This window comes from Leptospira ainlahdjerensis (genome assembly GCF_016919175.1).
Classification (GTDB): domain Bacteria; phylum Spirochaetota; class Leptospiria; order Leptospirales; family Leptospiraceae; genus Leptospira; species Leptospira ainlahdjerensis.
The window spans coordinates 56360-171702 of record NZ_JAFFPU010000035.1 but is presented as its reverse complement, the minus strand read 5'-3'; the positions used below and the strand labels follow the sequence as shown (position 1 = coordinate 171702).

Below are 115343 nucleotides of genomic sequence, written 5' to 3'. Positions count from 1 at the left end.
AATCCGCGCACTGCTCCAAGTCTTCCTGAAATAAAAGAGGAACGTTCAAAACCGCGAGTGTATCATAACGATCGATGATATTTCGTTTTTGAAAAGTCCAAAGCGTAGAATCCGATTTTAAAGGTAAATTCCTAACAAAATCTGAAAAAGACCCCTTTGCGTAAGATATACGAGAACTACCTTCCGGAGTCTGAATTTCACCGATTTTTTCCCATTTTGAATCCGCCTCTACACAACTCGCCGGGAGTAAAAAACTTCCCGCTCCAATGGTTCCTGCAATCATTCCAAAATGAAAAAGAATCGATCTGAAGTTCATAGTTTTTCCTAATTTGAATCCAATTTTAAAAATTTAAAAGTGTTCTTTCTGAGACCCGATTATTATGCGAAATCGATTCCAATCTCTTTTAAAAAAAAGATGAATAAGAAACTGACCTTTTAGTTAAGATTTTAGAAGAGAGTAAAGAAAGAAAATGAAAGAACCCGTGTTATTCGTCTTTTCTGCTTGAATTATAGGACTTTAATTTCGATACTTTTAAAAAAGAAAAAGTCGAAGAGTTAGTTTTTCGTTTTGAATTCAAGAATTCAGAAATCGGATTTTTACGAGTGAAAACGTTTTGCGGGCCCACCGTAGATTCCATCATAAAGAACCGATTGAATTAAAATTATTCTATATTCAGGAATTGTTATGGAATCGATAATTTCTACAATAAACTCGATAGCTTTATCTTTGTTCATTCTATTCTTTCCCTGGTTTGCACTTCGTATTGCGAAAAAAATAAAGTTCTTCGGTCTTTTGGGTCCGGTTTCTCTCTGCTATGTCGCCGGAATTTTTTTAGGAAACATCATCCCTTCTGGATGGATTTCCAAATCCGTTCCGCGGATATTTGCGGAAATTGCAATTCCGCTCGCGATTCCTCTATTATTGAGTTCCACGGATTTCAGAAAAGGGTTTGGAGAGGCAAAACTTGCACTCTTTTCCTTTTTTCTTTCTGTGGTTTCCGTAGCAATCTCGTCCTGTGTGGCCGGTTTTTATTTTTCTTTTTTGCATCCTGAGTCCGCGAAGATCGCAGGTATGCTCGCTGGAATGTACACCGGCGGCGCTCCGAATTTGAACGCGGTCGGACTTGCCGTTGATACGACTAAAGAAACGATCGCGTTAGTAAACACCGTCGACGTAGTCATAGGAGGAATTTATCTTCTCTTCCTCCTCACAGTAGGAAAAAAATTCTTCTCTTTCTTTTTAAAAAAGGAAAATACGATAGCCCACTCTTTCGAGAGCGCTATATCGGAAGAAGAGAATTTTTCGAAACACTGGAAGAATTTGGTATTTTCCAATGGAGTCGGACTTCTTTTGGCAATGATCGGTTTTGGAGTTTCAATCGCGTTTACATTTTTGATTTTCTCTTCTCTTTACGCGCCTTCGATTTTATTAGGAATTACAACTTGGGGAATCGGAACCTCTTTCCATTCCAAAGTAAGACAACTCAAAACTTACGAGTTCGGAAGTTACTTAATTTTAGTTTTTTCGGTGGCTGTCGGTTTTTTGGCAAATCTAGAGGAATTAAAACGAGACTTTGGCTCCGTATTCTTGATTTTAATTTGCGTTTTGTTCGGAGCCATTCTTCTTCATTTGATTTTAGGAATCCTATTCCGAATCCCGGTCGATACTTGGATGATAACCTCGGTTTCAAGCATCTACGGTCCGGCCTTTGTTCCGCCGGTAACTCAAGCGATTCGAAATCGAGACGTGTTGGTGGTCGGAATTCTCACAGGATTGATCGGTTACGCGATAGGAAATTATTTAGGAATCGGAATCTTTTCGATTCTTTCTTTGATACGAAGATAAGATTTGTTGCTTCTTTCAACGCTCGACCCCAAAAGTAAATTCTTAATGATTTTGGAATTTTAAAATGCGTCTGAAACTACTTCAAAACCCAAGGATTGATAAGAATTCGAAACTCAAAATCCGGATTTGCTGTTTTGACCGAAAGCGCCTTCCCCCAAGAAAGGTCGCGTTCGAAGAACTTCAGGTTTGCGCCAAAAATTAAGGAATGGAATGAAGAATTTTTTCAATCGCAAAAACTAAACCGACCGATCCCAAAATCGCACCAAACATCCAACGAGTTTGAATTGCAATGGACTGATGGATATCCCCAATACATCGAAAAGTTTCCAGACGGGATTGAGTCATTTCTTCGCAAAGTTTTCTTCATTTCTTTTCGAATTTCAGTTTTAAAATCGGTGAGATCCGCATGAATTTCGGATCGAAACTTGACATTCTCGGATTGAATCAGAATCTTAAATTCCAAAAATTCATTTTTCATTTCCGTTCTAAACATCGAAAGTTCGACTTTTAATTTGGAAATTTCGGTCGAAAAGGAACGCTCGAGTCGATCCGTAGAAGTTTCTTAAATTTGAGCTCTATAAGAAACCAAAGCCGAATTGAGAAAATCTACAAACTGATCCGTCCCAACCGTACCGAGAACTTCTTCCAGTTTTCTATGAAGTTATTGAATGAAATCGATAACCATAATTGTATTCTCCATTCTTAAAATAGCAAGTTTCTTTCTACCTGCTTACTGGAAACAGTTCCAGGAGGGTTACGAAAGAATGGAAAAACTGAAACTTTTTTAATTTGAATTCAAAAGTAACTTTAAATTTTTATTATATTCTTATTGTTTCATCAACTGCTTCAATCGGTCCGGGTAATCCGTGATGATTCCGTCCACACCCGTCTGGATCAATCTCTGCATCTCAGCGCGTTCATTGACCGTCCACGGAATCACGGCGATTTTATGAGAATGCACTTCTTGAACGAACTCATTCGTTACATATAGAAAATAAGGAGAAATGATGTCGGCCTTGACTTCGAGAGTTTTTTCCAAAACTTCCTTTCTTGTAGAGTTTCCAAAACCGAAAGTCATCATTGCTCCTTGAAAATAGGTCAGAGAAAAAAGAGCGCTCGTTTTGATCTTTGGGTTTTTCTCTTTTACGATCGGAAGAGCCTTCAGATAAAAGGATTGAATCGTAGTTCTATCCGCTACATTCGCCTTTTCTATCGCTTGTATCAAAAGACCGACGTGTTCCCTTACAATCTCTAAAGGAAGTTGTGCTTTGTCGTCGTTCGGGAATTTCGTTTCGATGTTAAACTTCAGCTTCGTTTTTTCCGGAAGTTGTTTTTCGGCTTTGGCAACCAAAGAAAAAAATTCTTCGATCGTGATTAACTCCGTACCGGGAACGGGAATTTGCTCTGGATACTTTGGATTTTTTTTGGTTCCACAATCGAGTTGTTTCAATTCAACCAAAGTGAGTTCGTATAAGGAACGAGAAAGAATTTCGGTTCCATCCTTTTTTTGACAGATCACGGGATTTGTCTCCGAATCGTGATGAATGATGATCTTCTTATCTTTCGTAAGAACCGTATCCAGTTCCAAAGTTGTCATTCCTTGTCGAATCGCTTCTTCGAAAGCGGGCCATGTATTTTCCGGTTTTAAGCCGCGCGCACCTCGATGACCTTGGAGATCGAAATTTCCATTTAGAGGTTTGTTTACGACGGGCACACTGGAACAAGAACCCGGAAAGGAGAAAAAGAATAGCAGAGGAAAAATGGAAAGGAGAAAAAATCTAACTTTGGTTTTGAATCGTAAGAACATGGGGAGAATCTTGATTGTATTTCTCCAAGGAGGAAAGTCTTTTTTTACCGGATTCTAAATTCTTAAAAAACAATCTTTCGTTTTGAACTTTAGTCGTAATTCAATCGCTAATCTTGAATGAAATCCGTAACCGGGAGACTCCGTCTGAAGTAATAAAACCGAAAGAGCTTCCCTCGGTGGCGTGTTTCCTGTTTGAAAAGATAAATCCAAAACGGAAATCATCGGAATGGACTTTAACGTTTCTTTCGGGCTTCGACGTTTCAAATTCTTAACAAAATCGGATTTAGAAAAACCGATCTTAGACGAAGAACGGAAAAAGAATCCAAACAAAATCGTTTCCGGGAAATGTTTTGCTCGGATGGAAAAAAATTCGGAGAACGATCCTGAATTCTTGAATTATCTAAAGATGCCGGATCTCAACAGGCTGCGATCTCCAATTGTTATGAAGCCCGTCCGCGTACCAGATCGGGGCCTCGATGAGTTCCGCAGGCTCTAAATCGGTCAGTGTGGACAAACTGACGCTGATAAACGCTCCCCCGATCTCTTCGATATAACCTTCCGTATAACTGCGAACTCCGCAGTTCTTACAAAATTTATGGTTCGCGCTCATGGTTCCAAACTGATAATTTCCCAAGTCTTCCTTTCCGGAAAGAAGCCGGAAAGCTTCCGGTTTTGTCATAGCGCTCCAATTTCTTACCTTACTGCAAAAGGAACAATTGCATTTCGAAGTTCCTAAAGAAAGATCAAGATCTACTTCGTATTTTACCTTTCCGCAGTGACAGCTACCATTGTATTTTTTTAAACTCATACTGGATTCCTATTCCGTTGTTTTCTATTTCAAAGTATGAATATCTTTCTTTTATGGGTTCAACATTTAAAGTTTTTGAACATAAGAATTTTTCAAATCGATTGTACATTCTTTTTCGAATGTTGTCAAAAGATGTCATATATTTTTCAGTTTCGATTTTCCGTAAAAAAATCTTGGAAGGGCTCTTCTTTCTTACATCTATCTGGCAATTCAAAATCTCATTGAGCCGGATTTGATTTTGAATTTAATAGATCAAAGATGAAACCCAAAAATGACAAACCGAGAGGAGTTCTAAAATCGGAAAAAGAAGCTGAAAATTTAATCCATGCTCGTTACCTTCCGGGCGAAAATTTAGAATTTTTTATAGAACATCATTGGACGGTGGAATGGGATCTTCGTAGAAAAAAACCGCAACTCGCCGAAACACTTCCACATCCAAGTATTCATCTTGTGATCGATCGAGGCAATTCTAGAATTCAAGGAATCATCGAAGGAAAATTTTCTTATCTCCTAAAGGATTTGGGAAAGGTCTGGGGAATCAAATTCAAACCGGGAGCTTTTTTTCCGTTTTATCAAAAACCGGTTTGTTCTATCCGAAATCGATCGATTCCAATCGATTCAGTTTTTCACGTCGATGTGCCTTATCTGGAAAACTTGATTCTTTCCGCAAAAAACGACGAGGAAAGATTGAAAACCCTGGAGGAAATTCTTTTGCAAAATCTTCCACAAGCGGATGAAAACGTTTTGTGGATTCAGGAAGTCATCGAGTACGTTCTTAAAAATCCGGACGTTCACAAAGTGGATGATTTGGCGAGCCGGCTTCGCATTCACAAGAGAACTCTACAACGCCAGTTCAGTCGTTATGTGGGAGTATCTCCAAAGTGGGTCATTCAAAGATATAGATTGCACGAAGCCGCGGAAAGATTGGAAAAAGGCAAAGACGTTGATGGAATCCAGCTCGCCTTAGATTTAGGTTACTTCGATCAGGCTCACTTCATAAAAGATTTCAAAACGATCGTGGGAAAATCCCCCGAGCAATATTCAAAATTACTGATGCTTAAAACCGATTCGTTTCAATCTAAAAAATTGTAACCGTATTTTTCTTTCTCCGGATCCGTTCCTACTCGCGCAACCATATTCACAAATTGAAAGGAAATACAACGAGAATCGGCCCGAGCAGGGAAATTTTGTAGGAGTTCCTACAAGGGGATTCTTGCTTGCAAAATTAGAATTTTGTGATAGAGGAAAGTTTCCGGAATTTTTTCCACCACCCGCCCCGCCACCCATAAATTGGGTGGGGCGCGCGACTTTCACAGAGGAGCCGTCGTAGTTCCGACAAATCCTTCTTAAGATTCAGACAACTTCTGGCTAAGGTTATGCGGACTCAAAGAGTTAAAATACGATGTCGTGAATCGACATCTCTCATCCCAATCGCAAAACAAATCGGATCGCCGATTTCATTCGTTTCCCTTCCTTTTAATAAGAATTCAAGAGAAATAGAATTTCCAATTTGCAAAAAAATATATCCAAAACGAAACCAAAATTCTCTTTCAGATTCCATTTTTTAAGATTTGTGTTATCGTTTTATTCTTCCCTTGCATTCGGAGCAGTTATGGCCGATTTTTTAATCGATAATCGGAATCAAAATTGAATCCAAAAATACTGAGGAAATCGTTTATGAATTCATTTTGTTCGAAACTAAATTTAGAATTCAAAGATTTACCGCGTCTCTTGAAAGAGAGTTCCGAATTCTTTTTTTGAACTTGGAAATTTTTATGATTCAGCATTCCATAAATCCAACCGGACTTGCAAAAAAGGAATCGGCTTCGATTTTAGAAGCGTTCTATAAACTTTTACGTTTTCCGGTCGTATTATTCAAAACGTTATTCGGAAATGAATATCAATCCAAAGGTTGGCTCGCTCTTTCCGACGCGGAAGAACAAAAAAAAATCGAACTCTTACTGAATCATCTCTTTCAAGTTTTTGAAGAACTCTCCTCGGGACAATCTCTCAAAGACATTCTTCTCACTCTCACGTCCTCTATCGAAGAGTATCGTTCCGATATTCACGCAAGTATTCTTCTTTTGGATAAGGACGGAGTCACTCTTAGACACGGAGCGGCACCAAGTCTGCCCAAAGAATACAACGATAGTATAAACGGAGTAAAAATCGGTCCCAAAGTTGGTTCTTGCGGAACTGCAGCTTACACAAAAAAACTCATCGTCGTCCAAAACATTCAAACCGATCCGCTCTGGGAGAACTTCCGAGACCTCGCAGAAAAATTTCATTTGAGATCTTGTTGGTCTCATCCTATTCTTTCCCCCTCCAATCAGGTTTTAGGAACCTTTGCGCTTTATTACGACGAACCCAAAAAACCGTCCGACTTGGATTTAAGATTGATTCATTCGTTAGCCCATATCGCCGGGATTGCGATCGAAAGAAAAAGAATCGAAGATCTCAAATCCGAAAGCGAAACGCGTTATCGTTCCTTAGTGGAACAAGCGTCCGACACAATCTTTCTTATAAACAAAGACGGCAGATTTGTAGAGATTAATCCGAGCGGATGCGCCCTGTTAGGTTATTCAAAAAAGGAATTTTTGAGTCTTACGATTTGGGACGTCATAGAACCGGAAGATATCAAAAAAAATCCGCTCCGTATGAACGAACTTCTTACGGGGAAACCAATTTTGAGCGAAAGAAAATTGGTACACAAAGACGGGAGTATCGTACCCGTCGAAATCAACGCGAAAATTTTGGGAAACGGCTTTCTACAAGGGATAGTAAGAAACGTTTCGGAAAGAAAAACCGCGGAAGAAATCCTCCGTCAGGCTCAAAAAATGGAAAGTATCGGACTGCTTGCCGGCGGAATCGCCCATGATTTCAACAATCTATTAACGATGATTATGGGAAGCGCGGAAGTTATGAAGTTAAGAATCGAAAACGATTCGGAACTAAACAAACACGTCCATAGAATTATCGAAGCCGCAAAAAGAGGAGGATCGATCACAAAACAACTTCTCCTTTTTTCAAGACCGGGTTCTTCCGAACTCAAACCGATTTCCATTTCGCATATCATTCGAGAAATAACCGATATACTTTCATTTTCGCTTCCGAAAAACATTTCGATAGAAACAAAAATCGAACTTACCAACGGAATCATTTTAGGGGATAGCAGTCATCTTCATCAAGTCATTCTAAACTTAGCATTGAATGCGAGGGACGCAATGCCGGACGGCGGAAAAATTACGATTTTGGAAACAACCGTAAAAGGAACGGAGATTCGAAAAAAATTCCTCTCCGGAAAAGCGGAGGAGTATGTTTGTATCCACGTAAGCGACACCGGGAAAGGAATGAGCCCGGAGACAAAACAAAGAATCTTCGAACCTTTTTTTACAACTAAAGAAAGAGGAAAAGGCACAGGTCTGGGACTTTCGATCGTAGATACGATAACAAAAAACCATTTCGGTTTTATCGACGTGGAATCGGCCGCCGATCAAGGAACTACCTTCAAACTCTACTTTCCCGCCATTGCGACTGCGGAAAATCTAGTTTCAGAAATCGAAAAGCAGCAAACGAACATTCAAGCCAACGTGCTGATCGTAGACGACGAAATTATGGTTTTGGAAGTCTTAAAAGATATTCTCGAATTATCCGGTTGTAACGTCTTTACTTCAAATACGGGAAAACAAGCCCTCGAAACATTCCGGAATCCCGATCACCCGATCGATCTGGTTATCACAGACCTAGGAATGCCGGAAATGAGCGGGGACTCTCTCTTTTTCAAACTGAAGGAAATAGAACCGGAAATAAAAGTTATCATTACTTCCGGCCATATAGAAAGAGAAAAAAAGGAAAAACTTCTTTTGCAAGGCGTTAAGGCAATTTTAGACAAACCCTATAAAATCGAAGAAGTGCAGTCCGTAATCCAAAAAATTCTATAACGGATCCACCAAAGCCTCGTTTTTCTTTAGATAAACTCGACGTTCGTTATAATATTTATTGCCTAAGCAATTACTTAGAAAAAATTGGTTCCGAGCAAGTATGTATTCTTATAACGTTGAAAGTTATTTTAGAAATCTTGAAGAAGAGTCGATTCCCCGTTTTTCATTAGGAGATGCGGTAAGCATTGCAGTTGAAAAAACAAAAAACGAAACGGAATTTCGTTACAGGGCTCTGATCGAACGATCCGAAGACATTATTTTTTTCGCCGACGGAAACGGCAAATTTTTAGATATAAGCTCGAAGGCGCATCAATTATTGGGTTATTACGCGGAAGAACTTCTGACTCTTCGTATTGTAGACATCGTCGAGGAACGCGATAAAAATAAAGTTCTCCTAGAGGATTCTGTCAGTTCACATTCGAACACGGTCCTGAAAATCAACCTGATCCATAAATTTGGCAATACGATTCCCGTTGAAATCAGTTTCAAATATATCTCGTACAACCGACTACAAGGAAATATCAAACAATCCTTATATTCCGATTTACTAAAAAGGGCGCAAAAGATGGATACGATCGGGAGAATCGCGGGCGGAATCACTCACGACTTTAACAACATTTTGACTATCATTTTGTCGTGTGCACAACTCGTAGAACTGAACGTCGAAAAAAATTCTGAATCCGAAAAACATCTTCAAAGAATTATCGGTGCGGCCGGTCGTGGCGGGTCCATCGCAAAACAGCTACTCTCTCTTTCAAAACCGACAAACTGCGTTTTTGCACCCATCTCCGTTTCCGGAATCGTCAAAGAACTGACTCAAATCATTCCATATACGATGGGAAAAGGAATCGAAATGGAAAACTTGGATTTAGCGCAAAACGTGCGTATAATGGGAGACAGTTGTCAAATCTACCAAGCGATTCTGAACTTGTTGTTGAACGCAAGAGACGCAATCGACCGAAACGGAAAAATTAAAATAACGCAGGAATTAGTTTCCAAAGAATCGTTTTCAAATCGTTTTAGTCCGATTCTCGCGCAAAAATATCTCCGTGTTGAAATTTGCGATTCGGGTGAAGGCATGAACGAAATTACAAAAGAAAAAATTTTCAATCCGTTTTTCACCACGAAAAAAAATGAAAAAGGAACGGGGCTCGGACTCGCCGTTGTAAAAACGATCGTAGAAGAACACTCGGGGTTTATCGATTTTCAATCCACACTCGGGCAAGGAACGACGTTTTCCTTGTTCTTCCCGGTTTTAGAAGAATCCGATTTTCATCAACCGAACCAAGATTTATCTTAGATTCATTTCGATCCAAGAGTGTAATTGTAAGAATCTTTCCTTACCGCAAATTCAATTGAATTTGCGGTAAGGCGGAATATTCGCTTTTTAGAATGGATGTTTTTTGTCACAATCCGCTTCACAGGAAGCTTTTGCACCGATACAAGTGATAGGACTAAAGTAGAGACTCAAAAAAGAATTGGATGAACTGGATGAAGTACTCGAAGAAGAGCTACTACCCTGAAAGAGACTTGAAATCAACAAAGAGGCCGCGATACAATCAGAATCGGCGGACTTGCAGTAGTTATCCTCATAACATTTTTGACGAGGGGAAATTTCAGAACACTGAAACGAGAACACAACGAACAGGATGACCGATAACATTGATAAATATTTTTTCATAGGCTCAATTTGAAATAAAACACCTTATCATTGCAATAAATTATTTTATTTCGACAAAGATGGTGTTATGTTTTTTCAAAATCAACCCGAAAGAAAAAAAACTTTTTTAGATCCCGATTCTATTTTTTTTATTTTTTTCTGTCCGTTAGAGAGGCTTCAAAGGATATGATCTCCTCGGGTTTAGAATCCGAATTCAGAAAATCCGATCCATTCGATTCTTTGAATATTCTAATATAAAAAGCTTTTGATATCCCGATTTTTTTTCCGAAAAAACTTCCCTTAAACCCTTAAATCTCGTTTTTTTGCGGGCCGGGAATGTTTCTTCAAACGAGATTCTTACAAAGAAACGAAGATGAATCCTAATTCTCTAAGTCAGATTTTATTCCCTAAGAATCAAATACGATTCCTTGTATCCGAAATTCTAAAACTGGAAGGATTCTAAATTCGGTCCCGATCGGAATTTCCGAAAGATTCGAACTTTTTTTCCTCAAAATCCATTTGTCCTAGTATGGAACTAGTAAAAACTGGTACCCGGAAACCTTATGTCCCAAGATAAAAAAACTCCTCTTTATGAATCCCATCGTGCGCTCGGTGCCAAAATGATTCCATTCGGCGGCTGGGACATGCCCGTGCAGTATTCCGGAATTATCGCGGAACACAACGCAACCCGGGAATCCGCCGGACTTTTCGATGTCTCTCACATGGGAGAGATTTTTGTAACGGGAGAATCCAAGGCGATTCTTGATTTTTTAGAATCCGTCACCTGCAATTCCGTCGCGTCCCTTTCCGAATTTCAAGTTCAGTACAATGCGGTTCTGAATGAAAAAGGCGGCCTTGTAGACGACGTTACGATTTATAAATTCTCGCCCGAGAAATATATGATCTGCTCCAACGCTTCGAATTACGAAGCTGTGACCGCACACTTACTTAAGTATCTTCCTGCGAAGGACGTGCATGTCGAAGACCAAAGTTTTCGTTGGCATCAGATCGCCCTCCAAGGTCCCAAAGCGAATGAAATTTTTTCCAAATACTTAGGACGGGAATTGGATTCGATCAAATACTATCATTTTGCAATTCTCCCATTTCAAGGGGAAGAGATCATCGTTTCCAGAACCGGTTATACGGGAGAAGACGGTTTTGAAATCTATTCTTCCGTTCCTCTCGGACTCAAACTCTGGACAGAACTTTTAGATTTTGGAAAAGAATTCGGTCTTGTTCCCTGCGGACTCGGCGCCAGAGACACGCTTCGTATCGAAGCGAAATACCCTCTTTACGGACACGAACTCAACGACTCCTGGACTCCGATCGAATCCGGAATCGGATGGATCGTAAAAGAAAAAGAAATCCCCTACTTTTCATCCGAAAAAATTCTTTCTCAAAAGAAGAATGGAGTTCCTTCGAAAATCGTCGCTTTTTCTCTTACGGAAGCGGGAGTCCCTCGGGAAAACTTTCGTGTTTTGGATTCTCAGGGAAACGAAATTGGCAAGACGACTTCGGGAACATTCTCACCTTCGTTGAAAAAGGGAATCGGCCTCGCCCTGATCTCGGCTGAAAAAATCAAAGACGGGGAACCGATTCAGATTGAAATCCGAGAACAACCGAAACAAGCTATCATTACTACAATGCCTTTTATCCCAGGCAGCATCAGAAAAAATTAAATAGGAAAACGGATCATGGCAGAAACGCAAGCGCCCTCAGGATATCTCTTCTCGGAAAAACACGAATGGGTCAAAGTGGAAGGAGACGTTGCTCTCATTGGAATTTCGGACTTCGCGCAGTCCGCGTTAGGCGACATCGTCTTCGTGGATCTTCCGAAAGCAGGAAAAACGATCAAACAATTTGAAACCTTTGGAACGATCGAATCGGTAAAAGCCGCCGAAGACTTATACGCTCCGATCGGCGGAGAAGTGATAGAATCCAATCCGGCACTTTCCAAAAGCCCGGGAGAAGTAAATGCAAAACCTTTTGATTCCTGGATGATTAAGGTGAAAGGATTCGTCCCAGCCGAACTCGAAAAACTTCTCAGTCCCGAAAAATACAAAACGTTCGTAGCGGGACTCGAATAACAGCAAAGTCTAATCTTGAGAATTCAAAGCAGGTGAACATGAACTCCACTCTCCAGAACCAATCCAAACAAAATCTTACAAAGGTCGGTGTCGATCCTCTGGATTCCTTTCCAAGAAGACATATAGGCCCGGATCCGGAACAGATCGGAATCATGTTGAAAGAACTCGGCCTTTCCTCTCTCGAAGAATTGGTCGAAAAAGCGGTTCCTGCCGGGATTCGTCTAAAAAAACCTTTGGATCTTCCGAAAGCTTCCACCGAGCATAAAATTCTTCAAGATCTGAAAACGATCGCTTCTCAGAACCAAGTCTTTCGTTCTTATATCGGAGCCGGATACAACACCTGTGTGATTCCCGGAGTCATCCAAAGAAACATTCTGGAGAATCCGGGTTGGTACACGGCTTATACTCCGTATCAGGCCGAAATTTCTCAAGGTCGTTTGGAAGCGCTTCTCAACTTTCAAACGATGATCATCGATCTTACCGGACTTGAAATTTCCAACGCTTCTCTTTTGGACGAAGGAACCGCCGCCGCGGAAGCGATGTTCCTTGCATATTCGGTTCGTAAGAATGAAACTGCAAAAAAATTCTTCGTCTCCGAACTCTGTCATCCACAAACGATCGACGTAGTCGTTACGAGAGCCAATCCGCTCGGAATCGAAGTGGAAGTCGGAAACCACGAAATCATAGAACTCAACGAAGATTTTTTCGGAGTTCTTCTTCAATATCCCGCAACCGACGGAAAGATCATAGATTATACATCGTTCATCCAAAAGGCGCATAACGTAGGATCGATCGCGACCGTAGCGGCTGACCTTCTTGCTCTCACGATTCTCAAATCGCCCGGAGAAATGGGAGCGGACATCGCGGTCGGTTCTTCTCAGAGATTCGGACTTCCTCTCGGTTACGGCGGACCGCACGCAGGCTTTTTCGCGACAAAAGACGAATTCAAACGGAGCATGCCCGGAAGATTGATCGGGGTTTCCAAAGATTCACAAGGGAATCCGGGACTCAGACTTTCTCTACAAACGAGAGAACAACATATCCGAAGAGATAAGGCGACGAGCAATATCTGTACAGCTCAAGTTTTGCTCGCGGTAATCTCTTCCATGTATGCGATTTATCACGGACCGGAAGGACTGAAAAACATCGCCACAAGGATTCATAGATTCACTTCGATTCTTTCGAACGGTTTGAAATCCGCGGGATTTGCGATCTCGGAACATTCTTCTTTTGATACGATCACGGTTCAGGCCGGAAACAAAGCGAAAGAGATCCTCCAAAAAGCACTTTCCAAAAAAATCAATCTGAGACAATACGACGACGGAAGAATCGGAATCGCGTTAGACGAAACCGTAAACGCAGAAGACCTTCAGGATCTTTTCGAAATTTTCGGAATTAAAAACGCGGAGATCGAAAAGAATTTTTCAAACGCAGATACGATTCCTGATTCTTTAAAAAGAACCTCTTCTTATCTCACACATCCTGTATTTCAGTCGCATCACACCGAAACCAAAATGCTTCGTTATATTCGAAAATTAGAATCAAGAGATCTTTCTCTAACTACTTCGATGATTCCTCTTGGTTCTTGTACGATGAAGCTCAACGCGACCACGGAAATGTATCCTGTGACTTGGCCGGAGTTCGGAGCGATCCATCCGTTCGCACCAGCCGATCAAGCCAAAGGTTACAAAGTCATCTTTGAACAACTGGAAAAATGGCTCTGCGAGATTACCGGTTTTGCCGGAGTTTCTTTACAACCGAACGCAGGTTCCCAAGGGGAATACGCGGGACTTCTCGCGATCCGAAGATATCACGAAAGTAGAAAAGAATCTCATAGAAACGTTTGTTTGATTCCGATCTCGGCGCACGGAACAAACCCCGCGAGCGCTGCGATGGCCGGATTTAAAGTGGTCGTTGTTTCCTGTGATCCGAACGGAAACATCGACTTAGAAGATCTCAAATCAAAAGCCCAAGAACACAAAGACGACCTCGCCGCGTTGATGATCACCTATCCTTCCACACACGGGGTCTTTGAAGAATCCGTAAAAGAAATCTGCACAATCGTTCACACGCACGGCGGACAAGTTTACATGGACGGAGCGAACATGAACGCTCAAGTCGGTTTAACGAGTCCGGGTGAAATCGGAGCGGACGTTTGCCATCTCAACTTACATAAGACTTTTTGCATACCTCACGGAGGCGGTGGTCCGGGGGTTGGTCCGATCGGAGTCGCAAAACATCTCGTTCCATTTTTACCGGGACACGTTTTAGTGGATAACACGACCGGGAACGAACACGGCGCCGTATCTGCGGCTCCTTGGGGAAGCGCGAGCATCGTTCTGATCTCTTGGACTTACATCATTCTTATGGGAGCTGAGGGACTTGCGAATGCGACCAAAACTTCCATCCTAAACGCAAACTACATTGCAAAACGTTTGGAAAAAGCCTTCCCGGTTCTTTATAAAGGGAAGAACGGCTTTGTCGCTCACGAGTGTATTCTCGACGTAAGACCGTTCAAAAAAACAGCCGGAATCGAAGTGGAAGACGTTGCAAAACGATTGATCGACTACGGTTTCCACGCGCCCACAATGTCCTTTCCCGTTCCGGGAACTCTGATGATCGAACCGACCGAATCCGAATCTTTGGAAGAACTGGATCGTTTCTGCGAAGCGATGCTTCTCATTCATCAGGAAATTTTGGACGTTCAGAACGGAGTTTTGGACAAGACTGACAATCCTCTAAAAAATTCTCCTCACACAGCTGCGATGGTGACGTCGGATCGTTGGGATCATTTGTATCCGAGAGAAAGAGCGGGTTATCCTGCATCCTGGACAAAAGAACATAAGTTCTGGCCGTATGTGGGAAGAGTGGATAACGTCTACGGAGATAGAAACCTAGTTTGTTCCTGTCTTCCGATCGAAAGTTATCAGTGAATTGTTAAACGAAGTCCGATAAAAACGCAAAAAGCCGAGGTCAAAACGATCTCGGCTTTTTATTTTAATTTAGGAATCGTGTATTTTCATTTTCACGAAATCCTTTTGTCGAAGAAATTCTTCGAACGGAGAATGTTCCGTCCTGAAAGAAGTGTTCTTTATAAGACATAACTAACGTTTTAAACCAGAGACTTTGGATACAACTCTAAGGTCCTTGTTTTTTTTCTTTGAAGTAATCGATTTTTTTACAAAGTTAGAAGATCTTCCTGAGGCCGACTCGATGCGTTCGAATCCGCATCGTTCGAAAGAAAGGATTCGATTCACGAAAAAGAATCCTTTCTCAACGAAACTCCGTCAAATGATTACGCGATATAGGAACAGCAATAATCGCTGATCTTCTTTACATCCAATTGAAATCTGGATTTCGCGGGGACTTCAAAGGATTGGCCGCCTTTGATTTCTTTCCAGGAAGTTTCGCCGGGGAGTTTTACGAGTAAATCCCCTTCTAAAATCTCCATGATTTCTTTTTCGTCAGTTCCGAAGTCGTACTCGCCGGGCATTAAAATTCCCAGAGTCTTTTTACTTCCATCTGAAAATAAAACGGTTCTACTCGTAACCTTTCCTTCGTAATAGATATTCGCTTTTTTTACAACGGTAACGTTTTCAAACTGAGCCATGCGGCCTCCATCCAATGTTTTTCACTTTCCCAAATTTGGTTTCAAAAAAAATCACAAATGGTTTCGGGAAAGACTTATTTGCAAGACTCCTAAAGGAAAGGATCAAGGATACAATTTTAAGAATGGAGGGCTTTCAAATTTAAGAAAAATGATTCGAAAAGATCTCCTTTTTTACTACTTGACCGAACTTAAAAAGACAATCATTGATTGTTCTTATTTTTCGAAAGACGCCGAGTCTGATCTTCGATTTTTAAGAATATGTCGTAAACGGAATGAAACTCGGAAATATAATTTTTGAAAAAAACTTTGATAAGAGGTTCCAATGTCTACTTGGAGTTTTGAATCCGATTACGCCGTAAAAATCTCTAAAAACCCGTATCGTTTCCAAGGATGGATCGGATGTTTTCTAATCTTGATTTTACTTTTCGTTTCCATTTTCGGATTCGGACTATTGATATATACGATCCAACTTTTAACCGAAGGAAAAGTTATTTTTCCTGGATTGATCCTATTCTTGACTTTCTCCTTTTTGTTTCTCATTTTTTCTTCCATAGGAACGTATCGTAAAACAAAGGATGCGACTCAAGAGGAGAGAATCCTTCCGAGAGAGGGAATTCTTAGAATCAAAGAGACCGGTCGAGCGGATCTAAATATTGATCTCTCAGCAATCGTTTGTTATAAAGTAAAGAAGCGGCTTGTTTCCAGAAACGGATCCTCGGGTTCTTCCGGCGGGTCGGGTTTTCGGACCGTTTGGGATCTATTCTTCCTAAAAACGGACGGCGCGTTTTATCTTCTCCATTCTTACCTTGAACTCGAAACTCTAAAAAGGGAACTCTCACAATTTCGATCTCTCCTTCCGCTTCCGATATCGGACGATTCTAAGGAGAATTTGGATAGCAGAGACAACTCGACAAATTTTCCTTCCTACGAAAGATCAAAAGTGAATTCAAAATATTTAATATTCTCTACGAACGAGACAGGAACAAAAATCGAATTGATAAAAGAAAAAACGATCAAAGACAAATTGACCCTTTTTTCTGTAATGGGAATATTTTATGGAGTATGGGGTGTTATATTTCTATCGATAAAAGAATTCGAAACAATATTCCTATTCTTTTTTGTCCCTTTTTCGATCCTATTTCTCGGAATTTTTACTTTGGCCTTGGTTTTTATCATGACCAAATCCTTGGAACTCACGGTAAATTCTTCCGGTTTGAGAATTCGGTACAGGACGACGTTGCCCATCTTGTCGAACTTCCTTTATCTCGAAAGATTCTTTCCCAAGCACGTTGTGCGTCATTGCAGGGTCAATCGTTTTCCTGAAAACCAAAGCGTTCTCACGATCGCTTTCCGGGAGAATGAAAATACGTCACAAAGTAAACTCTCCTTTTTATTCAATCTACAGACGTTTTCTCTGAAAGATTATATTCTTCCAGGCGACAAAGAACTTTTGGGAATCTGGCAACTCATGCCCTGGCTTCCGCATTCCCCCGGATTTGCGGACTTAATCGCAGCGGAATTCGCAATCGAAGAAAGACTCCATCTCGAAGAAGATAAGATTCTCTTCGAAAATTCTTAGATAAAAAAAGAAAAAAACGCTCTTACTTTTTAATTTAAGAATGACAAAGCAATCCTTTGGAAAATACTGTCCTCAAGATTCCTGGTGACTATAGAGAGAGGGCCACACCCGTTCCCATCCCGAACACGGAAGTTAAGCCTCTCATCGCTGATGGTACTGTGTGGTTCGCTGCATGGGAGAGTAGGACGTTGCCGGGTTTTCTTATTTTAAGACCCTCCTTTTAAAAAATTCTAAAATCGATTCTTCTGCCTTTTCATTTTTGCAACTTTAGAATCGAATTCATTTCCAATCAGAAAGGCGAGACCAGAAAGAAAGAGGTCCTATTCTTTTCTTTTACGTTAAGATTTTTAGTTTAATAATACCGGAACGATGTAGAATTGCGCTCTCGACTTGAGCGTTAAAAAAGGAAGGCTAAGATGAGTCATCGAATTTTGCAAAGAAAGGATCTATGCAAACCTTTAAGTTACCAAGAAGGCCTTACCCTCTCTTACGAAACGGCTCCCGACAAAAAGAGATCTCTTGCGGACTTGATCTTCGGAAACTCCGACCTGGCGTTTCATTACGGTTATTTTAAGGAAATATTCAGAAGCAGAGCCTTGGCCCTTAAGGGTCTTTACGATAATCCGACTTGGTGCGAATCTTCCGCCAAAATTCTGGATCTCGTTGAAAATTGCGGCGGTAAAGTCAAAGTGGAAGGAATTGAAAAAATTCTTTCCGTGGACGGCCCGGTTGTCATCGCTGGAAATCACATGAGCACCTGTGAGACCTTCATTCTTCCCACGTTTATAACTCAGTACAAACCGGTCACATTCGTAGTCAAAGAAAGCCTTACAACCGGAAAACTTTTCGGTCCGATTATGAGATCCAGAGATCCAATCTCGGTCGGAAGAAGCAATCCAAGAGAAGACTTGGTTGCGGTTCTCGAACAAGGAACCGCTTTGCTCAAAAAAGGAATGTCGATCATCGTATTTCCACAGAGTACTCGAACCACAGATTTTACTCCTGCCGAATTCAATTCCATCGCAATCAAACTCGCGGCCCGCGCCGGAGTTCCCGTGATTCCGGTCGCGCTCAAAACGGATTTTTGGGAGAATGGAAGAGTCGTGAAGGACCTGGCTCGCATTTTTAGAGATCGCAAGATTTTTATTTCCTTTGGAGATCCGCTTCTTCCAACCACGGATTCGAGAAGGAATCAAGAATCCTTATTGAATTTTGTACTCTCTCACTTGAAAAACTGGGGAACAAAAGTCAATGAATGAGAATCGAAATTTTATTTCAAGGTTTCAAATTGCGAAACTCAAATTGAATCTGAACAGGAATCAACTATATTCCATTCTTCTTATTTGCCTTTTTTGTTTCTCCTGCCGGTCTACGCCGGATTCTAAAAACGTTTCCTCTGACGGAGGGGTGGATGAGAACCGGGCAAACCTTTTGTGGGACCAAAAATGTGCCGTCTGTCACGGAGTGGACGGAACTCCGAAGGATTCGGTTTTTCCAAGGCCTAAAAAACTTCGAGGATTTGGAATCAAAATGGGATTTCTTTTCGGAGGAGACAAAATGAGGGAAGGAATTTTTAAGACGATCCGGGACGGAAAGAATCAAACCATGCCCTCTTTTAAAGAAGAATTATCGGAAGAAGAAATCCGCGCTCTTGTAAAAAGAATCGAAAGATTCTGATTCAACTCGGAGTTTGTCGCAAAACGCAGAACGAGCGCCGGTCTTCCGACCATCCAGGTCCAATCGGATCCTTACCCACAAGTTGTCCGGATCTTCAGAAGGATTTGTCGGAGCTACGACCGACACCCCCTCAGTGAAAGTCGCGCGCCCCACCCTGATCTTGGGTGGAGGGGTGGGTGGCGGAAGAATTCCGGAGACTTTCCTCTATCACAAAATCAAACTTTTCGCAAGAAAAAATTCTCATGTAGGAATTCCTACAAAGTACCTTCTCTCGGGACGATCCTTGTTGTATCTCCTCGCAACTTTGGGTAAAGGTTCTGAATCCAATCGGATCGCTCTAAAACAGACTCCGAACATACAATTGTTCCGACAAACTGTCCGAACAAAAAAATCTTGAATTCAAATGTCCAATTCGATTGCGGAAAACTCCCGAAAAGTTATAAGGTTTTCGAGAGTTCAACGACCTCTTCCCTGCTATACCAATCCGGTTTTTTTAAAATTTGCACCAAGGCTTTGAACTCATTCTTTTCTAGACGGATGGATTTCTTTCTAAAATAGTAACGCGAGGCCTGGCTCAAACCGTTCATTCCTCTTCCCCAATAAACGCTGTTGATATAATATTCTAAAATTTCCCTTTTCCCAAGATCCTCTTCCAATGCGGAAGCGATCTGGATCTCTTTCCATTTTCGAGATAAGGATTTTTCCCGAGACAGAAAGAGTGTTCTCGCAAGCTGTTGTGTGATCGTACTCGCTCCCCTAATCTTTCGAAAGAAAAACAAGGAAGAAAGAAGAGTAGAATGAATGTCTGATAGAGAATATCCTCCGTGAGTATAAAATCTTCTATCCTCCACTTGGACTACGTAGGAAATCCAATCCTCGGGAAGCTCTTTCAATCGAACCCACTCTAATTCCAGAGGAACCGATTCTTTTTGATCCGGCAGATAAACTAGACGATCCTGTTGAACCAAAATTTTTCTTTCCGGAAAAAACTGTTCATAAACCAAAACCGCAACGAAAAAAATAGGAAGAGCTCTTAAAAAAAAGGTATAAAAAAGTTCTTTTTGTTTCAAGGTTCTTTTCCGAAAGTCAGAGCTTACTCGTTTTTTTCGTACATTAGAAAAACTTCATTCTCTATCGCTTCCGATGCGACGAGTTTCCATTTTTTCCGATCAAAATTCGGATATTCCTTTTTTCCTCCACTGATCGATGGTAGATCGTTTTTTCCGATCAGAAACGGAACGACCGTAACAAAAATTCTTGAGATAAGATCGAGACGAAAAAAAGAATCATTCAGAGAAGGCCCGCCTTCTAAAAGAATTTCTCGATAACCCATTTCCGATAATATCTTGAGCACTTCCAGGGGATTCAAATCTACACCTGGAATCAGAATGATCTCTGCGAGAGAGTTGAGATTTTCTCTCACTAAAGAATAATTTTCATTCAAACAAAAAATCAGAGGAGGTTCTTTAGAAAAACGGAATACTTTTTTGTCTTCCGGAAGAGTTCCGGAGCGAAGAAGAATCACTGGTCTCGGATCTTTTCCGTTTTCCACATACCTCAGATGAATTACTGGATCGTCGTTAAGAATCGAATTCTTTCCTAAGATTAAGACCTCCGCCTTAGAGCGAATTTCATCCATTCTCTTTTTATCGTTTCTGGAAGAAAGTCCATACCACCTCCCATCAGGACGGGAAACTTTTCCGTCCAGAGTCATCGCCATGTTGATTGTTACTTTTGGGAGTGAGGTCATGCCCGAGGAACGTTGAGTTCCCGAGCCAGAAGTTTACGAACCGAGCTCATACAGGTTCCACAACCGGTCGAAGCGCCCGTATCATCCATGAGTTTTTCCAACGTATCGTGTCCGTTTCGAATCGACGTTAGGATCTCTTCTTCCGAAACCTGATTGCAGACGCAAACCTTTCGGGGGCGCATCAATTGGCAGAGGTCAACTTGGCTGAAAAATGAGGAATCCATATCTTCTATATAATTGGACAGTTAGAAATCGGGTTTCCAATCAGATTAGAGACTCTGAAATTCTTCTGCAAGAGAAATTTTTTACGGTTTTCATTTGACATCCAGTTTCCGAAAAATAGCCTTTTTTGAAATTTCTGATTAAAAAACAAAGGAAACCCATGCAAGATACAAAAAGAGCCCCTCTCCGAGAAATCCTCGGCTGGTGCATGTTCGATTTTGCGAACTCCTCTTATACGACTGTCATTATCAGTGTAACCTACGGAATCGTTTTTAGCCAACTAGTAGTTCCTGCCTCCTCTAACCAGGACAATCCTTACGAATACGGAAATCTACTCTGGTCGGTCGCCCTCGCAATTTCCTACCTGCTTGTAGTATTGACCGGACCGATTTTTGGGGCGATCACTGACTATTCTGCGAGGAAAAAACAGTTTCTATTTTATAGTTATGTCTTCTGTATCGTTTCGACCGGGGCCTTGTGGTTCGTCATTGCACCGGGAGAATACGTTCTCGCTTTTATTCTGATCATTTTATCGAACTTTTTTTTCGCCTCCGGAGAAAACTTTGCATCGAGTTTTCTTCCCTATCTCGGTCCCAAAGAAGACCTCGGAAAAATTTCTGGTTATGCCTGGGGAATCGGTTACTTCGGCGGAATCGCCGCAGTCGCGTTAGTCAACACCTTAGGACCGAAAACCCTCGAAAATTTCGATAACCTCAGAATGGTCGGGCCGTACACCGCATTCTTCTTTTTATTCGCCGGAATTCCGACCTTCCTACTCTTGAGAGAATACACCGCAGGAAAAGACAAACCAGAAGGACTCTCCTATCTCAAAATCGGAATGGAGAGAGTCGTTTCGACGATGAAAGAAATTCACAAATTCAGGGATATGGCGATCTATCTCGTTTCGCTTTTCTTCGCGATGGCAGCCCTGGGAATCGTGATTAGCTTTGCATTTATTTACGGAGCCCAGGAAATCAAAACGGAAGAAAAACACGAAATCGCGATGTTTCTTTTGATTCAACTTTTTGCTGCAGTAGGTGCGATACTTTTCGGATTTATCCAGGATAAAATCGGGGCTAAAAAAACTTTTAACATTACACTTTTCTTATGGATTGCTTGTCTTTTACTCATCTACTGGGTGAAGGATCTGACCGCCTTTTTGATCGGAATCGGAATTCCGACCACGCAACAATGGGTTTTCGTGGGAACCACGGTTCTCGCCGGAGCTGGCTTAGGCGCGACACAATCGGCGAGTCGTGCGATTGTCGGCCTTTTTGCTCCCGAATCCAAATCCGGGGAATTTTTCGGTCTTTGGGGTTTGTCGGGAAAAGTCGCGGCCGCCTTTGGACTCGTCGCTGTTGGAGGACTACAGATTTTATTTGATCTCAGAAATTCTTTCTTAGTAGTCGCTGTCTTCTTCGTGATTTCGCTTCTTATCAACGCGTTTGTGGATGAAGAACGCGGAATCCAGACCGCAGTGGATTACAAAGAGACCTAAGTTTTGAAAGAATCACAAGAAAGACTTGCCCTTTCTTGTGATTCCTATTATCCTCTAAATGGATAAACCTAAAAATGGCGCTGGAATCAGAAGACGAGTTCGAATCGCATCAGAGTCAGAGAAAACTCGCTTTGGCTACAATCGACGAATTGACTCAGACAAAACTGGATCTTTTGGACTCCGGAAAAGAGATTCCAAGATTTATCAACTATGCCATTTCCTATCTCAATAAAAAATATCTCACCGAAGAAAAGGTTATCAGCGACTTTTTGATTAAGAAGTAGAGCCTTTTTTTTCAAAAGAATCATTCTCTTCAATTTCCAAGCCGCTTCGGTTCTGAACTTAAAAACCCTTCACCGTTTTCGAAAAAAACCCTCGGAATCAAACGGAATAAAGTCGGTTTTCGAACATTGAGAACGAAAGAATTTTCGATTTAATTTTCCAAAGACGATCCAGCTTTTTAATAAAAAAGCCGCGAAGTTCTCAGCGGCTTTTCAAACATTCTAAAATTAGAATAAACTTTTTTTAGCGGAATTCCAACATTTTAGAAACCATTCTCTTTTGATCCAATTCCATCGTATGAAGTTTTAGAGCGACCATTTTATCGACTTTTCTCATGTATCTCTTATATTGAAGAATGATTTGTCTTTGTTTGCTGTAAGGAAGAGGATTCGCCGGATCGTGTAACTTGGAGGTAACGCTCGCGGGAACCGGTTGAATCGGATTGTCCGGCCAGAGAAAATCAGTATCGTGGCTGGAAAAAAATTCCAAAAGAATTTCACTGTTATTGTTCGGAGTTCTCTTCCCATCGCCTAGGAAAGTAGGCCCTTTCGGAGAGTTATTAATAAGACGTCTCATTTCTCGGATAAAAACCTCTCCTTTCGCATTCGTTCTTTTGAACTGGAGAATGATCTTTTCCAAGGATTGACCGTCCGTTCCTGGATAGATATAAATTCTGGATTGATAAAGATAAGTCTTCGGATAATCCGCAAAGGACTGACCGAGACCGAGATCCAATTCTAAATATTGTTTGTTTTCTTTGTCTTGAAAAAGAAACTTTGCCGCTTCTCTCGGTTCATCTTCGATATAACGAAGAGCTTTTTTGTAGGTCTCGTCTTTTAAAAGGTTATTGATCTTGAGAATATTCCCAGCGATCGAAGCGTGAAGATTATCCACTTCTATATCCGTAAAACCGCCTTTCCGAACGGCTTCTATCTGTCTCTGTTCTTCCTTCTCTTCTAAAGTTAACACCTTGTTAGGCGCCGCGCCGATTCCGGTAAGCGAAAGAATTGTCAGAATTGATAAAATACGGATGTTCATAGATTTACCCTTATTCAGATTATCGAAATTCTTATCCCCCGATCTTTACATTACAAACGAAAAAAATGCAGAATATTATGACTCGTTATTCCAGGTTTAACGGCTTTTTCGAGGAGGAGCTCAAAACCGGCGACATCGCGCCTGAGAAACTGGATTTTAAAAACAGAACTCTGGAGAATCTTTTTCACCTGTTTCAAACGATTCGTGATCCTAAGACAATTTCTTTTTTGAGCGAGACGCCGGACCCGGAATGGATTCGATTTTGGGAATCGAGGGGATTTCGGCTCGGAACGTTTCAGATTTTAAAAAGAAATTCAAAGAAGAATCTGATGGCTCCTCTGCCGGAAGAAGAATTCCGCTGGGAAGAATGGGGATCGATCTCCGATCTCAATCCATCGGGAGAAATTCTTTACTCTCCTGCGAAAGCCGATCTTTCGAAAAGACTGAATTCTAAAATCCTTTTGACTCGTTGGAAATCGGAGATGGGTTTTGCGGATATCGACGCTCGAATTCTGGAAAGAATTTCCGATCTGCCGGCTCTCTTGGGAGAATGGTCGGAACTCCCGCCGGAAAGAATCGTTCTCAAACCGGAATTCAGCTTTTCCGGAAGACATAGGATTCTTACATTCAATTCTCTCGGCTCCGAAAACTCGGAAGGATTCGAAACCGAGAAGGATCGCTCTTGGTTTCCCTGCGTCGTGGAGCCTTGGGTCCAAAGAACCTTGGATTTTTCCTGCCTCTACGATTGGAAGGCCGGGGTTCCGACCACAAAAGGCTCCACGATCCAAATCTGTGACGAAAAAGGAAAATACAACGGAGCCTTCCTTCCCTCGGAAAAAGAATCCGAACGAATCCAATCTTATCTCCACCCGATTGCAGAAAACCTTTCTAAGAATTTTGCCCTGGATTATACCGGTCCGGTTTCTCTGGACGGTTTTGAGTTCTATTCTCAAAAAAAAACCAAAATGAGAAGATTGAGCGAAGGGAACTTTCGTTGGTCCATGGGAAGAATTCTTCTCGAGTTTTCTCGTTCGGAACTCCTCCAAGAAACGAAAAAAAACACGAATCAAGATCTTGCAATTCTTCCTCTTCCCTTAAAAAAACCGATCCCTGGATTTCCCGAATGGATTTTTCGTTGGGGAATTTCTCAAGGCATAGAAATTCTCCCCCTCACACCGGATCGATTTTCCAACGGAAAAACCTTTGGAACTTCTTGGATTCTTTTACGATTTCCGGAGAATTCCGAACAATCGATGTTTGAAAGAATTCAAAAATTCTACTTAGAATGGAGGAAAAAGATTCTCCTTTGAAATGTACTTGAGGCTTTTTTAGACCTTGCCAGGATGTCCCATAGGTTGCGGTTTACCGCCCGGAAAACCATCCGCAAACTCTGCGGTCCAAATTCAGGATATAAAATGGAACTGTTTTTAAACTACGCTCTTTATGTAATCGTCAGCATCGGTTTTTTGATCCCCTTTACCGGGTTCGTGGTCGGAGCCGGCGCCATTGTAAACGCAACTCTTGCGGGATTTGCCGTTAACTTTCTTTCTCAAATTTTGGAAGAAAATAAACTCCAAGATTTTATCGCAAGAAACAAAGATAACAAACTCGGCAAGGCCCTTCAGGACGCCATTACAAAAGCTCAAAACAATATGAATGGTGTTCCCGCAAAAACCGAACACGCCGAAGAAGGCCACGGATCACACCATATCATTTCCGTTAAAACTTATTCTCTCATCTTCGGCACTTTGATCTTCTTTACCTTCGTGACCGTTTGGGTTGCGGGAATAGACTTTGGAGCCATGAACGTAATCATAGCGATGGCGGTTGCGACGGTGAAAGCTTCTCTCGTTCTTGCCTACTTCATGCACTTAAAATACGACACGGTGATGAATAGAGTTATTTTTGGATCCGGTTTGTTCTTCCTCTTACTCCTTTTTGGATTTTCGGCGGCCGACATCTTCACTCGATTCAAAGTTCTAATTTCTTTCGCTTTCTAATAAGAATTCTAAATCTTAGAATTTGGACAAAGGCCGGTCTTTTTAGATCGGCCTTTTTATTTTTTAAAGAAAAGTTTCCGAAACAAAAGGAACGAACAACCGATCATTTTCCGTTCGGTATTTCTTTACCGAACCATTATTTGATTGGCTTTTTTTAAAGAGAAGTTATCTCTTCCATTTCCTAAGGGGCATTTTATGAAATACAATCCGATTCGAAATTCTCTACTTTTAATTCTCATCGCAGCTTTCCTCTTTGCTTGCAAGAAGGATCACAATTTAGATCCGAACTCGAAAATCGTCCAACTTCCCTCCCTAGGACTCGGACTTAACTATGAAGGCTGGCATTTTAACGAGGATCCCAATCTAATCAATCAGGCGCACGAAATCGCCGCAAGCGACGACAATTCGGGAGCAATCAAAAAAGCTCTGGAAGTCGCCGGAATCAATTTCTTTCTTTTTGAATATCCTCCGGGAAGCCCTGAAGCTCAAACGTTTAACACCAACGTAAACTATACGATTGAAGATCTTTCCAAACAACCGAGAGAGATTACACTTGATGATTATATTTCTGCTGTCACGGGTTTGTATCCGACCGTATTTCAGAAATATGAAATGATCAACCCTCCGAAAAAGTCCAAAGTACAGGGACTAGATTCCGCGCTTCTCGAAAGCAGATTCGAACAAACCATCGCCGGAAAAAATTACAAGGTTCACAACTATCAACTTGTGTTTATCGTAGATAAGAAAGCTCACGTCTTTACGGGAACCTTTCTCGATAAGGACGCGAAGAGCAAAGGCCAGAAGGTTGTTGAACTTTTGGGTAAGTTTATTAAGATTTAAGATCTATAATCCTTCTTTGGAAATCAATCGGTTTCCGAAGAAGACGATCCCGATCGAACTCTTCCGATTCGATTCTTCCCCACATCAACTTCGATCGACTACACCTTAAGATCAAATTCCTTAAAATGCAAAATATACTTTTTATATGCAGTCAGAATAAACTGAGAAGCCCAAGCGCAGAAGTTATATTTAGCGAAGTGGAGGGTTTGAATGTTCGATCGGCGGGGCTCACCACGACGCCGAGCAAACTCTTTCAAATGAAGATGTGGAGTGGCCGATACGTTTTTCATAATGGAAAACATACATCGAAATAAGTTCAGACAAAAATTCAAAACTTCTTTAAAAAATCAAAAAGCAATCTCGCTGGAAATTTCAGATGAATACGAATTTATGGAACCTTCCCTAGTAAATCTCTTGAAGAAGAAAGTTTCTCCGTATCTGAAGATTCTGAATACTCAAATTTGAAAGCTGGAATTTAACCTTTAAAAGGAATTTCCATTTTCTTTAAAATCAGCTTCGCCTGATTTTGAAATTCAAGTTCTTCTTCTTTGGAAAACGGTCCGAAGATTCCTTCCTTAAAACGTTTCGAAAGAGAAATGTATTCCAAACATCCGGCTACCGTATGAATCGGTTTTGCTTTTCCTTCGAAAATTTTCAACTCTCCGTCTTTTTGAATGACCATCGCACCCGGAGGAATCTTTTTTCCGCCTCGAACCATACAACCTGCCATGATCATCGCACCGTCCCCGATTTCAGCGTCGTCCAACACGATACTTCCGATTCCGATAAGACAACCACGCCCGATCTTGCAACCGTGAAGCATCGCATTATGACCGACTAACGTATAATCTCCGATTTGAATTCCTCTGCTGGAATCCGTATGAAGAGTTGTATTGTCTTGGATATTCACACCTTCTCCGAGAACGATATGGTTCATATCGGCTCTCGCAACGGCTCCCGGCCAAAGAGAAGAATAGGCCTCCATCTCAACCAAACCGATCGCGGTCGCCTGCGGATGAATAAACGCGGTCTCGTGAATTCTCATCTTTATCTCAACGCAAAACCGTTTTTGCCGGCCAGAGTAACAAGTTGATCGGAGATTTCTTTGATTCTTTCTTGAGTAAACGTTTTCTCATAGTTCACCAATTTGAAACGATAGCTGACGGATCTTTTTCCTTCGGGAACGTTTCCTCCGGAGAATTGAGAGTAAACCCAACCGTCTTTTAGCTCCGGAATATTTTCCTTTTTAACAAGTTCGGTAAAATGATTTGTGTTTTCCTTTTCTCCAATGAGAATCGAAAGATCGATCTCGGCTTCGGGAAATTGAGAAGGAGGAACGAATCTTGAGATCTTACGATTCCGATCCCAGATTTCCACGATCGAAGAAAAATCAAAGGAACCGTAGATCACTCTTTTTTTGAGTTCAAAAGAATCCAAAACCGCCGGATGAACATAACCTAAAACTCCGAGCTGTCCCGAATCGACGACCAAAGACAAGCTCGCCCCCGGATGATAAAAAGATTCCTGTTTGATTTCCCAGGTAGAATCAAAAATCTTAATAGACTCCAAAAGAGATTCGATCTGTTTTCTTACGTTTAAAAAATCTTCTTCCAGAAGTTTTTGATCCGATTCTGAATTCTTTCTATCAAAAGCGACTGCAAAGGCTAAGAATTTCTTCTCGTTATTCGGTTCCGGAAGATTAAAATACGTTCTTCCGAACTCGAACAATTTGATTTCCGAAAAACGATCCTGATTCGTTCTCACATTCTTCAGAAGCGAAGGGAGCAAAGAATTTCTGAGAACTGCTTGTTCTTCCGGCATCTCGTTCTTGATTTTTACTGAAAGTTTCGGATCTCCGTCGAACGCGTTGTCTTTCAAAGATTGAAAAGAATAATTATAAACTTCGTGAAAACCGAGAGACCCCGCAAAAAACGTTTTGAGTTTTCTTTCCAATTCGCGACTCAGATTTCGAATCGGAGTTTTTACTTCGGCCAAAACCGGAGCGACTTGAATCGTGTCGTAACCGCGAGTCCTTCCGATCTCTTCCACGAGGTCTTCCGGAATCGTCACGTCGTAGTTGTGACGGAATTTAGGAACCAGAACTTCCAGGTGTTCCCCTTTCCAAGAGACAGTGAAGTGAAGCCTTTCTAAAATATCGGTAACGTCACCTTTCGATAATTCCACTCCCAACTTCGCATTGATAAAATGAATGTCCGTATGAATGTGAACTTCTTTATGAGGAGTGTGTAAGAATCCGACCGGTTCCGAGGCTTTTAGTTCGGAACATCCGTTCTCCTTTAAAAGATTGAGCGCTCTTCGAAGTACCGGAAGGGTCGTCGTCGCTTCCAACCCTTTTTCATAACGAACGGAAGAATCGGAGCGAATCCCTGTTAGGCGGATCGATTTACGCACCCTTTCCCTCGCGAACACAGCGGATTCCATTACGATTTCCGTGGAATCATTTTGCACCGCGGATTCCTTTCCACCCATCACTCCTGCGATAGCGACCGGTTTGCCTTGATTTCGTATGAGAAGAATTTCTTCCTCCAGAGCAGGAGAACTTTCATCCAACAAAGCAAAACTTTCTCCCGTCTTCGCAAACGATACTTCGAGAGAAATCCCACCTTGACTTTCTAAAAACTTTTTATCGAAAAAATGAGTTGGCTGACCCATTTCCAACATCACGTAATTGGAAACGTCTACCACGTTGTTGATCACACGAATTCCGCATTTTTGAAGTCGTGCTTGAAATTTTCTTTTGGAAGGAAGAATCGAAACTCCCTGAATCGAAGAAGCGTAGTAAGAATGTGCATTCTGATTTTCTAATACTTTTGGAAGAGGAATGTTGAGATCAAAATTCCAAAGAGACTCAAAAGGATTAAATTGAACCGGCAGTTTCAGCTGCGACGCAAGTTCTCTCGCAAAACCGAAATGATTCCAAAGATCCGGTCTATGAGTGATCGACTTATTATCCACGTCGAAAATGATATCATCGTAATGTAATAGAGCTCGGATCGATTTTCCGATCTCGGCTCCTTCCACTTCGTTTAGAATCCAAACACCCGAACTTTCTTCCGCGAGAGACAATTCTTTTTCAGAGCAGAACATTCCAGAACTTTTGACTCCTCTCAGTTCCGATTCTAAGATTTCCTTATCTCCCAGTTTTGCGCCGGGAATTGCGAGCGGAACCAAATCCCCAACTTTTACGTTAGTAGCGCCGGTGACAATTTGAGATTTCGCGGAGCCGTTCGTGATCTGCGCGATTTGGAGTTTATCTGCGGAAGGATGTTTTTCCAGCGATTCTATCTTTACAATTTTTACAAAATCCAACTCAGGACGAAAGGGATCGGCGCCGTCGATTTCACAAACCGAAATCGCAATTTTTTTTAAGATCGCATCGAGACCGACCTCTTTCAAAGGTGCAAAGTCATTCATCCAGTCTAAGGAAAGTTTCACGTCGTCAGGCTCCGTTCCAATTGCTAAGGTCCAGAAACCTCGACCAAAATCGGATGTCGAGCAGGAAAAGGAGTCGGGTTCAGTTCGGCAAATATACTTGGAAAAGTTGAAAACGGTGTTGAATGGTTTTTCCGTTTCTGACTTTCCGAAGCTCTCGATCAAAGTCTTCTTTTACCTTCTGAATCTCGTTTCGAGTTCGGTTCATCGCGGATTTTTTTTCGGGTTTTCCTTCCCATTTGAAAGCGGCTTCCTGACGCATCAGTTTTTCTTCGAGTTGTCTCAGGGTGTTTTGATTGCTCGTGCGAATCTTAAATTCTTCTTTTTGAAAAAGATCCAGGGTTTGATCTCCCAGCTGCTTTTTACGCGATTCTACGATTTCATCCAAAGCCAAATAAGTTCGGATTAAATTTTCTTCAAAACGGGAAGGGAGTTCGATCTCCCTCTCGCCGGTTTTAGGATTAGAATCGAAATTCCTGAGTTCTTCCGGGAGTTCGGAAATCTGTTTGATACTTCCGCTTTGACGATTGCATTCGAAATAAAACAATTCGGTACGATTGAGAGTAAACTGAAAGTCTACCAGAAAAACATAATATTCTTTCTTGGAGACGGAATGAAAGGAAACTCCCCAACCCTTTTGATTCTGGATTAAATGAGAAACGGCCTTATCAACCAGAGGATGTCCGAATGCTAGAAATTCTAAGCTATCGTTTTGGAGCGCGAGTTCGGAATCGAAGGTCCCCAATTTTCCCTTAAATTGAGCGGAATCGATTTCGTAAATCTGTGGTTTCTTTTTGACGAGTTTAAAACCCGCCTCTTCCGGAAACGTTCGCGTAAACCGGGATACGAATTCTTCGAGGTGCGTATTGTTAAACGAACGCTCTTCAAGTGTATGACTGTAATAATCCAAAAGATTAAAATCGATCATCTTGGGAGTTACGAGATCACTCAACTTTTCAAAACCTTTTTTTGCGATTTTGATTCGATTGTCGATCTCGTCTTCCATTTCGACTTTGGATTTATTTCCCGTAACGAATTTCATAAAGGAGGAATTAAAATCCAATTCGTCTTCGATCGCACCTAAGAGTTCGTCCGATGAGCCGATCGATTCCTCAAAAAGACGAATTTTATTTGTGAGCACTTCGAGAATTCTTTCCGCAACGGTATCCTTGCTCGCAAAGTTAAAGATGAATACGTTGTCCTTTTGTCCAAACCTGTGAATTCTTCCGATCCTTTGTTCTATCTTCAGCGGACTCCAAGGAAGATCGTAATTAAAAAGAACGTTCGCAAACTGAAGATTTCTTCCTTCTCCTCCGGCTTCGGTGCAAATAAGAATTTCTGTTTTCGTTTTAAATTCTACGATCGCCCTTTCTTTCGCATCCGCGCTCAAGGAGCCGTGAAACAGGGTCACTTGAAATTCAGCCAAGACGGACGCCAGAAAATCCTGAGTCGTTCTAAACTGAGTAAAGATGATAAACTTAGGATGTCCTTCCTTCTGCAGCTTTTGGATGGTTTCTTTGAGTTTGATCGACTTCTTATCTTCTTTGATTTTTTTTCCGAGAAGAATCAATCGATTGAGAGAAAGAAGTTCTCTTCTTAAACTCTGAAGATCGAGCTGGACGGACTCATCCAAACCGGAGACGAATTCCTCAACGTCCTCGGTCTCATCCAAGTCCCATTCTTCCAATTTGGATTCCATTTGTTTGATATGATGGAATCGATTTTCCAATAGAAACTTTCTCTTTGTAAGCGCGGATAAAAGCGCGAAAACGGAAGAATCGAGAAGTTTTTGAAAAACGATCATCACAAAACCGATGGCTCGGTTTTGTGTTCTCATCGCGAGATTGTATTCCCTACGTACGTAGTTAGTTGTTTCTTCGTAAAATTCCCGTTCCACCGGAGAAAGTTCGATTCTTACGGTTTTGGCGAATCGTTTGGTGAAACCGCCGACTTCGACCTTTCTTCTTCTCAAAAGGACCTTGGAAATTTTCTCTTTGAGATCGGTTTTATTTCCGAGTATATAATCGTTTACGAATGTATGATACGGTCCTAAAATATTCGGATCGATCAGATGCATCAGATAATACAATTCCTCCAACTTTCCGCGAAACGGAGTCGCCGTTAACAAAAGAAGACATTCGCATTTTTTGGAAATCTTCTCCGCGAAAAGATAAGCCCTTGTGATTTTATGATAATCTCTTCGGAGTCGATGTGCTTCGTCGAAGATAACAATGTCCCATTTCGTTTTTAGAATTTCCTCTGCGTATTTCGGATTTTTAATAAAATCCACCGAAGTAATGACGTGCTGAAAATTTTTCCAATTCTTATCGCCTTCGGTGTGAAAGTTTCTTCGCTTAACAATTTCAAAATCTTCGTTGAATTTATTCTTCAACTCTTGTTGCCACTGAACCAATAGAGGAGAGGGGGCGACGATCAGAACTTTCTTATAACCTCTTCGGAAGATGAGTTCCTTCATCACAAGAGCGGCTTCGATCGTTTTTCCCAAGCCTACTTCATCCGCGAGAATAAATCGAGGACGAAGGCTATTGACTACGATATAAGTCGATTCGATCTGATGAGGCAATAGTCTCGTTCTGGAATTGGAGAGCGCCGAAAGTTTATCGAAGGCATGCGTAAGTTTGAGTTCGTACGCGGTCAGAGAAAGATCCATCAGACTCGGTTGTTCTCCGATGTTTCGGAGCGGAGATGGATAACCCGGAAGAATTCTTAGATGAGGAGAATTTTCAGTGACCGTTTTTTTCGTTGAGGAGGAAACGAATTCTATCGTAATCTTTCCTTCCTCGGAAGAAACGATCTTTCCGATTCCCAACTCGGGTGAGTTTGCAAGAAAACAAAAATCACCTCTGTATCCGGAACGCTGTTTGGATTCAAAATCTAGGCTGAGTTGTAAGGTTTCTTCCAACTATACGCCCCTTTGATCGCCCCAAATGTATTTATGGGTTTGCAGAGAAAGGCGAAGACCGGAACTAAGAGAAGACTTGATCCACTCGGAAAGAAGTTCCGGTGACAATTCGCCCTGCACCGGAGAAGCCAAAAGATTCCCGAATAACCGAAACTCTCGGATCACTTCGACACATCTGTCAAAATCCATTCTATCTCGAATCACAAACTTAATTTCATCCAAACTGTTTTTTCTATCTTTATAAATTTCTAAATTTTTCAAAAGCATCCGATCTTCCATACCGGAACCCGGAAGCTTATAATCCAAAGTAAAAACAAACAAATCCAATCCTTCGATGGACTCGGCTCCGTTTGTTTCCACTCTGGGTTTGGGATAAGAACCCGAATGATTTCGAGTTCTAAATATTTCGTTTCCCAATGCCACGCTGAAGTTTCTATTTCTACCTTCCAAAGGTTCGCCTCCGGTCAGGAGAATCTGAGTGTTCACCGGACTGAGATCTCGGATTTGTTTTAGAACTCGTTCCAGATCCGATTCTTCCCCCGCGTTTGGAGAAAGAGCATAAGGAGTATCACACCATAATTTTCTTCCCGCTGACATACCACATCGTAACGAACAACCTGCCATCCGAACAAAGACGGTCGGCAATCCTGTTGAAATTCCTTCTCCCGAAAGAGAAAGATAGATTTCGTGCACGGAGGTTTTCAGGTTGTTCATGGGTTCTTATGAGTACAAGATTTTTCTTTTTGTAAGCTTCGCGTTCACAAAAAAATGGAAAGGCTAATTCCAGAATTTCCAACCTGCCCTTTGCGGTCAACTCTCGGAGTTTCGATTTGGACAAAGCGGATTTTTTTCGAGTTCGAAACTTCGTGTTGACAAAAAGAATATTTCAAAATGAAAAAAGATGCAAGATTCTTAGAAGAAATTTTTAAGAAAAGATTGTCTTCCTTCTTTTTAATTTGAATTCGCAATGATGTCGAAAAAAGGGACGTTCTTTTGCTTGTCAATCCTAGCCAAAATCATTCCCTTTGTAATATAAAAACAATTACGGGGCTCCCTTGATTCGTTACATTCCGTCATTCCTCTTTGTTTATCTATTTCAACTTCCCTTTCGCATTTTACCGTACCGTCTTTGTTTATTGTACGGAAAGTTTTTGATCATTCTTCTTTACCCCTTTGCCAGAAAACACAGAAGAATCGCTTATGAAAATATATCCTATGCATTTCCCGAGTATAGCGAGGCCCAGAAAAAAGAACTCGTCTGGAAGAGTATTCTCCATATCGGAAACTTAGTGGCTGGAACCCTCTACGCACCGAGACTCAATCAGAAATGGATGGATCAATATCTCGTCTATGATAAGGAATCTTTAGAGATCGAAAGGAAAACGAACGAAGAAGGAATCGGGGTCGTTCTTATATCCGGACATTTTGGAACCTGGGAAATTTTAGTACAGTTCATGGGAATCCGAATGAAAGGAGCGGGGATCTATAAGAAGGTAAGAAATCCTTATGTGGATCGATTGATTTATAAACTTAGAACGAAGAATGGAATCAAACTTGTCTCTACCGAGGAATCCAGCCAAGTCGCGAAGATGCTCAAACAAGGTTATTGGATGGGGTTCGGTTCCGATCAGAACGCCGGAAAAGTCGGAATTTTCGTTAACTTCTTCAATCGTCCTGCTTCTACCTATCAGGGCCCCGCTTTGATGGCGTATCTTACCGGTGCCAAAATGTTACTCTATTCGGTTCTCTGTGGAGAAAAAGGAAAGGTAATCGTTCGGATCAAGGACTTGGGCTTTGTGGACAAAAAAGCCTTTGCAGACCGGGAAGCCGCGATCCGTCATTATACGGAAGTTTGGACAAAAGCTTTGGAAGAAGAAGTAAAACTGTTTCCGGAACAATACTTTTGGGTTCATAGACGTTGGAGAACGAAACCGGGAGATTTTCCCGGTCAAGTTTGAAAATGAAGAATGGTTCTTAAGTTCGATCCAATTCTAAACGTCCAGTTCAGTTGAAAACTGACCAAGAAAAATTTCGGGAATTTATACTTTTGTGTAATCTGATTTTTCAATGAATTGAGAGAACCGAAGAACAACTCTCGAAAAATAAAATCTTTTGGTTCGATTCTCAAAAAGAAAATTCCAACCGAAAGTCTGCGACTGTGAACCAATCGGTTTTTAAGCCAAATCTCAGATCTTTTCTGGAAAGGTTGATTCTGCCTTGTCGAAAGAAATTTAAAATTTATCCCAAAACCGCGAAGTGTAGGAACTCCAATAAGAATCCAGCAAGAAGAATTCTTTTGAACAAGTTCTCAAGTCCTTGAAAAGACGGACTTTGTGGGAACTCTTGCGTTTTTTATCCGCGGCTAAGTGAATTTTCAAACGATTCCTTTTCAGGATGGGGGCAACCGAATCTCTTAGGTAAATTCTGAAACGATAGAAACCGATCTCAAAAAGAAATGTTTTCTTCGGAAAATTCTTCTCCTAAAAATGAATCGGAAAGAAAGAATTTTCTAAATCTTACTTTTTTGGAAACGTTTTCTTATACAATTCCAAAGAATCCAAAACGATCTGTCTCGCGAGTTTTGCGTTTTGGAATTCCTCGATCACGACTGTCTTTTTTTCGAGCTTCTTATAATCTTCAAAGAAATGTTTTAACTCCAGGGTAAAATGCGGCGGGAGTTCGGAGATATCGTTGATATGATTTACCGACATATCGTTGGCCGCAACCGCGATGATTTTATCATCTTCTTCGCCGGAATCCAACATTCTCATGACTCCAATCACTTTCGATTTGACCAAACAAAGGGGCTCGAGCTCCACTTGCGAAAGAACCAGAATGTCCAGAGGATCGTGGTCTCCACAATACGACTGAGGGATGAATCCATAATTCGCCGGATAATAGAAGGAAGAATATAAGACTCGATCCAATTTTAGAATCCCGTATTCCTTATCTACTTCGTATTTCGCTCTGCTTCCGCGTCTGATTTCGATAATTCCATTCACAAATTCCGGAACATCTTCTCCAGGAGAAATATCATGCCAAGGGTGTACCATAACGGAAACCTATGGAACGGTTTTAAGAATGGCAAGTGTAAAATGTTCAAAGATCCGATTTCGACTTTCTAAATGTGAGAATCCAGAAACGGAAAATAGACAATTACTCCCAAAAAATAGAAAAATTCTTCATTTTTCGCAAGACAGCAAAAAAAGGAGAGAAGTTCGACAGGAGCCTATGAATTCGCAAAAAAATAAAATAGCGCTTTTTTATTATAAAAAAGGATTTTTTGGTAAATAAATTTTCTCCCAGGAGTTATCTTGATTGGGGTCAATCTTATGCGAAAACGAATTATTCTCATGATCATCTTCTTGGCGGCATCCTTGTTTCAATGTGCGCAAGCCAACAAAATGCAATTCGATGCCTCCAAAAGTTTAGGATCCGTTTTACAAGTGATCGCGACGGAAGTTGTAAACGACGTTCCGGTAAGTACGCAGCAAAGTTCGGGCACCGGAGGTAGCACAAACCCAACATATACTTTCGGCGGAAATGTTTCCGGCCTCGTAAGCGGAAGCCTTACTTTGGCTAACGGAAGCGATACGGTTACGATTCTTCCTTCTTCTCCGGGAATTTCGGGCGGGGCCGGAACCTATCAATTCTCCACTAAACTAAACAGCGGAGCTTCTTATAACGTTTCCATTACCGGATTTCCGACCAATCTTTCCTGCAATCTTTATAATAATACCGGATCGGCTTTGACGAACGTAGTTGATATCGACGTCTATTGCTATTCCGTAGTGATCACATCCGCTCTTACCGTCGTCGAAGGTACAACCAACGGTTCCACAAATTTTACTTTGAATCTTTCTCATCCCCCAGGCCCCGATCCTTCGAGCACCGTAACCGTATCTTATCCGAGTTTCCCCGCAAACCTAAGCGTAAATTCTGCTCTTCCAACCTCTTTGGGAACAACGACCGTAAACCGTATCGTCAGCGGGACGAACGAAACGGGAACTCCCGATTTTACGGACGAGAGCGAAGTGATTACGGCGAGAGTAGCCCAATCCATTGGAAGCGCGACTAACGTATCGACGACTTCCGATATTACGATTTCCGACAATGATAAAAGAATGTATATGGTGAACGCGGGAAACGGTGGAACCGGAAATTTCGGGGGAAAAGCCGGTGCTGATACTCTCTGTTCCTCTAATAAACCGGGAGGAGTTTCCGGAACCGTCATCGCGCTCTTAGGAACTTCTACAAGAAAACCTCTTCCCACCCCCAGCGCCGACTGGCCTCTCAAGCCGCTCTACACTTACTACAGAACTGATAATACCACTGTGATTGCCTCATCGAACAGCGCCTCCATTCTTCCTTTCTCCTGGACAAACAAGGTAAGCTCTAATTCAGGAGTGACCGCCGCTTTCGCTTGTCCTATGGGAAGCAACGCCTGTGGATATATCACGGGAATGGACAACACTTGGACGGTTCTCCTCGCTCAAAATTGCTCTAATTGGACAAGTTCCAGCGCATCTGCAGACGGAATGACCGGCTGGGCAGGAAGTGTCAATTCCTCAGCGATCAATTACTTTGCTTCCACCTGCGACACTTTAGGTTCCTCCGCAAACGTTATCTGTGTGGAACAGTAATTTAGTAAATAAGAGAACTCTAAAGTCCATGCCGAAGGTTAAACAAATCCATTTACGCCTTCGGTTTCCAACTCCAGGTAATCGCCAAGAGGGCAAGCGCCATCAAAGTCGAGCCGATAATCAAATACAAGGATTGCTCCCAGTGGAATCCTTCTTGTTTACTCATCCATCCCACCGCTTTGGAAAGACTCGTTCTACCAAGATAACCGAATAAACCAATAAAACCGGCCGCAGTTCCGACCGCTTTTTTGGAAGTGAAATCCAAACCCGCAACTCCTAGCAGCATAACCGGCGGATAAATAAAAAAACCTATAATCCCGAATAAGGTTAAATCCAGCCAGAGATGACCTGGAGGAGTAAAGAGTAATCCGGTCAAAGCGAATAGGATCGGGACCATACACAAAAAACTGACCATTCCCCTTTTACCCCCGAGTTTATCCGATCCCCAACCGACGAGTAAGGTGGATCCGATTCCTGCGAATTCGTAGATCAGCGTACTTACGCCCCCTTTTTCCAGCGTTGCACCCTTTGCGAATTTGAGATAAGTCGGTCCGATATCCGTGAGGCTATAACGAACCACATAGACGAAAAAGTTAGCAAAAGCAAAAGTCCATATATAATAATTTTTGAATACAGCTTGAACGATAATTTCCCTAAAACTCAGTTCTCGTTCCTGATCGGCGACTGGAATTCTTAATTCTTTTTCAGGATCTTCCTGAAATTCTTCAATCGACGGAAGACCCTCTGACTGTGGCGTGTCCGTCAAACGGAAAAGAAGATACACGGAGGTCACGATCGCAATAGAAGCGGGAATATAGAATGCGTTTCTCCATCCCCACCAGGAAGCACTATAAGCGGCCACCACCCCGACCAAACCACCGCCCACGTTATGCGCGATGTTCCAGATCGCGAACTTAGATCCTCTTTCCGTAACTCCAAACCAATGTCCTAAAGATCTTCCGCATGGAGGCCAACCCATTCCTTGTACGAATCCGTTCAGAGCCCAGAGATAAAAGTGGGTCTCATAATCACTCGATGCACCAAAGAATAAATTACAGACCGCCGTAAATACCAAACCCAGCGGCATAAAAAAACGCGGATTACTTCGATCCGATAGAGCGCCCATGATAAACTTTCCGATCCCGTATGTAATCGCGGTCACCGCGAGAATATTAGTAATTTGTTCCTGGTTATAGTGAAGCGCCTCGCCCATTTCCTTGGATACGACCGGGAAATTATTCCGAACCAGATAGAAAACGGCGTAACCGATAAATGTTGCTTCTAAAATTCTCCAGCGAAAACGAGGATATTTTTTTTCGATTTCTTCCGGAGGTAAAATGGGTTTTGGTTTTGCGGGCAGAATCCAGCGAAATAAGGAAATCATTAGGCCACGATCTTAAAAAACCAAGATCGTATTACAAGATCATTTTCGATCAAAAACTGATAGCATTCTTGAGATCAGTCGAAAATAACTTTTTTCATTTTTTAGATTCGAGCCCCCATCCTAAAAAAAACGGGAAAAAACCCGGAATCGCCTCTACGTTCAAAGTTTTGAGATTCCCTGAATCCAAAAACTACATACAAAGGGTTACTCATCTGAAGGCGCTTTCATTTTAGAATTCTCAAAGCCGGTAAAAGACTTCCCTGAAATCTCAAAAATAAAATCGTCGAAATTAAATTACGGTTCCCGTTGCTAAAAGAAATTGTATCGTTTTATAACTAACCATTTATGATTAAATACTCTTCGATATCTCCCCCAGCGAGAGTTTCCTTTATTTATCTCATACTCGCCTCTCTTTGGATTTTTTTCTCGGACCAATTCATCAGTCTTCTCTCGTTGGATCCTATGATTCTGACCACTTTACAAACTTACAAGGGTTGGGGGTTTGTCGGATTCACGACCTTACTCTTATTCATCATTCTCAATCGCTATTTTACTCTTCTTAAAAAAGAATCGGATGAACAAAAGTTAGCGGAAACGGCTCTCATCGAATCCGAACGAAGATTTCGTGTAACCTTGGAGAATATAAATTTGATCGGACTGGGATTGGACTCCGAAGGAAATATAACTTTTTGTAACGATTATCTTTTGAATCTGACCGGATGGAAAAGAGAAGAGCTCATCGGAAACAATTGGTTCGATTATTTTTTACTGCCGGAAGAAAAAGAACAAGTGTTGTCGATTTTCAAAGAAGCAATTCGAACTCAGCTTCTGCCGCTTCACTATGAAAATTATCTGCGAACCAAGGGTGGCGAGAAAAAATTAATCCAATGGGACAACACGATTCTTCAAGATAGAAACAACCGTATTATTGGAACGATCAGCATCGGAACCGATATCACCGATCGTAAACGTGCAGAATCGGACCGCCTCGAACTGGAAAGACGTTTGTTACACGCCCAAAAACTGGAAAGCCTTGGGGTTTTAGCCGGAGGAATCGCTCACGATTTTAATAACCTCTTGGGAGGAATTTTCGGTTATATAGATTTAGCACGCGAAAAAGCGGCAGCAGGAGAATCGAACGTCAGATATCTGGAAAAAGCAATCACCGTTTTTAATCGAGCTAAGGATTTAACTCAGCAGTTGTTAACGTTCGCAAAAGGAGGAAAGCCGATTCGTAAAACGGGATCCTTGGCTCCTATCCTAAATGATTGTGTATTGTTTTCTTTGAGCGGCTCGAACGTATCCTGTCACTTTGAAATCGATGATAATATCGGACTATGCGATTTCGACGAGAATCAAATCCATCAGGTTGTGGAAAATATGATCATCAATTCCATTCAATCGATGCCGCTCGGAGGTACGATTTTAGTTTCGGCGAAGAATATGTATTTAGAGAAAAACAATTCTGTTCGATTGCATGAAGGAAATTATATTCAGATTTCGATTCAAGACAGTGGAATCGGAATTCCAAAAGATCTGCTTCCCCGCATTTTCGAGCCTTTCTTTACAACAAAACAAAAAGGTACCGGCTTAGGACTGGCAACTTCTTATTCCATCGTTCAAAAACACGACGGGGGAATCGAGGTAAAATCGGAGTTAGGCGTCGGTAGCACGTTTAATATTTATTTGCCCGTCTCACGGAACAAAATGAAATCGCCTCCCCCAAAGGAAACGGATCAGCATCAAGGAATCGGTAAGGTTCTCATCATGGATGATGAGGATTTTATCATCGAGATATTTTCGGATATGTTGGAAAAAATGGGATATCAGATCGTCTCCGCAAAGAACGGAACCGACGCCATCCGACTCTTTCACGAGGCGAAAAATTCTTCGCGGCCTTTCGACGTTCTAATTTTCGATCTCACGATTCCGGGAGGAATGGGCGGTGAAAAAGCGATTTCAGAAATCCGAAAAATAGATCCCAAAGTGATCGCAATCGCGTCCAGCGGTTATTCGGAGGATCCTGTAATTTCTTCCCCGACAGAATACGGTTTTTCAGCAAGTCTTCGTAAACCTTTTCGTAAAATCGATCTCGCCGAACTTTTAGAAAAACTTCTCAGCGGTAAAACTCATCCTACAATCTGATTTTTTAAAACAAAAAGTTTTATTTTTTCATTCATTCGATTTTTTCGAACGTTTCTTTTGATTTGTAATTTCTTTCTATTAAAGTTATCTACTTTGAAATGATCGAATTCGACGCACAACAAATCAAAAAGATGAAATTTAAGAATGGGGACAAAATCTTCGTGTCTTTTAAGAATCGAATTTTTTAATCCTAATCGATCGAAGGAGTCGAATTCATCGCTCAAAGCCGCGAAGCCGATGGAATTCTCCTTTTTGTGGATTCACAAAATTCTCTCTGATCCTCCCTTTTAAAGATCAAAGAATATCCTAATGAAAATATTCTTTTTTAGATCGCTTATCCCCAAAAGTCTTCGGGAATCAAAACGGATTTAGAAAGGAATCACGGTTGGAAACAACTTTTCGAAAACAGTTACGAAGGAGTCGCCTAAATCTCATTAAACGATACTTGGTCCGCCATACGATTCAAGAAGAAAGATAATATAAAAAAAGGAGGTGCAAAGGCGGAAAAACAAAAAGGCCCGAATTATCGAAATATATAAATTAAGAAAAGAAAACCATTCGACTTCCGACCGACGTTCTCAAGTTCTTCTCTAAATCGAAGAAGGCGCTCAATTCCTTCTATTCTATTTCTTGGTCGCATCAAAGAGAAAACCTCGAGTTCAATCCTGGAGGCAAAACTCCGGAAACAAAAATCAAAGGAATTCTAAAATGGATCGATCATTTAGATTCTAAAAAGAATCAAGGGCTAAAACCGAAAAAGATAAAGAAGTAAAATAGAACTACGGTTTAAGTCCGCTTCTTACCAAGGAAAAAAATTCAGGACGTTTCCTTCCAAAATTTCAGCTTGTTCACCCGGATGCAAAGCGATTCCATCCGCAAACAGACCGGCACGAATGTCGCCGCTTCCGTTAAACGACTTTGAGCTGAGTCCTGTTTTATCCTTCGTTTCCAAAAATGCAGGAAAAAACTCCGGTAAAGAACTCTTCTTTTTTCTTTTCCCGTAAAAAACATATCTCAGCGGTTCGGAGATTTGCATTCCTAAACAAGAACGAATGTAAGGATCTAAAAAAATTCTCGCACAAACCTGAACGCTGAAAGGATTTCCCGGAAGTCCAAACACTACGGTCTTTCCTTTTTTTCCAAACCAGATCGGCTTACCTGGTTTTAGGGAAACCTTATGAAATATTTTTTTTACTCCAAGCCTTTCCAAAATGGGGGGAATCAAATCCATACTTCCCATGGAAACTCCGCCCGATAACAAAAGTATATCCGACTCCAAACCCTTATCGAGAGCCTCGGTAATTTTTATTTCTTCATCCGGAACTAAAACGATCGATTTCGGTTTAATATTGTATCGATTCAAAATGGCGATCAAAGAATAAGAATTGGAATCTCGGATCTGAAATGGAAGCGGTGTCGACCCAACGGGGACGACTTCGTTTCCAGTAGAGACAATGGAAACCGTCGGCAAGGAATTTACGGAAACATTGTCGACTCCGAGAGAGGCCAACAATGAAATTTCAGGCATTCCTATTTTGGTTCCGGAACCGAGGACGAATTCCCCTTTTTTTAGATCTTCTCCTCGAACCGCTATATTCATAAAATAGAATATTTTGTCCGAATTCAATTTCACTTTTGAAACCGAATTCTCAAGAGATAACTCTTGACTGTCCTCGATTTTGATCACCGCGTCCAAACCTTCCGGGACGGGGGCTCCCGTCATGATCTTTACGATTTCTTCGCCCGGATCCAAGTTGGATTCCATTCCTGCAAAGATTTCTTTTTTACAATGATAGATTTTTGAAGAATCATAATCGGCGCTTTTGATCGCATAACCGTCCATCGTGGAACGGTGAAAAGGCGGATAATCACGATCCGCGTAAACATTGTCCGCGAGAATTCTTCCCAAACTTTCCTCAAGAGGTACTAACTCCCGATTTGTGACGGAAATTTCGGAGAGAATTTTCGAAAGAGCTTCCTCGATCGAGATCAATGACCTTCTCCTCTCATCATCTTCTTCGCGTGAAAGATCGCAGGAAAGATCGCCTTAAGACTTTCTCTTGCTCCGTTCGAACTGCCGGGCACACAAACGATCAGAGTCTTTTTGATTCTCCCCGCGAGAGAACGGGAAAGCATCGCATAAGGAGTTCTGTCTTGTCCAAAGGAACGCATCGCCTCGGCGATTCCGGGAATTTCCTGATCTAGAAGATTTTTTACTGTATCCGTAGTATTGTCCCTCGGACCCAATCCGGTTCCTCCGGTCGTGACGATTAGATCGACACCGGAGGCTACCCAGACCTCGATTTTTTTACGAATCTCATTCGGTTCATCAGGAACAATCGTATATTCGTGAATTAAGACATTCGCATCTTTCAATATACTTTCAATGACCTTACCTGAACTATCCTCGCGCTTGCCAGCAAAGGTGGAATCCGAACAAACTAAAATCGCTGCTTTCGAACCTTCCGCAAACTTTGAAAATTGGACTTCGCTCTTACCACCTTTTTTTTCGAGCAACCGTATGGAGGATATTTCTAATTGTTTATCAATCGGTTTGAGAAGATCATAGATCGTCAACGCCGCCAAACTGAGTCCGGTTAAAACTTCCATTTCGATTCCGGTCTTTCCGATCGACTTTGCGATCGCCGTTATCTTCACTCCCTTTTCCACGAGCTCGAAAGAAAAATCGAAAAAATCGATGTTTACCGGGTGACAATGAGGAATGAGATCGGATGTTTTTTTAGAAGCAAGAAGTCCGCTTGCTTTTGCAATTCCGAAAAGATCTCCCTTGGGAAGATTATTCTCTCGAATTCTTTTTAAAGTTTCAGGATTACAATATACAAATCCCTCAGCCACCGCGGATCGGAGGCTGATTTTTTTTTCGGTGATGTCGATCATTCTTTTGTCCTAACTGAGAGAATACGGACGGTGGATAAGCGATCGAAGAGAATCCATTTCCAAATAAAAATGGACTATACTTCCGATGATCAATAGAGCCGGAGACCGCACTTCCTTTTCCTTCGCGATCCATTGAATATTACCCAAGGTTCCGGTGATCATTCTTTGCGATTCTAAGGTTGCATTTTCTATAATCGCAACCGGAATCGTCTCCGAATTTCCGTAAGAGATCAAATCATCCACAATCTCTTCTAAAGAATTCAAACCCATATAAACTACGAGAGTTTTTCCTTCACAGGAAAGATTTTTAAAACTCTCTGAATTTTTTCCATTCTTTCCGTGTCCGGATAAATATAAAATTTCTTTAGAATACTCGCGATGTGTCAGAGGAAATCCGAGATGTGCGGCCGCACCGGAAGCGGTCGTGATACCGGCTACGATCTCACATTCGATCCCGAGCGACAAAAGAGATTCTACTTCCTCGCCCACTCTTCCAAAAACGGAAGGATCTCCGCCTTTCAGACGTACTACAACCTTATATTGAAGGGCCATATCGGCGATCTTTTGATTGATCTCTGTCTGTTGGCAACTGTGTTGTCCCAGTCTTTTGCCGACATAGATCAACTCGGTCTTCTTACGGCACATTCTGAGAATTCGAGAAGCGACGAGATCGTCATATAAAACGACGTCCGCTTGGCGAAGAACTTTGACGGCCTTTCTTGTCAGCAATTCAGGATCTCCCGGTCCCGCGCCGACGAGATAAACTTTTCCATAGTTCGGATTCATTTTAAAGTTCCGGCTACGGTCAAATCCGTAAGAGTATTATAATTTAAGAATGCTTTAAAATGTTCCTTCGGAACGTCCGATCCGATTCCATTCGATGTTTCGAGAATATTTTTCGGAGACGGATTGAAATCAGATTTTTTTATTTTTAAACCGACTTCGTTTAACAATTTGGAAGTATAGATAGCGGGAAAGGGTTCGACTTTTCCTTCCAATGTAAAAAAATAACTCTTCTTTCCGGGATTTGAATTGTATAAGTTTAATAACTCGGAAAATATCCAAGGATCGCGAGAAGGCATGTCGCAGGCAAGAACCAGAAAATCCTCACTTGGGTAGAGATCGTGGGTCGAAAGGATGCCGGATATCGGCCCGATGTTTTCGTAGAAATCTTCCACAAATTCCCTATCTAAAATTACTTTAGAGTATTCGGTCCTTTGTTCAGGCCGAATCGAAATCAGACAACCGTCGGTAAACGGAGACAAGGTTTGAATTCTCTCATCGACCCAAAGAATTCCTTCGGTCGAGAGTAATCCCTTGTCTCTTCCCATTCTGCTGGAGTTTCCTCCGCATAGAACGAGTCCTTTCGGCTTTCGTTCCGTCATCGACTCACCTTCAATGGCGTATAACGTTCATGTCCCGTTGCTCCCGCCGCGCAACCCGCACAGTTGAGAGTCCATTCGGAAGTTTGATCGGAGTAAAATTCCTTTTTCCAAATCGGAACTTCGTGTTTGACACGGTCGATGATGTATCGATTGGCTTCGTAAGCTTCTTTACGATGAGAAGAGGCGGTAATTACACAAACAGAAGATTCTTCCGGATAGACCGTTCCCGTTCTATGAACACAGATCGCTTTTTTTAAATGAAAGACTTCGATCGCGTCTTCTAATATTTTCGCGATCATCGGCTCCGCCATCGGCGCGTAAGCTTCGTAAAATAAATGTGTGACTTGTTTGTTCGAGTTCGCGGTATCTCTGGGTTCCCCGCTGAATAACACAACCGCTCCGCAAGAAGGGTCGTGCCCTTGAGAAAGTATTTTGTTTAGATCAATCGGTTCTTCTTGAAGATACATATTAACCTCCGCTCAAAGGAGGAAGAATTAAAACCGTTTCTCCCTCAACTACGATTCGATCGGCTCCAACCATCTTGTCCTGAACCGCCCAAAGAGATACTTCCAGGATCTGACTCGTTTCCGGCTTTTTCTTTCTCATCTCCTCCACCACGTCCAAAACACGAACCGGAGATTCTAAATTTAATACGAAGTCGGATTGAAAGTGATCCTTTAAAATTCCGAATGTTTTTACCGCGACTTCCATCTTCAACCTCCAATCGCCATCATCGTAAGATCGCTTCCCTTAAAACGAACGTCTTGTTTCTGACGCAACGCCAAGATAAGAATCTGTTCCATATCAATTCCTTGTTCCCTGAGCTTCGGCAATGGAAACCCAGTGGAGGAACTTAGACAACCGTAAAGACTTCCCTTGCTGTCCAATCGAAGACGATCACAATCGCTGCAAAAAGGAGCCGACTCGTTTGCGATGATGCCGAAAGAATTTCCGTTTTCAGTATTCCAATAATTCGCGGTGGAAGATAACTTTCTCGCTTGAGGAGTCAGAATTCCGTAGCGCTTTTCCACACGGTCTAAAATTTCTTTTTGAGAAAAGATGGGGATCGTATCCGAATTTTGTAAATAACCCATCTTCATCAACTCCAAAAATCGAGGAAGAATTCCTTTATTCCATGAATATTCAAGAATTGGAATGATCTGATCTTCGTTTTTTCCTCTTACCAAAGTACAATTGATTCTAACCTTTAGTCCGGAATCCACCGCTGCATCAATCCCCTTCAATGTCTGCTTAAAAGCAGAACGTCGACTCATCGTTTGAAAAGATTCCGACGTCATCGCATCCAGAGAAACGTTGATCGAGTCCAATCCCGCGTTCTTTAGATCCGATGCTTGTTTCGAAAGAATCGAACCGTTCGTGGTCAGAGAAATTTGCGGAATTCCTAAATTCTTCAATTCCCGAACGAGAACTTTCAAGTGCGGATAAAGAGTGGGCTCTCCTCCGGTAAGTCTTACCTTTTTTAAATGTAACAAAGAGTGAAGTTCGTGAACGATACGAATCCATTCATTCACTTCCAAAAAAGAATTTGTTCGGGACAAACGGACGTCTTCATCCACGCAGTAGGTACAGGCAAAATTGCAACGATCCAGAAGACTGATTCTTAGAGTTTGAAAACTCCTTCCAAAACCGTCGCGTATCATACACCTTACCCCTTAACTCATTCTTTCGCTACCAAGGAAGAATCGACTGCGAGATAAACCATCCCATCTTCCACTTTCACTGGGAAGGTGCGAACCGTATAAGAATCTCCGGAAATACATTCTCCCGTTTTTAAAGAGAACGATCTCTTGTGCAATGGACAAGCAACCTTCGGTTCCCCTTTCGAGTCTCCAGTAAGTCCTCTTGATAAGACCATATCTCCCGTATGCGGACAGCGATTCTCACAAGCATACCACTCATCTCCTTGTTGGAAATGAAAAATTGCGATTTGTTCGTCTCCAACCTTGGCGCACGTTCCCCCATCTTGGGAGAATTCGGAGACCGGAGCGATTTCGATCCAAATTTTTTCTTCAAACGCTGTTTCCATGAAAACCCCTTCCTCCTCTATGAAACTGAAATTTCTTCTTTTACCCAATCCACAGGACGGATTTGACCGCGCTCTTCGATGAACTGAACGTTTGCATCCGGCTGATCGCTGTTTACAAAGTGTTTGAATTTCTTTTGTTTTTCAGGATCATCCACGACGGCTTTCCATTCGCAGTGGTAACTGTCGACGAGCGTTTGCATTTCGGCTTCGAGTTGTTCGTTGATTCCGAGACGATCGTTGATGATCACGTCTTTGAGATAATCGATTCCGCCTTCTAGTTGTTTGAGCCAAGCCGCGGTGCGAGTCAACTTGTCCGCAGTTCTAATGTAGAACATTAAAAATCGATCGATGTATTTGATGCAGGTGTCTTCGTCGATATCGGCAGCCAACAAGAGCGCGTGCTGCGGTGTAACTCCACCGTTCCCGCCGACATAAAGATTCCATCCTTTTTCGGTAGCAATGATTCCAAAGTCCTTACTCTGCGCTTCGGCACATTCACGAATACAACCGGAAACTGCCGCCTTCAATTTATGAGGAGAACGAATTCCACGATAACGTTCTTCAATACGAATGGCAAAAGACGTACTATCCTGCACGCCGTATCTGCACCAAGTAGAACCCACGCAACTCTTTACGGTTCTCATTGCTTTTCCGTAAGCGTGTCCGCTTTCAAAACCCGCGTCTACGAGATCGCCCCAGATATCCGGAAGGTCTTCCATCCTTGCACCGAGAAGATCGATTCTTTGACCGCCTGTAATCTTGCAATAGAGATTGAATTTTTTTGCAACGGCTCCGATAACGATGAGTTTCTCAGGAGTGATTTCTCCCCCCGGAATTCTCGGAACAACGGAATACGTCCCGCCTCTTTGAATGTTTGCTAAATACTTATCGTTCGTATCTTGGATCTCTCTGTGTTTTTTATGTACGATCGTTTCGTTCCATAAACTCGCGAGAATGGAAGCAACCGCAGGTTTACACGTTTCGCAACCCAATCCTTTTCCACTGCTGGTCAGAACCTCTTCGAACGTTTTCAATTTTTTGACTTTGATCACTTGAAAGAGTTCTTGTCTGGAATAAGCAAAGTGTTCGCAGAGATGCTCGGTAACTACTTTTCCAAGCGCTTTCAATTCTCCTTTGAGAAGAGAGTTTACTTGTGGAATACAACCGCCACAACCGGTTCCCGCTTTCGTACATTCTTTTAAGGAACCCATTTCCAGACAGTCTTGATTTCGAATCGCGCTCAAGATGTCTCCTTTGGAAACATTGTTGCAAGAACAGATCTTCGCTTCATCCGGTAAAGATCCGGCGCCAAACGACGATTCGGCGGAAACGGATCCGACGATAAGACTTTCGGGTTCAGCCGGAAGTTCGATTTTGTTGAGATAGAGAGCGAGAAGATTGCCGTAAGCGCTTGCGTCTCCGACAAGAATTCCGCCCAGAAGCGTTTTGCCGTCTTCCGATACGACCAACTTTTTATAAATTCCGGTAAGAGGATTTTTAAACGCGATCGGAATGTGTTTGGTTTGGCCGAGTGCGTCTCCGAAGGAAGCGACGTCCACTCCGATGAGTTTCAGTTTTGTGGAAAGGTCCGAGCCGGAGTATTGTTTATAAGAATTTTCCGAATTACATAGATTATGCGCTACGATCTCGGCCATCTCGTAACCGGGTGCGACAAGACCGTAAATCATACCGTTATGAAGCGCACATTCTCCGATCGAATAGATTCCTGGAACATTCGTTTCTAAAGAATCGTTCACGAGAATTCCGCCTCTCTCGCCGACGGAGATTCCGGAAGACTTTGCCAATTCGTCTCTCGGTCTAATACCCGCCGAAACTACGAGCATTTCCGTTTCCAAAACGGATCCGTCTACAAATTCCAAACCCGCGATGAAAGAATCGCCAAACGCACGTTTTGTGTTTTTTTCAAGATGAATCGAAACACCCAGTTCTTCGATTTTTGATTTAAGAATCGAGGAGGCCGCTTCATCCAACTGACGAGGCATCAAACGAGAAGCAAATTCGACGACTTCGGTTTTTAGATTCATATCGACGAGAGCCTTTGCGGCTTCCAAACCGAGGAGGCCGCCGCCGAGCACGGTTGCTTTCTGTACAGACTTACCGTATTCTAAAATTTGTTCCAAATCCTCGATCGTACGATAAACAAATACTCCCTTTTTATCAATGCCTTCAAAGGTAGGAACAAAAGGAGCCGAACCGGTTGCTAAAACGAGTTTATCGAAATGATAAGAATCTCCTAAGGACGTTTCGATTTTTTTAGAAGTTGTATCGATCGATATTACCTTTTCTTTCAGGTGTAAGTCGATTTTATTTTCAGAATACCAATTCTCTTTAGAAAGATAGAGCGGGTCAACGGAACGATTGGTAAAATATTCGGAGAGATGAACTCGGTCATAAGCGCGTCGAGGTTCCTCTCCAAATATTAGAATTTCATACTTTTCTGTTCCACCGAGCTCTACCAATTTTTCGGCGAGACGATGTCCCACCATCCCATTCCCAATAATAACCAATTTTTGTTTCGACATTTTTATTTCCCCGAAGAATTTTTCAGCTAAGCGGATTCCATTCCTAAGTCCGTTTTGTCGGGCGCCTTACTCCAGACGTAGAAGTTCGTTCCATATAAGACCGCCGCGGCAATGAGAACAAGAAAAGCTAATACCGTAAATCCCGTTGAATAAGTTCCCCAAGCGGACTTTAAGGAACCCAAAAGATTCGGGACGAGAAATCCTCCGAAACCTCCGAAAGCGCCGACAAAGCCCGTAATAATACCGATGTCCTTTTTAAAACGAGAAGGGACCAATTGAAAGACGGAGCCGTTCCCTAACCCCAAACAAAGCATAAGAAGAACAAACAAAGGTAAGACGATGCTCAAAACCGGAAGTGTTGAAATTCCAAAAAGAATCAGGGAAGCAATGATCAAAACTACGATTAGGACGGAAGCTCCTCCGAATCGATCGGAAAGATAACCGCCAAAAGGACGAACCATACTCGCGCCAATGATACAATAAGTGGTATACAGTCCCGTTGTAACCTTATCTGCTCCGTATTGATCGTAATAAAACATAGGAAGAAAACTTGCGAGTCCGACAAACCCGCCGAAGGTGATGCTGTATAAGAAACTAAAAATCAAAGCATCGCCCGATTTGATAGGCGCAAGATATTCAAGCACAGTCTTACCGGAAGGTTTGATCTTTTCTTCTTTCGCAAAAAAGAAAAAAAATATAAAAACCAAACCCATCGGAATAAGAGCCAATCCAAAAGCGGAGTGCCAACCGTAACTTCGGGCTATGTCCGGGGCAAAAAGAGTTGCGAGGACGGACCCGCTATTTCCGGCGCCAGCAATTCCCATTACCAAACCCTGATATTTTGTGGGATAACTCCGGCTCGCGAGAGGAAGAGCGACCGCAAAACTGGAACCGGCAACACCGAGTAACAATCCGATTGCGTAAACTTCAGTCATTGAATTTCCGAATTGCCATCCCAAAACCAAAGGAATCATCGTAATCAACATTCCAATAAGAGCGACCTTACGAGAACCGTAGCGATCGGACAATAAACCCATCGGAATCCGAAGCAAGGTTCCGCCTAACAACGGTATGGAGACCATTAGACCCTTTTGAGCGGGACTCAACTTAAACTCCTCGGCAAGAAAAACACCCAAAGCCGCGAGAAGCATCCAAACCATAAAACTAAAATCAAAATAAAGAAAAGAGCTAAGTAAGGTTGGAAAGTGACCGGCAGACAAAAATTCTTTAAACTTTTTCATTTATATTTTTCCCTCTATGAATCGAATCCCGATTCGGAGCATATACCTCAATAGAGCAAAAACCGTACCAGCAATAAGTTTTATTCAGATTTCCCTTTTCCGAACGATGTACAAAGGGCAAACCAGGGTTTGGAAGAATCACACTCTACTCCTTTTCAAAAGAATGTAGAACTTTAGAAAAAGAAAATTCACGTCATTCGCTGTTTATAAAATGAACATTCGGTACATTGTTTTATACATTCTTCCTTTTTGCCATCGTTTGAGTAACGCGAGTTTATCATTTCAGTGATATTACAAAAGCTTGAAATCGGAGAATGCAAGTCTCTGTGACAAAGATTCCTCCCTTCAAAGGTTCCTTTCTTTCCTACCCTTTTTATAAAAAAGCACACATCATACATTGGTATCATTCTTGCATAAGAAACGGAGTGAACCATTCAGAAACGTATTCTACCACTTGTTCGTATTGCGGTGTGGGATGTGGGGTGCTCGTACATAAAATTTCGAATTCCGAACTGAAAGTAGAAGGAGATCCAAGTCATCCCGCGAATCGTGGTTTACTTTGCTCCAAAGGAATGAACTTAAACTACTCGGTTCTGGATCGCTCCGATCGATTGACATATCCGATGATGCGAAACGATCGGTTTTCGCCGCAAATCAGAACAGATTGGGAATCGGCTCTCAATCGAGTTTCGAAAGAATTTAAAAGAATCATTCAAGAACACGGACCGGATTCCGTTGGTTTTTATGTTTCCGGTCAATTGTTAACCGAAGAATACTACGTCGTTAATAAATTAGTAAAAGGTTTTTTAGGAACCAATAATATAGATACGAACTCAAGACTTTGTATGAGCTCTGCGGTTGTTGGTTATAAGATGGCTCTTGGCGAAGACAGCGTCCCTATCAGTTATGAAGACATTGAATTGGCGGATTGTTTTTTAGTTGCCGGTGCAAACCCTGCCTGGTGCCATCCGATTCTGTTCCGAAGAATAGAAGCCAGAAAACAATCCGATCCAAACGTAAAACTGATCGTAGTCGATCCAAGGAGGACCGAGAGTTGCGAGGAAGCCGACCTCCATCTACAAATTCTTCCTGGAAGCGATATTCATCTCTTTCACGCAATTGCAAGAATTCTTATCGAGAAGAACCGCATCGATTCTGAATTTTTAAATAATCACACCGAAGGTTTTGAGGAATTAAAGCAAAAAGTTTTTTCAGTAAGTGTCGAAGAATGCGCAAGACATTGTGATATTCCTTACGAACAAATTTACACAGCCGCAGAGATCATCGGAAACTCCAAAGGATTTCTTTCTCTTTGGGCGATGGGACTCAATCAAAGCGTGATCGGAGTCAATAAGAATCTCGCACTCCTCAATTTATCGCTCCTCACGGGTCAGATCGGCAAACCCGGCTCAGGGCCGTTTTCGCTTACAGGACAGCCGAACGCGATGGGCGGTCGTGAAGTGGGTGGACTTTGTAATCTCCTTCCGGCCCACAGAAACTTAGCGGATCCGCAACACAGAGCCGAAGTAGCGCAATTTTGGGGAGTAAATTCCATCCAAGAAAAACCCGGTTACAGCGCGACCGAAATGTTCGAACATCTTCGAAGCGGAAAGATGAAAGCGATTTGGATCATCTGCACCAATCCAACCGTTAGCCTTCCGGATGCTCGTCTCGTCGAATCCGGACTTCGTTTAGCTGAGTTAGTCGTCGTTCAAGATATTTCCAAAGATTCTTCCGCAATTCCTTTTGCGGATGTGATTCTTCCCGCCGCCGGTTGGGCGGAGAAACAGGGGACAATGACAAACTCGGATCGAAGAATTACCTATCTTCCGAAGATTATAGATCCTCCGGGAGAGGCGATGGCGGATATGTGGATTCTCAATCAATTTGCGATTAAGATGGGATTTCATTCTTCTTTTGCTTTCCAAGACGAAGGAGAAGTTTTTGACGAACATTGTCGCTTAACAAAAGGGACCAACATCGATATCGCCGGACTCGACTATTCCATCCTAAAAGAAAGAAGATCGGTTCAATGGCCTTTTCCAACCAGGGATCACGGCGGCACGGCTCGCCTGTTTACGGATCATAAATTTTACAGGCCCAACGGTAAGGCAAAAATTCACGCCGTAGATCCGGAAGATTCTTCCGAAAAAGTAAATTCCGAATTTCCGTTGATCTTAACCACGGGAAGAATTCGAGACCAATGGCATACCATGACTCGTACGGGGAAGGTGCGAAAACTCAACGAACATAGACGCGAACCCTATTTGGAAATTCATCCTATGGATGCAAAGGTAAGAAAGATCTTAGAAGGATCGATCGTGGAAGTTGCAAATGCAAGAGGAACGGTCCGCGTAAGAGCGACAATTAGCGAGGATATCAAAGAAGGTGTCGTGTTTCTTCCGATGCACTGGGGAAAAAAACTCGGAAGAGACGATTCCCGCGCTAACAATCTGACAAGCGGAGCCTTTGATCCTTTTTCAAAACAACCCGGATTTAAAATTTCTGCGGTCAACGTTCATCCATATCGGAAAGAAAAGGAAAAAATTCTCATCATCGGCGGCGGGAATGGAACCCTCGCATTTCTAAAACACTTTCGCGCCTTGGACAGCGAAAGTGAAATCACGGTTCTTTGTAAGGAAAAGAATCCGTTCTACAATCGAATTCTTCTTCCTGATTTGATCAGCGGTGAAAAAAAATTCGACGATCTTATGGGAATCACCGAAGAGGAAATCCAATCTTGGAATTTTAAAATTCTTCCCGATACCGAAGTCTCTCAAATTCATCCGGAAGGAAAAGTCGTCCGAGACGTTCAAGGAAATGTTTATTCTTACAATAAGCTGATTTTTGCAACGGGAAGTTCACCTAACGTTCCAAATACGATCAAAAAGGAAATGGAAGGAATCTTTTGTCTTCGCGCGAAAGAGGACGCTGAAAGAATCAAAGGTTTTTTTGTAAGAGATTCTCATGCTTTGATAATCGGCGGAGGATTGCTCGGCTTGGAAGTCGCGGTTGCATTAAAATCTCTGCATATACGAGTTACCGTTTTAGTTCGTACGGATCGACTCATGTCCAAACAACTGGATCCAATCGCTTCTCAAATTCTAAAAGAGGAAATCGAATCCAGAGGAATCGAAATCATTTTTGAAACCGAAATCGCAAAGATCAAAGGAACTTCTAAGGTTCAAAACGTAAAACTTAACAACGGTCGAATCATCGAACCCGATGGAATCGTTTTTGCTACGGGGACTTCTCCGAATCTTCAATTAGGACTGGCAGCGGGTCTTGATTGCAAACATGGAATTCTGGTAGATCCGTATCTTAGAACTTCCGATCCGGACATCTATGCAATCGGTGAAGTTGCGGAACACGCTTCCGGGCTTTACGGGACGGTAGCTGCAACGGAGGATCAATCGAAGATCGCGGCTCATCATATTTACGGTTACGCGTTTGATTTTTACAAAGGATCGGTTCATTCCAATCTTCTTAAGATTCCGGAATTGGATTTGGTTTCTCTTCGTTTAGCGGAAACCCCGATGGATCTTTCCGAGGGTTCATCCGGAGAATACGAAGAGATCATATTCTTAGATCGTAAAAAAAGAAAATATAAGAAATGTATCATAAAGGCCGATAAGCTGGTCGGGGCCATTTTGATCGGCGACAAATCCAATCTCCAAGAATTTAGAGAATTGATTTCAAGCGGCATCGAACTCGGTGAAAGAAGAGAACAACTTCTCTCCGGAACTGCGACTCCCAGAAAACCGGTGATTGGAAAATTAGTCTGCGCCTGCAACGGTGTCGGAGAAGGAAATCTCTGCGAAGAAATCAAAAACGGAATCAAAACAATAGAGGAACTCGGAAAGATTACGGGTGCGGGAACAGGCTGCGGCAGCTGTCGCCCGGAAGTTTCCAAAATTCTAAAATTAAATTTAGTGAAGAGTGAAAGCGAAAAATGAATTTAAAAAAAACTAATCTTAAAAGGTCTGAAATTGAAATCTCACAAAACAAGGGCATGCGCTCTCTTACTTATTTCTTTCACTTTCCTTTTTTCAACGATCCAGGCGCAGGAAAAAACGGATTCGACGCCGCCTAACGTTCAGAACAACCCGACCCAGACTACGACTCAGCCATCGGTCTCCGAAAAATCCGAGCCGATTCTTCCTAAGGAACACAAAAAAGAACTACCTTGGTTTGAAACGATTAAATTCGGCGGTATGATTCGAATTCGCCCAGAAGCGAAATACAATTATGATTTTGATAAATTCAAAAATGATAATATTTCTTTTGTCGGCGCAAAAGCCCAAATCTGGCTGGAGAAAGATCTCTCCGAAAAAACCAAAGTTCGAATCACGTTACAAGACACGGTTCTCTGGGGAGGTGAAAAGGCTTCGATCACCGGATTGGACACCGCAAACGATAACACAAGACAGTCGGTCGGGGTAAGAGAAGCCTGGATCGAATCGAAGGAGTTAATTGGTCCGATCTCTCTTCAAGCGGGAAGGCAGATTCTAAAATATGGGGACGAGAGACTGGTCGGCTCTTTGGACTGGACGAACGTAGGACGGAGTTTTAACGGATTTCGTTTTAAATTAGATCAAGATCTTTTTTCCTCGCACGCATGGATCATGATCGTTGGAGAACAGGATTCCGATATCGCAGGAAATACAACTTCTCTAGGTAAAAAAAATTCCTTCCCGGCGCAATACAGCTGCCCCGCAAATACGAATATTCCCTGTAAACTTTCGCCGGATATTCAGAAACAACAACAAGGAGATGCTACTTTTACCGGATTTTACAATACGATCAAATTCTCAAAACACTTTCACTTGGATGCGTATTACATCGGCCTTTATAAAAAATGGCTTCCTCAAAATAATTCTGCAATCCTCTTGTTCGCAAATCCGGAAACGATTCCCCGAGATTCGAGATATGATCAACTTCATACGTTTGGCTTCAGAATTTCCAACAAAACGACGAAGGATAAAAAATCGGAGACTCCTCTTGATTTTTCTGTCGAGTATGCAATTCAAACAGGTAGAACCGGTTGGGACGTGACTCCCGGATGGGATTCATTCAACACGAACGTTTCCATAACGGACGCTCTTACCGGACAAACTATTACAAAAAGCTTATACAAGGAAAGACAAGCCTATGACGCTTATGCTTTCGCGTTTGACACGGGTTATACGATCGGATCTTTTCGACTCGGCGCGGAATACAACGTCGCGAGCGGTGATCCGAATCGTAAAGACGGTAAGGTCGCTACATTTTCCAACTTATTTCATTCCAACCATATTTTTTACGGAGAAGCCGATCAGGTAAGCTGGGTCAACATGATCGGTAGGTCAGTAAATCTTACTTGGGACGGGGCCGAAAAGGGAAAATTAAGACTCGCTTATTGGATCGTCGACAAACAAAAGCTCCAAGACGGTTGGTATGATATCGCAGGAACTCTTAAAGAAGGTGCGAGCACCGAATCTTACACAAACGATCGTTTCAAAAATCCCTATTTACAAAGTGAAAAAGGCGCAGAGTCACAAAGAGGCGTCGGTACGCTGGGGAAAAATTTATTCAGAGAAATCGACCTGGTCTATACCCTCAAATACAAGGATATCCTCTGGGCTTTGGGTTATAGTTGGATATTTGCGGGCGACGCGGTTCGCGGAAAAGTAAACGACGATTCGATTTCTCCGGAATTCAGAAAAACAGACTTTTTGCCTCAGGCACAGTTCGCATATCTTTCGATGACGGTCCAATTCTAAATCGGTTTAAAATTCTTACCTAAGAAATCTTCTTAAATCATCTCTTGTTTAAAATAAAATGAGAGATGATTCTTTTATCCTTCGATCCTATATAAGAATTTTTGAAGCTTCTTAAACGAACATAAAGGTCGATTCAGGTTAGGATCATCATTCTTTCCTTGTCGTTTTGTTAAATGAATTCGAAAAAGGAAACTTCATCCTTTGTTTTCTTGTTGTAAAAATAGGCCGTTTTTAAACTGTAGTTAATACAGCGTGTCTTATCTACGCAGAGACACAAAATATCTCCTGATTCCAGCCTTCCTCTCGTTTTAATTGGCTTTTTGATCTTCCGGATAGTTCATCTTGAAAATTCAAAGTATTAGAGGTTCCCGGAATATGGGATGATCCAATACTTTAAAAGGAACATCTATGAAGAAACTCAAGTTTAGCGAACTAAACTTATCCGCCGAAATCCAAAATGCAATTGCAGAAATGGGCTTTGAGGAAGCCTCTCCGATCCAATCAGACGCAATCCCAGTCATCTTAAAAGGAAAAGACATTATCGGACACGCACAAACCGGCACAGGTAAAACGGCGGCGTTCGCAATTCCAACAATCGAAATGTTGGAAGTGAATTCTAAAAGTCTACAAGCATTGATCCTTTGTCCGACCAGAGAACTTGTAATCCAGGTCAGCGAACAATTTAGAAAGCTGATGAAATACAAAGGAAACTTCGAAGTTGTTCCGATTTACGGCGGTCAAGAAATCGACAGACAATTACGAGCTCTCAGAAAAAACCCACAGATCGTAATCGCGACGCCTGGAAGAATGATGGACCACATGAGACGCGGTTCTCTTCGTTTGGATGAAATCAAAATCGTAGTCCTCGACGAAGCGGACGAAATGTTGGACATGGGGTTTAGAGATGATATGGAAATTATTCTCAAAGACACTCCTGCCCAACGTCAGACCATCATGTTCTCCGCGACCATGACCGACGACATTTTGAACATGATGAAACGTTTTCAAAAAAGTCCTCAGATCATCGACGTGACTCATCAAAAACTTAGCGCTCCTAAAATCGAACAAATCTATTTCGAAATTCAAGAAAGTGCGAAAGGCGAAGCCCTCGCGAGATTGATCGAACACAGAAATATCAAACTTGCGCTCGTTTTTTGTAACACAAAGGCGCAAGTCGATACGTTAGTCGAATTATTAAAATCACGCGGTTACTTTGCGGAAGGTCTTCACGGAGATCTCAATCAAAAACAAAGAGATAAGGTAATGAACGGGTTTCGTAACGGAACCGTCGAAATTCTCGTCGCGACCGACGTAGCCGGAAGGGGAATCGACGTAAACAACGTTGAGGCCGTTTTCAATTACGACCTTCCGAGAGACGGGGAAGACTACGTTCATAGAATTGGAAGAACGGGAAGAGCCGGTAAAAAAGGAATCGCATTTTCGTTTATCGTTGGAAAACAAATCTACAATCTTAAAAAGATTGAACGCGCCAACGGAGTAAAAATCGAACCCGGAAAAATTCCAACGTTAGACGACCTTGAAGAAACAAAAATTCATTCGTACACAGCGAAGATCCGGGGTCTTGTCGATGCGGGGCATTTGAGCGAATACGTAAACCAAGTAGAAAGATTGATGGGAACCGAATATACCGCTCTTGATATCGCGGCCGCTCTTTTTAAACTCACAATTCACAAAGAAAGCGGGACCTTCGATCCGAGCGTTAAGTTCGAAGCAGAGCAACGTTTTGACGACAGAAAACCGTCCCGCAAGTCCGGAGGTTATAATCGTGACAGAGGTTATTCCGGAAGACCGAGCGGAGGTGGCGGCGCCGGCGGGGGCTCTCGTTCCAAGTTCGGTGGAAGTGGAGGCAGCGGAAGAAGCGGCGGCGGGGACCGAAGCAAAAAATCCGGCCCTCCTCCTTACAAAGCAAAGAAGAAGTAAGAATTTCTAAATTAGAAAAGACTCTTAAAAAACCTCGTCCGGCAAGACGGGGTTTTTCTTTTTAGGAGTTCCTACGAAAGAAATCTTCTCTGATTTTCGGTCATAAAAGAAAGAATTTTCAGAAATCCCAATGGCTATAGTCCAGTCCGATGCCAAGTCTTTTTCAGACTTCCGTAGTTTGTCGGAACAAATTGATAAGAGCTGTCCCACAACTTCGGAATGTGGGAACTCCAACGAGAATCGAACAGTTACCAAGGCTACAGATAAAGTCGATAAAGCCCGAAGACCTAATTAGCGGGGAATTCCGGCGTTCTTGATTATGCCGCCTACTATTATATCAGATCAAAAGCCTTTTTTTAAAGGTTTCAGGAAAAGTTCTAAATCGAAAATCCTCTCAAAATCTCAAAACACCTTTCAGAATATGAAATCCCCGAAATTCATATTCGTATTAAAATTCTCCTTTGAAGCAAACGATTGTTGCCGAAGATTTAAGAAGAATCCCAATCTTTCACAAACGATTCAAGAATATGATCCGGCCACGACTTCTTATATTTTCAAAATTTCTCATCCTTCTCTTCATTTTTTGGATCGGGACGGAATCGACCGGACTCTTTTCCCAAGACCAAGAAGACCAGTCCCTCAACTTAAGAATGGTTCCTTTTTGGAAAGGAGAAGTGGAAGCCGTCTATCGAGGAAAGGGTAAAGTAAAAATTCGAATTCGAAGAGGATCCGTTTTTTACGGAAAGGAAGAGGAAGAAATCAAAGCCATTCTCGCCCGAAGAACCGAGTATCCGGTTTTACAGACCAATCCTGAAAAGGAGATCGGTTCGTTCTCAATTAGACAAATCTCCGTCGCTTATCAATCGACTTCTCGAGGAAGAAAAGCGAACGAGGTAGAACTTTTCGGATCCTTTACCGCAAACGCGGGTATTCCGGAAAATCTTCTTACGGCGGGAACGTTTATCCAAGACTACAAACAAGAAGTCGCCTACGTGGAACCGGGAGCTTTTTTTACGGATGAAAGAAGAAGAACCAGACCGACAAAACAACTCAGACATCCGAAAGATGGAAAGGAAATGGTTCTCGTTTCAGGCGGATACGAACAAAACGGAGAATTGTTTTACGAATCCATGGGATTTTTCCTTCATGGACAAGGAAACGACGCATCTGAAGACAGTTATAACCCATTCTATTTTAAACCGGATCGTGGGAATTTACAAGACGTCTCTTCGTTTTACATCGATAAGTATGAAGTTACAAATCAAGAATATTCAAAATTCTTAAAGGAAACTAACAATCCCACTCCTCCGCACTGGCCGAACGGAACCTATCCTTCCGGAAAGGAACATCATCCCGTAATCGGTCTTACATATAGGGAAGCCGAAGCTTACGCACGCTGGTCCGGAAAACGTTTACCCACGGAGATGGAATGGGAAAAGGCCGCAAGGGGAACGGGAATCACTTGGATGATCAACCGCGACGAATCCTATTCTTTCAATCCCAATCCTTTAGAATATCCTTTCGGAAACGATTTTGATCCTGTTCTCTGCAATACGATCGAAAGCAAACGAATGGATACAATCGGAGTTTATGAACTCGCAAAAAAATCGGCAAGCCCATACGGAGCAATCGGGATGTGTGGAAACGCCGCCGAATGGACAAGTTCGGATTACCTTCCCTACAAAGGACATTCTATCAAAAGAAACGCGTTTGGAAAAATGCACAAAGTGATTCGCGGCGGTTCCTTTGCTTCCACAAAGGAAGAATCCACAACATATCATAGATCTTTTGGCGGAATTCCGAATTTGAAAACGGATCGTAGGGCCGGCATCCGTCTTGTCTGGGATCTTTCCGGAAGATAAAGTTAAGTCACTCTAACCCTTCTCAAAAGTTTATCTAACAATGAGGGTGAGAATCTGCTCACCCAAAGGGCAAACAACTCTCGAAATTGCGAAGGATAACAATCCCTTTTTCCCAATTCAATCGCTTTCAAAATTTGATTCGCGACAACTTCGGTGGAAAGCCCGTTCTTAATTCCTTCATCCATAATCCCATAGGCAGATCCGTTTGAAGACAACGCTTTCACGGAAATATCAGTTTTGACGTATCCCGGAGAAACCGTCATAACGTGTATTCCGCTCTCGAAAGTTTCTAGACGAACGCTGTCCATAAACGCCTGAACTGCGTGTTTACTAGCCGCGTAACCGGAACGATATTGTGTGGAAAATCTCCCTTGTAGCGAAGAGACCGCCACAAAATGCCCCTGATTCTGCCTAAGCTCCGCTTCGCAAAGTTTGAAAAGATGAACCAGAGGATAAAAGTTTACGTCCATTAGACTTTCATAAACTTTTATCTCGGTTTCTCTTGCGAGCGCCCGCATACTAATGCCTGCGCTATGAACGATTCCGTCGATTCGCCGAACTCTTTTCCTAAAATCTTCCGTGATTTTTTTAAGCTGAGAAGAATCCGAGACGTCACCTGGAAGAGGAATGATTTTTTCCGGATAAGCAGCTTCGTTTTTTAGTTCTTTTAAAAGTTCCTTTCTCCGAGCAAGAGCGCCGACGATGGCGCCCCTTTTGTTGAGTTCCAAGACGAGCGCCTTTCCGATTCCGGAACTGGCTCCCGTCACCATAAATGATTTTTCTAAAAAGAAGGAAGTCATATCTAAGCCGGACTGAAGATACCAGAAAAGATAAAAAAAGCAAATGAAAATAAGTCTAAAAAATTCTTTAGGGAATCGACTGTTTTAAAAAGATGAACCAATAAGAATTTAGGGCATACTTTTGTTAGAAAGGATTCTTTCGAATATTGCGAGGTTAGTATGAATATGCTGCAGGAAATCAAAGACAGAATTCGTTTTAGAAACACGGATTTTCAGAGAAACTATGAAAGCCGATACTATTGGTTTCCGGAAGAATCGCCTCCCTTCTGCGTGATAGAAGTAAATCAGTATGATCCGTATCACGATATGACACTTTATCTCGAAGTGGACCTAACTACGATGAAAATCAAAAAATCCGGAGTGGAGGAAAAAAGGGTTCCTTACGAAACCTGTCCCGTGGCGATCCGAAATTATGATTATTTAGTCGGCGAAGAAATGTCCTATTCGAAACTCATGAATCGTTTTCCCGCGGATAAAACGTTGGGTTGTCTTCATATCAACGAATTGATTCAGAATGCCGCGATGAATTTCCATTCCGCATACGCTTTCTATTTAAAAGAAAGAAACTTTCCGGCACAATTCGACGAATATAAAATGTATGAAGGTGATCTTCCCGCTCGAGAAAGAAGGGAAATCGGACGGCACTGGTGGATGAAAGACAGAGGAGTCAAAAATTCCTGTTATTCGTTTTCTTCTCGTCACGAAAAACCGGAACTCAAAGAACAAGTGAAACATCTTGACAGCATCACTGCAATGATGGTAAAAGAATTCAAGAAGTCGAGAAAAGATGGACCTTAAGAGAGTATGTCCGGTTTGCCTTCAAATCTCCGAAGTAGTGTATGTCCACGGACATGGACAATGCAGCCTTTGTAAAACAAACACCGAACCCTGTTGTTCGGGAGATTGTAGCGAGGATTCTTCTTTTTTCGAATGGAATCAGTCCGCCCGCTTAGCTCAGGGGTAGAGCATTTCCCTCGTAATGAAAAGGTCGCCGGTTCAATTCCGGCAGCGGGCTATTTCTAAAACTCTTGCCCTATCCTTTCCGATCTTCACTGTGTCCAACGGATGGCCCATTTAATTCTAATTCCGATTTGCATTTTTGCCGGTTGGCTTCTCAAACGCAGCGGAATTCTTCCGGAGAACTCGGCCCAGGTTTTAGGAAGTTTTGTGATTTATGTTTCGCTTCCCTCCCTCATCTTAGCGAACGTTCCGTCCATACTTTTGGAATTTTCTTTTATCTATTTAGCGTTGATGCCTTGGCTGGTGTTCGGAATTTCCATCGTATTTTTTTATTTCGCCGGTCGATTCTTCCATTGGACTTCCGAGACTAGGATCTCAGTTACTCTTTGTTGCGGACTAGGAAACACATCCTTTGTCGGACTTCCGGTGCTCAGAATGTTCTACGGAGAAGAAGTCACGAGCGCAGTCCTGATCGCGGACCAATTCGGAACCTTTCTTTGTCTTGCAATCCCCGGTTTTCTTTTAGCGGTAAGATATCTTCCCGAAAATAAAAAGAAAAATGATCCAAAGCTCTTCGAGTCCATTTTGAAGAGACTCTTTACTTTCCCTCCGTTTCTTGCTTTACTTTTTTCGTTTTTCCTAAGACTTTTCACAATCCCGGAAGCGATCCATTCCGTGTTTAAAACTTTAGGAGAAACATTGGTCCCAATTGCCTTATTTACGGTCGGGTTTCAGCTTCGGTTTTCGGATCCTGATTCCCAAGAAAAGGAATCGGAATCTTCCTTTGGAACCGCTCTTTTGACCGGACTGATTTATAAATTGCTTTTTGCGCCGATTTTAATATTCCTTTGCTATTTTTTTCTGAAAGTAAACCCGAAACATATAAGGATTGCTGTTTTGGAAGCGGGAATGGCGCCGATGATTACAGCTTCGGTTGTAGCCCTTCAGATGGGATTTAGACCGGTACTTTCTGCCGCATTTCCGGGAATCGGACTTTTGTTTTCCATTCCGACTTTGTTTTTATTTTACTCTTTTTTGGAGAATTTTTTCTGAGTGATTTTTCTGAATCTCTAATCGACCTTTTTTCCGCAGTCAAAACCGGAAAGAATGAAGAAATCAAAAGACTTCTTTCAGAAATGGAAGGAGAACAAATTCTTATCGATTGGTTGAAAGATTATAGGGATAACTACGGTTCCGGAGTTCTTTCCTGGGCGGTGAAAAATTTAGACTTGGAAGCGATCGAAATTCTTTTGAAAGCGGGCGCCGATCCGGACGAAGCAAACTCTCGTGGTGAAACCCCTTTACTCATATCTCTGGATCTTGGAAACGAAGACTTGATAAGAACGTTTTTGGAAGCCGGCGCCGATTGTGGTAAGAAAGATTTTGCAGGTAACACGCCTCTTACTAAGGCAGTGAGTACGGGGAACGTAGAGATCGTAGAATTGGTTTATGAAAACGAAGAACCGCGTCCGGACTTGGAAGAAAGAAACGGAGAAGGATATTCCCCGTTGTTGCTTGCGGTCGATCTCGGACATCTTTCGATCGTAGAATATCTTTTGAATCAGAACGCCGATTTTTTAAAGAAGAATTCGGAAGGAAGGACCATTCTTCATCTCACTTCTCTTCACAATGATTTTGAAATCTTGGATTTATTTTTGGAAAAAGAGGAAAGCAAATCCATTTTAGAAAATCGTGATGCGGACGGAAACACTGCCCTTTTACTCGCAGCTTCTCACGATAGCGTAGAATGTCTCGAAAGGCTTCTAAAAATCGGGGCCGATCCTTTGAAAGTAAATACTTCCGGAAAAACCGGTTTGGAAGAAGCCGAAAGACAGAAATACCACCACGCCGTAAAAATTCTCAAAAAGATTCTTGTGGAAAGACTTTTCGAAGCCGCAAAAGTCGGAGACGAAAATCTTTGTAAAACGATTCTCGGCCTTGAAATTTCTCCGAACTCGATCGACCTAGAAGGAAATACCCCGCTTCATATCGCCGTAATGAACGAAAGGATCGGAATCGTCAAATTCCTGTTCGGCGAAAACGCATCCCCATTTTTAAAAAATTTAGACGGGAAGTCGACTTTGGATCTTGCCAGAGAATCGGAAAATAAAGAACTGCTTCTAATTCTGGAACCGGAACCCGAGAAAGAATAAGTTTTGTTTCCCGGAAGGAAATTCCGATTCCTCATAGATCGAAAACATTTTGTTAGATCTAAATTGGTGCTAAAATCCTTTTTGCAAAAAGATTTCAACTTCGGCCGCTGTAAAAGTATTGAAAAAAAATTTTCCGTTTTGAAAATTCCCAAAAATTAAAATCTTCCATTTCAACCTAAAAAGAAACCGCTTACAATATTCAAGGTGGCTGGTGATAAAAAGTTAGAGTTCCCACGGATAATGTATCTTTAGAGATAAATGGCTTTTGTAAAAAACCTCTCCAGTTTCATTCTTATGGGAGTTCCTACGTTCCGTTGGTTTTAAGAGAATTTCTTTTTTCAGAGATAGGAATTCTCAAAACTTCTTTATCAATAAATCCAAAAGTTCGGAGGGATTTTCCGAAACGATCAAAGCTTCTTTTGTAGTGGAATCCATAAAACCGTCTTTGACCATTCTATCCAGTTGTTTGAGAAGATGATCGAAATAACCTTCCGTATTCAATAAACCCAAAGGTTTTCTGATGAGTTTGAGCTGATTCCAAGTCGTGATTTCCACGAGTTCGTCCAACGTTCCAATTCCTCCGGGGAGCGCGATAAAACCGGCGGACCTCTCATACATTCTAAACTTTCTTTCGTGCATCGAAGATACGATCATGATATCTTTTACACGATCGTGTTTGATTTCTTTTAACGTTAGAAAGTCGGGAATAATTCCGGAAACCGATCCTCCATTGTCCATCACCGCATCCGCGATCGTTCCCATAAGTCCGCAAGACGCGCCCCCATAGACCAGATCCAGATTCTTCTGTACGAGCAAGGCCCCTAACTCCCGAGCGACTTTTGAATAAACGGGATTGTTACCGTTTCGGGAACCGCAAAAAACACAAACTGCTGACTTGGTAAAATTCATACTCTCTCTTTTTTATTCTATTGCATAAGACTTTTAAGAATTCGAATTCATTTTTTATTTTTATTTCCGTTTTCAGTGAGCGGAACCAAAGGACGCGACTTCCATACGGAAAAATTCTAATTTTAAACTTCCTTCCACGCATCGGTAATTTTTTTGATTTTATGAAGTTTCAAATTTACCGGTATAAAAGATAAAATTTTAAAATATAAAAATCACCGAAGAGAAACCTTAGATTTTAAATCCGTAACTTCCGATTTAAAATTTGGAATGATTCCTAAGATCCTCCAAAGGTCGATAAAAATAGGAGAGACTCTTATCCATCAAAACGTCCAGCTAGGCGAAAAATCGGAGCGCTCATCCAAAGCCTATAGAGAAAGCTAAAAAAAACCTTTGGGAAATTCGGTCCATCTCTAAGGTCATTCTATTTCTTTATTGTACGAAGAAGAATTTTGTAGTGTTTTTCTTTTTCGTCTTTTAGGAAAAAAATGTTTGAATTTCGAATTCTATCGTCTTATCTAATTCACACTCGAAAAATATATGAAGAACCAAACGCAAAGCCTAACAACTTTTATTTTATTCCTTCTGTTCGTTTCCCTTTCGTCGGGAATTCTCGCTCAAGCCAAAACGCCTCCCCTAAGTCCTGACCAATTGGACAAGGAAGCGGATGAACTCGAAGCAAAAACCGGAAGAGTTCAGGATCCTGTGACAAGACAGAGGCTGATTTTAGAAATTCAAAGAAAAAGAACGGAAGCCGCCGAATTAAGAAATACGCTCCACGAACAAGAGCTCAACAAAGCCCCCAAAGGGGCCACATTCGAAATCGGAGTCCTTTTTAATCAGGCGACTTGGGTTCCGGAATCGTTAGCAAGAAGACAAAACGTTTCCGCAAACGAAACCAATTCTTTTCTTTTTACTTCGGGGACATACCGAAGCATTAATTCAGCGGCCGCCGTAGGAGGTTTTGACGCACATCTCATCAATAACACCGGAAGTTTCTATTCGAGCCCTCAGGGAAATACGAAGACCGCTTACCCTATACGTTTTTTATTCTTAACCGAATCCAAAAAGTTCGGCGTGGAAGCGACTTTCTTAGATCTGAGAATCAATCCCACTTTTTCATCGATCAATATCAATCCAACCTCCGGAAACTTAAACCAATCCTATAGCATTTACGGACCACAATTGAGAAGAACAGACATCCAACTCAATCTTCTCTATTTTTTTGAAACCGGTTCCGGAACCAGAATTGGACCTTCTTTGGGAATTCGAAATTTGGATACGTATTCGAAAGAATACGGAAATCTTCCGGGTGGTTCAGGTTTTGGAAACATGGAGGAAAAAGCGGGGGGGCTCGGACCACAGATCGGATTTCGAATCGTAAAAAAACTGAATTCGTATTTTCAGTTTCACGCAAGCGCAGACTACTTTAAAACATTGGGAAAATATCATCTTAAAACCAACGGAACGACAAATTATAACGGAGTTCAGAATTTTCTCGTGACCGAAACCGCGGGGTCAGCCGGGGAAAATCTTGTGAAAAGAACAGGCTATCAATTGGACACGGGGCTTTCTTTTTCTAGAACGAGCTGGTTAAAGTTTACATTCGGTTTTCAATACACGGAGATGAGATCTTCAGTTTCCGGCTACAACTACAACGCTTCTCTTTTAATTCCAGACTTAATCAGCTCCACCGCTTTGAATACGATCACGAAACCGGCGGACTTGACATCTACAAGACCGGCCCTGGAAAAAGAGGTCGTAGATTCTTATTACGGATTTTATTTGGGGGTTTCTTTGATCTTGTAAAAAGGATTGGAGAATTCTAAGATCGAAAAAGGAAAAATTTTCAGTGCAGATCGACGTCGGAACTCCGAACTGCACCGAATTCAAATTCTGATAAGAATCCGAATTTATTTCACGGGAACAGGAGCCAGTTTCAACCAACCGGCTTTTTCAATGAGCGCGAACGCCCCGAAAAGAACCGAAGTATAAAAAAGATCTCCCAACAAACCGTTTGGAAAGAACGGAATCGCCATAATGTAACATTGGACAAACCCGCTTAGATCCAAAGTATACATTCCCGAAGTCAGCCAAACGAAAAAGTTTGTTACCGCAAAGAAGGCTACAGATCCGATTACGGAAGAAAGAGCGATTCTTCCAACGGACAAAGAAGCGCGCAACTGCCAACCCATAACAACAAGCAATAAGGACATTCCGTAAACGACCGGCATCAGATCATGAAACCCAATGATCAAATCGCTTATTAACAGAGCGAGGATGGGAAGAATCAGAGATAATTTTTTGGAAGCAAAATGAGCCCCCGCAAAAAGAGAAATCGCGAGAATTGGCGTAAAATTAGCCGGGTGTGGAAAATAGCGACTGGCAACCGCGATCAGAATGAGTGAAAGAACGATAAGACTTTTTGAACGTATCATAGAGCGCCTAGAAAGTATTTTTTATTACTATACTCGTTTTTTGCGGTTCCCGTCAATCCAATCCCGAGCCAAAGCGCCCGAAAAGACGTGCGATTTGCGCTCCTTTGAAAAAAATGGAACCATTCGCCTTTCGTCATTTTAGAGGACCATTATGCCAATCAAATCGCTTCACGAAGAAATCAGCAAACTTAGGGACGTAACGGCCACTTTACGGGGTGAAAATGGATGTCCCTGGGACAAGGAGCAAGATCACCAAACCCTCGTTCCTTATCTGATCGAAGAATCTCAGGAGGTAATCGAAGCTATCCTCAAAAAAAACGACGAACTTCTAAAGGAAGAATTGGGAGATCTTTTATTTCAGGTAGTATTCCACGCAAGACTCGCCGAAGAAAGAAATGCCTTTGATTTAGCAGACGTTGCGGAACGTGTAGCGGATAAGTTAATTTTCAGACATCCTCATGTCTTTCGTCCGGAAGAGCTCACACTTTCTTCTTCTCAGGAGGTGATCGAAAATTGGGAAAAAATCAAAGATAAGGAAAAGAAGCAGTCAAGTTACTCGTCTATTTTTTCTAACATTCCGGAAAATTTCTCCTCTCTCTTAAAAGCAGAAAAGTATCAAAAGAAAGCGGCTAAGGTTGGATTCGATTGGAAAGATATTTCAGACGTGGAAGGAAAAGTCAGAGAGGAAATGGAAGAGTTCTTAGTTGAATACGGTAAGACGAAGGCAGACGGATCCAATCAAGTTCGTATCGAAGAAGAATTTGGAGATCTTCTATTCAGTCTGGTAAACTTAGGAAGACATCTTGGAATCTCCGCCGAATCAGCTCTTACAAGAACGAATGCAAAATTCAAGACAAGATTTCAATACATTGAAGAGTCTCTTCAAAATGAAGGAAAGACACCGGCCGATTCCAACCTACAAGAAATGGATCGGCTCTGGGACAAGGCCAAAGAATTAGAATCATGAGTGAAACAGGTTCATTCGAAAATAAGGTAAAAAAAACGGAGGAACTCATTTCCTTTTTGAATGAGTCTTTTCCCTTAGAATCAAAATCGGATTCCGGGGAGTGGCCCCGAGCCTATCAGACGTCCTATCACGGAAAACGATACAAAGCCATATTCTCCATCTTTGGTTCTTTTACTCTGATGCCTTCCGATATAAAATCCTTACCCGGCGCTTCTCCGATTTATTATCTCAGCTTGGATACAAACCCTTCGAATTCCCTTTCTTGGACAAAACCAAGCGGAGAATTTTTGGAGAGCCCCGAAGAAATCGTAGATGAACTGATTCGTTATATTCAAATTTACGAATCTGGAATTTCTGAAATCAATTCAGGTGAGAATCCTATTTGAAAGTTTTGGTTTTAGATTCCGGGGCCACCGTTAGGAGAATCATATCTTCCTTTTTTCCTTCCGAGGATTTTCAAATCGTCGAAGCGGCGACTGCAAAAGAGGGATTGGATCTTGCGTTTCAGGAATCTTTCGATCTTATCACAATCGGAATGATTCTTCCGGATGCAGACGGTTTTAACGTTTGCAAAATCATTCGAACAAGTTTTCGCGATAAAAAATCGAGCGCTTGCAAAAATTCTAAAATTTATCTCATTACATCGGGCGACATCGAATCCAATCGAGACAAAGCGAAAGAATTCGGTTTTGACGGAATCTATCCAAAACCTTTAGGAATCGAAGAATTTAAGGCAGTCATCGAAGAAATTATAGAACTTGCTTACGGTAAAGAGGATTCGAATCAGTTACATCCTAACCACCATAAAAAGATCGTCATCGTGGACGACTCCGAACTCAATCTTCTTTTACTCGGAAAAATTTTGAAAAAGAACGGGTTTCAAGTTCAAGCGTTTACGGAAGGAAAAAAAGCGTTGGAATTTCTTTTGTCCTCCGATTTCGAAATTTCACATATCTTCACAGATTGGATTATGCCCGATTTTTCAGGGGAAGAATTTGTCGAAGCTATCAGAAAACAAAATCGTTTTGATTCGGTTCCGATCGCGGTTATCACTGGGCTGGAAGAAAACGAAGGAATCAGCAGGTCAAAACTTCCGATAAACGTAAGGATACTTCACAAACCGTATTCCGAAAGAAGTATCTTAGAATATATTCAAAAAAACTAATTTACTGCCGGAAACTGAATCTCACGGATCACGTCCGGATGACAGTCCGATCTAAATTCTCCCGAAAAGGATTTTAAACCGGAAAACCACTGTCCGTTTTCGTATTGAAGATCGTTCCAATAAAAAAACAAAGTCGCGTCCCCGAATTGATTGTTAAACGAAATCTGTTGAATCTCTCCGGTTTCCAGAGGTTCTTTCAAAAAAGATTCTCCCGAAAACGAAAACATCTGAATCTGATACGGTTCGGCTCGATACGGAGTTCCTTCTTTTCTAGGATTGGAAGCCTTTAACTTCCAGGTAACAATTTTAATTTTGGAAACTTCTTCCAGCTTGAGCGCTTTGGAATAAGTGATATTGCTTTTTTTGTGTTTGAACTTAAATTCGTTCGGTGCGTTTTTCCAATAGCCATCGACTTCCCTTCCGTCGCAAAAGATCACTTTGATTTTTTTTTCGCCCTTCTCATCGACTCCGCTCCCGCTTTGTTTTCCAGCTTCCCCTCTCGAATTACGGGAATCTCCGTTGATCGTCGGTTCGGATGGTAAGGTCGGTTCTTTGGGATTTTTTTGAGAAAAAAGAGAGAATGAGAAAACGAGGAAGATCAAAACCACGAACCATTTGATTCTTCGAAATTCTTTTGATTTTCGGAGAAGGTTTTTGAGTTTCATAAGTCTTGATAAGAATCCCCGACCAAAGTTTGGTCGGGAACTCGAATTCAAATCATATTAAAGTTTTTTCTGAATCGCTTCCATAAACTGAAAGGTATCCAAAGACTTTGCGTTCGGATCGGTGCAAAGGAGAGTTAGATCTTTAGTCATTTCTCCACCTTGAATCGTATCGATAACCGCTTTTTCCAGTTTCTGTCCGAAAGCGACCACGTCCGGAGTTCCGTCCAATTCGCCTCTTTTGATCAGAGCTCCGGTCCATGCGAAGATAGACGCAACGGAGTTTGTGGAAGTCGTTTCCCCTTGCTGATATTTACGGTAGTGTCTTGTCACCGTTCCATGTGCTGCTTCGTATTCAAATTTGCCGTCCGGAGAAACCAATACGGAGGTCATCAAGCCCAAAGATCCGAAACCGGAGGCGACCATGTCGCTCATCACGTCTCCGTCGTAATTCATAAGCGCCCAGAGCATTCCACCTTCGTTCTTCATGATCTGCGCTACAGCGTCGTCGATGAGATAATAAGAATATTCGATACCCGCCTTCTTGAGATCCCCCGCTTTTGCTTTTGCGAGTTCGTCGAAAATGGCGCGGAATCTTGCGTGATACTTTTTAGAAATGGTGTCTTTTGTCGCAAACCAAAGATCGATCTTTTCGGAAATCGCATAGTTGAAACAAGCCTGAGCAAAACTTACGATCGATTTATCCAAGTTAAACTGACCCATGATTACACCGGCTCCGTCGAAGTCGTGAACCAAGGCTCTTTGTTTTTCCTTTCCGTCTTTTCCGGTATAAACCAATTCTACCTTTCCGGCTTCGGGAATGTAGAGTTCGGTATCCTTATAAAGATCTCCGAATGCGTGACGACCGACCGTGATCGGTTTTTTCCAAGAACGAACTGCGGGAGGAATATTATTTACGATGATCGGTTTACGGAAAACGGTTCCGTCCAAAATCGAACGAATCGTTCCGTTAGGCGATTTCCATTCTTGTTTGAGATTGTATTCTTTGACTCTGTCTTGGTTCGGAGTGATGGTTGCACATTTTACACCGACTCCGTATTTTTGAATCGCATGGGCGGAGTCCACTGTAACTTTGTCTTCCGTCTTGTCTCTGTATTCCACGCCTAAATCATAATAGTCCAGTTCGATATCGAGATAAGGATGAATGAATCTATCCTTAATTTCTTTCCAGATGATTCGAGTCATCTCGTCCCCATCAAGCTCTACGAGCGGGGTTTTTACCTTTATCTTTGCCATTGAATTCTCCTTTAAAATTTTGCGATGATGCTATAGTAGAATATGATTTTGTTTTAAAGTTCTACTGAGAAGGAAATTTTGGATTTTCCGTGATTTTCATAATACCGTTTCTGAGCCAAGCAAGGTTCTGCATTTCAAAATAATTGATCGCCACGGGAAGAGAGACAATCCCGATCACAGAAATGTAACGATACTTAAGACTATCTTTGGCGCTTAAACCCCGAATCGTTTTTTCCAGACGGATCAAAATTCTTTTCCAGCGCAAAAAGAGAGGTTTCAATTCCGGATTGCAGTCTTCGAAAAAAAGCTCTTCCGCACTCTGAGTGATCACATCCTTTAAATGAATCGGAAGGGCCGGAGATCCGAACTGATCCCGAAAACGCACCAAATCTTTTTCGATGTCTTCCTCGGATTGTCTAGCGATGGGAAGAATAGAACTGATCCCGATGGAAATTGGAAGGGAAACTCTCAAAAAAAAGTCCCCCGCTACCATAGCTTGCAGGAAGGAGCGGATCGACTCCCTCGGAGTCACCGAAAAATCAAGTTGGTTGGAACTGTAATGTTTCGTGGTCTGAATAATATATTGAGTCAGTTTGATTTTTTCTGTCCAAAATATTCCCAGCAGATCGGATTCCATAGTTCTGAATGATACTATTTTGATTTTCGCTTTTTTAGCAAGATTTATTAACAGCGCACTTTCCCGAAGCCGTTGACCAAAACTTTGGGTAAGATGATTCGATTCCCTTTTCGAATCCATCTTTTCACTTTTTTACGCCTTTTTTTAGAAAAAATCGGATTGGAAACTCCGTTCTGAAAGTTCATGGAACCGTTTCTTTCGAAGAGGTAAAAAAAAATGAAAGAAACAATCGATTTAGATCGAGGAGAATGGAAGAAATTGATCGGCCGAAAAGACGAGTTTGCAAACATCGTCTCGGTCTTAAATCAATTCTACGTTGCAAAGACCCCTTACCCCAAACTGAGCAATTCTCAAAAACTGAGAATCCAATTGGAAAAGGACGGTTTTAAGAATTTCGAAGCATTCTTTAAACGTTTGGGGGAACACGACTTTCTCATCTATATAAAGGCCAACGAAAAATACGAATCTTGGATTCACATCGACGGAATCCAGGAAGAAAGAGATCGTTTTTTAAACGAAGGCACGAAAACACATCCGGTTTTTGACATTGTCTGCATTTCGGATCTTTTCGAAAAAGATTGTGTTTTTGCCGACGAAGAAGAAACGAAAATCTTCAGCAAATAAGTTTCTGCTTGATCAATTTTTTCCCAGGATTAAGGATCTTCCGCATGTCGGAACAACCTCGCTTGGGAAAAGTTTTTTTAAGAATTCTGTCTCGTCGTAAGTCCATAGCGCTTTTACTTTTTGCAAGTTGCATTTTTTGGATCGATTCTCCAAAAGCGGAAGAGATTGCATTTCTCAAAAAGGCAGGTCTCAAAGACTATTCTTTTCAACCCTATGCTCAAGAAGGTTATTTCGAAGCTTGGAATTATTCTTTCACCGACGATAAAACCTTTATCTACGCTACTTTTTTGGTGAGCAACCTCGGACCGGGAACGAAGAACTGCGGAATCAGTTTGGTCATTCATACTCTGGGAGAAGAAACAAAATTCATCACGAAAGAATTTTCCGGAAAAGAACTCACCGCGGAAAAGGGGAAGTTCGATCTGAAGATAGAAAACAATCGGATGGAGTTGAATTCCGAAGGAATCGAAATTCAGCAAGAAACTGAAGATATTAAATTCTTCTTATCCTTTAAATCCGGTCTCAAACAGGGAGTTTCTCTTTCCGGAGGAAAATATCCCGTAAAAGATCCGAATAGATTTGTACAGGCCGACATCGCCTATTCCTTTCAATCCGCTTGGGGATATTTGATTCAAGACGGAAAAAAAAAGGAACTTTCCGGAGTCGGAGGATTGGAACATCTCCTCACAAATTACGAAGTTTACAAATACAGTCGAAGATGGGAGCTACTCCGTTCGATCAATTCAAAAGACTTTCGTTTTTATACGGGCGGCTTTTTGGGAAACGATTCTTTTCCGGGCGGTTATTTTAGAACCGTGGCGCTTCTCGATCCACACGGTAAAAACATTCTTTCCGGTAAAATCACGAAGTTCGAGGTTCTGGAAACGGAGAAGGAACCCTTTTCCGGATACGATCTTCCGAAGCACGAAAAGATTTATTTTGACGAAGGATGTTCGGCGGAAATCGTAAGAAAAAATTCCGTGGGAAGCATCAATGTCCTTTCTAATATTTCTTCCGTGCTTCGTTTTTTCATTCGTCTATTTTTCGCCAAACCCTACCAGATCTATTCTTTGTCGGATCTGAGTATAACTTGTCCCGGAAAAAATCTTCCCCAAGGATCGACTGAAACCTTTCACGGAATACTATCTTATTATCTCATCAATCCGTAAGATGGCTTGGAGTTTGTTTTTTTAGGAATTTTAGAAGGATCCGTGTATCGATACAAAAAATTAAGAACACGCCGATCAAATATGCGAGCAGATCCAATGGGTCGAATACGGATCCAAAAATAATTCTGGTTAGATAATTTTCTTGAAATCCTAAAAGTCGAACGATCTTAAAGTATTGAAGCGTTTCTAAAACAAATGAAAATAGAATGATAGAAATCGATAGTTTTACGGGATCAAAGTCCGCGATGGATTTAAAAAAACTATAAAGAACCATTACTATGATCAAATCGCCCAGAAAGCCGCGGATCAAACGATTGGAATCGAAGAATTGGACGATGACAAAACAGAGACTTAAAAAGAAGAATAATAATCCTGCGTAGATCAGTCTCCGTTTCATCGGTATTTTTCCTAAGTTTAAGAAATTAAGAAAAGTTTTCGAACGATTCGTTTATCACTTCTTTCCTTTACGAATTCCGATCAAAAGGTTCAAGTAGTAGATTCCGGTCAGAAAAAGCATCAACCAGGGAATCAAATTTCCGTACTGGGTATAAAACGTAGGCGGAGAATCGATTACGTCGATCGTTTCCGAAATCGATTCAGCGGTCATCAGACCGGTCTTCTTACCTCCGACCAATCGACCTAGATGATCGATGTTAGCCGAAATACCGGAGTTAGTCGATCGCACCATCCATCTGCGTAACTCGATCGAACGAAGTCTTCCGAGTTCCATGTGTTGATCACTTTCGGTCGTCGTTCCATACCATTTGTCATTGGTAAGATTGACTATGAACTCCGGATTCCCGGCGGTTCTAAATTCTCTCACAAACTCCGGAAGAATCACTTCGTAACAAATCAAAGGAAGAAATTTTCCCGACTCTTGTACGTCCGTCTTGGCGGGTTCATAGTAAGAGCGGACGGCTTCGTGATTTAGATTTTCCGTATCCAACCATCCGAGATGAAGACCTTTCGGAGATTTTTCCTTATCGGCGGGGGTGTAATACCGAATCAAATTATGATTTAGACCGGGTTCGAATCGTCCTGTCTGTTGACTCAAATCGTAAAGAAAATCAAAAGGCATATATTCCCCGAACATAAGGAGAAATTTTTTCTGGTAAGAATCCCTTCGATCTCCGTTAGGATCATAAAGGACGTTGTTATTGTAATATCGTAAATTTCTTGCACCCGGAGTTCCTTTATAACCCGCGTCGATCTCGTTAAAAAATACGTTGGCCTTGTATTTATTCGCAAGAAGAAACATCAAAGAATCGAAACGGTGCCAATATAATCTTCTAGCAACCGTTGTCACCGTGGTGTTGTGAGCCGAGAAAAATGGAACTCCCGCCTCCGGAAGAACGATCAGATCCGGTTTGGTTCCCATTTTTGCGACACCTTCTTCCGCAAGTTTTTCGATCCGAGCCATAAGCGCTTCGATGGATTCTTTTACTTCTCTTCCATCGCGAAAACTCAGAGGTGCGTCGGGTTGAATGACAAGAACACGGATCGATTTAGAAGGTTTTACGTTTTCCCATTTTTTATAAAGGACGGTTCCGGAAACCGCGAAACTCAATAGAAGAAGCGCGGGTAACGCGACAAAACGAAAGTATTGTTTTCTCTTTTCAACGGAGTTAAGAATTTCTTTCCAATGCCATGGATTGGATTGAAAGAGAGTATAAGAAACTACAAAAACAAGAAAGCTCAGTCCGTAAGCACCCGTGATCTCCACGTTTTGAGCCAGTAAGATATTTCCTGCCGCAAGATTTCCCCAATACCAAGGAAACAACTGAGGACCGATCAATTCGGAAAGGAGACCGCAAAATCCCGCGACCCAAACGGAATGACGTCCTATTTTTCCGGAAAGAAAGGAAAAGCTCATCATAAAAAGCGGAAACTTTAAACTAAATAGAAGCCCCGCGAACAAAAGAATAAGGAGCGCGATCACGAAAGGGAAGTTCCCAAACGTAATAGCCATGTGAACGATCCAGTGAAAGGAAATGGCGTAAAAAACCACTCCGATGATCAAACCCTGATAGAATAATTTCTTATACTTTCCCTGATATTTTAAGCTCAGCCAAAAAAGCCCAAAGGGAGCGATCCAAACAAAGTGACTCAGAGAAACGGGAGCAAATGCTAAGAAAGAAAAAAGTCCTGTCCAAAAATAACAGAAAAGGTTGAACCAGACTGTCTTCTGGAATTGCTGAAAACGATGGTGTAAATTGTCCATGGATAAAACGTTCATCTCCTTTTTAGAGCGGGAAGTCAACAGAATTCATCGAGAATTGCCGATCGGAAAATATAGAATGCGATCGTTTCAAACGAAACCGTTCTAATTCTCAAACTATTTCACAGGTGATTCAAAAATAACAAGGGCTTACAATTCGATTGCCAGAAAGATCGGATTCTACAGTTTATCATTATGAGTTCTTCGTATTTTAAGATCATTGGAAAGACCCCTCTTCATGGAACTGTGGTTCCACAGGGAAATAAAAATGAGGCCCTCCCTCTTTTGGGAGCGGTTTGTATGGTTCCGGGGACGATTCGAATCACCAATATTCCGATGATCTCAGACGTTCTTATGCTCATGGAAGTGCTCCGTCATCTTGGAATGGAAATTACGGAAGAAGAACCGGGCACTTTTATCTTCAAACACGACGGAAAACTAAAAAACCAGCTTCCAGAAGAACTCTGTTCCCGTATCCGAGGAGCGGTTACGTTAGCCGGTCCGATTCTCGCGATGACCGGCCGTGTGTTTCTTCCCAAACCCGGAGGAGACAAGATCGGTAGAAGAAGATTGGACACTCATCTTCTCGCGTTACAAGCATTAGGCGCGAGCATCGAAGTGTTTCCCGACGGATACGAAATCAAAGCGGATCGACTTCGGGGAACCGACATACTAATGGACGAAGCATCCGTAACGGGAACTGAGAATGCGGTAATGGCGGCGGTCTTTGCCGAAGGAACGACAATTCTGAGACACGCCGCGAGCGAACCTCACGTACAACGACTCTGTGAATTTTTAAATTCTGCGGGAGCGAAAATATCCGGAATCGGTTCCAACATTCTCACGATCGAAGGTGTCACTTCTTTAAAGGCGCCTCAAAAAGATCATAAGATCGGGTCCGATTATTTGGAAGTCGGTTCCTTTATCAGTTTAGCGGCCGTCACCGGAGGAGAACTTATGATCCGCGACGTGGAACTCGAAGACATTCGAATGATAAGAATGGTTTATTCCCGTCTCGGAATCGAAGTGCGTCCTCATGAAAACGGAATCTTAGTGCCAGCGGATCAAAAAATGGAAATCATTCCCGATTATCACGGGGCAACTCCGAAGATAGACGATTCTCCATGGCCGGGTTTTCCGGCGGATATGACCTCGGTCGCGCTCGTGACGGCAACGCAGTGCAAGGGAACCGTTTTGATTCATGAAAAAATGTTCGAATCAAGACTATTTTTCGTGGATAATATCATCGCGATGGGCGCTCAGATCATACTCTGTGATCCGCACAGGGCCATCGTGATCGGACATTCCCGACTTTATGGACAAAAGGTGGCGAGTCCCGATATTCGCGCCGGTATGGCGATGATCATCGCAGCATTGTGCGCCGAAGGAACGAGTTACATTCACAATATCGGCCAGATCGACCGCGGTTTTGAAAACATCGACACCCGCCTGCGCACGTTAGGCGCGAGAATAGAACGAGTTAGAGAAGATTGAACCGAAAGGATTTTTTTAAAAAGGGTCTAGCAAGAATGCTGGACCTCGCTCAAGAGAGCGCTGCGGATCTCGCTTCCGGTTTTAAAGAAATCACATCCGAGGATCCCAACCGGCATCAGCCGGCTCCGAAGAAAAAAACAAAGAAGAATCCCAAAAAGGAAACCTCTTTCATACTTCCTCATCAAGTAAAATCGACTCAAAAGAAAAAAATTAGAAACATACAATCGCCTCCCGGTGCGTTAGACGAAACCAAGTTCTTAAAAAAGTGCACAGGTTGTGGAGATTGTATATACGCGTGTCCTTATAGCGTTTTGTTTCCCGTCTTCGACGAAAGGTCCGAAAAACACTTTCCAAGAATGGACGTAAACTTAAATGCCTGTATGCTTTGTAAAGATTGGCCTTGTATCAGCGCCTGCAAAGACGAAGCTCTCCTTCCGTTAAAAAATGCCCCTAAATTCGGACAAGCAAAAGGAATTTTTGAATTTTGTCTCAATCACAAAACGGGGGAAGCGACTTGTTCCAATTGTAAAGACGCATGCCCGGTCGAAGGTGTGGTCAATTTTAAAGGAATCAAACCCTCCTTTTCCAAAGCATGCACGGGTTGTGGTCAATGTGTTTCCGCGTGTCCTACCTTTCCAAGAGCGATCCGAATTCAATAATTTTATGATTTTGAGAATCCGGTTTTTCTGTATTCTTTCCTGTTTTTTACTTTCGACGAAACCTACTTTTACGGAATCGATTCCTTCCAAAATTCGAGTCGGAATTCTAACAAAGTATTCTCCGTACGAAATTAAAATCAGCTACTCGAACGCTAAGATATTCGCGGGTGATCATTCCATCTCAAAAAACATATCCGCACTGCACTTGAAATCGAAGGGAAATCAAATCGAAGTCCGATCCGAATATAAAAAATTTACGGAAGAATTGATCGGTTTTTTAAACGGGAACTACGAAATATCCTTACCCGATCGGAAGGATATATTTCATTATTCGGGCGATTTAGAAATCACCTCCGTCAATGGAAAACTGCGCCTGATTTTATCCATTCCAAAAAACGAATATACAAAAACGGCAGCGGAATCGGAATTCGGGATGTTGTTTAACGCGAATCCCCCGAATGGAACCGAAACCGCCCAGGATTGGAAAAAAGAGTTCAAATTCGTAGCCGAGACCGTGGTTCTTTCTTATGCGTTAGCCAATACAAATCGTCACAAATCCGAAGGTTACGATCTTTGTGATCTGACGCACTGTCTTCAGTATTCCGGCCGTTTAGGGCCGGCTACAAAAGATCAAAAAAATTCTTCCGCAAATTTCGCTTTGAAGGATGTAAACGGAAAAATCCTCGAGGCGTTCTTTCATTCCTCCTGCGGTGGAAATCTTTCCCGTCCTTCCGTCATGTGGAAAAATTTTAAGAACGAAGAAGCCGCGTTTCGTTCCGGAAAAGATATCTGGAAGAAGGATGAAATTCTATGTGAATCCTCACCTCATTCCAATTGGGAAAGTTTCCTCCGCCAAAACGAACTCGAAGAAACTCTTGAATTAAAAAAGATAACTCTTCTTCAGCCGATTCTAAAAGAATCAAGGGTCACCGAAATTATAGCGACCTCTGAAAAGGGAAAGTCCACAATTCCTATCTCATCGTTTCTTTCAAAGATAGGGAAACGATCCGGCTGGAATCAAATCAAAAGCAACGATTTTAGAATTCGGAATTCGCAGAATGGATTTTTGATCCAAGGGAAAGGATTCGGACACGGAATCGGGCTTTGTCAATACGGAGCACGGGAAATGGCGTTTCAGGGGGCCAAGTCTTCAGAGATTCTAAAATTTTATTTTCCAAAAGCGAAATTGGAGAGATTTTGAAAAGGTTCGTTTGTTTTTTATTTTATTCGTTTTGTCTTCTCCCGATTTTTTCGGAACCGATCCGTTATCAAATCGAAAGTTATGAATTTTATTTCATAAACGATCGAAATATTTACGTTCCGGAATATACGAACAAAATCGTTCAAAACTTTGCGGATCAGTTCATATTAGAATTATCTAAAGAATCAGAACGGCTCAATCTCAAAAGACCTTCGGAAGCCACCGTTTTTATTTTCGAAACTTCCAAAACTTTCTCAAAAACGAGCGGACAACCTTCCTTTGTCGCAGCCCATTTTGTCCCGGAGACGAATCGATTTTTTTTTCAAAATCCGAATACATTAAACAAAAGGAATATTTTAATTCCGTCGATACGACATGAGATTTGTCATTTTCTTTCTCCACATTTGAAAAATGAAAATTTGAAATGGATCGAAGAATCCCATTGTGAAGCTTTGTATCCGACCAACACCGTCGTTCCTAAAAAATTCCTGAATTTTCCCAAATCATGGGACCAATTCAAAAAAATACACTCGAACAAATCGTCAAAAAAGGAGGACGAACTCCGAAAATACAAACTCCTCGCGTCTTGGGGAAACTGGATTTTACAAGATCAAGGGGAAATTCGTTTTCGGAATTTTCTGGAAGAACAAGTCCACGAAAAGGAATGGAAAATTCTGTATTCGAAATTCTTAAAATCCGAATAAACCTACTCGGACTTTACTTTTATTTTACCCCAAACTTCCCCCGCCTTTCCGTTTCCAAAAGACATTGAAAAGTGGGAGAACGATTTCATCTTATCAAAAATCGGCTGAATGTCCCTTTCGATCGTTTTCGAGGTATATTCCAAATTTTCACTCGCACCGTATAAATAAAATCTCTTCAAATCGTTTAATAAATTTGGAATATAAATGCTGATATGATGAGGATAAGAACCGTGATTTTCGAACATTCCCGAAGAGAATAAATCCGTCTGGTTCGGTTTGTTCCCGTTCTTTGTCGATATCGTTTCTTCCGCACTTTTTCTATCGGAACCGAAAAAAGACCAGTCGTCCCATTGTACCGAGGATGGAGAATAATAACCTCCTTGTTTTAGGGCAAAAGTGGAGAATTCCACTTTCTGAAAGTTTTGTTTCGATTTTGCTCCGACTTTAAAAATCGACTTTAAAATTCGATCCTCTTTTATTTCGGATGAAAAGGAAATTCCGAATCTAGGATAAATCATACCGTTCTTCAGATCCAATCCATGAAAGGAAAGAGCGATCCCCCTTGATTCTTGAAAATAATTCTTCGGATTGATACCGGCGCTCTCGCTGAATCGTTCGAAACCTTTGGAGAAATTCTCCCATTCCCCGTCCAATTCGCTTAACGTTTTCCAGACTTCAACCGGCTTGAGCGTCTCGGAATAAAACGCAGCAGTAAGGTCCTTGGGAAGAATTTTGGAAAGACTCGGCGCAATCGGATTGGAAACGGTTTCCGATTGTTCGCCGCCGAGTCTGTAAACTTCCCCTTCTAACGATCCGTATTCCTTCCAACCGAGCAAAAGTCCCATTCCCGAATTTCCAAAACTCGGCTTTAAAAGAGGAGTTAAAAAAGAATTCTTACCCGCAAAGAGAAGAAGTTTGTTTTCTTTCTTTTGTGCGGACTCTCTTAATCGGCTAAATCCTTTTAGATTTCCAAGGGATGAATTATTTTTCGAAGAAGCAAGGCCGAGCGAAAGATCCAAGGTTTCCTTTGAATTCGTGATCAATATAAAATTTCCGATAACCGTAATATAAACGATCTCATGTCCAAAATCATAGCGATACATTTCCAAGTTTCCGAACTTTTCGGATCCAACGGTGAACTGATCCGTAAAATCGTCGGCGCTGTGAGTCTGAGCGCTATTTTCGGAATCGGATTCCGATTCATTCTGCGGTTTCGCGTTTGTATTCTTGGGTTCAGTTTCCGTTTTTGCGATCCTTTCCCCTTGAAACAAGGTCAATAGGCTCACTCCCAACTTGGATTTGATGCTGGCCTTTCCTACTACGATCCAATCTTTTTTTTGCAAGAACGCGGTCGTCAAGGGTCCGTCAAAAAGACTCGCCAGTCGACTCGGCTCCGTCAACACTCCCGCCTTTGCTTCCAAAAGATAAAGAATGGAACTGATTTTTCTCAGTTCCGGAAGAGTTAATGTTTTCCGAAACGTTCCGTCCTCGGATAGTTTTTTACCGATTTCGGTTTTTGAAATGTCGTTTATCAATTCTTCCGGACGAAAAATCTGAATCGCCAAACTCGCGTTATCCGGAATTAAAAGCGCCGGATCGTCGATGGAAGAATCGAAGGAATACTTATCCCTTAGTAGAACGTAAAAAAGAGCCGAAAAAGTAAGCGCAAGAATCAATAAAAAGGAGTAACGTCTTTTTGGATCTTTCCAAATCTTCTCATTGAAAATCGGAATAAAACGTTCCCAGTTTTCATTTGCTTTTTTCTTCGTCTTATCTAAAAAGGCATTCGATCTTTCAATCCAGATTTTTATTTTTTCCTTCATTCTTTTCTCCAAGAGAGGTTGTCTTGTTTTCCGATCTCGTTCAGGATTTTTAAAACCAAACGTTGTGCTTGTCTACTTCCCGAGCCTTTTTCCACAAAAGCAGTCATCAGATAATTTTTTCTTTTTATCTTAAAATACAAAGTAATCCAACCGTGAGTTTCATATTTTTTTGTGTAGATCGTCCCGGTTCCGGTTTTTGCTCCCAGTATTTCTATCTCAGGATCGTTGAAAGTTTTAAGTTCCTTGAGAGTTCCGATTTTAGGCACCGAGGATAAGGCGTGCAAAACGAAATGGATATCGCGATTCGAAAAAGGATTTTCACTAACCTGAATTCTTTTCTCTGAAGTTTCCCATGATGGTGAAAGTCTCGGCCCCGAGGACCAGAGGGACGCGTACAATTGAGAAACTTTAAGAGGACTGAGTAAAAAACCGCCTTCTCCGATCGCGGCGCTCGCTCTTCGCAAATCGGTCGGGAATTCCTCAAAATTGCCCGGAGTTTCCTTGTACGGTTTTAATCTGGATTGTGTGGAATTTGCTAAATCGAAATCGGATCTTAATTTTGAATAGAAGAGCTTAGGATTCTTACCCGCATTTTTTAAAAAGTATACGTTACAGGATTGAACCAAGGCTTGTTCCAGATCAACTTTGCCGTGACCTTCTCGCAAAGAACATCGCAAATATTTCTTTCCATTCTGATCTTCCGGAAGATGAAATCGAGAAAGATCGCCCTTTGTGATCTCCATAGTGTCTTCCGGATAATATCGCCCCTTACAATGAATTTTCTCCGAAGGTGAATATGCGAATTCTCCTTTGTATTTTAAAAAGATTAAGGCGGAGAACGTTTTCAAAAGCGAGCCAGCGCCGAACTTTTTTTCAATCGCCAGCTCCGGACGAAATACATAACGGACGATACCGGAATCTGTTTCTAGAATCAATACGGAAGACTTCGAATCGGAGTTTTGATTCTCAAAATCACGAATCGTAGAATCTAGGTATTGAAAGCGACGTCCGTCCAAACTTTCAGAATACAATGAATATTGAATGTGTATTAGGATATAAACCACACTCCCCTTAAAAAGGGATTTTAAAAAGAATCGAGACAAGTTTCAATTCTCCGGTTCGATCTCAAAATTGGCAAGGTGATATACCTGCTGCGATTTGGTCATCACAAACTGGAACCGCAGTCGTTTTTCGTTCGATTTTCCTTCATAAAGAACGACATACGCGTTGACCCGAGTGATTGGTTTATCATAAGAGCCGTAGTATTGAACTTGGACCGAGTAATTGCCGGGCAATGCCTTTGCCATCGTAAATGTTTCCGGGCCGAATCCGTCAATCACGTCCACGTCCAAATTGCCGCCGGATTGAGTGGAAGGATGTGAATAGTAACACTTTTCACCTTTCGGATCAATCACCCAAAGATCCACGTCCGTTTGTGTGTCCCAGATCAATACTACTTTGATATCCCTCGGTGGAACCTTTGCAAAGAAAGAAATTTTTTCTGAAGTTTTTCCCGCTTTGATTTCAACGAGGTTATTTCCCGGTGCAACGACGGCATTCATAGCGAATCGCCCTCCGCTTACGGGAACGGTTTGGGGTATTCCATTGAGTACGATCGTAATTCTGTCTTCGGTCAATCCGGACACACTGCCTGAAATTTTTTGAATCCGTTCAGTCGTAAATCCTCCGTTCGGAGAATCCACGATCAACGATTGAGAATATAGGCCGGAGGAGGTAAACAATATCAAAAGTAGAAATGCAAAATCTCGAATAGACTTTGTTTTTTTTGTATTCATTTAGATCTCCGGTTCAATATTAAAATTCGCGAGATGATATACTTGTTGAGCGCGCGTTAGGATAAACTGATACTGCATTCTTTTTTCATTCGGTGTTCCTTCATACAAAACGACGAAAACGTTAGCCCTTGTAATCGGAGCTTCAAACGGCGCGTAATACTGAGCCTGAATTGAATAAGAACCGGGAAGCGCCTTTGCCATCGTAAATGTCTGCGGTGCAAACGTAGAATCGTCGTACACCAAATTTCCGCCCGATTTCGTGGATGTATGAGACCAATAACATTTTTCTCCGGTAGGATCGATCACCCAAAGATCCGTATAACTCGCCGTATCCCAAGTTAATAAAACTTTAATATCCCTTTTCGGTATTTTAGCGTAAAATGCGGTTTTTTCCGAAAAACGGCCGGCTTTGACCTCAACTATATTTTCTCCGGGAGAAGTCACTGAAGAAAACGAAAACCTTTCTCCCGAAAGTGGAATCCACTGCGGAATCCCGTTGATCACAACCGTAATTTTTTGAACATCCATTCCGCTCACGGTTCCGGAAACATTCAAAATTCTTTCCGTCGTAAATCCTCCTTTCGGAGAATCGATCTGGATCTTTTGAGACCAGATGGAACCGGAAAAAAATAAAATCAAAAAAATCGAACTAATCCACTTTGATTTCATCATCGGAGCTCCCTCCCGTTACTTCGGGATAATACATGAGATAAGCCCTAGCAGGAATGGCCTTGTATTTACCGCCGACTTCGGCTCGTAGAAAATAGCGAACCGTGAAATCTTTTTTTGGCCCGGCGCCGAAGAAGACCGCCCGATCGTCGAAGATTTGACGAGAATCGTATTCCACCTTTCTGTCTCCGGAAAGATATTCCGCGTCCCTTTGGAGAAATGAAAAACCAGGCAGCAAAACGTCTTCAATCATAAAGTAAGAATCCGGACTTCCCTCTTTGATTACATTCAATTCCACTAATACGATATCGCCTGTGGAAAAGGACTTCGTTTCCGAAACTTCGATTCCGGATCCGTCCGAACCGGTTTTGACTTTGTAATATTTTCTTCGTATTTGAATTCCGTTTGAATACGAAGAAATCGTCTTGGAACGATCCTTGTAAAACAAAGACGCGGTAGCGTAAAAAACGGGGCCGTCCTTCTTGATCACTTCTACCCGATTCTCACCCGAATGAATGAGATCGTTAGCGACTACGATTTTAAATAGTTCACCGTCTTCAGATTTCGGAGAAAACGTCGCACTTTTGAGCGTTGTTCCGTTCAGCTTGATCTCAACCTCGGCGGAAGAATCCGATTCTCGAAGAACCGTCAAATATTCCGATAAACTCAACACCGCCAAAGAAGTATCCCTGGAATTGTTCCAGGCATAACCGTTACGATTTGTGAGAATGGAAGAGGCCAAGTTTTCCAAAAGAGTTTCGTTTTCGTTTAAACGAACACCGAGACTCAGAAGACTGGACAGGCCTTCGATTTTGTCCTCTTCCCAATTCGGATTTTTACCGTAGGAAGCCAGTTTTAGGAACGGAGCTTTTCCAAAACCGCTTTCTTCGATCGCCTTCTTAAACAACCGAGACGCTTCCGCCTTCTTCCCTTGATTAAAAAAGGTCAATCCCAACAATGCCTTGCCATAGAAGTTGAGTTTGGATTCCGACTTGGAAAGACCTTCCACCAAAGAATTTTCCAATGATCCGCTTTCACTCAAAGCATTCAAAACGTGAGATTTCACGTTATCCGAAATATCTCCTCTTTCCAAAGAGGAATAGAGAAAATTTCGAGCCCTATACATCGTATTCGCAGTCACCCTCGCGCCGTTCTTTTGACTGATAGCCAACGCTTTCAAAACGTAAGCCGACATCAGAACGTCACTCTCCGAATTTCCATCGAACCAACCGAATCCCCCATCCGTTCTTTGTAATTCTTGAACTTTTTTTAAACCGACATCGATCATCCGAGGTAATTCTTTTTGAATTCGAGAATTTATAAAACCCGCCTTTTGAGCGGAAAGTAGAGGATAAAAACGGCTCATCGTTTGCTCCACACAGCCGTAAGGATAATCCGCCAGATATTCCAAAGATTGTTTCAGCGCGGGCAGGGTTGCGGGACTCAATCTGATTTCCAAATACGGATCTGCCAACTCTTTGGTAACGTTCAACTTTAATAACCCGGAACCGGTTCCTTTGTTCAACCCAAGACTATCCGAGCTAACGCGTGGCGATCCCCAAACTTTCAGAGGAATTTCGGATCGTATGGAATCGGAAACACCGCCCCCGGAAGCAAGAATATTCAATTTTGCTAATTTTATCTTAGGATCCTGAAGGGCCTGAACCGTAAATTGAACCGATTGATTCTGACCGGGCTCTAACTGGATCGTCGTATTTTCAGGACCGATCGCTTTTAGGCCTTCCATTTTTAGAGAAACGTTTACCGGAAACTTACGATTTGTCTGATTGGAAATCGTTGCGGTCACCTTTTGCGATTCTCCCTTGAGAATGTATCTAGGAAGACCTCCCAGAATCATCAGATCTTTTTTAGTGACGAAGTTCGTCTGTCCTCGACCGACTTTTGTATCCGAAGTAATCGCGATCGCAGTGACCCTCCAAGAAGTGAGATTATCCGGCAAAACAAAACTAACGACTGCGGTTCCGTCCGAAGCCGTTTTGACCTTCGCGTTCCAAAAACTCGTATCCTTAAATCGATCTCGATTTTGTTCTTCGTTTTTGATCGCGGAATAACCGGATTCTCCCTTTTTGCCCAACGCCAGTTTCAGACGTTTTTCTTCCGAATATCCGAAAAATTTATAAGAAGAAGCTAATGTTGTCTGAACGTTATTTCTCCTTGGGTGATAAAAAAAAGTACCGATGTTCGGAATCTTTTCTTCTTTGATTTGATAGATTGCTTCGTCAACGACCGCGACCGAAATTTCCGCAGGAACGGCCTTTCCTCCGAGTCCTGTAGTTTTGAGTTTGATCTCCGCCTTATCGCCGGGTCGATAAACCTTATTAACGGAAGCCAAATCCACTTTGATAAATTTTTCTTCCGGGGGCGCTACGATTCGGACCTGACTCTTATAAACGTCGCTTCCGGAAAATTGAACGGCGGATAACGTAAAGTTGGGACTCATTTCCGGACTGATCTTTACGGAATACTTCAGAGCGTTTCCGTTCATCTTGACAACTTGGCTTTTAAAAATCCGATTCCCTTCGACGGTGAGGACAACGTGACCGTTTGAAATCGGACTTAAGATAAGAATTTCAGCATTTTCGCCGACGGAATACAAATCTTTACCTGGTTTTAAATTGATGTCCTTAAAAGGAATATCGATCGAATCCGATACCGAAGAAGCCCAAAAGAAGGTTTCACTTTTGGTTTCGTTTCCTTCCGCATCCTCCGTCTCGGCGGCAACTATGTATTGTCCTCGTTTCGGAATTGCAAATGAAACTTCGGCGCTCCCCGAAACATCTGTTGTCGCGGATGTTTTGGAAATTTTAGAACGCCCGCCTTCGGAGGAATGGTGAATTTCGCGATTGTAAAGGACGAGTTCGACCTTACGTCCTTGGATTTCCTTCTTTCGCGCCTCTTCGCTTAACGTTTTGTCGTAAGGAACCAATTTGACCTTAAGTTTACTTTCCTTTCCAGGTTCGTAAACCGATTGATCCTTTTCCAATTTTAAAAAGAATGCGCTTCTATTTACGGAAAACGAAGCCGCTCCATCCAGAGTAAGATCTTCGGATTGAACCGAAGCGATGACCGTATAAATAGAATCGGCGTCCACTTTGTTCGGTTTAAATTGAATAGAATAAGTACCCTTTTTGTCCAAAGAACCCGTTCCGCTATGAACTAACTCTTGTTTGTCGCTCTGCCCCGCTTGTTCCAGATAATCGGCGCTCGCGTCGAAATTCATTTTACCGACCGGAGAAAAATCGAACTTGGGTCTTCTGAAAACTCGGAACTGGACATCCTTTCCGCTCAAAGGTTGACCGTAGTAGTATCTCGCTTTTACGGTCGCGTTCACCTCTTCTTTTTGCAAAAAATTGGATTTCGGAACGTTAACCGTAACGAGGAAGGTCGGCTTGACATAAGCCTCCACTGAGAACTCGGTCTGAAAAGTCTGATCTTGAAAATTCAAAACCAAAGTGAAGTTTCCGAGTTTGATCGATTCTTCATTCGGAATCTGAAATTCCCCCGAAAAGGTTCCCTGATCTCCGGAAATCGAAACCGGTATGACCGGAAGCTGACTTTCTCCGTCCTCGGAATGAATCGAAACCGTGGCGCTCCCGGATGCTATTCGATAATCGTCCCGATTGAAATTCCGCACCACACCTTTAAAGTAAACAGTATCCCCCGGTCTATAAACCGGTCTTTCCGTATAAATATAAGCTCTCGCTCCTCCTTCTCCGTAAAAAGAGCTGGAATAGAATTCAGGATCAGAAACTGCGTATTCTCCTCCTTTCTTCGCTAAGATGAGAGTTTTAACCGGAGTATTTCCCTTATAAAGAAAAGTCCCATCCGAACCCGTTTTAGAAGAATGGAATATACTTCCCGTCTCGAGACTGAACAGACTCAGATCCACATCGGAAACCGGTTCTCCCGTATCTTTTCTAGCGACATAGACGAACGTCTCGGAACTGGCTTGTTTTACTAAAAAATTCAAACTCGATCTTACAAGAACCGTGTAGGCGATATTGGAACCGGAAACGCCTTCCACAAGATAAACACCGTTATCCGAAACCGGGACGGGGATTCTTCGATAAGCCCAGGAGGACGCGACACTCGGAACATAGAAGGTCGAAATCAATTCGTGCTCGGGAAGAATGGAGGCAACCGCCAACGTTCGTTCTTTCGAAGGAGTCTCGTAATTGATTCCTAAAGTATCCTTTAACACCGAGCGAGTGGAAGAATTGAATTCCTTTCTTGCTACGGATCTGAAATTCTTTTCAAACTTATCCATTGTTCGGGAAAAAAGAGAAATCGGATTTCCAAAGGCACCTTCGTTATTTTCTTGAATCAATCTTTCTTTTACTTTTTTAGAAAGAAACCCTTGAGGATCGGCGATTTTATAAATTCTAAATTCGTAATCGGCTCGCCCGTTACCTTCCAAGTTGATATAAGGTTTTTCTCCGGGACCGAAACTTCGATCTGTTCCTAAGTAAAAATTAGGATTCCCCGAAATTGGAAATCGATACGCTAACCCCAGAACCAACACGGCCCCGAACGATAACCCTAAAATCAATTTTTGAACGCGTTTCATTCCATAACCTCAATCTAAAATACGAAATCGATGGATTCCCAAAAAGGAAGGATTGCTCGGCTCCGGTGAGAATCGATTGCTCTTATTCAACTCTTTTGAACGAATCAATTGAATTCCCCGATGAGAACCGGTATGATACAATAAAAGTGGATTCTTTTTATTTTCTTCCACCAAAATCATCGAGTGAAAATTAGTCCCATTTCCTCGATCTTCGCGAAAAAATAAAATATCACCTGCAAGTCCCGACTCTAAGTTCTTCGAAACAAAGGATGTATTGTATTTTTCAAGGCTTTCCGCATCGGCAAACGCGCCAAATGTTTTCAATCCGGTTCTAAATAAATTGATACCGATAGAAGGTATATCCGGATATTGAAATTCTCGGACATCGGGAATGTTCTTATCGAGAAGAATTCCATTTTTTTTCTGCCAAGATAAATCATGATTTTTTAAAGCTTCTTTATAGGAGAATCGAATCAGTCCACTGCAATCTCTTTCTTGCACGTTCCAAGAGCCGGTTTCTTTTAGATATTGAGAAAGAGCGATTTGAACAAACCATTCTCGAAATGCCCGGCGATCCTCTTCGGATCTGAGTTCGGATAAATCCGGAAATCCGTCCTCGTCCCAATCTCCTTCTCTCGAAAATAATTCAATCTCAACGACCGTTCCTAACTGAGTATGAAGAAACTGTTTTCCCGGTTTATAACCTGCAATCAAACGGAGGATTTGCTTCGAGCCGGAATTTTCCAAAGACAAAAGTTTTAAAGAAGAGTCCTTCTTCTCATCCCATTGAAAAGAATCCGGAGTTCCGAAATACGGGTTTGTGATCGTCAGGACTGCGATCGATTTTCCATCGGCTGGAATTCTAACTTTTGTGGAATCGATACTCGGCAAAAAGAAAGGTCCGCAAGAGAATGATAAAAGCAAACTCAAACTCATAAGCAAAGGGAAACGATTCACAGAACGGAAGATTCGTATAGGAAGGCGAAAAGGAAAGCGATTTTAGAATTCAGTATAAAAATTTTAGTTTAGACTTTCGAGTAATGCTTCCGACTAAGATCGCGTTTTGTTGAAATTTTTTTCCAAGAAAAATCGCTTTCTTTTCAGGAATTCCAAGCACGAGGAAACTGGATTCCGGAATCCAATCGGGATCCTCGCCTTTTCCTTCCCCCTCCAAAACGAGATAAGAATTCAATTCGAGTTTGAGTTCCCGATTTCTACTTTGGTTTTCTTTCATGGAAATGACTTTCGAACGAGGATTAAACGCAGTCAGATAAGCCCATTCTTTTTTTCCCTGTTCTTTTAAGAAGTCGTCCAATGCAGGATTGAAGGATTCGGCGCTTATCGACAAACTAGGATCAAAGACAAGATAACGTGTCTTTAGATAAGATTCAATCAACGAAATCGTGAAACGATTCCCGCTCCGTAATCTGTGATAAAAGAATAGAATTTGATTTTTTAAAGAGATCAATTTTAAAAAGAATTCGTTTAATAACCGAGATTCTTTCGAATCTTTTCCGGAATTTCTTCGAAGTGTTTGTATTTTTGTTTTTTCCCGTCTGGAAAGATCACGTAATAAACTCCGTTTAAAATTTCCATATAATACTTACCCGCTTTTTTTTCCCCCGTCGCACGATGATCCATCTCTTTGACCATTCTCTGATACCGGGAAGGTAGTGTTTGCCAAGAAGCGTAGACTTCGATTTCTCCGCCAGTGTTTACGGTATAAATTCCGTTCTCGTGCATGATTTTGATTCCATTGTAATCAAAAACTTCCAAGATATTTGTTTTGGGATTTTTGGAATCTCTTGTATCGGAACGGTTCGAAACCGAAGAACCTTCCTCCTGATCTTTAGGAAGCCCGTATTTTACTATGGAATTGGAGCCGTCGTTCTCCTTCTTTCTAACCAAAAGAAGAAAAAGGTAAGTCAAACCGGCGAGCAGGAGACTGATTCCAAAAAACCATTCCGCGGGCTTCATTCAATTTCCTTAATATCGAAACTCGATCCCTTTACAGGTAGCCGGTGTTGCGTCCGTCGAAGTGGAGGACCAAGACTCGCAACTCACCGCAAAGACCGCGCTCACACAAAGTTCAATGTCTTTTTTTCTGGATCTTCCGGGAACAAACGCAGTCACTCTTCGGCTCGTGTTACAAAGAACATCCTTCGCTTGATATGCGACGATCAGCTTCGTATTCGCTTCCTCAAACTCGTAAAAGTCCGCGTCCGTATTCTTCTGATAACATCCGGAAAAATAAAATAAAAATAAGAATCCTATGATAAAAGATTTCAGGAATCCTTGCAAAAGATTTCTCAAAAATGAAAAACACATCGTATTCACCATTTCCGCCGAAGAAGCTTTGGATTCAAACAGGAAAGATTCATCAAAAACCGATCGAACTTTTTTTGGAAGTTTTCAAAGGAATTTTTTCGTTCACCGGGATCTGAACCGGTCCAAAGATCGTTTCGTATTCGAAACTCCCGCGAATCGTAAAAAGAAGTTCCTTTCCGGAAATACCCGCCTGTAAGATTCCCAGAGCGATTTGAAGAAGATTTCTATCCATCTTTTTTTCAAATAAGGTTTCGACCTGAAGATCCACTAGCTTTTTCTGAAGCGCGGGGATCACGATTTGTTCGCTCGAAACCACTCGTGCAAGTTCCGAATCTTTTTCCGAAGAATCCGGAACAAAAAAGGAAAGATCGAATTTATGAATCGTAACATCCGTTTCATTCGGATTTTCGATTTCCACCTTCGCCAAAAAGATAATTTTGGGAACCGGCGGAAAAGAAATGAGTTCCGCCTTTTGGGCTTCCAAAGAAAGAACCTGAAACTTGCACTTCTGAAGAGCTTTAAAATTATCTTTCAAAGCGGAACAGGAAAAAAGGAGAAACAAAAAACCAAAAAGCAAAAACTTTTCGATTCGGTTTTTAGGATCGATTGTTTTCAAATTTTATTTTCCTTCCGCGAAAGACGTTTGAATCAGCACCTTTCCTTTGGTCATATTTGCGGCATAATTATCGATTGCTTCGACCGCTTTGTCCAACGGGAATCGAGCTGCGATATCCGTTTTCAATTCTTTTTTAGCCAAGGATCTCAATTCTTTGGAAAGTTTCCAAATCTTATAAGGACTTTGTTGCGGAACCCAGGTAGAAAGCCAAAAACCTTCCAACTTCTTATCTTGGAATATCATCATTCCTGCATGGATTGGAATTTCCTTTTCGGATAAGGCGCCGTAAATGATAGCGCGGCTTCCGTAAGGCATCGCGAGTAAAACTTTTGTGGTCAATTCTCCAGCCACCGCGTCCAGGCAAACGGTAGCCTTGAGTTCGTTAGAAAGAACTCGAAGTTGTCTTTCGAAATTGGAAACCTCCGAATTGAGGATGTGTTTTGCTCCTACCGCTTTTAGGGCTTCTTCCTGTTCCGGCTTACGCACTACGTTGATCACCTGAATTCCCTTTCTCGCTGCGATTCCGACAACCATTTTTCCCAAAGCGCTCGCAGCGGCCGTTTGAACGATCGCCTTGGCCCCGTATTTTTCAGCGAGATCCACCATCGCGATCGCAGTGATCGGGTTTACATAAAGACAAGCTCCTTGTTCTAAAGATAGATCCTTTCCGATCGGAAGACAACTGAAGGCATCCGTGATCATATACTCCGCATAAACACCGTCGCCTCTTCCCGGCGCAGTACAGGCGACATTCTTACCTTTTAGATAAGATCCGTAAAAACCACCTCCGGAGGATACGACCTGTCCGCTTCCTTCAAATCCTGGGACGACTGGAAGTTTCTTCTTGATACCGTAAAGTCCGCGTAAGAACATCAAGTCGGAAGGGTTGATGGACGCCGAATGCATCCGAATCAAAACTTCTCCTTTTTTTAAGGGACGAATCGTCTTTTCAACGATCTGAGCACTGTTTTTGTTTTCACTGTATTCTCTGAGTTCTAAGGCCTTGTATGTTTTTGGGAGATTCATAAATTTTCCTTGATGACTAAATGTTCTATCTTTTCGATCTGTTCCGATTCTATATAATATTTTAAGAATATATCGACGTCTTCTTCCGTTTTAAGGGAAAACCACATTCCTTCCGGATAGCTTACTTGAACCGGGCCAAGCTCGCATCGATCCAAACAACCCGCCCTTTGGATTCGAATTTTTCCCGGAATTGACAAATCCTTTATTTTCTTTTTTAAAGAAGCCAATAACTGAATCGAACCGGAGCGACCGCAGGAGACCCTTTCCCCTTCTCCCCTTACGTTTTCGCAAACAAATATATGTTTGTTGTAAAAGTCAGCCATGGATAAAGAACCCCGTTTTCATTTTCAGTAGAATCCAAGACCAGGTAGAATGTGCAACCCGTTTCCAGAAATCAAAACCCGAGAGAAGTTCGCTTTCAAACGGAATCGAGGACATAAACAGGCGGAATTATATCGAAGTATAAACCGTTATCGATCTGAAGGTTTTTCAAACATCTTGCGCTTTTCGAGATCAAAGTGGGACTTGAAGAAGTCTTTTGCATTTTTTGTATTTTAATCGTTTCCTTACTTTACACCAAGGTTTTTTCTAGAATCTTAGACTTAACCTTATGACCGTCTTGGAGACTTTGAGAATGTTCCGTCCATTTGTAATTTCCGCTGGGATTCTTGTACTTCTTACGTTTTGTGTAAAACAAAGAGCTCCTATCACAGAACCCGAAAAAGACGCTCTTCAGTCTATTTTAATCGAAAATGAATCCATTCATAACTTCCTCATGAAAGAGGAAGAAAAAATTCCGGACGTCTCCAAATTAGAAACCAATGTTCAGGCTCTGATTCAATTGAACGGAGGTCTAAAAAACGAGGCGGAGAAAATGTTACATTCCCTTCGTAAGAAGGACTCGAAAGACGTGGAAAAATTCTTCGAAGCATATTCTTCATTCTCCGAAACCTTGGCCGAAAGTGTAAAACTCGCCGGCGGGAACGGAGTTTTTAATAAATTCTATTGTCCCATGGTTAAAAAAACCTGGGTAAAACAAGGCACTCAAATACAAAATCCATACGCTCCTGAAATGAGAGATTGTGGAGATCTTGTTCCCTGATATAAAGGAAACCTTCTGGAACGAATTTTAAAAACTCGCTGTAAAATTGGTATTTCCTTGGGGGAGCCGTGTCCCGCCAATTGCAGACAAAATCTTATTCCGAACGAATGGAGTATAGCGATCAGGGAATCCTGTATCGCAGAAGAGAAAATGAATGCCTTTGCCGAAGGAAAGGTGGGAATCAACGTGGGTGCTTCAGCCTTTTTACAAGCGCATCCGCTCGTGCTGGAAGGATTTATCGCGAAGGGTGAAGCCTACTTCGAAGTTCTGAGATATTTTCTTGCGATCATCGAACCCGAAAAAATAAAAGAAGTAATCGATGCATTCAGCGATAAACTGCTTTATAAAATCGTAATACACGAATACAATATATTCATGCAATCGGAGGACGAACGCAGAAGAGAAAGAAAAAATATCGCCTTCTTGGATTTAAAATCAAACGATTATTGGAAATCTCTCTCTTCTAAGAGGATTTGTAATTTTGTCGCGTATTGTGTAAGAGAAGCGAAAGACCCCGAATTCGCATCACAGTTTCTAACGGTTCTTCCTCCTGATACCGTCTCCGATTTAAAAACTCTCGCTGGCCTCTCAATCGAAGAAGAAAAGGAATTATATCTTTCACTCAAAGACGGAATCTACGAACTTCCAATTCGAAGCCCGGGGATTTATCGACACATTCTAAATCTTTTCGAAGACGATCCTGAAATTTTTATGATCCTTTCCACTATGGAAGAATTGGTTTCCCGTAAACAACAGATCATTGAATCCTCGCACACGATCCTTGAAAAATACCAATCCGGAAAACTCAATCATCAATCGCTCTTCGCCGATCTTTCGGTTTTAGAACCGGAGATTACGATGGAGATTTTGGGAATCTTTGAGGAAAAAGGAATTTTAGGTAGATCCGAAAAAAATCTAATCAAAGAACTTTTATACAAACAAAAACCCGTTAAAAACTGAGTTTGGGTCAGCTCTTAGTGCAAAAAATTTTCCGGTACATCTTTTCGCCGTTTCTCAAAAACGAAAAAGAAATCCAGTCTTTAAACGGAATTCGTGCGATCGCAATCCTACTCGTAATCATTTATCACGTCTGGCTCCCCTTTTCAGTGACGGACATTCCTAAAATTCTTCAAAACGTCCTTTCCAATTTCAATTCTGGCGTGGATCTTTTTTTTGTATTGAGCGGTTTTCTCATCTATTCAGGAATTCTAAAATATCGGGAACAACCCGATCTTTTCAGCAAAAAAAGTTTTTTTATCGCAAGGACGTTTCGAATTTTCCCTGCTTATTACTTTTGCCTATTTATTCTCTATTTTTATTATCAGGGGCGATTCCAAAAAATCTCTCAACTTCCGAATCCGAACGAATTACAATCGGCGGAGTTGAATTCAATTCTTCTGATTTTACAAAGTAGTTACGCGGATTTTTTTTACGTTTCTAATTATACGGAACATCGCCTTTCTTTGGTGGGATGGTCTTTATCCATAGAAGAACAGTTTTACCTAATTCTCCCTTTTCTTTCCACGTTTTTGCTTTTTAAACTAAAATCCAAAAAAAGAATTTTCTTATTGGCGATTCTTTACTTGATTCCTTTGTTTTTTAGAATTTTTTACTTTCTTCAGAAATCCGACATTTCTGTTTTAATCTACTCGCATACGAGGATCGACAGTTTGATCGCAGGTATGATTCTCGGAGAAATTCAAATTGTTGCGTCGCATTTAAGACCTGAAAGACCGAAATTTCTGAAAAATTATATTCCCGCGATTGGAATTCTTTTTCTTTTGATCGGACACGGATTTCCTTTAGAGCACTGGTTCCGGAGAACATTCGGTTTCAATTTTTTTAATATAGGTTTTGCACTTTTGGTTTTTACCTCGATCCGAACGAAAGGATCGGTTTCCTTCTTATTGGGATCGCCATTCCTGAGACCGATAGCAAGACTGAGTTATACGATGTATTTGTGGAATATCCTAATCGCGGGAATTACGGTTTCAAAAGTGATCGCGGAATATAGGACTCCGAGCGCGGGTGTTTTTTTGTTCGCTGTCTTGGCCGCAATCCTCTGCTGTTTTCTTTTTTCCTGGATTTTATATCTTTTGATCGAAAGACCTTTTTTGATTTTGAAAGAAAGGATTTTGAGCGAATCAAAAACCAATCTATAAGAAAAACTTAAAACGTTCATTTAAGAATTCGATTACATCCAGGCGAGATCCGTAACTCCGACGTCAAAACCGAATTGAGAAATCAAGGTAGTGATCTGCCCTCTGTGATGAGTCTGATGATTGAATATATGATCGACCAAAACCCAAATCGGCTTTTCCAACTCCTTTTGATAAACGACACTGAAAAAACGAAAATTAGATTCCAACCAACTCGAATCGATTCCGAGGGACCAGTCCACGATCTTCGAATCACATTCTTTCCTCGCGCTAAAAAGTTCGTCAAAGTCTGAATAGAGATCCGAACTCGCAGAACCTCCGGGAAGATCTTTTCCCTCAAACCTCGCCATCCACGACAGGTCCACCCAAAGGATATGATTTAAAGTAGAATGAATCGACTTAAAGAAAGCGCCCCTGTTTTCCTTTCTCTGAGAATCGGTAAGCTTGAAACAAGTGGAATAAACCTTTTCGTTCATCCATCGATTATATTGCGCCATAAGTTTGCAGTATTCAAGACTAATCATAGTTTAACCCTGTACGGAAATGGGCGAAAGTTTTTGAATCGATTCGCCAATTCTACAAATTCCTCTTTCAATCGTTTCGATAGAAGAATGTGAGAAGTTGATTCTCATCGTATTCGTTTCTGCAACACCCGTATAAAACGGATTTCCAGGAACAAAGGCCACGTTATTTGCAATCGCAGTTTCGAAAAGTTTCATCGTATTCAAATCGTTTTTCAGATTTAACCAGAAAAACATTCCTCCCTTTGGAGAAATCCAATCCGCAAATTCTACCAAATATCGATTCAGAGCGGACTCCATAGCTTCCTTTTTGAGTTTGTAAGAATTCCGAATTTTGTCGATTTGCAAATCCAGATCGTAATGATTTAGATATTCGTTTAACACAATCTGAGAAAGAATGTTGGAATGAAGATCGCTGGCCTGTTTAGCTATCAGGAGTTTGTTTATAATTTCTTCCGGTGCACAAACCCAACCAACTCGAAAACCCGGAGATAAAGTTTTGGAGAAGGTTCCGATGCTGATCGTTCGTTCGGGATAAAAAGACTGAATGCTCGGCATCGTGTCTGATTCAAAACGGATTTCTCCGTAGGGATTGTCCTCGATAAGAATACAATTCTCCATTCTCAAAATTTCCGAAATTCTTCTTCTTTTTTCGATGGAGAGAGTTTTTCCGGTCGGGTTTTGAAAGGTAGGATTGGAATACAAGAATTTCGGTTTCGTTTTAGAAAGTGTATTTTCTAATACGAACGTGTCCAAACCGTCGTCTTCCAAGGGAACTCCGATCGTAAAAGGTTCATAGAGTGAAAACGCTTGAATCGCTCCCAAGTATCCGGGGCGTTCTATCAAAATCGGATCTCCCGGATTTATAAAAATTTTACCGATCAAATCCAAAGCTTGCTGAGATCCCGTAGTGATAAGAATGTTTTCAGGACTCAGTCCCTGGTAATTAATGTTTTTATAATATCTTTCAAAGATTTTTTCTCGAAGCGGAATATAACCCTCGGATATTCCGTATTGAAGCAATTGTGAACCGTGTTTTTGAAACGCCAACTCGGACGCATTTTTTAATTCTTCCAAAGGAAATAACGCGGGATCCGGTTGCCCCCCGGCAAAAGATATCATTTCTGGATCGGAAGTTATCTTTAGAATCTCGCGAATAAAGGATCTGTTCGATTTTATAATCCTATCCGAAAAGAAAAATTCGTTTGCGTTCATATTTCGATCCAACCCTCCAGATACGGAACACAGGTTCCTCCGATACGAACTCGATCACCTAAATCTTCGCAGAATAATTTCCCGCCTCTTCTGGAAGCTTGGTATGCATTTAAATTTTTCTTGCCTAATCTTTCTGACCAGAAGGGAATCAGCGAACAATGGGAAGACCCTGTGACCGGATCTTCATACAATCCCGCGGCCGGTGCAAAGAATCGGGATAAAAAATCAAAATTTTCACCCGGACACGTTGCGATAATACCAAGAGTGTCCAAATCTTTTGCGATCTCCGCCTTATAAGAAAGTTCACGAAGATCTTTTTCATTTTCATAGACAAGAAGATAATCTCTGGATTTCCAAACCTCAGTTGGAAGAATCGAAAACGAATTCAGAATTTCTTTCGGCGTATCTTCGATTCGAATCGGCTTACGGGAAGGAAAATCCAAGTAAAGAATATCATATTTTTTGAATACTGCTAATTCTCCCGAAAGAGATTGAAAACGAACGACATCCCCTTTTACGATTCCATTATCGAAAAGATAATGGGCGGTCGCGAGAGTGGCGTGACCGCAAAGATCCACTTCTTGTTCCGGAGTAAACCAACGAATCCGAAACATATCTCCTTCCGGGACAAAAAAAACGGTCTCGCTCAGATTATTCTCGAAAGCGATGTTTTGCATCCATTCCTCGGAAATCCAACTTTCCAACGGACAGAGCGCCGCAGGGTTTCCTTGAAATACTTTTTCGGCAAAGGCGTCGATCTGAAGAATTTTTAATTTCATAAAAAATGATTTCCCTTGTTGACACTCTATGTTATAACAAATTTACCTCGAACATAACAGATACAGAAATGAACATTTCAACCAGTACAGATCAAAATTCTAAATATGAGACCATCGCCACCTCGCTCAAATCCATGCTCGAGACCGGAATCCTAAAGGCAGGGGACAAACTACCTTCTTTGCGAAAACTTTCCTTGGAAAGCAAGGTCAGCATCTCGACCGTTTTGTTGGCGTATGAACTTTTGGAAAACGAAGGTTATATAGAATCGAGACCGAAATCAGGTTACGTCGTGCTCTCCAGAAAGACGGGGACAAAAGCTCCAACGATGCCTAAAAAACCGAAACTCGTTTCGTCCTTTGGGATCGACGAAAGAATTTCCTCTCTTTTAGATTCATTACAAAATCCTGATATTCTTCAATTAGGAACCGCGATTCCTGAAAAAAAATACCTACCGATTCCGTCCCTGCATAAAAATTTAAAGAAGGCAATTCTGATTGCGGACAGCCATAACTACCAAGATTCACAGGGTTATCCCGGACTCAGAAAACAATTGTCTTTGCGTTCCTCGCTTCAAGGAATTGCAAGCCACGAATCCGAGATCATCGTTACAAACGGATGTCAGGATGCGTTGAATCTTTGTATCCAAGTTTTGACAAAACCGGGCGATTTGATCGCGGTCGAATCTCCGGTTTATTTCGGAATCCTTCAGAGCGTTCAAAGATTAGGAAGAAAGGTTTTGGAAATTCCGGCGGATCCGATCCATGGAATGAGCCTACCCCATTTAGAAGAAGCCTTACACAAATATCCGATTCAATGTATAATCTTAAATCCGAACTTTCAAAATCCCACCGGGAGCCTTCTATCCAATGAGAATAAAAAGATCTTCGTAGAACTTTGTTCGAGTAAAAATATCCCGATTATTGAAGACGATATCTACGGAGACCTTTTCTTTACGTCTTCCCGTCCCTTGTCTTTAAAGTCTTTTGACAAAAAGGAAATCGTTTATAAAATCTCATCCTATTCTAAAATCATTTCTCCCGATCTTAGAATCGGCTGGATTCTTCCCGGGAAAAAAGGGGCCGAACTTCAAAAGGAATTAAAACTTTCCAGACTGGCGCTTCCGAGTATTCCGCAAATTGCACTCTGCGAATATCTGAAAACTTCCTTCGAAAGAAATATAAAAATTCTTCGAAGGGATCTTTCCTCCAACCTTTCAAAAATTAGAGAATCTGTCCTGAAACACTTTCCGGAGTCCACATCCATTTCCAATCCGCAAGGAGGCCTGGTATTTTGGATCGAACTTCCGAATAAAGTCGATAGCCTTCTTTTACAAAACGAGGCATGGAAACACAACATTTCCATTGCGCCGGGTCCTATCTTTTCCGGAACGGGAAATTTTAGAAACTTCCTAAGACTGAGCGGCGGAATTCGCTTAACAACAAAGGTAGAGGAAAAAATAAGAACGTTAGGCAAATTGGCTTCCCAGTTGAAAAGATCCCAGTAGTCGCTAAATTCTAAATCGATATTCGAGCCAAAAACACATATTCACCAGTAATCTCTATCCTATCTTTTTTATTCTTCTTCGGATCTCGGGATAAATCCGGCGAGTCCCGTTTATAAATTTTTCACCTCGTTTTTATTCAGACCCGTTTTCAGGTTGAGTGAATCGATTTTTCTGCGTCGGGAAGGTTAGCGATTCGATTTGTGAGAAAGAAAAAGGAGGCTCTGCCCTGATCCGGATTTTTCCATCTATGAAATTGTTTGTCTAAAGATTTTTATCCCTTGTCGGATTCTTTATCTCATTGTTCGGAAACCTTTTCACAATGCCAAAGTGAAAAGAGACGAGCAGCCTCACTGCGGAGAAGATCTTAAGAAAGCTAAACTTCCTAAATGAGAAAGAGCCGTTTAATAAACGACTCTTTCTTCCACTTGATATTCTTTGAAAAGACTCTTCTGATTTCCCATTTCACTCTGAAATTCTACAGGATATTGCGACGTAAAACAAGCGTTGCAGAAACCGCCGCCCTTATGATCGATCACAGCACGATTCATAGATTCGACGGAAAGATATGCGATACTGTCGACTCTGAGATATTTCCGAATTTCTTCGATCGTATGTGTCGCCGCAATGAGTTCGTTGTGAGTGGGAATATCGATTCCATAATAACATGGAGAAATCGTCGGAGGCGCCGAAACTCGAAGATGAATTTCCTTCGCTCCCGCGTTCCGAATCATTTTGATGATTTTTCGGCTCGTCGTTCCTCTCATGATAGAGTCATCCACTACGATGACTCTTTTTCCTTCGACGACGTTTCGCACAACGTTGTATTTGATTTTCGCCCCGAAATCCCGAATCTTCTGATCCGGTTCGATAAAGGTTCTTCCTATGTAATGAGAACGAATCAATCCCGATTGATAAGAAATACCTGATTCTTCCGCATAACCTAAGGCCGCGATACTCGCAGAATCCGGAACCGGGATGACCACGTCGGCTTCCACCGGCAATTCTCTGGCTAAAAATCTTCCTAAATTCTTACGAACCTTGTAAACGGATTCTCCAAAAATATTGGAATCCGGTCTCGCAAAATAGATGTATTCGAAAATGCAGAGGCTTGGTGTCGCCTTTGGAAACGGATAATAAGAACTGACTCCGTTTTTGTCGACGACGATCATTTCGCCCGGCTCTACGTCTCTTTCATATTTCGTATCCGTTATATCAAAGGCGCAAGTTTCGGAGGCGAATACGATTCCTCCGTCTTCTCTTCGCCCCATTACCAACGGACGAAAGCCGTTTGGATCACGGACCGCAATCAATTGAGATTTGGTAAGAATTACGAGTGAATAAGCTCCTCGAACCTTTTTGAGAGCGGTGGAAAGTGCGGAAAGAAAATCGGTTTCTCCCGATCGAGCCATCAAGTGGACGATCACTTCGGAGTCGATCGTAGTTTGAAAGATACTTCCTTCCTTTTCAAGCTGGCTTCGGAGTTCCCAAGAATTGACAAGATTTCCGTTGTGAGCCAAAGAAACCGGCCCGAGGTGGGATTCGACCCGAAGTGGTTGGGCGTTTCTTAAAAAACTAGCCCCGGTTGTAGAATAACGATTGTGACCGATCGCAGAATTTCCCTGAAGTTCTTTTAGTTTGGTCTCGGTAAAGATATTGGCGACCAATCCCATCCCGGCGTATCGATAAAGATGCTCCCCGTCCGAGGAAACGATCCCGCTGGATTCCTGCCCCCGATGTTGCATCGAGTAGAGACCTAAATATGTGAAATTAGAAGCTTCCGGTGCGTTGAAAATACCAAAAATCGCGCATTCATCTTTTGGTTTGTCATCCTGGGCTTGTCTTCTTACTCTGGATTTATCGGGAATTGAGCTCATTCTCTGCCTTCTTAAGCTTAAAATCTCAGGTCGCGTTTTTCATGCAAATAAATTCCGATTACATCGTCGTAGATACACTTCGAAGCCTACAACTCGTTCTCATCAATTTGGGTCAGGCTGACTCGATCTCCATAGATACGGAGTCCTCCGGATATTATACGTATTTTTCCAGAGTCTGTCTGATTCAAATTTCCGCGAAGGGAAAAAATTACATCATCGATCCGTTAAAGTTACAAAACTTAGAGGGTTTGGGCGCGCTGTTTGAAGAAGAAAAAATTCTAAAAATCTTCCATTCCGCCATCGATGATATCAAAGCCCTTAAAAAAGACTTCGGTTTTAAATTTAAGAATATCGCGGATACGGGATTCAGCTCTCGTCTTTTGGACCATGAGCAATATTCTTTAACACATCTTGTCGATTATTATCATAAAATAAAGCTATCAAAGAAGGAACAGAAGTCCAACTGGGAAAAGCGACCTCTGGAAAAGAGTCAGCTTCAATACGCGGCTTTAGATACGGTTTATTTAGAAACGATTTGGGAAAAAATGAAAGAGGAACTCATCAAGAGAAACCTCTACGAAGAAGCCCTTTCAGAGTTTGAAAAAATTTCCACCGAAGAAGCGGGATCAGAAGGAAACTCCATTTCCATGGATAAGTTTCCGGATATCTTAGAATTCAGCGCGGACGAAAGAAGATTTATCTACGACACTTTAGTCTTTCGCGACGACAAATCTCGCAAGTTAAACAAGGCGCCGTTCCGAGTTTTTAACAATGAGAAGGTGGTTCTTCTTATGAAGAATCGAAGAGATATGGCAAAGTTAACGGAAGTCCTCGGAAAAAAAGACGCCGAAACTCTCTTTCAAATCTATGCGAATCCAAGCGGACCTCCAATTCAAAAATCGGAGCTTTTTAAAAAACCCGGAGAAAATCTCACAAACGAAGAAGGCGAAAGATTCAAACGTTTAAGAATTTGGAGAGAAACGATCATGTCCATTCGAAGAATGAGTCATCAGATGATGCCTTCCAATAAAATGATCGCCGAACTCGCGCAGAGAAATCCGAAAACTTTGGACGAACTGAGAGAAATGAATTTGTTCTCGGAATGGAAAGTTATGCACTATGGGCCTTCGATCTTAGCCGCTTTGGAAAACATTCCTTACGAATCCAATCTCAAAGGATTGATTCCGATCAATAAAAAATTCGTGTAAGGAAAATTCAATTTTTTGAATGAAGTTTCAAAATGAAATTCGATTTTCAGGCGCTGAAAAACAAACTTGCAATTCCCCAAGAAAGTTTTAACGGAATTCCGGCTCAACCCTTAGATGGAGAAGAAAACACAAAAGCGTCTTCGGTCATACTTCCGATTTATGAAAAACCGGACGACACTCAAGGTATCATTCTTCAAAAAAGAAATTCCAATCTAAAAGCCCACCCCGGACAGATTTCGTTTCCGGGAGGAGCTCATTCTTCTCATGATAAAAATCTTTTAGAAACAGCGCTTCGAGAATGGGAAGAAGAAATGGGAGAATCGAGTTCAGTCCTCGAGGTTTTGGGAGAATATCCGGGACTTTATACTCATACGGGATTTCATATTTCCCCGTTCATCGCGCGTTACAAGGGAACGTTTCGGTTCAACCCCAATCCTGAGGAAGTAGAACGACCGATTCTATTGGATCTAAATCGGTTGAAGACGTCTCCGTTTTATTCGATTCGGATTCGAAGATCCGGCGCAAAAGAGTTGGAAATCTATTATTTCGACTTAGAAGAAGGATTACTCTGGGGAGCCACAGGAAGAATCATCGTAAATTTCCTCCGAGAACACGCGAAATTCGATCGTGAACCGACCCAAGTCGAACCAAACTTAGGATTTCCTCCTTTTTTTGATCCGATTCGCAAATTCTCTAAAAAAAGTTAAAAAGACTTTTTTTTCTTCATCTAGATCTCCGTCTGAAAATTGTGGATACGGATTCTGTCGCAAAGAGACAAGTTTCCACTTCTTCGGTAGAATGTAAATCCGAGCCGGCGAGAAGTTGTAAATTATTCGATGGAATTTTTGAATCTGCCGATAATTTAATCGGACATAATTTATAAGGAGGTAAAAAACGATGAAAATACTAAAGAACTTATTTCAAACGGAAATTCGTAACTCATTCTTAAAAGAAAGTTTTCAAGAAGAAGAATGGTATCAATCTCTGATCAATCGCCCCGGCATAGAAGAAAGATTTCCTTACTTCAAGACCAAAGCGGAAAATAGAAAAACAACATCAGCCATTGTAAGATGAACCCAGAAGAAAAAGCAAAATTACTACAAACACTGGATTTGATTCTGAAACACCTTCAGGATCAAAACGCCAGCTCCGGATCAGAATACAAAGTTGTACTTTATTCGGTGCCGATCTTTGGAATCGTATTTGGATGCGCTTTGTTGTTTTTTGTTTTTTATTGGTGGTATCGACAACGGATCGAGATCATCAAAGCTGGGCTTTACAAAAAAGAGTCCTTTGATCTTAGAACCTATTCTTTTTTCTTAGGATTGATTCTCACCTTCGTTGGAATCGCCCTTTCCATCGGATTCATTTCCGTATTAGGACAATCGCTCGCAATGCTCGGCGGACTCGTTCCCCTCGGAACCGGGTTAGGATTACTCTGCTACTATAAATATTCTCGATGAGGGAAAATCTTCCCATCTTATGCAAACCGGAAGACTGGGATTGCATTCAAAAAGTCCTACAAGGGGATTTTAATTCTTTCGAACAATTGATGAACCGATATCAAGGGTTGGTCTATTCCCAAGCGATCAAAGCCTTTCGGAACGAAACAGAAGCCGAAGATTTCACCCAAGACATTTTTTTAAAAGCCTTTGAGAGTTTATCCACCTTTCAAGGACGTTCACAATTCTCCACTTGGTTGTTTACGATCGCTCGAAATGAAATTATTCGAAGATATCGAAAGGAACACCCTGAAATCTCCGGTTTGGATGCGCTGATCCTTGCGGAAAACGAAAAGGAGAAAAAAAAAGAGATCGCCTCCGAACAAGAGAACAAACTCTTAAAACAGGAGAGTTCCGAAAAGATACGAAATCTTGTGGAAAATCTGCCCGACGTTTATCGAAAACCGATCGCACTTCACTACTTCGAGAATATGTCCTATAAAGAAATTTCAAAAAAATTAAACTTGAAAATGAACACTCTGAAGAGTTATATTTTCAGAGGAAAAGAAATCATGAGGGATTGGTTGAGTAAGGAAGAGAATGAAAAACAAGAATAATTCAGCTTCCCAGTTTTCCTCGCCTGAGCCGGTTCCGGCCGACCTCGAAGAAAGACTCCATTTTTTTGAGGATGAACCCGGAAACGGAAACGCTTCCGAAAACACAGCGGTCCCTCCCGACTTAAAAAGAAGAGTGATGCTTCATATCATTCCGGTGAGGCATATTAAGATTATCTTATTCGGTCTTTTTCTTTTGGGATTTTCACCCCTCTCGGTTCTCTTCTTTATCGACAAAGAATTTCTGATTGAAACCGGGTTATTGCCTCTGATTTTAGTAACGAGCAGCATTCTCTTTTGTGTTTTCGCCATACTGGCGGGAATCTATCTTGTCCATTATAGAAATCCATACACAAAAGAATGGAAAAACAAATTAGGCTTTTTTGAATGAACCCAACCACTTTAAAAACTTCTACCCTTACGCTTTTTATCTTTCTGATATTCAATCCCATTCAGACCGTTTTCGCAGATAAAGTATCTTCTGATTCCAAACCCGTAATGGGGGCAAGAGAATATCTAAATGCTGAACTGGACCAGGTTTTTCCTCTGATCCAAAAGATGAAAAAAGAAGACGCGGCGGTCCTCATCACCCAAATTAGAGAAGAATCCAAAAAAGAATGGGCAAACGCCGATAAGTTTTACTTTCTGATTTCTCATCTGGAAGCGATCAAAGCGATCGAGGAAGAACAGGAAAGACTCAAGAGTCTCAACGAAGTTTATCTCATCGGTTCTTTGTTGCTCGGAGGTTTTTTGGTATTTTCAATTTTCCGTCAAAGAGTTCTGATTCGTAAGATAAATTCACAATTGGGTGAGAAAGAGTAACTTTTGTTTTCTCTCTGTCATCCAATTCTTTGAATAGAATCGATTTTCTGGAGTTTGTAATTTTTTCGTATTCTAATTGTAACGAATTTCTGGAATATTAGAACTACAAACTTTGTCCGGTAGAAATAGACAATCTGTTCACATCGATCAGAATCTTAAAACTTTAGAATTTTCGATAACGAAAGTCAAGTTGTAAGATAAACTGTAAAGCCGGCAAAAAAGAATAGGACTCATGAAAAACCAATCAGGGAACCCGGGACAAAAAGTCCTCGTTGTAGACGATGAGGAAGATATCGCCGAATTGATCCGATTCCATCTTGAGGAAAACGGCTACCAAGTAGACACGTGCCAAAACGGATTGGAAGTACTTCCCAAGCTCGAAAAAAATACTCCGGACCTCGTCATTCTCGATTTGATGCTTCCCGGTATCGGCGGAATGGATTTGTGTAAAAGAATCAAAGAAAAATATTCCATGCCGATCATCATGGTGACCGCAAAATCCGGAGAAACGGAAGCGGTTCTCGGATTGGAACTCGGCGCAGACGATTACGTTCGTAAACCCTTTAGCACAAGAGAATTGATTGCAAGAGTTCGCTCCGTTTTAAGGAGGTCGAAGGACTCCGAGGAAGAAGAACAATTCGAAGGAAATATAACGATCGGAAATATTTTTCTCAATCTAAAAGCTCACAAAGCGTTTATCAACAATGTGGAAGTCGATCTAACTCTGATCGAATACAAAATTCTTAATCTTTTTATGACCAATCCCGGCGTCGCTTTTACAAGAGATAAATTATTGGATCGAGTTTGGGGAAAAGATATTTACGTAACTGACAGAGCAGTCGACGTAAATATTAAAAGATTACGCGATAAGCTCGGGGATGAAAAAGAAAGGCTCGAAACTATCCGCGGAATCGGCTATAGATTCAATGAGGCGTAGCTTATTTTCAAAACTTCTCCTTAGCAACTGGTTGCTTCTCCTCGTGCTTCTCGTTGCGGCGGGTGCAGTCCTCTTTGTGGAAAAATACATTCCTCCCGATTTTAAAATTCTCCTTTTTTCTTTTTACGTCTTGTTCGCGATGTTTGGAACGTTTTATATGTCCTACTCGATCGCAAAAAGCGTTTCGGAACCTCTCGACAGAATTGAAAAAAAGACCGGGGATATCAACGCAGGCGACTTTGGTTCGGAGCTTGCCCTGCCGGACATTCGCGAACTTGCGGATTTAGCTTCTTCCATAAACTTGATGTCAACAAGACTCAAGAATCAATTCGTAGATCTTACGATCGAAAAAGAAAAATTCGATTCGGTTTTACAGAATTTAAAAGAAGGAGTTTTTGCGATCGATCCCGAAAACTCATCCATTCTTTTTCAAAACAAAAGTGTTCCCGGTTCTTTGATAGAACCTAACTCCAGATCCAGAAAGGTCGCCGACGCAACGCGGGACCATAGACTATTAGAATTCGTAAACTCTCATCTGAAAGGTTCCGGCGATTCTAAAATGGAAATCGACCTTGGACAAAACTTTTACGCGATCAAAATGTATCCCTTGAGAACCAACGGTAAGGTTTTGATGTTCATAGGCGTTATCCGAAACATCACCGAGGAAAAACAATCTCATATCATACGAGAACAATTTGTCCAGAACGCGTCTCACGAGCTCAAAACACCGATCACGTCGATCAAGGGTTATACGGAAACGTTACTCGATCGTCTTAAATTATCTCCGGAAAGCCATGAGAAACGATTCTTAGATGCGATTTCGAGAAACACCGATCGAATGGTCCGGATCGTAGAAGATATGCTAACGATTACAAGAATCGAAAATCAAACGAAAATCTCGGGAGATGAAGAATTCTCGCTTAGATCTCTGGTCGAAAATTTGAGTTATACCGTGGAAGGTGTCATCTCTTCGAAAGGTCAAAAATTCGTAGTCGAGATGAACGAACCTCTGATGATTTTTGCTGACTGGGTTCTTCTAGAACACATGCTTTTGAATCTGATATCGAACGCGTCTTCCTATTCCCCCGATGGAAAAACGATCACTCTCAAAATTCTTCCCGTCAAACCGGATCAGGTTCAATTTCAAGTCATCGATCAGGGAATCGGGATTCAAGATGAAGACAAAAGCCGCATTTTCGAAAGATTCTTTCGCGTGGATAAAAACCGTTCCCGAAAAGAAGGCGGAACCGGACTTGGTCTTTCCATCGTAAAACACATCGTCCGTCTTCACCACGGTTCAGTAAAAGTTTTCGACAATCCCGAAGGTGGGACTATTTTTTCAGTTACCATTCCGATCCGTTATCAAGCCGAAGTTTCCTGAATTCTTCTTTCCCCAGGGAAGAATTTTCCAAATATAGATCCCAAAAGACACGTTGAGGGATCCTATAATGACCATGCCTAAAGGTTTTTCATCCTTTGGAATTAATATCGGAATCAAAGATACTACGAAAGACTTCGGAGTTATTTATTCGGAAGTTCCTTGTAAAGCGACCGCAGTTTTTACGAAGAATAATTTTCCGGGTGCGCCGGTAATCGTAGGAAAGGAACACATTCAGTCCGGTTTTCTTCAGGCAATTGTGATCAATTCTAAAAATTCCAATGTGGCAACGGGCGAGAAAGGTGTTGAGAACTCTAGAGAGATCTGCAAATTCATCGGAGAATCTCTCGGCGTCTCGGAAAAACTGGTTCTTCCTTCTTCCACAGGCGTGATTGGAGTTCCTCTCAAAATGGAAGTCATTCTTCCCGCCTGTAAAAAAGCAAAAGAACTTTTGAAACCCGGAAATCTAGAAGAAGTTGCGGAAGCAATCATGACGACCGACACCCGAAAAAAAATTTCTTTCCGCAAAATTAAAACGAAATCGGGAGAAGGGGTTATTTACGGGATCGCGAAAGGCGCCGGGATGATCGAACCGAATATGGCGACAATGCTTTGTTATATCCTTTCCGACGTTTCCCTTCCGGAAAATACCGATCTTTATTCCGTGTTAAAAAAATCGGTCGATCAGAGTTTCAACTGTCTAACAATCGATTCCGATACTTCGACATCCGATACGGTGGCTTTACTTTGTAACGGATTAGCGGGAGAAACTTCCGTTGATGATTTTTCAAAAGCCCTTTTGGAAATTTCCACCGATCTTACGAAACTCATCGCAATCGACGGAGAGGGAGCGACCAAGTTGATTGAACTTTCAATCACAGGCGCTAAAAACGAAAGCCAAGCGAGAAAGATCGGAAAATCCATCCTCAATTCTCCATTGGTAAAAACCGCAATTTACGGAGGAGATCCGAACTGGGGACGTTTGGTTATGGCGGTCGGTAAGGTTTTTGACGAGCCGATTCCTTTTGAAAATTTGGAAATTTATTTCGGATCTTTGCCGGTAAAAGGAGCGAGTCCTGAAACTCTGAAAAAGCTTTCCGAATATTTAAAAAATAATACTGAAATTTCCTTAAATGTAGTATTGAATGTTGGAGCGACTTCCATGAAATTCTGGGGTTGCGATCTTACTGAAAAATATATCGAAGAGAATGCTTACTATACTACCTGATAACGATAATAACCAACCCGGATTTAAAGAAGCCTTTCGTTATCTTGTAACGGATTACTATCTAATTTCCGGGATCATAAACCTATTCGCAAAAGGAATCTCCATTCTTATCGCGCTCGGCCTCTACTTTTTTATTCTTTCGGTGATCCCCACGGCGATCGAGTATTATATGGAGGTAAGTTTTCTATCAACGCTCCTATTTGCAGTTTTTGTTATATTCCCTCTTCAGGAAAAGCTCAGCGGTAAACTCAAATCAATTCTGATTTCGGAATATCTGAGCGACGATCCTCGTTCTTCCAGAATGGCTTACAGAAGATTCGATCACGACGGATTGATCAAAAACGTATTCCCCGATTTAGTCCGTTTAACGGAAAGCAACTACGGCAAACTTGCCTTGCTCAACAACGATCTCAAAACCTTCGAACTTTACACGTACGCAAAAAAGAAACAAAGAAAAGTGATCACCCACGACGGAATCAATCCGGAAGCCAAGCTTTTAAAGTATATTTTAAATAAGAAGAACGGAGCGATGATCGGGGAACCGGATCAGAATCACGAAATCAACGAAGACTTTGTAAGTCTAAGGGCGAACTTCATCCTTCCGTTCGTTTATAGGGAGACACTTTTCGGTTTTCTTGCAGTTTCCAATATTCCAAAAGACTCGGTTCGCCAAGATCTAAGTTTTCTTTCCGGAAAATGCGGAATCGCGGTACACAATCATATTCTTTCTTCTCAAGTCGCCGAAAATAAGAAGTATAGAAAAGAATTGGAAACCGCAGGTAAGATCAGAAAATTCTTAGAAGCCGGCGAACCTCCGATGATCGGAAACATTCGAACCGAAATTCTTTCCAGAGAACCGGGAGAACTCGTCGAATTCTTAAACGCGGATGGGGAAGAAACGTATTTTGTAATTTTAAAATTAGGGGTTACAAATCAAGTTTCAGTTTTGGTTCTTTGCTACATATTAGGAATTCTTTATTCGGCAAGGACTTCGAAATCCGTTCAAAGTTTGAATTACATAAAGAATCTCGTGGAATCCTACTTAAAGGAAATTACCTGGAACGAAGAATATGATCTTTTAGTCGGACTGATTCGAAGAACCGAAAGTACGATTTCTCTCAGAAGTTCGGGAAAAAATTTCAAAGTGCATAGGAATTCTAATTTTGGTAAGAACCTTTTGTCGATCGGTTGGGAAATCGAAGAGGAAATCGGAAACGATCCCTTGATTCTAACTTGGAAAAATCGACCGATGATTTCTTTCTACGATCTGAGGTTTCCGACGTGAGAAATATTCTTCTACTCTTTATTTCTCTAATACTACTCAGCTTCGTGTTACTCGTCGGAGTTTTACAGACTTCATCGGAAAGTTTAAGACCGCCTTTTTACTATTATCCGAACGGAACAATCATCCAAAGCAGCGAAGAATTTCCGGGAATCCTCGGTAAAAAAGTGGATCTTCTTGAATTGGAGATCGCGGTAAAGATGGCGGAGTCGGGACAGTCTTACGAAAATGGGATTCACGTCTACGACAAGGGAGTAAGCGAAACGATTCCGGTGATCCTCGCGCCAAAATCGGATTATTCAGTACTAAAGGATTTCACCCGCGATATTTTAATTTCGTTGATCTACCTTTCCGTAGCGATTTGGTTTTTCTTTTATACAAGAGATCTTTATATGCTCTTGTTGTTCGGATCCTTATCTTGTTTGAGTTTGTTTAATTTTTTCCTCGTCGGGTTTCACGAATTTCATTTCTTGTTCTTCTTCTTTTTATATTTTACGGCTTTCGTGATTTTCAATATATCCTTTCGATTGCGAGGAAAGGAATTGCCGACACGTTGGTTCGCTCCCGAACTCATATTTTCCTTGATAGCGGGTTTTGTGGGGAGGTCTCAAAAAGCGGATCCTCATATTTTCAGTATTTTAGCAACCAACGGAGTCTATTTTATTCTTCTTTGTTCCGTGATCTGTATTTTCTTTTTAATTTTAGATTCGATTCGAAATCTGTTTCCTCTTCCGAGTTTATTTAAAAAATTTAGCTTGATCCTCGCCTTCAGCGCGATCTCCATTCTTCCTTTTGTCTCCGTGGAATTTTCGGACTTAATCTCGCCGTATCTATCAAAGGCTCTGATCCTCTTCGCTTTTTTAATTTTTCCGGTTTTAATCATTTATGGAACGTTCACATATTCGATCGTTCCCGTTCAGATTGCGTTCAGTTCCTCGCTCACGTCGATGTATCTGATACTAATATTGGCCGGGGGATATCTTTTCCTATTGGGCGCGTTTTTTAAATTCAATCCGATCGCCGCAGACAAGTATCTGGAAGAATTCAATATTCTTTTTCTTTCCGTGAGTATTTATACACTGAGTTCTTTGAACCGAAGACTTTCCAATCTTGTCGATACTTGGAGTTTTAAGAGAAACCAAAAACTGCATTCCGCTTTGGAAAAAGTTTCGGCGATGATCAGTGCTCCCATTTCAATGAGGGCAACGATCAACAGCCTTATGAGAAAAGTTTCCGAAGCATTGGACATCGGCAAAGTCCTTGTATTGATTCCCGCCGATAAATTTCCAAGAACGGATCTACGGAATATCAATTTTATTAGAATATCTTCCAACTCGGAGATTTGGCAGTATTTCGCAGCAAATACCGAAGTTACGGTAACCACACATCTTGCTTACGGACTCGGCATTCGCGAGTCGGTCTATAAATTTTTGCAAAACTCCGGAATTCAGCTAACGTATCCAATTTTCAACTATTCGAAAGGGAAAGAAGTGCTCGGAGTCTTTCTTGTGGGTGAAAAGAACAATCGAAGGAATTTTAATCTCGGAGAACTCCATTTTCTGAAAGAATGTACGAGAATGGCCTCCATGTTACTGCAAAACTACGCGTTATTAGCGGAAGAAGTTGAAAAAAAGAGAATCGTTCGTGATCTCAATATGGCCGCGATCATTGATAAGACTCTCCACGTGGCGGAAGGAGGCTCGATCAAGGGAACAAAGATCGGATTCTTCTCGATTCCTGCGGTTGGAATCTCCGGAGATTACTTAGACATTCAAAAATTGAATACAAATCGCATGTTGTTGGCTTTAGGGGACGTTTCCGGTCACGGTTTGGGAACGGGATATCTTGTAAGTGCGATCAGAGGCATCATTCAGAATCAAATTCGCAAAAAATCGGACTTATCCACCATTTTCAAAGTGATCAACTCGTTTCTCATCGAACGGTATCGAGGAAGCGAGTTTATGACTTTTATCTGCGGAGAATACAATTCTCAAGAAGAATCCTTCAAATATATCAACGCAGGTCACTCTTCGCCGATTTGTATTCGAAAAAACGGAAAAATAGAATTAAGAACGGAGACACAAAGAGTTCTCGGCGTCTTACCTACCGAATATAAACACTTAACGATACCGATTTATCCAGGAGATAAATTAATTTTATTCACTGATGGCATCACTGAAACGTTCAATGAGAATGAAGAAATCTTCGGAGATGAGAATTTTTTAAATCTTCTGAAGAGTAATCATCATTTGAATCCGCAAGATCTTGCTGATCTTGTATTAAAAACGATTCAAGACTTTCGCGGAATCAAAGATCCAAGCGATGATATATCTTTTATCTGCGTTGAAGTGAATGATAAACCTTCATCATGAATCAAAAATGATGATAAGAAATAAATTTTAAAAAAAATTGTAAAATTTTATTAAAACACTTTACATTTTTATCTTGATCGATTAATTATGTCCCTAATCACGGCATTTAGAACTGAACAAAATTCAGAACTGATGTTAGTAACACGGAGGAAGAGTCAATGGTTGCAAAAAAGAAAGCAGCAAAGAAGGCAGCTAAGAAAAAAGTTGCTAAGAAAAAAGCAGCTAAAAAGAAAGTTGCGAAGAAGAAATAAGTAATCTCGCAGCACACTTTCATTCTAAGAAGGGATGAAACTTTAAAACCCGCTTTTCGAAGCGGGTTTTTTCTTTTATACACATCAAAATTGATCGTTTTAGATCGTCGTTCGAGCTGAAAACAGCTTAAAATCCTAAAAATCCGGTAAGAAATATCATTTCATCCTTCATCTCGGGCATAATATCGCCGTAAACTTTGATTTGTTTTGATTCGCCGTCCGCATTGATCTCATACAGACGATATTCTTGATTGGTAGCCGGAGATCTTTCTAGTTTGAAAAATCGAGTCGGCTTTCTTGAAAAGCGGTTGTACAAGGTAAACTTATGATAATAAAAGCCGTCCTTTCCCGCATTGATCGGATATGGAATAAAATATTCCGCTCCCAACAAGAGAGAATCCGGTTTTACGACGATCATTCTTGTCCAGGTTGCGAGATTGATCGGATAATTTTCATCTAAGAAAGACTTCTTATACTTTTTTTCCCAGATGGATAAGATTCTTTTGCGAGTTTCATTCGCTTGTTTGTGTCTCTGAAGTCCGTTTAATGAAATTTCCAAGAGTGAAAGAAGAGGTATTGTCTCATTTTTACCACTCTTTGACAGTTCTAGTTGTATTAACTTCTTAGAAGAATGAAAATCTTGATTATAAATCTCTTGCCAAATCTTTTCCTGAACTTCTGCGCTAAGAGGATCTGTACTTTCGGATAAGAGAGATAGCGGAAGAATCATCCATAGCAGTCCTAAACAAATCAAAGTTAAAAGAAATGCGGACTGATTCGAATAACGTCTGATTGAACGAATGATGTCTTCCGTAAAAAACATTTTAGATGAGTGATTGCCTTTCCGCGTCGTGAAACCAAGGAAATTTTTTTTCATCCCAGGTTTGATTGAAAGATTGAATTCCGTCTTTCTGAGCGTATT

104 protein-coding genes, 1 tRNA gene, 1 rRNA gene and 2 pseudogenes (2 of these 108 running past the window's edge) are annotated in these 115343 nt (G+C 41.7%); 55 read left to right on the top strand and 53 right to left on the bottom strand.

Translation table 11 applies throughout. The features are described from left to right. Nucleotides 1-283 carry the start of a DUF4846 domain-containing protein gene (locus JWG45_RS10640; protein ID WP_232380635.1) on the bottom strand. 458 nt of this gene lie to the left of the window's left edge, so the window shows 283 of its 741 coding nt (coding positions 1-283); the start codon lies at nt 281-283; its stop codon lies beyond the left edge, outside the window. Between the two features lie 402 nt (nt 284-685). On the opposite strand from JWG45_RS10640, the gene JWG45_RS10635 reads away from it, so the two are divergent. After that, nucleotides 686-1846, top strand: coding sequence for a DUF819 family protein (locus tag JWG45_RS10635; protein WP_205279714.1), 1161 nt, complete (start codon nt 686-688; stop codon nt 1844-1846). Between the two features lie 198 nt (nt 1847-2044). Here the strand turns inward: JWG45_RS10635 and JWG45_RS10630 are convergent, their stop codons facing one another. The 4 genes from JWG45_RS10630 to JWG45_RS10620 form a co-directional block, all read right to left on the bottom strand. Beyond that, nucleotides 2045-2191, bottom strand: coding sequence for a hypothetical protein (locus JWG45_RS10630; RefSeq protein WP_205279713.1), 147 nt, complete (start codon nt 2189-2191; stop codon nt 2045-2047). A 217-nt stretch (nt 2192-2408) separates the two neighbouring features. Then, on the bottom strand, nt 2409-2495 hold the full coding sequence (locus JWG45_RS22610) for a hypothetical protein (RefSeq protein ID WP_408611625.1): 87 nt from the start codon (nt 2493-2495) through the stop codon (nt 2409-2411). 177 nt (nt 2496-2672) lie between these two features. Then, a complete protein-coding gene (locus JWG45_RS10625) occupies nt 2673-3653 on the bottom strand; it encodes a glycerophosphodiester phosphodiesterase (RefSeq protein WP_205279712.1) in 981 nt (326 codons plus the stop codon). Between the two features lie 400 nt (nt 3654-4053). Next, nucleotides 4054-4461: a GFA family protein gene (locus JWG45_RS10620; protein WP_205279711.1), complete on the bottom strand. Its 408-nt coding sequence runs from the start codon at nt 4459-4461 to the stop codon at nt 4054-4056. Nucleotides 4462-4719: 258 nt separating this feature from the next. On the opposite strand from JWG45_RS10620, the gene JWG45_RS10615 reads away from it, so the two are divergent. The 3 genes from JWG45_RS10615 to JWG45_RS10605 all read left to right on the top strand — a co-directional run bounded on the left by JWG45_RS10615 (nt 4720) and on the right by JWG45_RS10605 (nt 9702). After that, nucleotides 4720-5553 (top strand): AraC family transcriptional regulator, encoded by an 834-nt coding sequence (locus JWG45_RS10615; protein WP_205279710.1) that lies wholly within the window; start codon nt 4720-4722, stop codon nt 5551-5553. 683 nt (nt 5554-6236) lie between these two features. Next, nucleotides 6237-8402, top strand: a complete 2166-nt coding sequence (locus JWG45_RS10610; protein WP_205279709.1) for a hybrid sensor histidine kinase/response regulator — start codon at nt 6237-6239, stop codon at nt 8400-8402. Nucleotides 8403-8502: 100 nt separating this feature from the next. Continuing rightward, nucleotides 8503-9702 carry a two-component system sensor histidine kinase NtrB gene (locus JWG45_RS10605; protein WP_205279708.1) on the top strand — a complete coding sequence of 400 codons (1200 nt, stop codon included), beginning with the start codon at nt 8503-8505 and terminating at the stop codon, nt 9700-9702. Between the two features lie 87 nt (nt 9703-9789). Here JWG45_RS10605 and JWG45_RS10600 read toward each other — a convergent pair whose 3' ends face one another. Further along, complete coding sequence (locus JWG45_RS10600; RefSeq protein ID WP_205279707.1) at nt 9790-10083, bottom strand: LA_0364 family Cys-rich lipoprotein; 294 nt, start codon at nt 10081-10083, stop codon at nt 9790-9792. Between the two features lie 542 nt (nt 10084-10625). Between JWG45_RS10600 and gcvT the strand changes: the two genes are divergently transcribed. Genes gcvT through gcvP form a run of 3 tightly spaced genes read left to right on the top strand, consistent with a single transcriptional unit; the run spans nt 10626 to nt 15082 of the window. Then, nucleotides 10626-11741: a glycine cleavage system aminomethyltransferase GcvT gene (gene gcvT / locus JWG45_RS10595; protein ID WP_205279706.1), complete on the top strand. Its 1116-nt coding sequence runs from the start codon at nt 10626-10628 to the stop codon at nt 11739-11741. Nucleotides 11742-11756: 15 nt separating this feature from the next. Then, the gene (gene gcvH, locus JWG45_RS10590; protein WP_205279705.1) at nt 11757-12149 is read left to right on the top strand and encodes a glycine cleavage system protein GcvH; all 393 of its coding nucleotides are present in this window, start codon (nt 11757-11759) and stop codon (nt 12147-12149) included. A 38-nt stretch (nt 12150-12187) separates the two neighbouring features. After that, nucleotides 12188-15082, top strand: a complete 2895-nt coding sequence (gene gcvP, locus JWG45_RS10585) for an aminomethyl-transferring glycine dehydrogenase (RefSeq protein WP_205279704.1) — start codon at nt 12188-12190, stop codon at nt 15080-15082. A 362-nt stretch (nt 15083-15444) separates the two neighbouring features. On the opposite strand, the gene ppnP is transcribed toward gcvP, so the two are convergent. Beyond that, nucleotides 15445-15759, bottom strand: coding sequence for a pyrimidine/purine nucleoside phosphorylase (gene ppnP, locus JWG45_RS10580; protein ID WP_205279703.1), 315 nt, complete (start codon nt 15757-15759; stop codon nt 15445-15447). 322 nt (nt 15760-16081) lie between these two features. Between ppnP and JWG45_RS10575 the strand changes: the two genes are divergently transcribed. The 5 genes from JWG45_RS10575 (at nt 16082) to JWG45_RS10555 (ending at nt 19412) form a co-directional block, all read left to right on the top strand. Beyond that, nucleotides 16082-17338: a hypothetical protein gene (locus tag JWG45_RS10575; protein ID WP_205279702.1), complete on the top strand. Its 1257-nt coding sequence runs from the start codon at nt 16082-16084 to the stop codon at nt 17336-17338. A gap of 80 nt (nt 17339-17418) precedes the next feature. Then, nucleotides 17419-17535: ribosomal RNA gene (rrf, locus tag JWG45_RS10570) — 5S ribosomal RNA — on the top strand. A gap of 219 nt (nt 17536-17754) precedes the next feature. Continuing rightward, on the top strand, nt 17755-18597 hold the full coding sequence (locus JWG45_RS10565; RefSeq protein ID WP_205279701.1) for a lysophospholipid acyltransferase family protein: 843 nt from the start codon (nt 17755-17757) through the stop codon (nt 18595-18597). Nucleotides 18598-18745: 148 nt separating this feature from the next. Continuing rightward, nucleotides 18746-19015, top strand: coding sequence for a c-type cytochrome (locus JWG45_RS22185; protein ID WP_332476466.1), 270 nt, complete (start codon nt 18746-18748; stop codon nt 19013-19015). Nucleotides 19016-19097: 82 nt separating this feature from the next. Beyond that, on the top strand, nt 19098-19412 hold the full coding sequence (locus JWG45_RS10555; protein WP_205279699.1) for a hypothetical protein: 315 nt from the start codon (nt 19098-19100) through the stop codon (nt 19410-19412). A gap of 40 nt (nt 19413-19452) precedes the next feature. On the opposite strand, the gene JWG45_RS10550 is transcribed toward JWG45_RS10555, so the two are convergent. From JWG45_RS10550 to JWG45_RS10540, 3 genes are read right to left on the bottom strand one after another with little or no spacing between them, the layout of a single operon-like run. Next, on the bottom strand, nt 19453-20085 hold the full coding sequence (locus JWG45_RS10550) for a biosynthetic peptidoglycan transglycosylase (RefSeq protein WP_205279698.1): 633 nt from the start codon (nt 20083-20085) through the stop codon (nt 19453-19455). 23 nt (nt 20086-20108) lie between these two features. After that, the gene (locus JWG45_RS10545) at nt 20109-20765 is read right to left on the bottom strand and encodes a RibD family protein (protein WP_205279697.1); all 657 of its coding nucleotides are present in this window, start codon (nt 20763-20765) and stop codon (nt 20109-20111) included. After that, nucleotides 20762-20989, bottom strand: a complete 228-nt coding sequence (locus JWG45_RS10540; protein WP_167883767.1) for a (2Fe-2S)-binding protein — start codon at nt 20987-20989, stop codon at nt 20762-20764. The genes JWG45_RS10545 and JWG45_RS10540 overlap by 4 nt, the downstream gene beginning before the upstream one ends. 158 nt (nt 20990-21147) lie before the next feature. Here JWG45_RS10540 and JWG45_RS10535 point away from each other — a divergent pair, with 158 nt between their 5' ends. Further along, a complete protein-coding gene (locus JWG45_RS10535; RefSeq protein WP_205279696.1) occupies nt 21148-22485 on the top strand; it encodes an MFS transporter in 1338 nt (445 codons plus the stop codon). A gap of 74 nt (nt 22486-22559) precedes the next feature. Beyond that, the gene (locus tag JWG45_RS10530) at nt 22560-22769 is read left to right on the top strand and encodes a hypothetical protein (RefSeq protein WP_205279695.1); all 210 of its coding nucleotides are present in this window, start codon (nt 22560-22562) and stop codon (nt 22767-22769) included. A 241-nt stretch (nt 22770-23010) separates the two neighbouring features. Here the strand turns inward: JWG45_RS10530 and JWG45_RS10525 are convergent, their stop codons facing one another. Further along, the gene (locus tag JWG45_RS10525; protein WP_205279694.1) at nt 23011-23805 is read right to left on the bottom strand and encodes an LIC13212 family protein; all 795 of its coding nucleotides are present in this window, start codon (nt 23803-23805) and stop codon (nt 23011-23013) included. A 77-nt stretch (nt 23806-23882) separates the two neighbouring features. Here JWG45_RS10525 and JWG45_RS10520 point away from each other — a divergent pair, with 77 nt between their 5' ends. The 3 genes from JWG45_RS10520 (at nt 23883) to JWG45_RS10510 (ending at nt 26645) form a co-directional block, all read left to right on the top strand. Then, the gene (locus JWG45_RS10520) at nt 23883-25115 is read left to right on the top strand and encodes a hypothetical protein (RefSeq protein WP_205279743.1); all 1233 of its coding nucleotides are present in this window, start codon (nt 23883-23885) and stop codon (nt 25113-25115) included. A gap of 105 nt (nt 25116-25220) precedes the next feature. After that, on the top strand, nt 25221-25805 hold the full coding sequence (locus tag JWG45_RS10515) for a cytochrome C oxidase subunit IV family protein (protein WP_205279693.1): 585 nt from the start codon (nt 25221-25223) through the stop codon (nt 25803-25805). A gap of 195 nt (nt 25806-26000) precedes the next feature. Next, complete coding sequence (locus JWG45_RS10510; protein WP_205279692.1) at nt 26001-26645, top strand: LIC_13215 family putative lipoprotein; 645 nt, start codon at nt 26001-26003, stop codon at nt 26643-26645. A gap of 475 nt (nt 26646-27120) precedes the next feature. Here the strand turns inward: JWG45_RS10510 and JWG45_RS10505 are convergent, their stop codons facing one another. The 4 genes from JWG45_RS10505 to JWG45_RS10490 all read right to left on the bottom strand — a co-directional run bounded on the left by JWG45_RS10505 (nt 27121) and on the right by JWG45_RS10490 (nt 33735). Next, nucleotides 27121-27690 (bottom strand): gamma carbonic anhydrase family protein, encoded by a 570-nt coding sequence (locus JWG45_RS10505; protein WP_205279691.1) that lies wholly within the window; start codon nt 27688-27690, stop codon nt 27121-27123. 2 nt (nt 27691-27692) lie between these two features. Then, on the bottom strand, nt 27693-30101 hold the full coding sequence (gene pheT / locus JWG45_RS10500) for a phenylalanine--tRNA ligase subunit beta (protein WP_205279690.1): 2409 nt from the start codon (nt 30099-30101) through the stop codon (nt 27693-27695). Between the two features lie 79 nt (nt 30102-30180). Then, the gene (locus JWG45_RS10495) at nt 30181-33021 is read right to left on the bottom strand and encodes a DEAD/DEAH box helicase (protein WP_205279689.1); all 2841 of its coding nucleotides are present in this window, start codon (nt 33019-33021) and stop codon (nt 30181-30183) included. Then, nucleotides 33022-33735 (bottom strand): 7-carboxy-7-deazaguanine synthase QueE, encoded by a 714-nt coding sequence (locus JWG45_RS10490; RefSeq protein ID WP_205279688.1) that lies wholly within the window; start codon nt 33733-33735, stop codon nt 33022-33024. It lies immediately after the preceding gene. A 341-nt stretch (nt 33736-34076) separates the two neighbouring features. Between JWG45_RS10490 and JWG45_RS10485 the strand changes: the two genes are divergently transcribed. Further along, the gene (locus JWG45_RS10485) at nt 34077-34979 is read left to right on the top strand and encodes a lysophospholipid acyltransferase family protein (RefSeq protein WP_205279687.1); all 903 of its coding nucleotides are present in this window, start codon (nt 34077-34079) and stop codon (nt 34977-34979) included. Nucleotides 34980-35537: 558 nt separating this feature from the next. Here the strand turns inward: JWG45_RS10485 and JWG45_RS10480 are convergent. Beyond that, nucleotides 35538-36074, bottom strand: coding sequence for an inorganic diphosphatase (locus tag JWG45_RS10480; protein WP_205279686.1), 537 nt, complete (start codon nt 36072-36074; stop codon nt 35538-35540). Nucleotides 36075-36353: 279 nt separating this feature from the next. Between JWG45_RS10480 and JWG45_RS10475 the strand changes: the two genes are divergently transcribed. Next, a complete protein-coding gene (locus tag JWG45_RS10475; protein ID WP_205279685.1) occupies nt 36354-37664 on the top strand; it encodes a DUF1554 domain-containing protein in 1311 nt (436 codons plus the stop codon). Nucleotides 37665-37716: 52 nt separating this feature from the next. On the opposite strand, the gene JWG45_RS10470 is transcribed toward JWG45_RS10475, so the two are convergent. After that, nucleotides 37717-39048, bottom strand: a complete 1332-nt coding sequence (locus tag JWG45_RS10470; RefSeq protein ID WP_205279684.1) for an MFS transporter — start codon at nt 39046-39048, stop codon at nt 37717-37719. 462 nt (nt 39049-39510) lie between these two features. On the opposite strand from JWG45_RS10470, the gene JWG45_RS10465 reads away from it, so the two are divergent. Beyond that, on the top strand, nt 39511-41193 hold the full coding sequence (locus JWG45_RS10465; RefSeq protein WP_205279683.1) for a hybrid sensor histidine kinase/response regulator: 1683 nt from the start codon (nt 39511-39513) through the stop codon (nt 41191-41193). Between the two features lie 98 nt (nt 41194-41291). Next, nucleotides 41292-41965: pseudogene (locus JWG45_RS22180) on the top strand (YdeI/OmpD-associated family protein). A gap of 27 nt (nt 41966-41992) precedes the next feature. On the opposite strand, the gene JWG45_RS10460 reads toward JWG45_RS22180, so the two are convergent. From JWG45_RS10460 to JWG45_RS10415, 10 genes are read right to left on the bottom strand one after another with little or no spacing between them, the layout of a single operon-like run. Then, complete coding sequence (locus JWG45_RS10460; protein ID WP_205279682.1) at nt 41993-43186, bottom strand: molybdopterin molybdotransferase MoeA; 1194 nt, start codon at nt 43184-43186, stop codon at nt 41993-41995. Then, on the bottom strand, nt 43183-44091 hold the full coding sequence (gene moaCB / locus JWG45_RS10455) for a bifunctional molybdenum cofactor biosynthesis protein MoaC/MoaB (RefSeq protein ID WP_205279681.1): 909 nt from the start codon (nt 44089-44091) through the stop codon (nt 43183-43185). Before moaCB ends, JWG45_RS10460 begins: the two co-directional genes overlap by 4 nt. 9 nt (nt 44092-44100) lie before the next feature. Further along, on the bottom strand, nt 44101-44877 hold the full coding sequence (cobA, locus tag JWG45_RS10450; protein WP_205279680.1) for a uroporphyrinogen-III C-methyltransferase: 777 nt from the start codon (nt 44875-44877) through the stop codon (nt 44101-44103). Next, the gene (locus JWG45_RS10445) at nt 44874-45476 is read right to left on the bottom strand and encodes a molybdenum cofactor guanylyltransferase (protein ID WP_205279679.1); all 603 of its coding nucleotides are present in this window, start codon (nt 45474-45476) and stop codon (nt 44874-44876) included. The genes cobA and JWG45_RS10445 overlap by 4 nt, the downstream gene beginning before the upstream one ends. Beyond that, nucleotides 45473-45943, bottom strand: a complete 471-nt coding sequence (locus JWG45_RS10440; protein ID WP_205279678.1) for a molybdenum cofactor biosynthesis protein MoaE — start codon at nt 45941-45943, stop codon at nt 45473-45475. Before JWG45_RS10440 ends, JWG45_RS10445 begins: the two co-directional genes overlap by 4 nt. Nucleotide 45944: 1 nt before the next feature. Further along, nucleotides 45945-46187, bottom strand: coding sequence for a MoaD/ThiS family protein (locus JWG45_RS10435; protein ID WP_205279677.1), 243 nt, complete (start codon nt 46185-46187; stop codon nt 45945-45947). Between the two features lie 2 nt (nt 46188-46189). Next, nucleotides 46190-47137 (bottom strand): GTP 3',8-cyclase MoaA, encoded by a 948-nt coding sequence (locus tag JWG45_RS10430; RefSeq protein WP_205279676.1) that lies wholly within the window; start codon nt 47135-47137, stop codon nt 46190-46192. A 17-nt stretch (nt 47138-47154) separates the two neighbouring features. Next, nucleotides 47155-47523: a nitrite reductase small subunit NirD gene (gene nirD, locus JWG45_RS10425; protein ID WP_205279675.1), complete on the bottom strand. Its 369-nt coding sequence runs from the start codon at nt 47521-47523 to the stop codon at nt 47155-47157. Nucleotides 47524-47540: 17 nt separating this feature from the next. Next, a complete protein-coding gene (gene nirB / locus JWG45_RS10420) occupies nt 47541-50066 on the bottom strand; it encodes a nitrite reductase large subunit NirB (protein ID WP_205279674.1) in 2526 nt (841 codons plus the stop codon). Between the two features lie 26 nt (nt 50067-50092). Then, the gene (locus JWG45_RS10415) at nt 50093-51307 is read right to left on the bottom strand and encodes a nitrate/nitrite transporter (protein WP_205279673.1); all 1215 of its coding nucleotides are present in this window, start codon (nt 51305-51307) and stop codon (nt 50093-50095) included. Between the two features lie 425 nt (nt 51308-51732). Between JWG45_RS10415 and JWG45_RS10410 the strand changes: the two genes are divergently transcribed. From JWG45_RS10410 to JWG45_RS10395, 4 genes and pseudogenes are all read left to right on the top strand, one after another. Further along, nucleotides 51733-55263 (top strand): molybdopterin-dependent oxidoreductase, encoded by a 3531-nt coding sequence (locus JWG45_RS10410; protein ID WP_332476461.1) that lies wholly within the window; start codon nt 51733-51735, stop codon nt 55261-55263. 33 nt (nt 55264-55296) lie between these two features. After that, nucleotides 55297-57069, top strand: a complete 1773-nt coding sequence (locus tag JWG45_RS10405; RefSeq protein WP_205279671.1) for an alginate export family protein — start codon at nt 55297-55299, stop codon at nt 57067-57069. Between the two features lie 408 nt (nt 57070-57477). After that, the gene (locus JWG45_RS10400; protein WP_205279670.1) at nt 57478-59010 is read left to right on the top strand and encodes a DEAD/DEAH box helicase; all 1533 of its coding nucleotides are present in this window, start codon (nt 57478-57480) and stop codon (nt 59008-59010) included. 626 nt (nt 59011-59636) lie between these two features. After that, nucleotides 59637-60872, top strand: a pseudogene (locus tag JWG45_RS10395) (formylglycine-generating enzyme family protein); the annotation flags it as partial. 2 nt (nt 60873-60874) lie between these two features. On the opposite strand, the gene JWG45_RS10390 reads toward JWG45_RS10395, so the two are convergent. Next, complete coding sequence (locus JWG45_RS10390; protein WP_205279668.1) at nt 60875-61672, bottom strand: SDR family NAD(P)-dependent oxidoreductase; 798 nt, start codon at nt 61670-61672, stop codon at nt 60875-60877. A 159-nt stretch (nt 61673-61831) separates the two neighbouring features. Here JWG45_RS10390 and JWG45_RS10385 point away from each other — a divergent pair, with 159 nt between their 5' ends. From JWG45_RS10385 to JWG45_RS10370, 4 genes are all read left to right on the top strand, one after another. Then, on the top strand, nt 61832-62470 hold the full coding sequence (locus tag JWG45_RS10385; protein WP_205279667.1) for a DUF2889 domain-containing protein: 639 nt from the start codon (nt 61832-61834) through the stop codon (nt 62468-62470). A gap of 145 nt (nt 62471-62615) precedes the next feature. Further along, a tRNA-Thr gene (locus tag JWG45_RS10380) sits at nt 62616-62687 on the top strand. 50 nt (nt 62688-62737) lie between these two features. After that, nucleotides 62738-63685 carry an AEC family transporter gene (locus JWG45_RS10375; RefSeq protein ID WP_205279666.1) on the top strand — a complete coding sequence of 316 codons (948 nt, stop codon included), beginning with the start codon at nt 62738-62740 and terminating at the stop codon, nt 63683-63685. Nucleotides 63686-63768: 83 nt separating this feature from the next. Further along, nucleotides 63769-64785: an ankyrin repeat domain-containing protein gene (locus JWG45_RS10370; RefSeq protein WP_232380630.1), complete on the top strand. Its 1017-nt coding sequence runs from the start codon at nt 63769-63771 to the stop codon at nt 64783-64785. Nucleotides 64786-65139: 354 nt separating this feature from the next. On the opposite strand, the gene JWG45_RS10365 is transcribed toward JWG45_RS10370, so the two are convergent. After that, nucleotides 65140-65694 (bottom strand): LOG family protein, encoded by a 555-nt coding sequence (locus JWG45_RS10365; RefSeq protein ID WP_205279665.1) that lies wholly within the window; start codon nt 65692-65694, stop codon nt 65140-65142. A gap of 537 nt (nt 65695-66231) precedes the next feature. Between JWG45_RS10365 and JWG45_RS10360 the strand changes: the two genes are divergently transcribed. Next, on the top strand, nt 66232-67500 hold the full coding sequence (locus JWG45_RS10360) for an LA_2444/LA_4059 family outer membrane protein (protein WP_205279664.1): 1269 nt from the start codon (nt 66232-66234) through the stop codon (nt 67498-67500). A 104-nt stretch (nt 67501-67604) separates the two neighbouring features. Here JWG45_RS10360 and JWG45_RS10355 read toward each other — a convergent pair whose 3' ends face one another. After that, a complete protein-coding gene (locus JWG45_RS10355) occupies nt 67605-68129 on the bottom strand; it encodes a DUF6580 family putative transport protein (protein ID WP_205279663.1) in 525 nt (174 codons plus the stop codon). A 151-nt stretch (nt 68130-68280) separates the two neighbouring features. Here JWG45_RS10355 and mazG point away from each other — a divergent pair, with 151 nt between their 5' ends. Genes mazG through JWG45_RS10340 form a run of 3 tightly spaced genes read left to right on the top strand, consistent with a single transcriptional unit; the run spans nt 68281 to nt 70261 of the window. Next, nucleotides 68281-69096: a nucleoside triphosphate pyrophosphohydrolase gene (gene mazG / locus JWG45_RS10350; RefSeq protein WP_205279662.1), complete on the top strand. Its 816-nt coding sequence runs from the start codon at nt 68281-68283 to the stop codon at nt 69094-69096. Next, nucleotides 69093-69482, top strand: a complete 390-nt coding sequence (locus JWG45_RS10345; protein WP_205279661.1) for an LIC_13241 domain-containing protein — start codon at nt 69093-69095, stop codon at nt 69480-69482. The genes mazG and JWG45_RS10345 overlap by 4 nt, the downstream gene beginning before the upstream one ends. Beyond that, nucleotides 69479-70261, top strand: coding sequence for a response regulator (locus tag JWG45_RS10340; RefSeq protein WP_205279660.1), 783 nt, complete (start codon nt 69479-69481; stop codon nt 70259-70261). The genes JWG45_RS10345 and JWG45_RS10340 overlap by 4 nt, the downstream gene beginning before the upstream one ends. Here JWG45_RS10340 and JWG45_RS22670 read toward each other — a convergent pair. From JWG45_RS22670 to JWG45_RS10325, 3 genes are all read right to left on the bottom strand, one after another. Further along, nucleotides 70258-70926 (bottom strand): hypothetical protein, encoded by a 669-nt coding sequence (locus JWG45_RS22670; protein ID WP_205279659.1) that lies wholly within the window; start codon nt 70924-70926, stop codon nt 70258-70260. The two genes, JWG45_RS10340 and JWG45_RS22670, sit on opposite strands and share 4 nt — an antisense overlap. A gap of 57 nt (nt 70927-70983) precedes the next feature. After that, the gene (locus JWG45_RS10330) at nt 70984-72180 is read right to left on the bottom strand and encodes an NADP-dependent isocitrate dehydrogenase (RefSeq protein WP_205279658.1); all 1197 of its coding nucleotides are present in this window, start codon (nt 72178-72180) and stop codon (nt 70984-70986) included. A gap of 61 nt (nt 72181-72241) precedes the next feature. After that, complete coding sequence (locus JWG45_RS10325) at nt 72242-72817, bottom strand: hypothetical protein (protein WP_205279657.1); 576 nt, start codon at nt 72815-72817, stop codon at nt 72242-72244. A gap of 216 nt (nt 72818-73033) precedes the next feature. Between JWG45_RS10325 and JWG45_RS10320 the strand changes: the two genes are divergently transcribed. Together JWG45_RS10320 and JWG45_RS10315 are read left to right on the top strand one after the other, a co-directional pair. Then, a complete protein-coding gene (locus JWG45_RS10320; RefSeq protein ID WP_205279656.1) occupies nt 73034-73441 on the top strand; it encodes an LIC_13246 family protein in 408 nt (135 codons plus the stop codon). A 44-nt stretch (nt 73442-73485) separates the two neighbouring features. Beyond that, nucleotides 73486-74610: a hypothetical protein gene (locus JWG45_RS10315; RefSeq protein WP_205279655.1), complete on the top strand. Its 1125-nt coding sequence runs from the start codon at nt 73486-73488 to the stop codon at nt 74608-74610. Here JWG45_RS10315 and JWG45_RS10310 read toward each other — a convergent pair. Both JWG45_RS10310 and JWG45_RS10305 read right to left on the bottom strand, forming a co-directional pair. Then, nucleotides 74600-75007 carry a ribosomal maturation YjgA family protein gene (locus JWG45_RS10310; RefSeq protein WP_205279654.1) on the bottom strand — a complete coding sequence of 136 codons (408 nt, stop codon included), beginning with the start codon at nt 75005-75007 and terminating at the stop codon, nt 74600-74602. The genes JWG45_RS10315 and JWG45_RS10310 overlap by 11 nt on opposite strands. Nucleotides 75008-75061: 54 nt before the next feature. Continuing rightward, complete coding sequence (locus tag JWG45_RS10305) at nt 75062-76831, bottom strand: apolipoprotein N-acyltransferase (protein WP_205279653.1); 1770 nt, start codon at nt 76829-76831, stop codon at nt 75062-75064. A 192-nt stretch (nt 76832-77023) separates the two neighbouring features. Here JWG45_RS10305 and murA point away from each other — a divergent pair, with 192 nt between their 5' ends. Genes murA through JWG45_RS10285 form a run of 4 tightly spaced genes read left to right on the top strand, consistent with a single transcriptional unit; the run spans nt 77024 to nt 80886 of the window. Continuing rightward, entirely contained in the window at nt 77024-78322 is a 1299-nt protein-coding gene (gene murA / locus JWG45_RS10300; RefSeq protein ID WP_205279652.1) for a UDP-N-acetylglucosamine 1-carboxyvinyltransferase, read from the top strand. After that, complete coding sequence (locus tag JWG45_RS10295; protein WP_205279651.1) at nt 78319-78981, top strand: 4Fe-4S dicluster domain-containing protein; 663 nt, start codon at nt 78319-78321, stop codon at nt 78979-78981. Before murA ends, JWG45_RS10295 begins: the two co-directional genes overlap by 4 nt. A gap of 4 nt (nt 78982-78985) precedes the next feature. Further along, on the top strand, nt 78986-80182 hold the full coding sequence (locus tag JWG45_RS10290) for a SpoIID/LytB domain-containing protein (RefSeq protein WP_205279650.1): 1197 nt from the start codon (nt 78986-78988) through the stop codon (nt 80180-80182). Next, nucleotides 80179-80886 carry a hypothetical protein gene (locus JWG45_RS10285; protein ID WP_205279649.1) on the top strand — a complete coding sequence of 236 codons (708 nt, stop codon included), beginning with the start codon at nt 80179-80181 and terminating at the stop codon, nt 80884-80886. The genes JWG45_RS10290 and JWG45_RS10285 overlap by 4 nt, the downstream gene beginning before the upstream one ends. Before the next feature lie 2 nt (nt 80887-80888). Here JWG45_RS10285 and JWG45_RS10280 read toward each other — a convergent pair whose 3' ends face one another. From JWG45_RS10280 to JWG45_RS10225, 12 genes are all read right to left on the bottom strand, one after another. Next, nucleotides 80889-82709 (bottom strand): hypothetical protein, encoded by a 1821-nt coding sequence (locus JWG45_RS10280; protein WP_232380629.1) that lies wholly within the window; start codon nt 82707-82709, stop codon nt 80889-80891. After that, nucleotides 82706-83812, bottom strand: coding sequence for a penicillin-binding transpeptidase domain-containing protein (locus JWG45_RS10275; protein WP_232380628.1), 1107 nt, complete (start codon nt 83810-83812; stop codon nt 82706-82708). Before JWG45_RS10275 ends, JWG45_RS10280 begins: the two co-directional genes overlap by 4 nt. Before the next feature lie 3 nt (nt 83813-83815). Continuing rightward, the gene (locus JWG45_RS10270) at nt 83816-84451 is read right to left on the bottom strand and encodes a YfaP family protein (RefSeq protein WP_205279740.1); all 636 of its coding nucleotides are present in this window, start codon (nt 84449-84451) and stop codon (nt 83816-83818) included. Between the two features lie 54 nt (nt 84452-84505). Next, nucleotides 84506-85174, bottom strand: a complete 669-nt coding sequence (locus JWG45_RS10265; RefSeq protein WP_205279739.1) for a YfaP family protein — start codon at nt 85172-85174, stop codon at nt 84506-84508. Beyond that, nucleotides 85155-89762, bottom strand: a complete 4608-nt coding sequence (locus JWG45_RS10260) for an alpha-2-macroglobulin family protein (protein WP_205279648.1) — start codon at nt 89760-89762, stop codon at nt 85155-85157. The genes JWG45_RS10265 and JWG45_RS10260 overlap by 20 nt, the downstream gene beginning before the upstream one ends. A 9-nt stretch (nt 89763-89771) precedes the next feature. Next, nucleotides 89772-90698 (bottom strand): DUF1175 family protein, encoded by a 927-nt coding sequence (locus tag JWG45_RS10255; RefSeq protein ID WP_205279738.1) that lies wholly within the window; start codon nt 90696-90698, stop codon nt 89772-89774. Nucleotides 90699-90768: 70 nt separating this feature from the next. Then, nucleotides 90769-91230, bottom strand: a complete 462-nt coding sequence (locus tag JWG45_RS10250) for a DUF3293 domain-containing protein (RefSeq protein ID WP_232380627.1) — start codon at nt 91228-91230, stop codon at nt 90769-90771. 17 nt (nt 91231-91247) lie between these two features. Further along, a complete protein-coding gene (locus JWG45_RS10245) occupies nt 91248-91739 on the bottom strand; it encodes a hypothetical protein (protein WP_205279647.1) in 492 nt (163 codons plus the stop codon). Nucleotides 91740-91748: 9 nt separating this feature from the next. Further along, entirely contained in the window at nt 91749-92090 is a 342-nt protein-coding gene (locus JWG45_RS10240) for an LIC13255 family lipoprotein (RefSeq protein ID WP_232380626.1), read from the bottom strand. A 52-nt stretch (nt 92091-92142) separates the two neighbouring features. After that, nucleotides 92143-92697: an LEA type 2 family protein gene (locus JWG45_RS10235; protein ID WP_408611623.1), complete on the bottom strand. Its 555-nt coding sequence runs from the start codon at nt 92695-92697 to the stop codon at nt 92143-92145. A 12-nt stretch (nt 92698-92709) separates the two neighbouring features. Continuing rightward, complete coding sequence (locus JWG45_RS10230; protein WP_205279646.1) at nt 92710-93732, bottom strand: zinc-binding dehydrogenase; 1023 nt, start codon at nt 93730-93732, stop codon at nt 92710-92712. Further along, complete coding sequence (locus JWG45_RS10225) at nt 93729-94055, bottom strand: (2Fe-2S) ferredoxin domain-containing protein (RefSeq protein ID WP_205279645.1); 327 nt, start codon at nt 94053-94055, stop codon at nt 93729-93731. The genes JWG45_RS10230 and JWG45_RS10225 overlap by 4 nt, the downstream gene beginning before the upstream one ends. A gap of 287 nt (nt 94056-94342) precedes the next feature. On the opposite strand from JWG45_RS10225, the gene JWG45_RS10220 reads away from it, so the two are divergent. Genes JWG45_RS10220 through JWG45_RS10210 form a run of 3 tightly spaced genes read left to right on the top strand, consistent with a single transcriptional unit; the run spans nt 94343 to nt 96996 of the window. Next, on the top strand, nt 94343-94834 hold the full coding sequence (locus JWG45_RS10220; RefSeq protein ID WP_408611620.1) for an LIC13259/LIC11441 family protein: 492 nt from the start codon (nt 94343-94345) through the stop codon (nt 94832-94834). A gap of 15 nt (nt 94835-94849) precedes the next feature. After that, nucleotides 94850-95794, top strand: a complete 945-nt coding sequence (locus JWG45_RS10215) for a hypothetical protein (RefSeq protein ID WP_205279734.1) — start codon at nt 94850-94852, stop codon at nt 95792-95794. Nucleotides 95795-95796: 2 nt separating this feature from the next. Continuing rightward, nucleotides 95797-96996, top strand: a complete 1200-nt coding sequence (locus tag JWG45_RS10210; protein ID WP_205279643.1) for an acyltransferase family protein — start codon at nt 95797-95799, stop codon at nt 96994-96996. A gap of 32 nt (nt 96997-97028) precedes the next feature. Here JWG45_RS10210 and JWG45_RS10205 read toward each other — a convergent pair whose 3' ends face one another. The 3 genes from JWG45_RS10205 to JWG45_RS10195 form a co-directional block, all read right to left on the bottom strand. Further along, the gene (locus JWG45_RS10205) at nt 97029-97517 is read right to left on the bottom strand and encodes a DinB family protein (protein ID WP_205279642.1); all 489 of its coding nucleotides are present in this window, start codon (nt 97515-97517) and stop codon (nt 97029-97031) included. Nucleotides 97518-97520: 3 nt separating this feature from the next. After that, nucleotides 97521-98636, bottom strand: coding sequence for an aminotransferase-like domain-containing protein (locus JWG45_RS10200; RefSeq protein ID WP_205279641.1), 1116 nt, complete (start codon nt 98634-98636; stop codon nt 97521-97523). Nucleotides 98637-98725: 89 nt separating this feature from the next. Beyond that, nucleotides 98726-99508, bottom strand: a complete 783-nt coding sequence (locus JWG45_RS10195) for a PhzF family phenazine biosynthesis protein (protein WP_205279640.1) — start codon at nt 99506-99508, stop codon at nt 98726-98728. Nucleotides 99509-99576: 68 nt separating this feature from the next. Here JWG45_RS10195 and JWG45_RS10190 point away from each other — a divergent pair, with 68 nt between their 5' ends. Further along, entirely contained in the window at nt 99577-101013 is a 1437-nt protein-coding gene (locus JWG45_RS10190; RefSeq protein ID WP_205279639.1) for an aminotransferase-like domain-containing protein, read from the top strand. A 401-nt stretch (nt 101014-101414) separates the two neighbouring features. On the opposite strand, the gene purF is transcribed toward JWG45_RS10190, so the two are convergent. Then, nucleotides 101415-102887, bottom strand: coding sequence for an amidophosphoribosyltransferase (purF, locus tag JWG45_RS10185; RefSeq protein ID WP_205279638.1), 1473 nt, complete (start codon nt 102885-102887; stop codon nt 101415-101417). Between the two features lie 41 nt (nt 102888-102928). Between purF and JWG45_RS10180 the strand changes: the two genes are divergently transcribed. The 12 genes from JWG45_RS10180 (at nt 102929) to JWG45_RS10125 (ending at nt 114170) form a co-directional block, all read left to right on the top strand. Continuing rightward, nucleotides 102929-104095 (top strand): ribonuclease D, encoded by a 1167-nt coding sequence (locus JWG45_RS10180; protein ID WP_205279637.1) that lies wholly within the window; start codon nt 102929-102931, stop codon nt 104093-104095. Between the two features lie 32 nt (nt 104096-104127). Next, the gene (locus tag JWG45_RS10175; protein ID WP_205279636.1) at nt 104128-104802 is read left to right on the top strand and encodes an NUDIX hydrolase; all 675 of its coding nucleotides are present in this window, start codon (nt 104128-104130) and stop codon (nt 104800-104802) included. Nucleotides 104803-104992: 190 nt separating this feature from the next. Further along, nucleotides 104993-105169 (top strand): LIMLP_16695 family PerRB-regulated protein, encoded by a 177-nt coding sequence (locus JWG45_RS10170; protein ID WP_205279635.1) that lies wholly within the window; start codon nt 104993-104995, stop codon nt 105167-105169. Beyond that, entirely contained in the window at nt 105166-105558 is a 393-nt protein-coding gene (locus JWG45_RS10165; RefSeq protein ID WP_069605861.1) for a DUF6249 domain-containing protein, read from the top strand. The genes JWG45_RS10170 and JWG45_RS10165 overlap by 4 nt, the downstream gene beginning before the upstream one ends. Beyond that, nucleotides 105555-106154, top strand: a complete 600-nt coding sequence (locus tag JWG45_RS10160; protein WP_205279634.1) for an RNA polymerase sigma factor — start codon at nt 105555-105557, stop codon at nt 106152-106154. Before JWG45_RS10165 ends, JWG45_RS10160 begins: the two co-directional genes overlap by 4 nt. Further along, entirely contained in the window at nt 106138-106542 is a 405-nt protein-coding gene (locus JWG45_RS10155; protein ID WP_205279633.1) for a hypothetical protein, read from the top strand. The genes JWG45_RS10160 and JWG45_RS10155 overlap by 17 nt, the downstream gene beginning before the upstream one ends. Further along, the gene (locus JWG45_RS10150) at nt 106539-106973 is read left to right on the top strand and encodes a hypothetical protein (protein WP_205279632.1); all 435 of its coding nucleotides are present in this window, start codon (nt 106539-106541) and stop codon (nt 106971-106973) included. Before JWG45_RS10155 ends, JWG45_RS10150 begins: the two co-directional genes overlap by 4 nt. A 232-nt stretch (nt 106974-107205) precedes the next feature. Next, nucleotides 107206-107910 (top strand): response regulator, encoded by a 705-nt coding sequence (locus JWG45_RS10145; protein ID WP_205279631.1) that lies wholly within the window; start codon nt 107206-107208, stop codon nt 107908-107910. After that, entirely contained in the window at nt 107900-109291 is a 1392-nt protein-coding gene (locus tag JWG45_RS10140) for a HAMP domain-containing sensor histidine kinase (protein WP_205279630.1), read from the top strand. The genes JWG45_RS10145 and JWG45_RS10140 overlap by 11 nt, the downstream gene beginning before the upstream one ends. Before the next feature lie 73 nt (nt 109292-109364). Then, on the top strand, nt 109365-110516 hold the full coding sequence (gene argJ / locus JWG45_RS10135; protein ID WP_205279733.1) for a bifunctional glutamate N-acetyltransferase/amino-acid acetyltransferase ArgJ: 1152 nt from the start codon (nt 109365-109367) through the stop codon (nt 110514-110516). Continuing rightward, on the top strand, nt 110497-111801 hold the full coding sequence (locus tag JWG45_RS10130; RefSeq protein WP_205279629.1) for a hypothetical protein: 1305 nt from the start codon (nt 110497-110499) through the stop codon (nt 111799-111801). The genes argJ and JWG45_RS10130 overlap by 20 nt, the downstream gene beginning before the upstream one ends. Next, nucleotides 111798-114170 carry a GAF domain-containing SpoIIE family protein phosphatase gene (locus JWG45_RS10125; RefSeq protein WP_205279628.1) on the top strand — a complete coding sequence of 791 codons (2373 nt, stop codon included), beginning with the start codon at nt 111798-111800 and terminating at the stop codon, nt 114168-114170. The genes JWG45_RS10130 and JWG45_RS10125 overlap by 4 nt, the downstream gene beginning before the upstream one ends. Before the next feature lie 378 nt (nt 114171-114548). Here JWG45_RS10125 and JWG45_RS10120 read toward each other — a convergent pair whose 3' ends face one another. Both JWG45_RS10120 and JWG45_RS10115 read right to left on the bottom strand, forming a co-directional pair. Beyond that, nucleotides 114549-115244: a hypothetical protein gene (locus JWG45_RS10120; RefSeq protein ID WP_205279627.1), complete on the bottom strand. Its 696-nt coding sequence runs from the start codon at nt 115242-115244 to the stop codon at nt 114549-114551. Between the two features lies 1 nt (nt 115245). After that, nucleotides 115246-115343, bottom strand: partial view of a suppressor of fused domain protein gene (locus JWG45_RS10115; protein WP_205279626.1) — the final stretch only. It continues 1036 nt past the right edge of the window; the window shows 98 of its 1134 coding nt (coding positions 1037-1134); its start codon lies beyond the right edge, outside the window; its stop codon occupies nt 115246-115248.

Bases quoted from the DNA above. Each gene is read 5' to 3' on its own strand.
- JWG45_RS10635 (WP_205279714.1), top strand. From the start codon at position 686: ATGGAATCGATAATTTCTACAATAAACTCGATAGCTTTATCTTTGTTC.
- JWG45_RS10630 (WP_205279713.1), bottom strand. From the start codon at position 2,191: ATGACTCAATCCCGTCTGGAAACTTTTCGATGTATTGGGGATATCCAT.
- JWG45_RS10625 (WP_205279712.1), bottom strand. From the start codon at position 3,653: ATGTTCTTACGATTCAAAACCAAAGTTAGATTTTTTCTCCTTTCCATT.
- JWG45_RS10620 (WP_205279711.1), bottom strand. From the start codon at position 4,461: ATGAGTTTAAAAAAATACAATGGTAGCTGTCACTGCGGAAAGGTAAAA.
- JWG45_RS10615 (WP_205279710.1), top strand. From the start codon at position 4,720: ATGAAACCCAAAAATGACAAACCGAGAGGAGTTCTAAAATCGGAAAAA.
- JWG45_RS10610 (WP_205279709.1), top strand. From the start codon at position 6,237: ATGATTCAGCATTCCATAAATCCAACCGGACTTGCAAAAAAGGAATCG.
- JWG45_RS10605 (WP_205279708.1), top strand. From the start codon at position 8,503: ATGTATTCTTATAACGTTGAAAGTTATTTTAGAAATCTTGAAGAAGAG.
- JWG45_RS10600 (WP_205279707.1), bottom strand. From the start codon at position 10,083: ATGAAAAAATATTTATCAATGTTATCGGTCATCCTGTTCGTTGTGTTC.
- gcvT (WP_205279706.1), top strand. From the start codon at position 10,626: ATGTCCCAAGATAAAAAAACTCCTCTTTATGAATCCCATCGTGCGCTC.
- gcvH (WP_205279705.1), top strand. From the start codon at position 11,757: ATGGCAGAAACGCAAGCGCCCTCAGGATATCTCTTCTCGGAAAAACAC.
- gcvP (WP_205279704.1), top strand. From the start codon at position 12,188: ATGAACTCCACTCTCCAGAACCAATCCAAACAAAATCTTACAAAGGTC.
- ppnP (WP_205279703.1), bottom strand. From the start codon at position 15,759: ATGGCTCAGTTTGAAAACGTTACCGTTGTAAAAAAAGCGAATATCTAT.
- JWG45_RS10575 (WP_205279702.1), top strand. From the start codon at position 16,082: ATGTCTACTTGGAGTTTTGAATCCGATTACGCCGTAAAAATCTCTAAA.
- JWG45_RS10565 (WP_205279701.1), top strand. From the start codon at position 17,755: ATGAGTCATCGAATTTTGCAAAGAAAGGATCTATGCAAACCTTTAAGT.
- JWG45_RS10545 (WP_205279697.1), bottom strand. From the start codon at position 20,765: ATGACCTCACTCCCAAAAGTAACAATCAACATGGCGATGACTCTGGAC.
- JWG45_RS10540 (WP_167883767.1), bottom strand. From the start codon at position 20,989: ATGGATTCCTCATTTTTCAGCCAAGTTGACCTCTGCCAATTGATGCGC.
- JWG45_RS10535 (WP_205279696.1), top strand. From the start codon at position 21,148: ATGCAAGATACAAAAAGAGCCCCTCTCCGAGAAATCCTCGGCTGGTGC.
- JWG45_RS10530 (WP_205279695.1), top strand. From the start codon at position 22,560: ATGGCGCTGGAATCAGAAGACGAGTTCGAATCGCATCAGAGTCAGAGA.
- JWG45_RS10525 (WP_205279694.1), bottom strand. From the start codon at position 23,805: ATGAACATCCGTATTTTATCAATTCTGACAATTCTTTCGCTTACCGGA.
- JWG45_RS10520 (WP_205279743.1), top strand. From the start codon at position 23,883: ATGACTCGTTATTCCAGGTTTAACGGCTTTTTCGAGGAGGAGCTCAAA.
- JWG45_RS10515 (WP_205279693.1), top strand. From the start codon at position 25,221: ATGGAACTGTTTTTAAACTACGCTCTTTATGTAATCGTCAGCATCGGT.
- JWG45_RS10510 (WP_205279692.1), top strand. From the start codon at position 26,001: ATGAAATACAATCCGATTCGAAATTCTCTACTTTTAATTCTCATCGCA.
- JWG45_RS10505 (WP_205279691.1), bottom strand. From the start codon at position 27,690: ATGAGAATTCACGAGACCGCGTTTATTCATCCGCAGGCGACCGCGATC.
- JWG45_RS10490 (WP_205279688.1), bottom strand. From the start codon at position 33,735: ATGAACAACCTGAAAACCTCCGTGCACGAAATCTATCTTTCTCTTTCG.
- JWG45_RS10480 (WP_205279686.1), bottom strand. From the start codon at position 36,074: ATGGTACACCCTTGGCATGATATTTCTCCTGGAGAAGATGTTCCGGAA.
- JWG45_RS10475 (WP_205279685.1), top strand. From the start codon at position 36,354: ATGCGAAAACGAATTATTCTCATGATCATCTTCTTGGCGGCATCCTTG.
- JWG45_RS10470 (WP_205279684.1), bottom strand. From the start codon at position 39,048: ATGATTTCCTTATTTCGCTGGATTCTGCCCGCAAAACCAAAACCCATT.
- JWG45_RS10465 (WP_205279683.1), top strand. From the start codon at position 39,511: ATGATTCTGACCACTTTACAAACTTACAAGGGTTGGGGGTTTGTCGGA.
- moaCB (WP_205279681.1), bottom strand. From the start codon at position 44,091: ATGATCGACATCACCGAAAAAAAAATCAGCCTCCGATCCGCGGTGGCT.
- cobA (WP_205279680.1), bottom strand. From the start codon at position 44,877: ATGAATCCGAACTATGGAAAAGTTTATCTCGTCGGCGCGGGACCGGGA.
- JWG45_RS10445 (WP_205279679.1), bottom strand. From the start codon at position 45,476: ATGACGGAACGAAAGCCGAAAGGACTCGTTCTATGCGGAGGAAACTCC.
- JWG45_RS10440 (WP_205279678.1), bottom strand. From the start codon at position 45,943: ATGTATCTTCAAGAAGAACCGATTGATCTAAACAAAATACTTTCTCAA.
- JWG45_RS10435 (WP_205279677.1), bottom strand. From the start codon at position 46,187: ATGGAAGTCGCGGTAAAAACATTCGGAATTTTAAAGGATCACTTTCAA.
- JWG45_RS10430 (WP_205279676.1), bottom strand. From the start codon at position 47,137: ATGATACGCGACGGTTTTGGAAGGAGTTTTCAAACTCTAAGAATCAGT.
- nirD (WP_205279675.1), bottom strand. From the start codon at position 47,523: ATGGAAACAGCGTTTGAAGAAAAAATTTGGATCGAAATCGCTCCGGTC.
- nirB (WP_205279674.1), bottom strand. From the start codon at position 50,066: ATGTCGAAACAAAAATTGGTTATTATTGGGAATGGGATGGTGGGACAT.
- JWG45_RS10415 (WP_205279673.1), bottom strand. From the start codon at position 51,307: ATGAAAAAGTTTAAAGAATTTTTGTCTGCCGGTCACTTTCCAACCTTA.
- JWG45_RS10400 (WP_205279670.1), top strand. From the start codon at position 57,478: ATGAAGAAACTCAAGTTTAGCGAACTAAACTTATCCGCCGAAATCCAA.
- JWG45_RS10390 (WP_205279668.1), bottom strand. From the start codon at position 61,672: ATGACTTCCTTCTTTTTAGAAAAATCATTTATGGTGACGGGAGCCAGT.
- JWG45_RS10385 (WP_205279667.1), top strand. From the start codon at position 61,832: ATGAATATGCTGCAGGAAATCAAAGACAGAATTCGTTTTAGAAACACG.
- JWG45_RS10375 (WP_205279666.1), top strand. From the start codon at position 62,738: ATGGCCCATTTAATTCTAATTCCGATTTGCATTTTTGCCGGTTGGCTT.
- JWG45_RS10370 (WP_232380630.1), top strand. From the start codon at position 63,769: ATGGAAGGAGAACAAATTCTTATCGATTGGTTGAAAGATTATAGGGAT.
- JWG45_RS10365 (WP_205279665.1), bottom strand. From the start codon at position 65,694: ATGAATTTTACCAAGTCAGCAGTTTGTGTTTTTTGCGGTTCCCGAAAC.
- JWG45_RS10360 (WP_205279664.1), top strand. From the start codon at position 66,232: ATGAAGAACCAAACGCAAAGCCTAACAACTTTTATTTTATTCCTTCTG.
- JWG45_RS10355 (WP_205279663.1), bottom strand. From the start codon at position 68,129: ATGATACGTTCAAAAAGTCTTATCGTTCTTTCACTCATTCTGATCGCG.
- mazG (WP_205279662.1), top strand. From the start codon at position 68,281: ATGCCAATCAAATCGCTTCACGAAGAAATCAGCAAACTTAGGGACGTA.
- JWG45_RS10345 (WP_205279661.1), top strand. From the start codon at position 69,093: ATGAGTGAAACAGGTTCATTCGAAAATAAGGTAAAAAAAACGGAGGAA.
- JWG45_RS22670 (WP_205279659.1), bottom strand. From the start codon at position 70,926: ATGAAACTCAAAAACCTTCTCCGAAAATCAAAAGAATTTCGAAGAATC.
- JWG45_RS10330 (WP_205279658.1), bottom strand. From the start codon at position 72,180: ATGGCAAAGATAAAGGTAAAAACCCCGCTCGTAGAGCTTGATGGGGAC.
- JWG45_RS10325 (WP_205279657.1), bottom strand. From the start codon at position 72,817: ATGGAATCCGATCTGCTGGGAATATTTTGGACAGAAAAAATCAAACTG.
- JWG45_RS10320 (WP_205279656.1), top strand. From the start codon at position 73,034: ATGAAAGAAACAATCGATTTAGATCGAGGAGAATGGAAGAAATTGATC.
- JWG45_RS10315 (WP_205279655.1), top strand. From the start codon at position 73,486: ATGTCGGAACAACCTCGCTTGGGAAAAGTTTTTTTAAGAATTCTGTCT.
- JWG45_RS10310 (WP_205279654.1), bottom strand. From the start codon at position 75,007: ATGAAACGGAGACTGATCTACGCAGGATTATTATTCTTCTTTTTAAGT.
- JWG45_RS10305 (WP_205279653.1), bottom strand. From the start codon at position 76,831: ATGGACAATTTACACCATCGTTTTCAGCAATTCCAGAAGACAGTCTGG.
- murA (WP_205279652.1), top strand. From the start codon at position 77,024: ATGAGTTCTTCGTATTTTAAGATCATTGGAAAGACCCCTCTTCATGGA.
- JWG45_RS10290 (WP_205279650.1), top strand. From the start codon at position 78,986: ATGATTTTGAGAATCCGGTTTTTCTGTATTCTTTCCTGTTTTTTACTT.
- JWG45_RS10280 (WP_232380629.1), bottom strand. From the start codon at position 82,709: ATGAAGGAAAAAATAAAAATCTGGATTGAAAGATCGAATGCCTTTTTA.
- JWG45_RS10265 (WP_205279739.1), bottom strand. From the start codon at position 85,174: ATGAAATCAAAGTGGATTAGTTCGATTTTTTTGATTTTATTTTTTTCC.
- JWG45_RS10260 (WP_205279648.1), bottom strand. From the start codon at position 89,762: ATGAAACGCGTTCAAAAATTGATTTTAGGGTTATCGTTCGGGGCCGTG.
- JWG45_RS10255 (WP_205279738.1), bottom strand. From the start codon at position 90,698: ATGAGTTTGAGTTTGCTTTTATCATTCTCTTGCGGACCTTTCTTTTTG.
- JWG45_RS10245 (WP_205279647.1), bottom strand. From the start codon at position 91,739: ATGAAGCCCGCGGAATGGTTTTTTGGAATCAGTCTCCTGCTCGCCGGT.
- JWG45_RS10240 (WP_232380626.1), bottom strand. From the start codon at position 92,090: ATGTGTTTTTCATTTTTGAGAAATCTTTTGCAAGGATTCCTGAAATCT.
- JWG45_RS10230 (WP_205279646.1), bottom strand. From the start codon at position 93,732: ATGAATCTCCCAAAAACATACAAGGCCTTAGAACTCAGAGAATACAGT.
- JWG45_RS10225 (WP_205279645.1), bottom strand. From the start codon at position 94,055: ATGGCTGACTTTTACAACAAACATATATTTGTTTGCGAAAACGTAAGG.
- JWG45_RS10220 (WP_408611620.1), top strand. From the start codon at position 94,343: ATGACCGTCTTGGAGACTTTGAGAATGTTCCGTCCATTTGTAATTTCC.
- JWG45_RS10205 (WP_205279642.1), bottom strand. From the start codon at position 97,517: ATGATTAGTCTTGAATACTGCAAACTTATGGCGCAATATAATCGATGG.
- JWG45_RS10200 (WP_205279641.1), bottom strand. From the start codon at position 98,636: ATGATATCTTTTGCCGGGGGGCAACCGGATCCCGCGTTATTTCCTTTG.
- JWG45_RS10195 (WP_205279640.1), bottom strand. From the start codon at position 99,508: ATGAAATTAAAAATTCTTCAGATCGACGCCTTTGCCGAAAAAGTATTT.
- JWG45_RS10190 (WP_205279639.1), top strand. From the start codon at position 99,577: ATGAACATTTCAACCAGTACAGATCAAAATTCTAAATATGAGACCATC.
- purF (WP_205279638.1), bottom strand. From the start codon at position 102,887: ATGAGCTCAATTCCCGATAAATCCAGAGTAAGAAGACAAGCCCAGGAT.
- JWG45_RS10180 (WP_205279637.1), top strand. From the start codon at position 102,929: ATGCAAATAAATTCCGATTACATCGTCGTAGATACACTTCGAAGCCTA.
- JWG45_RS10175 (WP_205279636.1), top strand. From the start codon at position 104,128: ATGAAATTCGATTTTCAGGCGCTGAAAAACAAACTTGCAATTCCCCAA.
- JWG45_RS10170 (WP_205279635.1), top strand. From the start codon at position 104,993: ATGAAAATACTAAAGAACTTATTTCAAACGGAAATTCGTAACTCATTC.
- JWG45_RS10165 (WP_069605861.1), top strand. From the start codon at position 105,166: ATGAACCCAGAAGAAAAAGCAAAATTACTACAAACACTGGATTTGATT.
- JWG45_RS10160 (WP_205279634.1), top strand. From the start codon at position 105,555: ATGAGGGAAAATCTTCCCATCTTATGCAAACCGGAAGACTGGGATTGC.
- JWG45_RS10155 (WP_205279633.1), top strand. From the start codon at position 106,138: ATGAAAAACAAGAATAATTCAGCTTCCCAGTTTTCCTCGCCTGAGCCG.
- JWG45_RS10150 (WP_205279632.1), top strand. From the start codon at position 106,539: ATGAACCCAACCACTTTAAAAACTTCTACCCTTACGCTTTTTATCTTT.
- JWG45_RS10145 (WP_205279631.1), top strand. From the start codon at position 107,206: ATGAAAAACCAATCAGGGAACCCGGGACAAAAAGTCCTCGTTGTAGAC.
- JWG45_RS10140 (WP_205279630.1), top strand. From the start codon at position 107,900: ATGAGGCGTAGCTTATTTTCAAAACTTCTCCTTAGCAACTGGTTGCTT.
- argJ (WP_205279733.1), top strand. From the start codon at position 109,365: ATGCCTAAAGGTTTTTCATCCTTTGGAATTAATATCGGAATCAAAGAT.
- JWG45_RS10130 (WP_205279629.1), top strand. From the start codon at position 110,497: ATGCTTACTATACTACCTGATAACGATAATAACCAACCCGGATTTAAA.
- JWG45_RS10120 (WP_205279627.1), bottom strand. From the start codon at position 115,244: ATGTTTTTTACGGAAGACATCATTCGTTCAATCAGACGTTATTCGAAT.